Below are 94,444 nucleotides of genomic sequence, written 5' to 3' on the forward strand. Positions count from 1 at the left end.
GTGATCGTCGCCATCAACAAGGACGAAGAGGCCCCCATCTTCCAGGTCGCAGACTTCGGTCTCGTCGAAGACCTCTTCAAAGCCGTGCCTGAACTCATTGAAAAGATTCCATCATGAGCATCAGCCACTCCCGCCCCACCCTGACCTATGCCGCCGCCAGTCAAATGGTGGCCACAGCCATCGCGCACGCATCTGCAAATGGGTGGAGTATCTCGGTGGCGGTTCTGGACAACTCCGGGCAGGTACTCGCCTCTGGCCGTATGGACAATGTGCCTGCGCAAATTCTCGATTTTGCCAGCGACAAAGCCTACACGGCGATGCTCGGCAAAACCAGCCTCGCCTTTGGCGAACGCATGGCCGAGTTAAAGTCACTGGAAATGGGTGTGCCCAATCGCGCCCGCCTGATCACATGGGAAGGCGGCGTGCCGGTTATGGAAAATGACACCCAGATCGGTGCAATTGGTGTCTCGGGCGCCGCCGGTCACGAAGATGCAGCCTGTGCAAACGCGGCCATCGCTGCGATCGGGCTTTAACTATAGGCCCGTTCAGGCAGCTCAGCTTTTGGCAATGGATCAAGGCCGCGGATCATATCGGCGGCCTTTTCTGCGATCATAATAGTTGGTGCGTTGGTATTGGACGAATTAATTACGGGCATGATCGAGCTGTCACACACGCGCAGACCCTCAATCCCGCGCAACCGCAGCTCAGGATCAACTACGGCCATGTCATCCAACCCCATCTTGCAGGTGCCCACAGGATGGTGATCCGTCTTTGCCATCGTGCAGGCATAGTCAAACAACGCGTCTCGCGTCTTCACGTCCTTACCGGGTAATGCTTCGGCCTTGACGTATGGTTTCAACGCCGGCTGCGCCAAAATTTCCCGCGCTATCTCAAGCCCGCGCAACGACATCTCCAGATCATATGGATCAGCCCAATAATTCGGATCAATCAACGGAGCATCTTCTGGATTAGCCGACGCCAGCGTAACAGAACCGCGCGACCGGGGCCGCAAGAACGCTGAATTCAGCGTGATCCCGGCGTTCTCCAACGCCACGATACCGGATTCGATCCCTGATCCCTGCCCCAGATGAAATTGAATGTCCGGAGAGGACGCGTCTGCGTCGGCATAGGAAAATCCACCAGTTTCGAACAAAGACGACGACACTGGGCCTGTTTTGAACAACATGTATTGCAACCCAGCCAGCACTGTGCGGTCCAGCCGTTGTACCCCGTCATAGCTATGCGGCCCCGTACACTCGGCTAGCGCACAAATATCCACGTGATCCTGAAGGTTCTGCCCCACTCCGGGCAGATCATGCACAACATCGACACCCGCGTCGCTCAGATGCTGAGCTGGGCCAATCCCCGACAAAAGCAATAACCGTGCCGAACCAATGCCACCAGATGTCACGATTACCTCTCGCCGGGCCCGATACAGCATTCCGGCGCTACCTTCATGTAGTTCGACACCCACCGCACGCGCTTTCTCCACAACCACACGCCTTGTCCGGACTCCGGTTTTCAGCGTCAAGTTTGCGCGATCCATCGCTGGGCGCAAAAATGCGGTCGCGGTCGAAGATCGTCGGACATCCCGCTGTGTCAGCTGATAAAACCCCACGCCCTCTTGGGATGCGCCGTTAAAGTCAGGGTTGTACGGCAATCCATACTCCTGCCCTGCACGTATGAAGGCATCACACACCGGAAGCGCGCCGCGCGGCATCGACACGCCCAATGGGCCTTCTGTCCCATGATACGCATCACCTATCCGCTCGTTCCCCTCGGATCGCGAAAAATACGGCAGTACTTCGGAATAGCTCCAACCTTTGCACTGTTCCTGCCCGGCCCAGTTGTCATAATCCAGCGCATTGCCACGCGTGTAAATTTGCGCGTTTATAGACGAGCCTCCGCCAATAACTTTGGCCTGTGTAAACCACAGCGCCCGTCCCTTCATGTGTTTTTGCGGAACTGTTGACCAACCCCAACTGGCAATGCCCTTTGTCATTTTTGCAAAGCCCGCAGGCCAGTGAAACAATCGGTTTCGATCGCGACCACCCGCCTCCAGTATCAGCACGGTCACATCAGGATCTTCGGACAGCCGATTGGCTAGCACACATCCCGCAGACCCTGCCCCGACGATGATGTAGTCAAACTCTGTCTGCGCCATGCTTCGCCTCCCCGCTCAACACTACTTAGTGTAGTCTGACCAGTTAGGTCGCCCAATAATCCAACACTGTTACTGTCTCGACATATTGGCCCACCCAATCTGCAAACGCAGCGTGATCAGGGTGCGGCAGATACGCGTCGCGCGCAGCTTCAGTCGCGAAATCGAGCAAAAAGCAATGGCTCAAGCCGTTGTTCAACCCTTCCGGAGAGTTGTTCACACCCCATTCCAGCGCCTCAATTCCGGGAACCAAACCTTTCAACGCCACAAACCGCTCGACAATCTCTTGAACCACACCTTCGCTGACACCGTCTTTAAACCCCAACATAACCACGTGGCGCAAAACTGTCTTGGTCATCCCTCGTCCCCTCAATTTGGCGACGCACAGTCGCGCATTCATGCCAGAAAAGCCCACTGGAGCAACCCAACAAGTAACCAATTGGTTATTTGCTCATATTCCGTTTGTCAAGCATCAAGCCAATCCTCATGCATCATGGTTTTTCAAGTGTGGTTAAGCGAACCCTTCGACCATATAAAAAGCGCATCGGCCTGGACCAGATTGCCTTCACGCCTAGTTACACAACTTGGTGTTTGGGCATGAGGCGAACCCACCTAACCGTTGCTTTAGAAAACCGGCTTAAACCCGGTGACAGACTGTTCTTATGGCAGTTTTCATGACCACAGATATCGCGCCCGGCTTGATGCCCTTCAACGCTCACGCCTCATCGCTGTGACCGACCCCAAAAGACACAGTTACCGTTTGCAACGCTCTCTATGGTCATTTGGAACAATAACTATCAAAGGGCCATTTTCGACCAAATGCCCTACGCCCTACGCGTTTTCCCTATCTAATCATCAATTGAAGGCAAGGATAAAGGCGCGGCTCCTTGTCACCATGCGCGGTTACGGTGCGTCTTATTATGTGAGTATCAGACAGATACGCGTTCAGAACCGGCAAAATGCATCGCGAATTAAGGTGAATGGCGGTGCTGGGAGACCAATGCGAACCAGTCTCTACTAAAATGGCGGCACGCGAGAGCACCCGGCGAACTCCGGGCGATTTCCTAACTTTCTGAATTTTCTCGGTTTTGATCGAGTGAAGCGACTTCGAACTGAACGTCGCTCTACTCATGAGTGCCCCGCACCTGGTGCGAAACGCCGCCTACTCGTTTTCACCAACCCCTGCCTCGGAAGTTCCGAGAAGGCCGTCCAAGACCTGAAGCAACTGAAGAAGGGTCTGGCGGGTTTCGTGAAGTCCCGCCCCCATCCTCAACTCACCTCGCCCGGCCAGCGAGAGCACGGCTGCCAAAACCTCGTTCGAATTCCGCATGAGCTCGACCAGGTGTTCTCCAGCCGGACCGTGGGAGCCCGCAAGCCAGTTCTTGGCCGTTCGCTCCGAGACCCCCGTCCAGCGCATCACGATCTTGATCGCCCGATGAGATCCGCCCAGCTCCCCCTTCAACGCCGCCGCAATTGCCATTTGGTATTTTAATCGATCGACCTTCCATTCGTCGTCATCTGGAAAAGTCTTGCCCATCTTAGGAAACATTTTTCCGAACCTCCGCGTCTATGCTTCGGCCCTATGGAATCACAGGCATTCCTACCGATTTGGCAAAGGCGAAAAATGAAGGGCTCGGCACTTGAGCTGGAGGGACGGACATGACCAGAGCGCAATGGCTCCAAAGGGAGCGCCGCCTCGGCGCGCCGCTCAATACGTCCGCATGTCGACAGAGCACCAACGCTATTCGACCGAGAACCAGTCGGACGCGATCGCACATTACGCAGAACAACGCGGTATCGAGATCGTCCGTACCTATTCGGATGAAGGAAAGAGCGGTCTGAGGATCGAGGGTCGTGACGGGCTCAAGCAGCTCATCGACGATATTCAATCCGGTCGCGCAGACTACGAGGCCGTGCTGGTGTACGACATCAGCCGCTGGGGCCGGTTTCAGGATGCGGACGAGAGCGCCTATTACGAATACATCTGCAAACGCGCCGGTATCTCCGTCATCTACTGCGCCGAGCAGTTCGAAAACGACGGCAGCCCGGTCTCAACGATCGTCAAAGGCGTCAAACGCGCCATGGCTGGAGAGTACAGCCGCGAACTTTCGCAGAAAGTCTTCACGGGCCAATGCCGCCTGATCGAACTCGGCTATCGCCAAGGCGGTCCGCCCGGCTTCGGCCTGCGGCGCATGCTGATCGACGAGCATGGGGGCGCGAAAGGCATCCTGGAGCGTGGCGAGCACAAGAGCATTCAGACGGATCGCGTCACCCTTGTACCGGGACCCGCGGAAGAGATCGCTGTCGTCCAAGAGATCTTCCACACCTTCGTCAAAGATCGCAAATCCGAAACCGAAATTGCCGAGGCTCTGAATGCCCGCGGCATTCTAACGGACCTCGACCGCGCTTGGACACGCGGGACCGTGCATCAAATCCTGATCAACGAGAAATACATCGGCAACAATGTCTGGAACCGGAGTTCCTTCAAACTGAAGAAGCGGCGTGTCCAAAACGATCCCGAGATCTGGGTTCGAGCCGAGGGCGCTTTCGAGGGGATCGTCGATCCTGATCTCTTTGCCGCCGCAAACGCCATCATCAACGCGCGATCGAGCAAACTCACTGACGATGAAATGCTCGAGGGTCTGAAGGAGGTGTTCGAGGCCGAGGGTTTTCTGTCTGGTCTCGTTATCGATGAAGCCGAAGCGTTGCCATCGAGCAGCGCGTACCGATCACGGTTTGGCAGCCTGCTACGCGCCTACCAACTCGTCGGGTTTAAGCCAGATCGGGACTACAGATACATTAAGATCAATCGACGCTTGCGCGAGCTCCATCCGGATATTGTCGCTGAGACGATTGCCGGCATCGAAGCTTCAGGCGGCAAAGTAGAACGGCATCCCCGAACTGACCTGCTCACCATCAATGGTGAATTCACCGCGTCTCTCGTCATCGTCCGTTGTAACGAAACCAACGCCGGTTCTCTCCGGTGGAACATCCGCTTTGACATGAGTCTCAAACCCGACATCACGATTGCTGTTCGAATGGATCGGCCAAACCAACGGCCGCTTGACTACTACCTGCTCCCAAGCCTCGACATGACCCTCCCCCGCATCCGCCTGGCCGAGCACAACGGTTTGTCGCTCGATGCGTATCGCTTCGAGACGCTCGACCCCTTGTTCGACATGGCGGTCCATGTCCCAGTATCGGAGGTGGCCTGATGCCAGACCCGCAATCGCAAACCGCTGAATTGATCCCGATGGTTCGCATCACCGTGGTGAACCCGCGCGTGAGGAACCGAAAGGCATTTCGGGAGATCGTCGACAACATTTCTGAGCTCGGTCTGAAACGGCCAATCACCGTCGCAGCACGAAACGGCGAAGATGGTTTGCGTTATGATCTCGTTTGTGGACAGGGACGCCTCGAGGCCTTCGAGGAGCTCGGCCAAACGGAAATCCCTGCGATCGTCATCGACGCCAGCAGCGAAGATTGCCTGATGATGAGCCTCGTAGAAAACCTGGCACGCCGTCAGCATCGGGCTCTCGACCTTCTGCGCGATATCAAAGGGTTGAAGGAACGCGGCTACTCTGGCCCAGAAATCGCGCGCAAAACCCAGCTTTCTCTCAAGTATGTCCGCGGTGTCCTTCGGCTCCTCGAGAGCGGCGAGCACAGACTGCTCAGAGCCGTTGAAAGCGGAAAGCTTCCGGTCAGCGTTGCCGTCGATATCGCTGAAGCAAAAGATACCGAAGTGCAGGACGTTCTGCGGCAGGCTTATGAGAACAACCAACTGCGCGGCGGTCGACTGATGGCTGCAAAGCGCCTGGTCGAGGCACGTCAGCAATACGGTAAAGGACAACCAACCGCGGATCGGACGAAGAGACGTACGCTGTCCGTGGATAGCTTGATCCGGACCTACCAAAACGACGTCGAGAAGAAACAAGTTCTTCTGCGTAAGGCTACCGCGACCCGCAACGAGCTTATGTTCATCACAGAAGCCCTGCGCAAACTCCTGAATGACGAAAACTTTGTCACGCTTCTCAGGGCCGAAGGGTTGGCGACGATCCCCAAGCACCTCTCTGACCGCCTGGCCGCTCGACCGGGAGACCTCTGATGACGCGATCCGGACGCTCTAAACCGATCAACATGGCGTTTGAAAAAGAGCTCATTCAACTGCCGCTCGAAAAAATCTGCCCGATCTATGCGTTACGGAAAGAAACCAAGGATACGGTGAAATACCGCCAGGTCGTCGCCTCCATCAAAGAAGTCGGGCTTGTCGAGCCCCTGGTCGTCGTACGCGACCAATCCGATCCCGAGAAATACATGCTGCTCGATGGACACGTGCGCCTCGCAATACTGAGCGACCTCGGCGACAAGGACGCCCCTTGTCAGGTTTCGACTGACGACGAGGCCTTCACCTACAACAAACGCATCAGCCGCCTCGCCACCATTCAGGAACACAAGATGATCTTGAAGGCGCTCGAACGCGGCGTTCCCGAAGAACGGCTGGCGCGGGCGCTCAATGTGAACGTCAAATCTTTGCAGGACAAAAAGCGACTTCTGGATGGGATCTGCCCGGAGGCAGCTGAGCTTCTCAAGGACAAGCAGGTCGCGCTGACCGGATTCCAAATTCTCAAGAAAATGAAGCCGATGCGCCAGATCGAAGCCGCGGAGCTGATGGTGACGATGAACAAGTACACCGTTAACTACGCCCGCTCACTTTTTGCGGCGACTCCGGCGAGCCAACTAAAAGACCCCAAGAAGCCCAATGCGGTAAAGGGGATCTCACGTCAGCAGCTTGAAATGATGGAGCGCGAGTCCGCGAACCTGGAGCGAGAGTTACGCCTGGTCGAGGACACCTATGGCAGTGATCACCTTGATCTGGTTCTCGCGCGTGGCTACGTCTCCAAGCTCATCACTAATGCACGCGTCACACGGTATCTCGAAATGTACCATTCCGAGTTTCTGCCTGAGTTTGAAAAGATCACTGAGACGGAGGCCCTCGCCTCCTGATCGAGGCAGTTCGGTCAATTTCGGCTGAACTGCATAAGGGGACCCGGACCCATTGAAGCGCGGGGACCGCAGGAGACGCCGCACGGTGGGGCGGATCAAGTGCGGCGGTGGGGATGGCGGCGATCCCGCGCGGGGCCCACCAAGCCAAGATTATCCACTTGGTAACACATGCGAGAATTACTTCGCGCCTGAGCCGGAGCGATTAACCTAACGGAAAGACGCTTCGGCTCATCAGTCTTTGCGTTCTTATACGAATTGTTCCGAATTCAATGGGTTGGAGGAATCATTTGAACCGCTAAACTGCTCTTGAGGTGACCGGAATGGCGCGCGAGCGAGCAGACAGTTTCATATCAAGGTTCTTGTTTCGTGGTTCCAAGGAACGCGAGCAAGAGGCTGTGGGCGCCGATCTTGAGCCTGCGTCCGAAAGCGCCGCCGAGCATGAACTGGTCTGGGCGACGAACGGTGAGCAATCCGTCCAAAAGCTCGTTGAGCGCACTCTGAATGGATCGCACGCTCTCGTCGTGACCGGATACCAGGACTTTTTGTCCGCGATGTCCATCATTCTTCGCGTTCGGCCAAGCATTGTAACCGAGCCCCCTGAAACGATCAGGATCATATTTGGAACGAATACCGACAATCAAAGCCGCATGGACGGTGATGGGCGTGAGCTGTCGGTAGAGGCCCGTGACTATTTCCTCGAAACGCGCGGGTTTTCGCTACGCTCACTCGACGAGTTGCGGGCTGTCCTCGCTTACGATGCGATCGCATCCGGAGCTATCTCGCTTCGTATCTTTGATGGTGACTTAGCTCGAGAACGGTTCGGTCGCACCCACGCAATGCTTCACGCGAAGCTCTTCATCAGTGACACAGGCGCGCTCGCAGGCAGCGCCAACTTTTCGGTCGGCGGCCTTAGACGCAATCTTGAGTACATCGACGAACTTCAAGCGTTTCCTGACCTTGCCGCAACGCGACGACAGGCTGCTGAAGACTTTTGGACGTTAGGCACCGATTGGACCGCACAGGCTCTTGAGATCCTGCGTGCCCTTCTGCGACCTGTAAGCGCCGAAGAAGCACTCGCCCGAACAGTTCACGAAATGACTTCGTTTGCACCGTGGCGCGTCGGTGGTGACGGCGCCGCCGGGCGTCCGCCGCTGCCGTTCCAGACAGATCTCGTCTACGAGGCCGCAGGTACAGCCTACGAGCACGGGTTTGCATTTGTGGAAGCTCCGACAGGTGCAGGTAAGACAGACATCGGCAAGCACTTGGCGACAGTTTTGCCAACGATGCATTCCAGTGTTGTGCATCGACACGGTAACGAACGACCCGATCAAACGCGCAATGGTGCGCTCGGCATCATTCCGGCAAGCGTTCTCAGCAATTGGACCAAGATCAAGCCTTCCAATCTTGATCTCATTAAGCATAGCCAATTATCCCAAAAGAAAGGCGATCAAGCCGAAGAGCTGGCTGAGATCAATCGAGGCGCCCGGTCATCAGCGTCTATGATTGTGGACGAGAGCCATCGATTGAACTCCCGCTATCTCGCCCCGTCGAGACGTTCCCTCGTCTTCGAGCAAAGCCCTGCGATCTGGACGTCGTGCCTGTCAGCGACACTGATGGGAAACCAGGGCTTGGACGGATTGCTCGCCTTCCATGAACGACGTGCGTCGATATATGTACCCCCCGAAATCACCGCCAGGATCGACGACAACCTCAAACGGGGACGCGAGAGAGCACTAGAGTTGAACGCACTCCGCGCTCTCAAGCAGAACTTCGAGGATCGTCAGCGGTCTGGCATGGAAGACATGTTCCTGTCCGAAGCAGACCTCGCGCAACCAATTAAGGAAGCCGAAGAACGTCTTGCGGGCAAACAGCTCGATCCGCGCGAAATCCAGGCCGACATGGCAGACGCACTGGCGCCATATGTCATTAGACGTCAGCGCCACTGCGTCGGAGAATCTAAGAAACGTGGACCAGGTATCTATGCGTACCCTGAGATCGAAAGCATCAGGATCGACGCCGAACTCACGCCCAAGCAATCTGCCATCTTAGACGAAATCAGAAAACTGGCTGAGAGCATCTCGACGGGCACAACTCTTGTATCTGCCGACCCGAAACGAGCGGGCCACACAGAAGTCCGCTTCCATGACAAGGCGCGAATCCACATTCGGAATTTTCTGGCGATCTTGAGGTCGTCAATCACCTTCGCAAGGGAAGATTGGGAACGTAGGCGGGCCTTAGATACAGATGCGCGCGGCCGCACGTCGATTGGCGAGAGCCTTAGACGCTCAGAACGTGAAAGCCGTGGTGGGAAGACCGAAATAATCACTATCACACCGAAGAGCGGCGAGCTTCCTCTCGACAAACGAACGACGACGCCGATTTGTGACCGCATTGGTGAGTTGCTGCAAAGCCCGGAACTTGATGCAATCGATGAGCAGCGCGCCGAATATATGGCAGAGATGCTCGACCTGCATCGGCAAGTGATTTTCCTGTCTGAGCGAATTGGCGTTCTGGAGGTCTATGCACGCCTTCTGTCTTCCCGGAAGGGCCCAAAACCCGATGTGATCCTTGTGGCTGCCAATCATAAACTGGGACCTGGTACCGGCATTACCGTTGCTCGAAATGGTGCAGAAGCCCAAGAATACCTGGCTCTCGACGGCAAGAAGGCGTCCGACGACCACCGCCGAGCCATGTTCATGACCTTTCAAATGGCGGAAGGCATCAACCTCCAACGCGCACGTGCCCTAGGCATCGTCGGCGTGACCTCGGACATCAAGAGCATGCTTCAGGGACTGGGGAGGATCGACCGTATCGACAGCCCACATTCCAAGATCACCTACACCACCTTCGATCTTCCCGGGCTCGTCCTGTCGTCTGACAAAAAAGGCCGTGATCGTATCGAGTCTATCGCTCTGCTTTCGGGGGTCGGTGCGTCAGATCTTGCTGACGAGTATTTGGAATTCTCTGCCGGCGATCTGACAGACCTGATCCTGGAGCAGCACAAGAAACCGCGGCCGCTTCGCCGAAACAACCTCTATGATCTGGTTGAAGACATGCGGCGCAAGCTGCCAGACCATCTCCTCAATTCTATGGAGCGCATCAAGCCCCAAAGCCTTTGGGGCGCTGAGCTGTGTCTTCTCGCTGGCAAGTCACCGATGACCATCATTGCGCTTGGTGGGCGGGCACCATCGCTGGTCGAGGCATCCTATTTGCCTCCCCGGCTGTTGGGCGTCCGCGAGACAGGCGATCGACATGAAATCATCCGAGATCAGCCAGAAGTGACGCGGCTGCTGCGCGAGGCCTATGGCGAGACCGTTAAGGCCGGAAAACACCAGGACAGACCGACAGAAGCCGAGCTGAGTTCTGTGATCGAGGGCCTCCAGCCGACTTTGGAAGGTCTGGCACACTGGGATATTCGTCCCGAGCGCACGGTTTCACTCTTAGAGTCTTTGGATAGGTTTCTCGCGTCGGGCCCCTCCAAGAACCAAGGTTACAATCGGTTTGGGCATCTGACGCTCCCATCTTTGGAGAAACTGGCAGAGGCCTGGGCCCAAGAGCTCGATCCCCACTGGATTGAAGCCAAGAAGGACGTTAGCCAACGCAGCGAAAAAGAAAGAGAGATCCCGGATTATCTGGGGATCGATGCGATTTACGGTTTCTTTGAGCAGCAGCCATCAAAGACTCTCTCAGAAGTGCGTGCTCGAATGGAAGAGTTGTTCGGCGCGGCGGAACAAGCGTCAAGAAACGCAAACACGCAGATCTTGGATAGGGTCGCTGTGATATTTCAGACAAAATCAGCGTCTAAGTAACGAGAGCGATGATGTTGACAGGCATCATTGTCACGGGCTCATGGCAAATGTGCGTTTACTCATTTGTCTGCCGTCTTGCTCATTTTGATCTTCACGATCTTCCCAAGCCTAGTGCAAATGAAGTCTACCCGAAGGCCAGATCCAGTGCTCTTGTCCAAGTCGATCACGAAAGAGGGGGCATCAAAGAAATCATCTAACGAAGGCCGCCTCTCTTGAGCGTGGTGTTCTTGATGAATGCGGTTCTGCGCTTGTTGGTTTCGTGCCGCCTTAAGACAAATTTGAAGTGTGTGTCCGTTTCTTCAAAATCGTCGAGATCGTATAGCGCCAGCTGCGAACCGTCACGGGCACGGAATGCAAAAATATTTCCTCGAGGGATTTCCTTTTTCGGTCGGCCTACCTTGCCGCTGTTGTCTGTACATGGGTGTTTCGGCCAAGGCCAACCAAGGTCATCGAAGAATACACGACCACCGCTCGGGGATTGGTAGAAATACACGGTGTCGCCGCAAACTGGACAAGTCGCATTCGGAACGACGTAGGACTTAATCGATCGGAACGGTCCGCGTTCCGACGATTTGGTCTCCCGGTAGCCTCTACACCGCCCTCCATTAATGTGAATTGGGGTTGGGCGGCCGTCGACGCATCGAAATACGATTGGCTCGCCGCAAACATTACAGGATGGCAAAAGTGCTTCTCACTCCATTTGTCTAATTGGTTAATCACTTAGCAAAGCGAACAAGGTCAACCAACCTAACGTCAGGCTGCGGTACAAACTGAGTGGGAACCGGATGGCTAACTCTAATGATCGCCTCGGGGCCAACGGGCAACGTGACTGTGAAGGCGCTTCTAAAGATAGTACCGTGTCGCCCGGCCAATACCAGTTCATTTTTGTGATGTGCTTCAATCACTTCCGGGTCATGAATCGCAAGATTACACATGGCAATTCGGAAAGATTGGTCTTCCGTGGACCATGCCCGATCCGCGTACCGCTGCACTGCTTTCCCGAAACTGCGTTCAAGTACCGGGCGGGCACGCTCCGGATCGCCACCCTGGAACACTGAATACAGGAAATCCTTTCCATCAACAGCTGCGGCCGATTTATCAGCCTCGAACTCTATGAGTATTGGTGTGTTGTGGTCAGAGCTCCGGTTATGCCGACAAGCGTAGTAAATAGCGCCGGACTCATCTCCGCACCCGCAGACTGCGGCTACGGCTCCAGAACCGGAGCGGGTGTCTTCTATCGATAGATCGTGCTTATCAAAAAGATTGGCCAGGTCGCCAGGATGCTCATGTTCCATGTGCCACCATCCCTGTCCATTGGTTAAACCGTTCTGACAAATATTGGTAACCGTGTGTTCTGCCTTTTTGGCCGGAACCGCAATCCCGCGAAAGAAGCGCATCATGAGTCCTTTTTAATGCCAAGATTTCCAGCAAGTGACCTAAGCTCGCCGATCTATCTTTAAGTAAGGCCCGTGGAATGTTGGCCTGCTCCAACTAGGACCAATCGGAACCTGACTCCACTATTAAGGCATACGCCCTTGTTCCGCCGCCTTGATCCTTCTCTGAAAGACTCTCCGCGTTTCATCAATTTTTTTCATCTGTCGCTAAACCGTCTTCCGCCACCTTAAGCAGATCCCGCCGAACGTGTTCCGTGGTATTCCATCCGTTTCGCAGACGCTCAGATTTCCAACGCTCCGCAATCGCGCTTGCGGCTTTCTCCAAATACTCAGAGCGAAAGAAGTCTGGTGCCTGATTCAGCAGAATCTCTCACTACACAACACTTGCTGCACTCCTGAAAATTACAGTTCCATTTTGACCTTCTCGGATTGTCACATTTGCAGACAAATTCAACAGAGAGACAGCTTGCTCCGAAGGTCGGCCATCGAATCTGTGTCTTGGTTTGCCAACAACCTGCCAAGCGCCAAAGCCTTGGTCAAAATTGATGATTAGTTCTCGTTCGTCCTCAAGCGAAATCACCATTTGTCTTTCATGGGGCAGTTCTCTCTTTGGCTTCATTCTGACCGTCGCGCCCGGGAAAATCTCGGATATAACATCTGACCTAACAGCATCGTCAGGGAAAGCATCGAAGACAGAGTAGGCATTTCTGGCGCTTGGTCCCACGTGAGAAGACTCTATCGATACTTTGACGCTCTTTCCTCTTGCCCCGGGTATGGCACGAAAGACTTCCGCGAATAACCTCAAAGCGAGAGGCGTCAGCAAATAGCGATCTCGGTACGTAATGGATTTAACTCCCGAGCTTTGCATCTTCGCGAAAGTGAGAACATCACTTTGCCTCAAGAGCTGCCAAAAGCCCGATCCAAACTCGGCCACGGGGCCATCTAGCTTAGATTTGATCTCGACGACTTTAGCGTTGCCGCTCATTTGTTGAAGAAGCGATGAAGTGGAAAGGGATTGCGAGTCAGCAATTTGGGGCGCCGGGCCCTTCAAGCAGGGCGATGTCTCTCCCAATCCCCAATTCTCACCTGGGATCGACGCAAGACTATCCGTGGCGGCGATCGCGATCTCTTCATTCGAGCTTGAAATACAGGCTATGATCGGCGTGCCGCCAATCATTGGCAGGGTTTGCAAGTGCATGACGTCTGCGAAAGTCGAAAAGCGATGGAGGCAAAGCGCCTGGTTGAGATCGAAACCCCCGCCCAACAATGCTTTCGATTGCAGAACAATGCGCGGCCTAATCCCGTCTTGAGATACCCGGACGAGCACCTGTTGAAGGGGCCAAACATCCAGATCCCAGGCTTCGTTTTTGACATCACTGTGCAGGAATACCGTAAGATCGGAGAGTTTCCTCGACCGTCTTTGTCGTTCAATCCAGTCTGCAACTGGAAGTCCCACAACCGAAGTCTGAGGTCCGAATACCCGCAACTCATCGGGTAACCTGAATTTCTTCATAAGGCTCCGCATGACCTCGAGGCCGGCTCTCCTGTCGAGCTTGTCGCCGATGAAATTGATATCGGGCCGCAAGACACAGGCGGGACAGCCATTGTCGCAGTCTGCCGAGCAATCGAGAATTATTGCCGCCTGTAGAAGGACATCGGAAAGCCAGTCAGCCTCCGCTAGTCTCGACGAGAGACCAGCTCCACCGGCCGCGCGGTCGAATATGACCGCTGTTGCACGGGGATCATCTGACGGGCCGCGCGTGCGCGAACAGGCGACGCCGATCTCTCTAGATTCGGTGCCTAGTTTTCGGGCCAGCGCCTCTCGAAGTGCCGCGGCAACAGCGAGCGCCTCCCCCGACTTCGCACCTCGCGAAAGTTGCAGTTCAAACACGTCGGTCGCTGCATCATGAATAAACCTGACATTGCGCTGAACTCGCCCTGCCGCCGGATCGCCGCCCGGGCATCTTCCGCCCTGCAGGTCGGCATCCTGGACAGGCGCCAGAGGTTTGTGACCCTTCATTGCGGTCGGCCAGGGATTACCCTCTTCTTCACCGGTTTCAGATTCTGCGCGTCCGCATGCAAGGCAGACAGCGTATCCAAACCCGTCCAGCCCTGCTCCGAGGGTCAAAAGCCTGCCCGACGAATTGACGCGAATACGTCCGGCATCAGGATCTGGGAGCGAAACCCATGGTTCGCCCGAGGCCGAGACTTTCGGCATCTCAGACGGCACGAACCCGAGACCTTCGTAGCCAGTATGCGGGCGTTGACGGCCGATGAATCCCGATGGGCGAAGACTGCGAAACCAGTTCAGATTTGACGCTCCGCATTCCGGGCAGGCATCAGGAAAGCTGGTCTTGGACAAGCCGAATTCATTGCAGGTCGCACAGTGCCAATGAATGCCCAAATCTTCGATGCCCGACGCGTCGGTGGAGCTTTGCCAAGCCGGCAAGATGCCCTCTGACTTATGCACCAGACCATTGATGACAACTTCTGCGCCCGGGGCATATTCGCGGATCGCAATATCGAGCGTTCTACTTGCACTGTCAACGGCGGATTAAAAACCTGCCAGTGTGGCGGAGTAAAAGCCGGCCATTTGGCGTGACGATGGCTTAGGCGTTTTTCTGATGGATTGAGGGTTTTGTTTGGGAGCGCGCCTTGGAGCGTGCGGCTTTCATATGGCAAGCTCACAAGGGCAGTTCGGGACGAGCCCTCCACCAGGGATCCTGCGCTCAAGCCCGGCGGCCGACTGATCCGCGAATGGAATGGCGTGACCCATGTGGTCGAAGTCGTCGAGGGCGGGTTCCTCTGGAAGGGGCAGCGCTATGCCTCGCTGTCACCGATCGCCCGCGCCATCACCGGGGCCCGATGGTCCGGGCCACGGTTCTTTGGCCTGAAGAGATCGGCATGACGATGAGCAAATCACGGATACGCTGCGCGATTTACACGCGCAAATCTTCTGACGAAGGGCTCGATCAGGATTTTAACTCGCTTGACGCCCAGCACGAGGCCTGTGTTGCCTATATCGCCAGCCAGCGACATGAGGGATGGATTGCGGGCAAAGCTCGGTATGACGACGGTGGCATCTCCGGCGGCACGCTCGACCGGTCCGGCCTTCAGCGCCTGCTGGCCGACATCGACGCGGGCCGGGTTCAGATGGTGGTGGTCTACAAGATCGACCGCCTGACCCGTTCTCTCGCCGACTTCGCCAAGCTGGTGGAGCGCTTCGACGCTGCCGGCTGTTCTTTCGTCTCGGTCACCCAGGCCTTCAACACCGCCTCGTCAATGGGTCGGCTGACTCTCAATGTCCTTTTGTCCTTCGCCCAGTTTGAGCGGGAAGTCACAGCGGAACGCATCCGGGACAAGATTGCCGCTTCCAAGAAGAAGGGGCTATGGATGGGTGGAGTGCCGCCGTTGGGATACGATCCACATCCTGATCCGAAGACACGTGGGCTGTTAATCAACGCCGAGGAGGCGGAAACCGTGCGGGCAATCTACCAACTCTACGATGATCTTGGCTGCCTGAACGCGGTTATGCACTGTGCAAATGAGATGGGCCTGCAATCAAAGCTGCATCGCTTCAAATCCGGGCGGGTTCAGGGCGGCAATCCCTTCTCGCGTGGCCAGATCTATGCGCTACTGTGCAACCCGATCTACATCGGCAAGATCCGACACAAGGCATGGGTCTGGGACGGCCAGCATGACGCCATCATCGACAAAGAACTGTGGGATCAGATCCAGGACAAACTGAAATCTGCCAGCGCGCGGCCGAGATCGCGGAACGGGTTAGCGAACAGTCATACAAAAAACGGGACTGCACCGCTATCGGGCAAGCTTCGGGACGAAACCGGCGACCGGTTAACGCCCACGCATACAAAACGTCATGGTCGTCGGTTGCGGTACTACATCTCCAATCGGCTCATATCTGGTGGCACCGAACCGATTGGCTGGCGGCTTCCGGCAGCCCAATTGGAACAAGCCGTTGCCGACATCATCCTGCAGCACATTGGAAGACTTGCCCGTGGCCATCGGATCCTGACCAAGGCTGATCTTCAGGCTGGCGATGCAATACGCGACAAGGCATCGGGTTTGGCGGTGCGGCTGTCGCGAGGTGCGCCAAATCTGGTTGAAAGCCTCGTTTGTAAGGGAAGCGTCGGAAAAGGGTGCATCACCTTGGTGCTGCGCGCCACGGAACTTGCAAACGAACTGAGCCTGAGGCCGGATGAGATCGATCCGACGGCGCTCCGGATCGAATCCCCGTTTGCGCTGCGGCGGCGGGGCGTTGAGGGGAAGATAGTTGTTGGTGATCGCGAGCCCAAACCAGACCAAACCCTTCTGCGGGCCTTGGCCCGTGCGCATGCCTGGACAGCCGATCTGCGCAACGGCAAACCCTTGAGCAAAATCGCCGCCGGAACAAGCCATTCCGAATCCTACATCCGGACCCGGACCCGGACCCAGCTCGCCTTTCTTTCTCCCGCGATCCAGAAAGCGATCTTTGAGGGTCGCCAGCCAACAGACCTCACCCTCGAACGGATCGTCCGCAAACCTATTCCACTCGATTGGGATGGGCAGGCCAAATCGTACGGCTTTGACGTAAGTTTAGGTCTTCCCTGATCTTCCTCTGCACTTCCCTGTTTCTGCAGAAAAGTTCCCTGTTAATTGCGAAAAAGTTCCCTGTTAATTTGCGCAGGGAAATCGGCCGTAACATGTTGAAATACCGCCCAAAATTACGGAGTAGCTTGGCCAAATTGCTTAGATTCCAAGAAATTTCCCTGTTAATTCCCTGATAGCAGGGAATTTTCGCCCTAACCGAAGCGCCTGATGGTGCCTCCGGAGACAACCCTGGGAAATCGCCCTGAACAGCGACGCAACGGTCGTCTCTCTGGAAAGTGCCACTGTCCAAACCCCCGGAAAAACGGGAGAAAACAGGGAAAAAGGCAGATTGCTGACAGAGACTGGGGTGGGTGGCGGAGAGACAGGGATTCGAACCCTGGAGACGGTCTCCCGCCTACACACTTTCCAGGCGTGCGCCTTCGACCACTCGGCCACCTCTCCGTGCCGCGGTGTTTAGCGTCAAACATTGCCCTTCCGCAAGACCGAAAAACACCTTTCGCGCATTATCTGTGTCACCCGTCCAAATGCAGGTACACGCGACGGTTCTGGCGCCCCTTCTTCTCGATCTTGCCAATGCGGACCCGCCCGATTTCGGTGCTACGCGCCACATGTGTGCCACCACAGGGTTGCAGATCAACCTGCTCATCCTCGGTCCCGATCCGCACCAGCCGCACCTTGCCCGCACCCATTGGTGGCTTAACCGACATTGTCTTGACCAAGCCGGGGTTAGCTTCCAGCTCGGCGTCGCTGATCCAGCTTTCCGTGACACTCAGATCACGCAGGATCAGCCCATTCAGCGCCTCGTTCAGCGCGTCTTTGTCGCCGGGGGCCTCGGGCATGTCAAAATCCAACCGCCCCTTTTCGGTGCCAATGGACCCACCCGTGACTGGCAATGGAATAACCACCGATAACAAATGCAGCGCTGTGTGCACGCGCATATGGCGGTGGCGACGTTCCCAGTCCAGCACCTGCACGACCACCGTTCCAATTTCCGGCAAGGGCTCGCCCTCAACAGGCACCACCGCTATGTCGTCGCCATCGGCCTTGATTGTCGTTGCAACGCGCATCTCTTTGCCGTCCCAACGCAACGCGCCAGCGTCACCCGGCTGGCCACCCCCCGTGGCATAGAACAGGCACTCTTCCAGCACCACGCCCCCGTCTGCCGTATGCGCCGTTACACGTGTCTCAGCCTCGCGCAAATAGGCGTCCTTGCGAAACAACATCTCGCTCATCTGCTAGCTCCTTCGCCGCCATCACCGGAATCTTCACCCGGATCGAGGTCGGACATATCCGGTGAAATGACATCGCCACGCTTTTCTGTCGCGTCCTCGGGCGGTGCACTTCGCCCCGCCAATGTCTCTGGGTTGCGCAGCCATACATCGCGCTGTGCAAATGGAATTTCGATCTCTTCTTCCGTGAACCGGCGCGCGATTTCGTGGTTCATGTCCGACTTGACCGACAACGCCCAGTTCACATCGCGCAAAATGGCCCGGATCTCGAAATCCAGTGAATCCGCGCCAAACCCCTGAAATACCACAGACGGCGCTGGCTTGGCCAAAACCATCGGATGCGCATTGGCAATCTCGCCCAGAATACGCTCAATCCGGCGGGTATCGGTGCCATAGGCCACCCCCACAGGCACGATCACGCGACCAACGGTATTGCCGCGCGTATAATTGGTGACAGTCCCCGAAATCAGGTCCGAGTTCGGCACGATTACGTCGGTGCGGTCAAAGGTCTCGATCCGGGTTGAGCGCACCGAGATATCACGCACATAGCCCATCTGCCCGCCAACTTCGATCCAGTCGCCTTCCGACACAGGGCGTTCAATCAACAGGATGATGCCGCTGACAAAGTTCGACACGATTGTTTGCAGGCCAAAACCAATGCCCACCGACAACGCCCCGGCAAACAGCGCCACATTACCAAGGTCAATCCCGGCAGTATTAATTGCCACTAATGCGGCAATAAATATCCCGACATAGCCCAGCCCCGAGACAATCGCGTTTTGCCCACCCGGATCAATCTTGGTCTTGGGTAGAATCGAAACCCGCATCATGCCTTGCGCCAAGCGGGTCAACCCATAACCAATCAGGAAAATCAGGAAGAATATCGCCACGTCGCGGGGCGATATTGTTGTCCCGCCAAGCTGAATGCCGGCCGCAACCTTGGACCAGAACTCGGTCAGGTCCGACACCCGTGCGCCCCATGTCAGCGCCAAAATGGGCGTTGACGCGATAACCAACAACGTGCCCACCAGAACAGGTGCCAACAGGCTGTCTTCATCCGTTTCCAAATTGCCTGAAAGGGCCGCGAATATCTTTTTGATCAGCCGCTGTGCCACAAGCAAAAACGCAACCAGCAAAACCGTTTTTGTGGTCGCAAATACAACAAACGCCGCCATCCGCGTCATGCCGACCATGCCCAGCACCATGCCTGCCAGCGCTACGATTAGCATGAACCGCGAAATCAGATAGATCATCTGCCCAATCGGAGAGCGCCCCTCCTCGGGCCCGCCCTGCAATTCCTGTGAATGGCGCCCAATCAGCATAGCCACCCGGCTCAACGCCGCGGCTGCAACCAGCATCAAGACAAAGAACACCATCGTTTCGGATTCTGGGGCCCACTCGTCATATCGGGCGAGATAAGCAAAAAACGTGTTCCCAGCCAGCGCAAACCCAAGAACCACCCCCATTGAGCGACCAATGTTCTTTTCTCGGTTGCTCAGATGCACCTGCAACAGCGGCGTTTCGTGGCGCGAGAAAATCCGCTCGCCCAACCACTTGGCAATCAACAGCTCAAACGTCACCACCGGCAAAACCGACAGCATCACGTCGCCTCGGAACCCCGGCAAGTCGGTCGCATATACCGCCTTGGTCAGTGCCAAGACCCCCAGCATCGGCAAAACAACCTGCCCAAAAGACAGCAAAAAGGCCAGAATCCAGCGCCCAGCGGACATTTTGTCGTGCACAATCCGAGACAGGCCGCGTTGCGTCCACGGGCTGCCCCGCACGATCAAAACAATACCAATCGCCAGATAGAAAAGCATCACCGGCAATGATGATTGCAGCTCGTTGCGATGGCGTTCCTGCGCCCATCCGGTCACGAATTCCGACCAGATTAGCTTGAACGAACGATACACATCGCCGGGCGCCTTGCCCCATGTTGACGGGATCAGCGGGCTTGGCCCCTGTGTCATCAACACATCCAGCTGCCGATTGCGTAAAAGACTGTCAATCGCCCGGATCAGCTCTTCGGCTTCCGCCCTTGCCAGATCCGCCGTGCGCGCAGGTTTGCGGGCCGCCGCCAGCTCCGCTTCAATGTCCGCGCGCTGATCTGCCGCTTCGTCCGCCACGCCATCTGCCGGTTTCGGCCCCAAGGCGTCCAGCTGCGCCTGCAAAGTTTGCACAGACACCCGTTGGCGCGACGTTTCTTCGCTGAATACCTCGCGCCAGTCGGCAATCTCGTCGCGCAAGGACGCCATTGCCGGTTCCGACGCGCGATCGTTTTGAATGGCCTCCGAGGCGCGATCTGCAACCGCCTCCCACGCCCCGTAATCCGGCACCTCTTGCGCCAGAACCGACCCGCCTGTCATCACGACAAGCGTTGCGATCACTAGACAGAGGTGGCGCAACAGGCGCATGCAATGCCTCACGCGTCTTCGAAAACGCCCGGAATGCTGCTTGGGCCGGTATTGCCAAGCCATTCCGGCGTTGGCAGTCCTTTTTCCCGCAGGAATTCAGGGTTGAACAGCTTTGACTGATACCGCGTACCATAGTCGCACAGGATCGTCACAATCGTATGGCCGGGCCCCATTTCGCGCGCCATGCGCATCGCACCGGCCACGTTGATACCCGAAGAACCGCCCATGCACAGACCCTCTTCTTGCAACAGGTCAAATACAATCGGCAACGCTTCGGAATCGGGGATCTTGTAGCACATGTCGGGTTTGAACCCTTCGAGATTGGCGGTGATACGCCCCTGCCCAATACCTTCGGTGATCGAGTCACCGCCATGGTCTTCACCTGTATAAAGCTGGAACATGCCCGACCCGCCCGGATCTGCCAATGCCACCTTCACGCCCTTGGGCTGCAAAACCTCGCCAACACCTGCCAGCGTGCCACCTGATCCTACGGCACAGACAAACCCGTCTACCTTGCCATCGGTCTGTTCCCAAATCTCAGGGCCAGTGGTCTCCACATGCGACTGACGGTTAGCAACATTGTCAAACTGGTTGGCCCAGATGGCGCCATTTGGCTCAGACTTGGCCAACTCGGCCGCCAGACGCCCGGAATAGCGCACATAGTTGTTGGGGTTCTTGTATGGCGCGGCGGGCACCTGCACCAACTCCGCCCCGGCAAGGCGCAGCATGTCTTTCTTTTCTTGGCTCTGCGTTTCGGGGATCACGATCACCGTCTTAAAGCCCATCGAAGCACCCACCAGCGCAAGACCAATACCGGTATTTCCGGCTGTGCCTTCGACAATCGTACCGCCCGGTTTCAGATCACCACGCGCCAGCGCATCCTTGATGATGTATAGCGCCGCGCGGTCCTTGACCGACTGGCCCGGGTTCATAAATTCAGCCTTGCCCAGAATTTCGCAGCCCGTAGCCTCACTGGCCTTGTTCAACCGAATAAGAGGGGTATTGCCAATGGCTTCCGCCAGGTCGCGCGCGGTGTGCATTCCGACATCCTTTTCAAATCGTTCAAACCCTGTGTAGGGAACAGTTTGCGGGAACTCAAGACACCTCAGGTCGCCCCCCGCACCTGTTCTTGCAACCGGTTGCGATGCCGCGCCAGCCACAGCGCCGCCAATACCAGCGGCGCATTCACAATTTGTCCCCTATCCACCATGTCCATCAGGTCTTCGAAACGGAACAGGAAAGACCGGATATCTTCCGCCTCTTCCTCTAGCCCCGACACCCCGACAACACCGTCTGGCAAATCCGCGATGCCGACGTAAATGTTGTAGTATTCGGTGCTGCAACCGGGGCTGGCATAACAATGCGCCACATCCTCCAGCGCGCTCAGCTCTAGCCCGGCTTCCTCTCGGGCCTCTCGATGTGCCGTGATCAGCGCGCTCTCATTTCGGTCAATCCGCCCGGCAATTGGTTCTAGCTGCCAAGGCTTTTCATCCCCCCGTGCATACGGGCCAGGGCGGAACTGTTCGATCAACAGCACCCTGTCACGTACCGGATCATAGGGCAGAACAATAACCGCATCGGTCGCCACAAATACCGCGCGGCGCACCATTTCACTCTCGCGACCGTCATAACGACGAAACGTAAGGTCATATTCTTCCAGCGTAAAATAGTTTGCATACGGTCGTGTCATCGACACATCGGTCACATCTCGCGCATCCAGCCCGCCGGGACTATGCGCCAGATTGTTGACGCGCGCGTTCACCTTCGCAGTCGCCCGCGCCTCAATCATCGGCAGCATCGCATCCACGACTTCCCGGCTGCGCGACCCGAAATAGCTCATCTCTTCAATCGCGCCAAAAACCGACCAGTTGCCTTGCGCTTCGACCCATCCAGCCAACGACCACGTTCCGTCCCGCTCCCACAGCCCTGGCTCTGGGAAAAACACACGCGTATCGTGCGTTTTTCCATTGGCCTGCACTTGCACCGGCTCCAGGTCGTAATCAAACCCACCTTCGTAAAACCGCAGCCGCTCAACATCGAGGTCGCTCAAGCCGAAAACCAGAATGCCCTTGGCCCCATTGCCACCGGCCGCAATCATCGGGAACACTTCGTTTTTGACCGCAAACACCTCGTGATCAACCAGAACCGCATCAACAACATCCAACGCTTCAGCATCGCGACCCAACACAACAGAAAGCAAGGGCACGTGTCGAAGCGTGCCGTAAAAAAACAAAGAATTCATACAATTATCTCCAGCGGTGAAAGGCGTATTCTGCGGCCAGTCCCGACAAAATCGCCCCAACACCAAGCGCAATCAACACCGGCGGGTCAAGCAGATAAAAACTGTATTCCATCGCGATCTCAACAATCTGCTGAATTGCCACAATCGGGTCTTCGTAGCGTCGGTTCAACGCCCGGTCGAGCATTTCTTCAGCGCCAAAGAACAGCAACCCAACAGCGACAAAAGCCACCACACCCGTAATACCATTGTTCAGCGCCATGGCCGTTCCACGCCCGGCGCGCCGACCCAGCACGCGCCACCCGACAATCAGGCCCAGCCCTGCACTCAATATGGTGAAATTGCCCGCATCAAATCCTTCCGGAAAACTCGGTTTGATCAGTTCAGCAACCATCGCACCCAGAATAGCTAGGCTCAAGGCAGCGACCAGTTTGTTGGCTGTCAGCATCAGTTGGGTCTGGATATCGTTATTTGCGTTACGTCGCAGCTTCCACTGTGAAACGCCGCCGCGCAAGAGGTCAGGTAAAAATTCCACATCCGGCGAAACCGCTCGTCAAACCCTTGCGCCTGCACGTCGTCCCACCGGGCGTTGAAATCTTCGTACCAGCGGCGCAGGGTTTGGCTGTAGCTTTCGCCAAATTCTACCGACTTAACGAAACTCAATCCCGCTTTACTCACCTCTTCCTTAAGCGCGGTTGGGCTCGGCAACATGCCGCCGGGAAAGATGTATTTCTGAATAAAATCAACACCTTTTCGATAAGCCTCAAAGCGAGATTCTTCTATAGTAATAATCTGCAACGTCGCTTGTTTGCCCGGCTTCAAACGTTCGCGCACGGTCTCAAAATAGACGGGCCAGTATTTTTCGCCCACCGCTTCAAACATCTCAATGCTGGCAATTCCGTCATATTGCCCGGTTTCATCCCTGTAATCCTGCAACTTGAATTCAACCAAATCAGAAAGTCCAGCTTTTTCAATGCGTTCACGCGCGTACTTCAACTGTTCTTCCGAGATGGTCAGCCCTGTGACCTTCAAACCACGCTCCTTGGCGGCATATTCGGCAAACCCGCCCCAGCCACAACCAATTTCCAGCACATGGTCGCCCGGTTGCACGCCCATTTGATCCACCATCGACGCATACTTGGCGGTCTGTGCGGCCTCCATGCTCTCTTGTCCGGTCTCAAAAATAGCCGAGGAATAAGTCATCGTATCGTCCAGCCACAATGCGTAGAATTCATTCCCCAGATCATAGTGATAGGAAATGTTCTTCTTGGCCTGCGTTTTAGAGTTCGAATTCATCCAATGGCGCAGCCGCTCAAAGGCGCGCACGAAGAACATGCCGGGAAACCCGTCATATAGCGCATCATTGTCACAGCGCAGGAAATCGCAGAACGCCTGTAAATCCGGGCTCGACCACCACCCTTCAAGATAAGCATCACAAAACCCAAGTTCACCTTCGCGCATCAACCGCCCAAAGGTGTCGCCATTGTGTACATGCATCTCACAGACCGGACCGGGCCGTGGCCCCTCGGCACGGAACACCCGGCCGTCATCCATAACAAAATCGATCCTCCCGCAATTGATCTTTTTCGCGGTGTCAAACACCGCTGAAAAATAACGTGGCAGATCAGATTCCCCCTGCGTCGTCGTCAGATACATGCAATCCCTCCCCTTTGAGATTTTGAAATTCAGGCTAGGCGTTAAACAGGTCAATCGGCAAGAATTTATTGCGATTTCACGTCACCATAGGCCGCAAGCGCTGCGTCGCGCCCTTGCTTGAGGCCCACAATCGGCTTGAGAACGGGCTGTTGCATCGTTTCGTGCCAGGATTTCGGCGTCGCGGCATGGAACTGATCCGTATGATCATCCTGCGCACCATAACGGTCCGCCAACCACCGCCGCCGATAGATTTGGCGCGCATCAAACTGATCTGCCTGCCGATCCGGGTTGAAAATCCGAAAAAACGGCGCCGCGTCCGGCCCCGATCCGGCCACCCATTGCCACCCCATGGCATTGCTCGCCGCGTCCCAATCCACCAGACAATCCTGAAACCATTTCAGCCCCAACCGCCAATGACTCCGCAGATGTTTGGTCAGATAGCTTGCCGTAATCATCCGGGCCCGGTTGTGCATTTTGCCGGTTACATACAACTCTCGCATCGCCGCATCCACCAACGCGACACCTGTGCGCCCCTGGCACCAAGCCAAGTAATGCGGATGCGCCTCATCCTCGATCCACTCAAACCGATCCCAGCCTGCGCGCCAGTTTTCACGATCCAGGGTTGGAAAATGCCACATCAAATGCCACGCAAACTCACGCCACACCACTTCCTTCAGGAAATGCTCAGCGCCGCGTTTGCCCTCTTCCATCGCGCGCTGCCCGGCGGCCCAGCATTGCAGTGGGCTGATCTCCCCGACACTCAGCGCATCCGAAAGACCCGATGTCGCGTCGCGATCCATAAAATCCCGCGCATCCTTATAGGCGTCGATGCGCTCCACGACAAAATCATCCAACCGCGTTACTGACGCGGCCTCTCCCGCGGACACATGACGCGCCACCACCTCCGCCCCACGTTGCATATCTCGAGACAGGTGCCAATCGTCCAATGCATCACTGGCCGGCCACGCATCAGGCGCGATCAGTTTCGGTATTGGTAAAACGTTCGGCAACACCCTGCCACGCACTGCTTTCCAAAACGGCGAATACACGCGAAACGGCCCGCCCGCCCCGGTCTCAACCGTCCAAGGCTCAAACAACAATGTGCCGGCGTAACTGCGCGCCTCAACGCCAATTTCCGAAAGTCCAGCCTTCAATGCGGTGTCTGTGGCTACACCATCGGGATCATATCGACGGCTCCAATACACCGCATCCGCACCGGATTCGCGGATCAGCTCGTGAACAAGACTTGCCGCTTCACCTCGCCTCAGGATCACTCGCATCCCGCGCTTTTCCAGATCCGCGCTAAAACACGCCAAGGACAGGCCCAACCGCATTTTGGCCGCCCCACCCAAACTCGTCACCGCATCATCCAACAGAACCACCGGGATCACCGCGCCGCGATCCGCCGCAGCCGTCAGCGCAGGATGATCGCTCAGCCGCAGATCACGCCTGAACAATACGATTGTCTGTTTCATAATTGCGCTGTCCCTTTGTCTTTTTCAGAGCTTACGAAGGGCACAACAAACAGGATCACAAAACGGCTTCAAGCCCTTCCAAAAGTTGATCAATTTCCGCTTGCGACGTGTAATGCACAAAGCTCACGCGCAAAACACCTCGGGCCATATCCACCCCTTGCGCTTCCAGTGCGCGCACCACGTAGAAATCTCCACCGCCCGCCATAATCCCATGATCCGCCAATTTCGCCGCCAGCGCCTCACCCGGTGCGTTTGCAGCCATCGCCACGGTTGGCGCACGCAAATTGGCGTCGGCAGGCCCGATCAAGCGCACCGAGTTGCGCGAAGCCACAAAATCCAGCACCGGCTGCAACAGCTCTATCTCACGTGCGCGCATCAGGTCATGCACCGCCGCCGCCGTCGCCGCGGGCGTTTCGCCCAGAACGCCGTGATGCGCCGCCAACGCCTCTGCGTAATCCACCATGCCCGCACTGGCCGCGATCTGTGCATGATCCGGCCCTGCCGGAGTGAACCGTTTATACAACGTGTCACCGTTGAAATAATGCCCCTGATTGGGCAGCATCATTCCCAGGTTGCGCCGCATCACCATAACGCCCTGATGTGGACCGTAGGTTTTGTAAGCCGAAAACAGATAGATATCCGCCCCCAGCGCCCCAACATCGGGCAAGCCGTGGGGCGCATAGCTCACCCCGTCCACGCAAACAAACGCGCCCGCCGCATGTGCCAGCGACGAAATCCGCGCCACCGGATTAATTTCACCCACAACGTTCGAGCAATGCGGCAAACACACCAAGCGCACCCGGTCATCCAGCAAATTGGCAAGATCCTCCGGGTCCAAATGACCGGTCTCTGGATTGATACGCCATTCGCGCACCTCAATCCCGTCGTCAGCTAATCGGCGCCACGGGCCGGTATTGGCCTCGTGATCCTGATTGGTCACAATGATGACATCACCCGGATCCATCCAAGCGCGAAACGCCTGAGCAAGCACATAGGTGTTCTGCGTGCTCGACGGGCCAAAGCTCACTTCGTCCGTCTCAACCCCCAGCATCGCCGCCAACCGCGCGCGCGCCTCGTCCATCTCGGCCCCGGCCAGCTCAGACGCCTGATAGGGAGCATAAGGTTGCACCTTGCGCTGCGTGTAAAACCGTGTCAGCCGGTCGATGACCTGAGCACAGGTATAGCTGCCCCCGGCATTTTCAAAAAATGCCTGCCCGGCAAGCGATGGCTCATCAAAGGCCGGAAACTGGCTCCGGACAAAATCTACATCCAACATATAACTCTAATCCAAAGCCGCGCGAATTTTCTCTGCATGCGCCTTGAGCACATCAAAATCTGCCATCTTTCCGGGGGGGCGCAGGCTTACGCCTTCATGGCGCGGCAGCACATGATAATGCAGGTGGAACACTTCTTGCCCACCAGCCGCTTCGTTGAATTGCTGCACCGTGACGCCATCTGCATCAAACGCCTTCATCACCGCGTGCCCCATCTTCTGGACTGTGCTCAGACAGGTCGCCAACTGTTCAGGCTTCGCATCCAGCATGTTTCGACAGGGGGTTTTGGGAATGATAAGACAATGCCCATCCGCGCGCGGCATAATATCCATGAACACATAAGTATGTTCATCTTCAAAGAGCTTTTCGCTCGGAATTTCACCGCGCAGAATCTTCGCAAAAATATTGTCGTTGTCATATGCCATGGGCGGCCCCTGTGCCGGAATCGTAATCACTCGCTGCACACCCTGCCCTTGGCTTTGAACTTGCGCAACCCGTAGCCCTACTTGGCAACCGCATTCGCCCCGCGTGAACCTACCCCAGCCAGCGAATCCCACAATCCGCCAGTTGCCTTTGCACCCGACCGGGATAATCGGTGACAATCGCATCAACCTGCAAATCGATCATCCGGCCAATATCTGCTGGTTCATTCACGGTCCAAACTGCAATACCCAGATCCAGATGCTTGGCCCGTGCAACGGCTGCCTCGGTCACATCATAAACATAAGGGCACCAAAGCCGCCCACCCGCCGCATGAACCATATCCGGGATCTGCGCACTCTTACCCTGAAAGTTGGGGCTTATTGACTTGGCGGATTCTTCACCGACCTCGTCTTCGTTTTCCGGCAATTGGGTCAGAAAAGACGCAGCAATATCAGGCGCCTGCCGTTGGCATTCTGCCAATAAGTTCCAGTCAAAACTATGCAACAGCACTCGGTTTTCCAACCCACCTGCTCGCAGCATAGACACCACCGTGCTGACCATCTCAGACCGGTAGTCTGCGTCTTCCGCAAAATCGGGATCCGACTTCAGTTCCAGCATCAAATGCGCGTGGCTGAACGCGTCGCGCATAATACAATCCAGCAATTCCTGAAGGCGCGGAACGCGAATGCCATCCAGCTGCGCCTGATCCGGAAACCGCTTTCCGTAATCCGTCGCCCCGTCAATCCGGCCAATATCAAACGCTTGAACCTCAGCCCAAGTCAGAGATGCCACCTTTGGCTCCTCACCTTTGATAAACTGGCCGTCCGACCCCCTGAACGTGGGCGCATGCAAACTTGTATTATGGGTGATCACCGGAACACGATCCGCCGTCATAACGACGTCAAACTCAAGCAGCGCCGCGCCCGTATTCATGGCAAATTCGAAGCCGATCATGGAATTCTCAGGCAGAATACCGCGGGCTCCGCGATGCCCGACAACACGGATTAGGCCCTTACCTCCACGAAAGGCATCAACAGCGGGAAAATGCATTAAACACTCAGCCTTTGACCTGTCTTTGGATCAAACAAGTGGATATTCGCCGCATCCACTGAGAACCGGAGCGGTGCGGCCTTTTCGTTGACCGGATGCACACCGGGCAGGCTGATTGTGATCGGCACATCCCCCGCTGAGAGTTTGCCATGCAATAGCGTATTGGCGCCCAGCGGTTCGGCCATCTGAACAACAACCTCAAGTGGACCATCTGCATCCTGCACCATGTGTTCCGGGCGGATACCCAGCTTAACAGCGCCGTCCGCTCCAGTCGCCGGACCAATCACCGCATCACCCAGCTTGATCGCCCCACCAACAATCTGCGCTTCAAACACATTCATCGCCGGGCTGCCAATGAACTGCGCGGCAAACAGCGTCTTTGGCGTCTCATACACTTCAAGCGGTGTTCCGATCTGCTCGGCGACACCCGCATTCATGACAATCATGCGGTCCGCCATCGTCATCGCCTCGACCTGATCATGCGTCACATAAAGCGACGTAATACCCAGCTTGTCCTGCAATTCGCGGATCTCCAGCCGCATCTGAACCCGTAGTTTTGCATCCAGATTGGAAAGCGGCTCGTCGAACAGGAAAACGGCAGGCTCGCGCACAATCGCACGCCCCATTGCCACCCTCTGACGCTGACCACCCGAAAGCTGGCGCGGCTGGCGATCCAGCAGTGGCTCAAGCTGTAGAAGCTTGGCGGCTTCGTCGACTTTTGCGTTGATCTCGGCCTTAGCCAGGCCCGCAATCTTCAGGCTATAACCCATGTTCTGGCGCACGGTCATATGCGGATAAAGCGCATAATTCTGGAAAACCATCGCGATATCGCGGTCCATCGGTTCTTTTTCGTTGGCGCGTTCACCGCCAATGAAAACATCCCCCGAACTGACTGTCTCCAATCCTGCTACCATTCGCAACAGCGTGGATTTCCCGCACCCAGATGGCCCGACAATCACAATGAACTCGCCATCCTCAATGGCAACATCGATCCCGTGGATCACATCCGTATCGCCAAAGTTCTTTTTGACGTTTTCAAGTTTGACAGTTGCCATGGGTTATTTCTCGCTATCGACTAAGCCGCGGACAAAGAGTTTCTGCATAGACACCACAACAATCACAGGTGGGATCATTGCAAGGATCGACGTCGCCATAATCACCGGCCATTCAGCAACGTCATCACCGCTCGGGAACATCTGTTTGATGCCCATAACGATGGTATTCATTTCGGGGTCGGTGGTGATCAACAGCGGCCACAAATATTGGTTCCATCCATAGATAAACAGAATCACAAACAGGGCCGCAATATTGGTGCGGCTCATCGGCACGACGATGTCGATGAAAAACCGCATCGGCCGCGCCCCGTCCACACGCGCCGCCTCGGCCAGCTCGTCCGGAATGGTCAGGAAAAACTGGCGAAACAGGAACGTGGCCGTTGCCGAAGCAATCAGAGGAAAAATCAATCCAGAATAGCTGTTGAGCATCCCGAACCCGGCGACCACTTCGAATGTCGGTACGATCCGCACCTCAACCGGCAGCATCAGGGTCAAAAAGATCATCCAAAAGAATGTCGACCGCCCCGGAAACCGGAAATAGACAATCGCAAACGCGCTGAGCAGCGAAATAATGATTTTACCCACCGCGATACCAATGGCCATCACAAGGCTGTTGAACAGCATGGTCGCCACCGGGACATTGACCCCGGAAAACAGGGCCGCTTTGTAGTTCTCCCAAAAATGCCCACCCGGCAGCAACGGCATGGGCGGCGACACGATCTCTGGCTGCGACACCGTCGAGGCCACAAAGGCCAGCCAGATCGGAAAGAAAATGACGATAACGCCCAATATCATAAAGACATGTGTCATCCAGATACCGGCGCCACGCTTCTCAACCATGCCACTTTGCTGGGCCATCAGTAGTGCACCCTCTTCTCGACATATTTGAATTGAATGACCGTCAGCACACCAACCACGATCAACAAAATCACAGACTGCGCAGAAGACGATCCCAGATCCTGACCGACAAACCCGTCAGCGAACACCTTGTACACAAGGATTGTCGTCGACTGCTGCGGCCCACCCGAGGTGATGGTGTGGATCACACCAAAGGTTTCGAAAAAGGCATAAACAACGTTTACGACCAACAGGAAAAACGCCGTTGGCGACAACATCGGCAGCACAATCGTAAAAAACCGCCGCCAGAAATGCGCGCCATCAATGGCCGCTGCCTCGATCACAGAGCGCGGCACAGATTGCAGCGCGGCAAAGAAAAACAGAAAGTTATAACTGATCCGCCCCCAGGCCGATGCAACCACAACCAGCCCCATCGCCTCGCCACCGTTCAAAACGTGATTCCAGTCATATCCCAGCTGCCCCAGATACCACGACACAACGCCAACGCGCGTATTGAACATAAACAGCCACAAAACACCCGCCACTGCCGGGGCAACGGCGTATGGCCAGATCAGCATCGTGCGATATACCCCCGATCCCTTGATCAACCGGTCCGCAATGACCGCAAGGAACAGGGCCGGCACCATCGAGCACAACGTCACCAGAATTGAGAAAATCGCCGTCGTCAGAAAAGATGTTCGGTAGTACTTGTCGCCCAGCAGGTATTCAAAATTGCCAAAGCCAACAAACTGCGCCGAAAGCCCAAACGGGTCCGGAATAAACAGCGATTGCCAGATCGCCTGCCCTGCGGGGTAAAAAAAGAATACCGCCGAGATGATCACTTGTGGCGCAATCAACAGCAGCGGCAGCCACCACCCGCGAAACGTGACACGTTTTTCCATGAAACCCGCCTTGAAACAGAATGCGGGCTCCGAAGAGCCCGCATTAGAAGTTAAACCTTAACGGTTGGCTTGCTCAAAGCGGCGCAGCAAGGCATCGCCGCGTTCTTTGGCGCTGTCCATCGCTTCCTGAGCTGATTTGTCACCGGCCCAGATCGCTTCCAACTCTTCGTCGATGATGCCGCGAATCTGATCAAACGACCCCAGACGCAGACCCTTGGAATTGGCCGTCGGCTGATTTGCTGTCATTTGAATGACCGCAATGTCGGTGCCGGGGTTTTCGTCATAGAAACCCGCTGCACGTGTGGCTTCGCCCGCTTCGATTGTGATCGGCAGATAGCCGGTGTTCTGGTGCCATGCCGCCTGAACGTCCGAGGTCGACAAGAAGCTCATGAACTCGCCAACGCCTTTATATTCTTCGGCGTCATGACCAGACATGACCCACAATGATGCGCCACCAATGATCGTGTTCTGTGGCTCATCCGCGACGGCTTTCCAATATGGCAACGGACGCACTTCGAAATCGAACTTCGCCTCAGAGCTGATCCCGGCATATCCCGCCGAGCTTTCGGTGAACAATGCACATTCGCCCGCGCGGAAGTTCGCGCCACCTTCATTACGGCGACCGGTATAGATGAACTTGCCATCCTTGGCCCATTCACCCATCGCGGTCAGGTGCGCCACCTGCCCCGGACCATTCAGCATCAGTTCGGTATCCAGACCGGCAAAGCCGTTATCCTGTGATGCGAACGGCACATTGTGATAGGCCGAGAAGTTCTCCAGATGGATCCAGCTCTGCCAAGCTGTGACCAGCGGGCAATCTTCGCCACCAGCCTTCAACGCGTCCAGAACTTCGCCAACCTGTTCCCATGTCGACATGTCGGTGTCCGGGTCAACTCCAGCCGCCGACATCGCATCGCGGTTCACCCACAAAACAGGTGTCGACGAATTGAATGGCAGCGACAGCATGTCACCATCGGTGGTTGTGTAATAGCCTTTGACCGCACCGATATAGGCATCCGGATCAAAGCTCGCTCCGCTTTCACCCATCACTTCGTAAACAGGCCGGATCGCGCCGCCCGCGGCCATCATCGTGGCTGTGCCAACTTCGAAAACCATCAGAATATGGGGTTGTTCCTGCGCCCGGAACGCTGCAATGCCCGCGTTCAGGGTCTCGGAATAGTTACCCTTGTGGCTCTGCACCACAACGTAATCGCTCTGGCTGGCGTTGAACTCTTCAACCTGTGCCGCAACCAGCTCGCCCAAGCGACCGGTAAAAGCGTGCCAAAACTGTACTTCTGTCTGAGCCATCGCGGCAATTGGCGATAGCGCAGTGGTCGCGGCGATCGCGCCGAGTAGATACTTTTTCATATTTCCTCCCTTGCATCTTTGTGATGCGTCGACGGTTTGAAGCAGCCCAAGCTGCGGAATGTCGAATTTAATATCGGAGAGCTTACAGCCCTTAGATTATAATTCAACCTGACAAGAGTGGTATTTCTCATAACACAAAGTTATACCCTTAAGACAAACGAACGAGGTTTCCGATCCATGAGCCAATCCAAAACGCCCCGAATCCGGCAACTCGAAGCATTGATGGCGGTAACACGTAACGGTTCTGTGACTGCGGCAGCGGCGGATCTCGGAATTAGCCAACCAGCAACAAGCCGCCTATTGTCCGACCTTGGAAAAGAGTTTGGATTTCAACTGTTTGACAAACGCGACGGCCAGCTTGTTCCATCCCAGGAAGTCCGGTTGCTGCAACCTGATATCCAGCGGGTGCTAGAGCTCATGCGGCAGATTTCAGACGTCAGCAAAGACATCACCCAGCGCAAGGCTGGCCACATCCGGATCGCCTGTCTGCCGGGCTTTGCCACCAGCCACCTGCCCGGCGTTGTGGCACGGTTTCTCAAGGACAGACCCGGCGTCAGCATCACAATCGAACCCGACAGGCCCGAACGAATCCTCGAATGGATGATTGGCGAACAATATGATTTTGGCATCACGGACGGTTTTGCCGGTCACCCCGCCGTAGACCGACAGGACGTCAAAATTCGAACGGTCTGCATTTTTCCAACGGGTCACCGCCTTGAACTTCAGGATCAGATAACCCCCAAAGACCTCGCCCACGAACCTCTCATTCACACCCGCCGAGACAGCGATTTTTTCATGCAACTGTCTCGCCAGTTTCAGGCGGCGCATGTTGAAATCAACTCTCGCGTCGAAGTCCGGCAATTTACAGCCGCCTGTGAACTTGTCTGCGCAGGTACAGGTGTTTCAGTTGTCAGCGAACTGGATGCCGTTAAATACAAGGGCCAAGGACTCAACTACCGCCCATTTGCCCCGCAATTGCCCCACGCGGTCTCACTTGTTCGCCCCATATTAAAGACGCCGTCATTGATTACACTGGAGTTCAAAGAGCTGTTCCGAGATAGCCTTAGCCCCTTCCTCATCCCGTGACAGCACCGCCAGTCCCACAAAAGCCCAAAAAAACCGGAAAAAAAGACACTTCCCAAACATTGGAAATTGTTTACGCTATTGTTCATCAGACAGTTTGAACGGCGTCATACGCCGGGCGGGCGGCGCTTGTCAGAGGAAACAAGCCGATCTGATACGCCACAAGACATAGTCTGCCGGCTCATCTAGGGAGGAATATTATGAATAAATTACATACACTTGCGATTAGTTCAGTTGTTGCACTATCAGCTGGCGTCTCGGCGGCCCACGCCGACAAACTAACGTTTTACTGTTCGGCTCAGGAAGACTGGTGCCAGCTCATGGCCCGCAGCTTTGAAGATGCGACCGGCATTGACGTGAACATGACCCGCAAATCATCAGGAGAGACTTTCGCCCAGATCAAGGCGGAATCCGCAAACCCCAAAGGTGACGTTTGGTGGGGCGGTACAGGTGATCCACATTTGCAGGCTGCTGAGGAGAATCTGACAGCTGCCTACGTCTCCCCGATGCGTGACCAGCTGCACGACTGGGCAATCAGTCAGGCCACAAGCGCAGGTGACAAAACCATCGGCATCTATTCCGGCGCATTGGGTTATGGGTACAACACCGAATTGCTCGCCTCCAACAATCTGCCAGAGCCGGCCTGCTGGAAGGATCTGCTTAAACCAGAATATAAGGGTCACGTGCAGATGGCGAACCCCAATTCGTCCGGCACAGCCTACACAACCCTCGCATCCATGGTGCAGATCTTTGGCGAAGACGAAGGTTTTGAGTTCATGAAGGGCCTTCATGCAAACATCAACCAATACACCAAGTCAGGATCGGCCCCGATCAAGGCTGCCGGTCGCGGTGAAAACACAATCGGCATTGTTTTCATGCATGACGCCGTCAAACAGGCCGTTTCAGGGTTTCCTGTTAAGGTTGTCGCCCCATGCGAGGGGACCGGATACGAAATCGGGTCTATGTCCATTATCGATGGCGCGCGCAACATGGACGAAGCAAAACAGTTCTATGATTGGGCCCTGTCGACCGACGCACAAAATCTCGCCTTGCAAGTCAACGCGTTTCAAGTGCCTTCCAACAAAGGCGCAGATACGTCACCGTCCGCACCGGACATGTCGACAATCAAACTGATTGACTATGATTTCAAAACCTATGGCTCCTCCGCCGAGCGCAAACGTTTGCTTCAGAAATGGGACGAAGACGTCTCGGTTCTGCCTCAGTAAAACGTGAGAACAGATCATAGTAAAACAACCGCCTCCCCGGCGTTGATCTTCTGGATCATTGCCGGGTGGGTTGGGTACTTAATTCTCCCCTGGTATGGGGTGGAAGACGGTTTTTTTTCATTTGAATGGTTGATTGACGGATACCCGTTTGACGACGATTACGCACCCGCGGCTTTCCTGATTGGCCAAGGCGAAAAACTGTGGCTTGCTCCGCTTTTACTCCCGCTGCTGGCACCGCTTTTGGTGCTGCGTCTTAAGAAAAGCGATCCAAATTATGCGCGCATTCTTATTCTGGCTGGCGCAGCTGGATTTGCTTGGCTGATGGCTCAGGGATTTGGCATTGGCATTCGCGGCTTTACCGCCGACTGGCTGGTTGCCCTATTCGGAGAGCTGGACGATCGCCAATACGGTATGGGATATGGCGGCCTCTTGGTCGCGTCTGCATTTTTGTTTCTGTTCACCCAAGGGATCGCGGCGCGCGGTGCCATAAATGGCGACGTTTTTGTCGTCAGCGCAATTGGCGGCGTCATTGTCATCGTGACCACTTTTGTGTTTTTCCCAATCGCCAAAATGCTGTTCGCCGCATTTGTCACCGAAGATGGCAGCTATTCAGCCATGGTGTTTGCGTCCAAATTCTTTGATGATCGGCTCTGGGGCATTGGGTGTCTCTACGGCGCGCGCTGCGGTGCCGCATGGAATTCCCTGTTTCTCGCCATCACCGTGGGTGTGCTGACGACGGTTCTGGGTCTTGTCTTTGCACTTGTGGTAACCCGCTCAGGGTTCCGGCACAAACGCGCCTTGCGCGCGCTGACCGTGCTGCCAATTATCACACCCCCTTTTGTGATCGGGTTGGCGCTGATCCTTCTGTTTGGCCTGTCCGGAACGGTCACACAGTTCGTTTCAGATCTGTTCGGCCTTCAACCAACGCGATGGCTCTACGGTATGCCCGGCGTTTTGATTGCGCAAACACTCGCCTTCACTCCAATTGCGTTTCTGGTCCTGATCGGCGTCGTCGAGGGCGTGTCCCCCTCGATGGAGGAAGCAGCCCAGACCCTACGTGCCAATCGTTGGCAAACCTTCCGCACGGTGTCCCTTCCGCTTATGCGGCCCGGACTGGCAAATGCCTTCCTGCTCGGCTTTATCGAAAGCATGGCAGATTTTGGCAATCCTCTGGTGCTGGGCGGCAACTTCGATGTGCTTTCTACAGAAATCTTCTTTGCCATTGTCGGCGCGCAATATGACCAGGGACGCGCCGCCGTCTTGGCCATGGTTCTGTTGTTCTTTACCCTCTCTGCCTTTTATGCCCAACGTATGTGGCTCGGTAAAAAGAGCTATACGACCGTGTCGGGCAAGGGCGACGCAGGCGTGCATCCATTGATGCCAAAGGGTCTGGCGATACCAGTCTTTTTGGCGGCTGGCATCTGGGGTCTCTTCACCGTCGTCGTCTATGGCATGATCCTATATGGCAGCGTGGTCGAACTATGGGGCGTCAACAACACGCTGACATTCAAACACTACGTGACCGCGTTCTCAGTCCGGATCGAAGACAGCGGTATTCGCTGGTCCGGTGCCGCATGGGACAGTTTCTGGACCACCATCTATATCGCGGCCGCCGCCGCCCCGCTTACGGCCATTGTCGGACTGGTTACCGCCTACTTGCTGACACGCCAGACATTCGCGGGCAAAAACGCCTTTGAATTTGGCACGATGCTCAGCTTTGCCATTCCGGGCACCGTGATTGGCGTCAGCTATATTTTGGCCTTCAACGTCCCACCCATTGAAATCACCGGCACAGGGATAATCCTGATTGTCAGTTTCATCTTCAGAAACATGCCGGTTGGGGTGCGCGCCGGCATTGCCTCGATGAGCCAATTGGACAAATCCTTGGACGAATCTTCCCTGACGCTGGGTGCAAACTCTTGGCAGACATTCCGCAAGATCATTCTGCCACTGCTCAGACCTGCCATTCTGGCCGCTCTGGTTTACAGTTTTGTGCGCGCCATGACCGCCATTTCAGCGGTGATCTTCCTTGTCTCCGCGGAATACGACATGGCGACGAGCTATATTATCGGACGTGTGGAAAATAACGACTACGGGTTGGCGATCGCCTATTCGACCACTTTGATCTTTGTGATGCTGGGGGCGGTTGGCCTGCTCCAGCTCCTCGTTGGTCGCACCAAGATTGGACGCCGAACTCAATTCGGATCAGGAGAGAAACCATGAGCAATTCTCGCATCGTCGGCAAGGCGGCACCGGTTCGTTTTGAAAACGTTTCAAAAAGATTTGGGCGCGACGTTGTTGCGGTGGACAACATTAATCTCAACGTCGAAGCAGGCAAGCTGGTCACGCTTTTGGGGCCTTCGGGCTGCGGCAAAACAACAACGCTGCGCATGATTGCTGGGTTGGAAATGGCCTCAGACGGGCGCATCCTGATTGGGGATCGCGATGTCACCACCCTGCCCGCGACGGATCGCGACGTCTCTATGGTATTTCAATCATACGCGCTGTTCCCACACATGAGCGTGCTTGAAAATGTATCTTACGGGCTCACTTTTTCCGGCTTCTCCAAGTCCGAAACCCGCGACCGCGCGTTGGCTGGTCTCGATCTGGTCGGGCTAAAAGGGTTTGACTCACGCCTGCCCAGCGAATTGTCGGGCGGACAACAACAGCGCGTGGCAGTCGCGCGGGCCTTGGTACTGGAACCACAGGTGCTGTTGTTTGACGAACCCCTGTCCAATCTGGACGCCAAATTGCGCCGTCAGGTACGCGAAGATATCCGCGCAATCCAACAAGACCTTGGCCTGACCGTTGTTTACGTCACCCACGATCAGGAAGAAGCCTTGGCCGTTTCCGACGAAATTGTTGTCATGCGTAACGCATCCATCGCGCAAATCGGCTCGCCACGCGCGCTTTACGAGGCACCCGTAGATCAGTTTGTGGCGGATTTCATTGGCGAAGCAAATATCCTGCCCTGTGTCATCCAAAGTGTCGATGGCGACGTGGCAACGATCTCTATTGAGGAATATCACTATGAACTCCCCGCGCGCGGCCTTGGCATAGGTCCCGCAAAGCTGGCGGTCAGACCGTCCCGTTTGGTGATTGGCACAGCGCGGGGCTTCACGGCAACGGTGGCCAAGGCAACCTATGTTGGAGTCCGCATGGAATACACTCTCCAAGCCAGCTTCGGCTCAATGTTTGCTGTGCAAGACGACGTCGACAGCCCGTTGGACGTGGGAACCGAAGTCACAGTCGGGTTTCATGCCAAAAGCCCGGTGCTCTTGCCCGAAGCGTGATCACCTGGACCAAGGAAATATCCAATACGTGCCCTTGCCATTTGGCTCAGCTCACTGCTGGCAAATTTGGCGCGATCGAATAGGATTAAGTCATGACTGCCCTTGTTCCCTCGCCATTGTCTCGCCCCCTCGCATTGCCCTGCGGCGTCGTGCTCAAAAACCGCATTGCCAAGTCCGCAATGTCGGATTCGCTAGGCGATGGATGCGGGCACCCTACCGAGGCCCAAATTCGTCTCTATGAACGTTGGGCTGAAGGCGGGGCTGCGCTGTCGATCATCGGAGAAGTTCAGGGTACACCCAATTTCGCGGAAAAACCCGGCAACCTTGTATTGCATCCTGCTGCGCAGATGTCCGGTTTTGAAAAACTAGCAACCGCAGGCGCGTCCAATAACGCAAACCTCTGGCTGCAACTGGGGCACGCTGGTGCCATGGCAGATGCGCCCATCAGCACCCCAAAGGGGCCAAGCGCCCTTGATATCCCCGGTCTCGCATGCGCCGAATTGACAATGCCAGAAATCCAAAACCTTCCTGCCGAGTTTGCCCAGACCGCAGCGCTGGCGCAGGGGCTCGGGTTCGGCGGCGTTGAAATACACGCCGCTCATGGGTTCCTGCTCAACCAATTCCTGTCCCCGTTGTTCAACAAACGCAACGATGCTTACGGCGGGTCACTAACCAACAGGATGCGCGTTTTGATAGATGTCATCACAGCGGTGCGCGCGGCAGTTGGTCCAAGCTTTCCCATCGGGCTAAAGCTCAACGCCACGGACCAACTCGTCGGTGGGTTCGAACAAGACGAAGCTCTGCAAGTGATTACCGCACTCGATGGCATCGACCTGATCGATATCAGCGGCGGCACCTATTTTCCCGGCGCGCCGTCCTCCTCTGATCGTGTGGGCTCCGGGCCATATTTCCTTGATTTTGCAGCACGGGCACGGGGAAAAACCGACATTCCCTTAATGGTCACAGGCGGGTTCAAAACCTTTGACCAAGCCGCCCGCGCTGTTGATGACGGCGCGGCTGACATGATTGGCCTTGCCCGCGCCCTTGTGATTGATCCTGACGTGCCCAACAAATGGGTATCGGGCGATGAAACCAACCCCGACTTTCCCCGCTTCAGCGCGCCACCCGAAGGCGGTGTAACGGCGTGGTACACAATGCAAATCACACACATCGCCAACGGCGCACCGCCGCTGGTCGCCTCTGATCTTGAACACGCAATGTCCGACTATCAGGCACGGGATCACAAACGCTGCACCTTGTGGAACAACCACTTTGGGTTGAGCAAATAGCAGCAGGCACACCCTGCACAGCGCCACCAACCAGCGTTTCAAATCAAAAAAACGCCCTCGCAATCTCCTGCAAAGGCGTCCTTCTTCTTTGGTTAGAACGCGGCCTAACTCACCCGTTCACATCAACCACAACGCGGCCCTGAACCTGACCTTTCAGAATATCCGCACCCAATTGCGGCAGGTCTTCCAATGTCGCCGGTTTTTCCATCGCTTCCAGCTTATCCATCGGCAAATCCTTGGCGATCCGCTCCCACGCGCGCAGGCGGTTCTCATAAGGTTGCATAACGGAATCGATCCCCAAAAGGTTCACACCACGCAGCAGAAACGGAATGACCGTCGCTGGCAATCCAGCCCCACCGGCCAGCCCCACGGCAGAAACCGACGCGCCATATTGCATCTGCCCCAGAACACGCGCCAACATGTCGCCGCCCACGGCGTCCACACAGCCCGCCCAAGTTTCGCGCTCCAACGGGCGTTTCACGGTTTCGTTCAGCTCCTCGCGCGCCACAATCTGTGTCGCGCCAAGCTCCTTCAGATATTCACCGCTTTCGGGCCGCCCCGTCACACCGGCAACCTCATAGCCAAGGTTCGCCAGTATTGCGACCGCGACCGATCCAACACCGCCCGCGGCCCCCGTCACCAGAACCGGTCCCTTGCCCGGCACCAGCCCGTGATCCTCCAGCGCCATAACCGCCAGCATTGAGGTAAATCCGGCTGTGCCCACTGCCATCGCCTGCTGTGCACTTAAACCATCGGGCAGCGGCACCAGCCAATCGGCCTTGACCCGCGCTTTCTGACCGTAGCCGCCCCAATGCATCTCGCCCACACGCCAGCCGGTCAACACCACCTTGTCGCCCGGCTTGTAACGCGCGTCGTCCGACGCTTCGACCGTCCCGGCAAAATCAATGCCCGGCACATGCGGATAATTCCGCACCAATCCACCACCCTTGGCCGACAGACACAAACCGTCCTTGTAGTTCACGGTGGAATACTCCACCGCAACCGTCACGTCCCCCTCAGGCAATGCGCTCTCGTCGATCTCCTTGATCACCGCACTTGCCAATCCCTCGTCATTCTGTTCCATCACCAAGGCTTTAAACATCTCGTCATCCTCTCCGCTCAGGCCGTCTGGCCTTTCATTGTTCTAAATAATTCGAATCACGCCCAAAAGGCTTCGAACACCGTCGCCGGTCGCACGCCGTCGGGCGTGATCACATCCACCTCGGTGCCCACGGTCCAATGCGTCATGCGCACCATGCCAATCGCAACATTTGTGTTGAAATCGGGTGACCACGCCGCGCTGCTCACATTGCCGACATGCTGATCCCCATCCACAATCGGCCATAACTGATCGCAGGGCGGCACCTTGTCGCCGTGAATCTCAATGGGGCGGATCTGGCGCACCGGTCCTTCCTTGGCCACTCGCAACAACGCATCGCGCCCGACACAGCCAATCGCCGTATTGGTATTGCAAAACCGACCCAGCCCGCATTCATGCGGCGTGTTGTCATCGGTCATATCATTGCCATAACTCAATAATCCGCCCTCAATCCGCTCAATCAGGTTCGGACAACCCGCGCGCACCTCCAGATCGGCCCCCGCCTCAAACAGCGCATTCCACAGTGGCATTCCAAGGTCCGCCCCCTCTACATAAAGCTCAAAACCGCCCTGCTTCGAATAGCCCGACCGCGCAATCACCAGGTCGCGCCCCTGAAACTGAAACACCCCAAAACGAAAGAAGCGGATGTTGCGAATACCTTCACCAAACACCCGTGCCAACAGGTCTTCGGCCTTTGGGCCCTGCACCGCCAAAGGCGACACATCCGGTTCATCCACAAGCACATCCAGCCGATAGCCGTTGGCAATGCCCTTGACCCAAAACAGCAGATCGCTGTCGGCAATCGAAATCCAAAAACGATCCTCCGACAGCTTCACGGCCACGGGATCGTTCAGCATACCGCCCGTTTCATCGACAATCGGCACGTAATAACACTGTCCCGGCATCATCCCACGCAGATCGCGCGGGGTCAGCATCTGAATAAGTTTGCCCGCATCCGGCCCGCGAATTTCCACCTGCCGCTCGCAGGACACATCCCAAACCTGAACATGCTTCTTCAAATGACGATAATCCGCCTCAACGCTTTCAAAAACCGTGGGCAATAACATGCGGTTATAGACTGTATACGCCTTGACCCCCGCCGCTTCGACACCCTCAGAAAACGGCGTTCTGCGCAGACGCCGTGAAAGTGAAATCAATGCCATTTGTCCTCTCCCGAAAAGGTTTCCGGCATCAGCACCAGATCGGTATCCCCAATGGTCTGGCCCGCCGCCGTCAGCATCGCATGAATTTGACCCCGGTGATGGGTCTGATGATTAAACATATGCACCACGCAATGCGCGGTGGGCGCGGTCACATCGCGGTTCGCCGCACCGGAAAACCACGTCAACGTCCCCGAAAGCTCTGTGTCGGAAACCTTTTCCGCCCAAAGCGACATGCGTTGATCGGTGCGAAACCGCTCCACGCCCCACATGGCCAACGTCGGGCACAAGTCGACACTCTCTCCAATCCCGCCTTTGGGGGGTGAATTGCCGTCGAACCGGCTCATCCACATCATGTCGCCCCACAAAAGGTGGTTCAGCGTCTGCATGATCGAGCCAAAGAAGGCGCCCCGCTCGGCGCGCATCTCGGCTTCGGTCAATCTCTCGCACGCCGCCTTAAATTGTCCGTTCTGCCACGCATTGTAACGTGCCATCAGGCGGCAATATGCGGGCGTGACCGCCATCACTTGGGGCCTTTCCAGTCGATTGGGCAAATCTCGGCAGACTTGCCGCCAAAATCCCAAATGCGCCCATAGTCGCGCACCTTCGACTTGAGCCCGCGCGCCGCGATAATGTCCGGCCCCATCCAGTATTTCGAGTTGGTCACCATCACCGGATGATCCGGGTCAGCTCCATCAATCATCTCGATCTCGCCCTGGATCTTGCGCCCGATATACAAACCGCGCTTTTTGCCATCGCGCACGATCTCGACCTTTTCGCGCTCTGCACCCACGATGTCGCTCACCAGCATCGTGAACAGCCCGGTCGTGCCGCCCGCCTTGCCCGAAAAGATCTCCAGAATGCCGTTATACGCTTTGCCGCTGGCACGATCATCCACATAAGCAGCCACTTTCCAGCCGCCCTCGGCCATCTTGCCGGGGATTTCCACCATCAGGCCCACGTTCAAGCCCGAAAGATCTTCGCCCTCGTAATGCCCCTCGTCGATGGCAATCGCCATCCACGCATAACAATGGCCCTCGGTGGGTGGATGTGCGCCCAGCGACACAACGCAGGGGCAGAACACGGTGCACGAACAGTTCAGAAACAGCTCGCCCTTGATCGCCCATTCCGTGGGCGACATTTTGCGCCGCTTGGGGTTTGTCATCCGGTTATCGATGCGCTGCGACACAGGCAGTTTACCCGCATCAGGTTTGCGTTCCAAAGCCATGATTATCCTCCGTAAAACAGGTTTGGCATGGCGATGACAACGCCCCCGCCAATGATCAAAATAACGCCCATCGGTTTAGTCACCCGATGGCCGATCTGCGGCAGTTTCTCCAGCACCATGAACAGCGTTGCCAGCCCCATCCACAACAGGCTCATCACGCCGCCCACAAACCCCAGCGCCATAAATCCCCAACAACAACCGACGCAAAACACGCCGAGCCCAAGCCCCATGCGCAACCCGCCACCAAAGCCGGTTTTCCAATGGCCAAGGAAATAGGTCATAGGGCTGTGACAGACGCCGTGGCACACTTCCTTGGTGCGCGAAAACTGAAACGCGCCCACCACGATCAACAAAACGCCCGCCACCCAGGGGCTCTTGGCAATCCCAAGCATGTCCACCACACCGCCAAACAACAGCGCCAGCTGCACACCGGTGATCACCGCTGCAAATCCAACCCACACAATCGAATAGCCCAGTAAAACACCAGCCCACCCCGGCCAGCTTCCGTCGGCTGATACCATCAGGCGTTGATAATTGCTCAATGTCGGAATCATTGTCGGCAACATCATCGCCGCCATCATCACCGCCCACATCACGAATAGCGGTCCAAAATTGGCCATCGGCATGTACATGGGCATCCGCGGGTCCATCGCCGCCATGCGCGCGCCCATCTCGCCCGGACGCCCGATCAAGTCGACGTCCATGCGCACCGCCATGTCATACATGAACCACCACGCCACCAGAATGGCTGTGAAAAATCCCAGCCACGCAATGCTGCGCATGTTCAGAACACGATCCATGAGCCGTTTCTCCTCTTGCCGACTCGACCTTTGTGAAAATTAATGTCAGACAATTGAGAGCCACGCAAACGGAATTGTCTGACATATGAAGATTGACCCAACGTCAAAATCGGATCTCTCCGCCCAAATCGCCAAATCCATCCGGGATGCTATCATTTCCGGTGACATGATTGTTGACGAACGCCTGCCCTCGGAATCCGAGTTGGCCGACCAGTTTGACGTTTCTCGCCCCACCGTGCGCGAGGCCCTCAAACGATTGGCCGCGCAAAATCTGATCCGCACCCAGCGCGGTGCCACCGGTGGTGCGTTTGTGCGTCGGCTATCTTATGACGAAGCTCGCGCCCAACACGTCACCACCTCGACGCTGCTTCTGTCGATGAATGCGGTCGATTTCCAAACCGCCTGCGAGGCCCGCTATGCGCTCGAACGCGCTTGCGCTCCGCTCTCGGCCCAACGCCGCACGCCCGATCATCTTGCCACCATGCGTGCCGAAATCCACCGCCAATCCCAACCCGGCCTCTCGGACGAAGGCTTCTGCGATAGCGACGTTGCCTTTCACCGCGCGCTTGTGGACGGCGCCGGCAATCCGGTGCTGTCCTACCAACTCGGCGGCGCGGTCGAGGCGATGCAACCGCTGATGAACATGATCACCTTCACCCAGCGCAACCGCGACCGCATCGTCGAATTGCACACCGCCATCGCCAACGCGATTGAGGCCAACCGCCCCCACGACGCCGACGCCGCCCTGTCCGAACTCACTGCCTATACGCTCACCCTTGGTGAGCAGGTGATGGCGGCACGGGTTGCACGAAAAGGCTGACAAAGCTTAAGGTTTCGCAGTCGTTTCATCTGGGTCCAACCTCTTGGCCAGGGGCCTCAGGGCAACAAAACCGGTCACGGCAACGCAGACATTAAAAATCAGGTGAATCAAAGCAACGGCCATGTCCCCTTCACCAGCCATCGCAGACACCCAACTGGCCACAGGCGCCATAAAGGGAACAAAAACGATTACTCCCAGCGCGTTAAATGCCAAATTTGCCACCGCCGCAGCACGCGCAGTTGCGCCCAAGCTCATCGACGCAATAAGCGCTGTAGATGTGGTGCCAATATTTGAACCAACAACGATCGGCAGCACGTCATACATAGTGATCAATTCCTGTTGCACCGCAATGATCGCCAGCCCCACAACCACACTGCTTGATTGCAACAGCGCAGTGGCGATTGCCCCGGCAACAAACCCTGCCACAGGATTGGACAAGTACCCCATCCAAAGCGCAACATCCGGATCGTCCTTCAAAGGCGCGACGTATCCACTAATCAGGTTTAGCGCCAATAAGATCACACCAAGATACATAATCGAGCGCCCGTAAAGGGCGATCCGCCCCGGCAGGAGCGACGCCACAACGCTCGCAACAATCAATATTGGTGCCAATATTGTGGCATTGATCGTAACCAACCAGGCGGTCGATGTCGTGCCGACATTCGCCCCCAAAAACACCGGGAGCGTACCACGAAATGCAATTGTTCCGGCTTCCGCAAGCGCCACTGTGATCCCAGAAATCGCACTGGAAGACTGCACCAGTGCCGTCAAAACCGCACCAAGTGCAAAGCCACCAACCGGAGTTCGTGTCAAACGGGCTAATACCGACTTTAACGCCTCTCCGCCCGCCGTTTGAACATCTTCGCTGAACCCTTTGAGGGCGTACACAAATAGAACCACGGCCGCCGCGACTGACACGGCAATCTCCAACACTGATACTTCCTGCAATCCGCACATCCCTGTGGTACTTCTACTGTCTGCCACTCTGTCAACCGTCAGAGCTTTTCACAACACCGTGCGGGCCGGTTCCCCAAACCCATCCAACCGTGTACCCTGTCCGTATCAACCGGAAAGACCCAGTCAGCCAACACAGGGACACTCCCATGCACACACCATATCTCAACCGCCGCTTGTTCGTCACAGCCACCGCCGCAACTCTGGCTACCGGCCTCGTTTCGCCGCTTCACGCAGCGTCGCTCAGACCGACCAAAACCATGCGCGGGGGCTCGAACAATTATCGCCCCAATGCGCCCTTCGTCGACAAACTTGGGGACGGCTTTATCGTCTCGGGCCGGGTCGTGCGCGCCGGAGATGGCGCCCCGTTGCCCAAAACCCGCATCCAGATCTGGGCCGCCACCACCATCGGCGGCGAGCGTGAGCCGCGCAATCATGGCTCGGTCCTGACCCGTGCGGATGGCACATACCGGCTCGAAATGATGCAGATCGTGCCCAATTTCGGCCAGCCCCACGCCCATCTGGCCTATGACGATCCGGCGTTCAAAACCGTCTTCCTGCGCCCCGTCATGCCAAGCGCGCGCGACACGTCCCTCACTGTCGATTTTGTGCTCGCCCCGGCGTGACGCGCGGCCTGAGATCCCTGATCTGGCTTGCTGTGCTAGGCGCCGCAACGCTTCCAGTCGTAATCGCCGCCTTCAGCCCCTATCTCGCCTATCGCAACCCGGCCTATATCGTCGCGGGCTTTGCGGGAATCCTCAGCCTTTCGCTGTTCCTGTTGCAACCCCTGCTTGCTGCCGGTTACCTGCCCGGCCTACGCCTGCCGCTTGCCCGCAAACTGCACCGCATTATCGGCGCGGCACTTCTGGCTTGCCTTGCGCTCCATATAGGGGGCCTCTACCTCACCAGCCCGCCCGACACGCTTGACGCGCTGCTTCTGGTTTCACCAACGCCGTTCTCCGTCTACGGCGTGCTTGCTACGCTCGGCCTGATCGCCACTATTCTGCTCGTCGCTCTGCGCCGCCGGGTCCGCTATGGCCACTGGCGTCTCTTGCACAACGCGCTCGCGCTCTTTGTTGTCATCGCCACGCTGATCCACGCCCTCCAGATCGAGGGCACCATGGGCCCGGTCTCCAAATGGCTTCTCTGCGGCGCGGTCCTCATCGCCACTGCCACCACCCTGATCAACGAACGCCTACTCAAACCCCTGAGACGCAACTGAAACCTTGCGACTCAGACGCGGCACACCTATCTATAGAGTGTCTCTTCGGGGACTATGGACATAAACGCGCTCGTAATAAGCGGATCGGACCCGGGGGCGGTACCCGGCGTCTCCACCAAACACCCTTCATTTGGGGGTCATGGGGACGAAATAGGATCGACGAACGTCTAAAGGGGTTAGCTTTGTTTCGGCTGTCTGCCACCGTTATCGGCGAAACTTGTACAATTGCAAATGACAATCGTGCTCCGGCAATGGCAGTTGCAGCGTAAGCTGTAAATGTCGCCGAAATTAACTCCTTGGGTTTAGCGACCTAAGGCGGGGTTCGCAGGTACCTGGCAACAGAAACCTGCACTAAACTCCCCCCCAATTTGAATGACGAATCTTGCATTTAGCCTGTTTTTTAGGGTTCTGGATATCAGGCGTTAACCTGACGATCATCATTTGTTCCTAGTCTCGAAAACAACATCGAATGACATAGGTAAAGACTGATGGATAAACGCGAACTCTTACAACAATGGTATCAGCGCGTCTGGTTAGAGGTTGATCTTGACGCGATCGACGAACTTTTCACCCCGGATACCGAGGCCAAGGGCCTGCTGCCCGACTTTGCTGCCGGACCGGATGACTTTCGCGACCTTGTACCGATGTTCCTTGAGTTGATCGAAGAGCCGACCTTCAGCCTGGATAAAGTCATGGAGGAAGGCGACTGGGCCGCCGCCCTCTATTCGCTTAGCGCAACAAACCCTGCCAATGGCCAACAGGTGTTCGGCTCCGCGCAATTGTTTGCGCGTTTTGCAGGCGGGAAAATGGTCGAAACCTATAACAGCATCGATTTCATGAGCTTTTTTGAGCAGATGGGCCTTTTGCCCGAACAATCCATGTATCTTTGCCTGACAGGTCAGAAAATCAGAGGATAATCCGGAACACGACCCAGAAAAATGGCATTGACGCAGCGGGCCGGAACAGGCAGTTTTGCTTCATGGGGTAGCGCGACCACCCCGTGAGGCCCCGGCCCAAGGATCGCATCCACTGACCCTTTCAGAAAGGATGCTTTATGCCGTCTCTCAATGAAATCGCTCCAACACAGCTGATGCGCCAACTTGGCGGTCCAGATACTCTGACCTTACTTGATGTGCGCACCGACGAGGATTTTGCCGCCGCTCCGTTGCTGTTGCCCACATCGCGCCGCCTTCCCCATACCGACGTGGGCAATCATTTGGCGACGTTTTCAGACACCAAAGTCGTTGTGATCTGTCACAAAGGGAAAAAGCTCAGCCACGGGACCGCCGCCCTCCTGCGTGCGTCTGGTATCGCCGCAGAGGTGCTCGATGGTGGCTTTGTCGCGTGGCAAGCCGCCACGCTCCCTTTGATTCCAGCTCAGCAGATCCCACCGCCGGGCACCCTCTGGGTTACACGCCACCGCCCCCGTATCGACCGGATTGCCTGCCCATGGCTGATCCGTCGCTTTGTCGATCCAACTGCCCGGTTCCTGTTTGTGCCTCCATCAGAGGTGCTTGATGTTGCAGACCGGTTCAATGCCATCGCCTTTGACACCCCCGGTGCGCCTTGGACCCACAATGGTCCCAACTGCACCTTTGACGCCCTGATTGACGGTTTCTCGCTTGGGCACGACGCGCTCAACCGCCTTGCCAGCGTCGTGCGCGCGGCGGACACCGACACGCTAGATCAATCGCCACAGGCCGCTGGCCTTCTGGCGTTCTCCGTCGGCCTATCGCGCCTTTACAAAGAGGATCAGAACCAGCTCACCGCCGGGTTGCCCCTCTATGACGCGCTCTATCGCTGGGCGCGTGATGGTCATGGCGAGACCCATGACCACGCACGGGTCATCTAACATGGCCAAAACATCTTTTTCCCAGATGACCCGCGTCTTTGGCCGTATCGGGTTGATGTCCTTTGGCGGGCCCGCCGCTCAGATCAGCCTGATGCACCGCGAACTCGTCGACACGGCCAAATGGTTGACCGAAAAACAATTTCTCGGCGCGCTATCCTTTTGCATGCTCCTGCCCGGCCCCGAGGCGATGCAGCTCGCCACCTATTGCGGCTGGAAACTGCGCGGCACGCCCGGCGGCCTTTTGGCGGGTCTGCTGTTTGTGCTGCCCGGCGCCGCGATCATTTTCGCCCTCGCCGCGCTTTACATTGGCTTTGGTGACGTGCCGCTGGTGCAATCCGCGTTTCTCGGTATCAAGGCCGCAGTGGTTGCAATCATTTTTCAGGCCCTGCTGCGCCTTTCAGGTAAAGTGCTGACCGGGCGGCTGGAATGGATCATTGCCCTGCTCAGCTGCGCCAGCCTCTACTCTGGCCTTTTGCCCTTTCCAGCCGTAATCGCGCTTGCCGCGTTGGTTGGCCTGATGCGGCCCAATCGGTCGCCAGAGTCTCCACAGCCAACCACGCACACCCCCTTATCCGCAACGCTCAAAACGGTACTGATCTGGGGCACGCTCTGGGCTGCACCCGTTGCGCTGCTCTATGCGCTCGACGCGCAATTCCTGATCGACATCGCCGTCTTCTTTTCCAAACTCGCAGTGGTCACATTTGGCGGCGCCTACGCCGTGCTCGCCTACATGGTTCAGGCCGTGGTGCAGGATCACGGCTGGATCACAACCGGCGAAATGATGGACGCGCTGGGTTTGGCCGAAACCACCCCCGGCCCGCTGATATTGGTCACACAATTTGTCGCAACCCTCGCCGGGCATCATCAGGGCGGCATAACCCTTGCCATTGCGGCAGGTCTCACCGCGCTCTGGTGCACCTTTATCCCTTGTTTCTTATGGATTTTTGCCGGAGCACCACATGTCTCACGCATCCTAGGTCACCCACGTTTAACCGGCGCGCTACACGTGATTTCGGCCGCTGTCACCGGCGTGATTATCAATCTCAGCCTTTGGTTCACCTTATCGCTCATCTTTGGCCCATTGCTCACAAATCACGCCATTCCCCTACCCGATCTGACACAGTTTCAACCGCTCACTGCGGCGCTCGTCGCCTTGGCCAGTGCCTTGCTCTTGGGGCTGCGCCTGCCGTTGTTACTCGTGTTGGGCGTCTGCGCTCTGGCCGGCATGGTCGCTGCCACTTTGCTTTGATCAAATATTTGCCCCGCGCCGCCTTTCGTTTCCCAACGAATCTACTATTGTGGCCAAGACGACCAACTAAGAAGGCTGCCATGTCCCGCACGATCGACTACGGAAACCTGATGCACCGCGCCATGCGCAGCCTCATTCAGGAGGTGTTGCAGGATGTTGCAAAAGACGGCCTTCCCGGCGAACACCATTTCTTCATCACGTTTGACACCCGCCACGCGGATGTCCAGATCGCGGATTGGTTGGCAGATCGCTATCCCGGCGAAATGACCGTGGTCATGCAGCATTGGTACGACAATCTGGACGTAGGCGATGATGGCTTTGCCATCACGCTTAACTTTGGCGACTCACCCGAGCCGCTCTATATCCCTTACGACGCGATCAAAACCTTTGTGGACCCATCCGTCGAATTTGGCCTGCGCTTTGAAACACAGGACGAAGAAGACGAAGACGAGAACGAGCTGGAAACCCTGCTCGACGAGGTCGATCTCGAAGCCAAGGAAGAAGAAGAGGCGCCGCGCAAAGACGCCGACGTTGTCAGCCTCGACAGTTTCCGCAAGTAAATCCCGTCAAGGCGCTATTTTGTTTGGCCCCGGTCATACTCCATCCGCTTAATGCGGACATTATCCATCTGTTCATGTGACCAGAACACCAGCGGCTTTAGCATCTCCAACAGACTGCGCCCCAGCGGCGTCAGCTCATAGCTCACCGCCACCGGCGGTCCTGGCGAAACGGTGCGCGTCAAATACCCATCCCGCTGCAATCCACGCAGGTTTTCCGTCAAAACACTCTGCGTCACGTCCCCGATACATCGTTTCAGATCACCAAATCTCTTGGGTTCATCCTCCAACGCGAGAATGATGATCATGCGCCACTTGCCGGTCACGTTGGACAAAACCGACCGTATCGAACAGTTTGACGCCTCTGCCTTGCTGGCAACACCAATTGGTAACATCTCGCTCTTTCGGTATGAAATTGATACTTTATTGGCGTAGTTTTACTCGACACAAGAAACCGTTTCAATCCCTTGTTTATTAACAAGGTATCCTCAACCATACCAGGTCTCTTCAAGGTACGCAATTGATATGTAGTATGTATTTGATACCAAATATCGCAGGACTACGAATCAACAAAAGGACTGCATCATGACCCCCAAGGAACTCGTACTCGCCCTGTTTACCGCCGCGTTCGCGGATCACGATCACGAAGCCGCCCGCGCACTGGTCAGCGCCGACTACATCCAACATAACCCTGCCATACCGACTGGTGCGGACGGGCTGGTCAATGTTATCCCGCTTGTGGCGCAATCTGGTATGACTGCGACGACCCACCGCGTCATCACCGAAGGCAACATGGTGGTTCTGCACAACTCCTATGCCAATGCTGATGCCTTTGGCGCGTCTTCGCTTGCCGCTTTCGACATTTTCCGCGTTGAAGATGGCAAAGTTGTCGAACACTGGGACAATCTGCAACCCATCCCCGAAACCACCGTCTCAGGTCGAGGCATGCTGGATGGTGTGACCATGATCACTGATCTGGAAAAAACACAGGAAAACAAGGCGCTTGTGCTGGGCTTTGTCAACGACGTCCTCGCCGGCGCCGCGCCGGAAAACGTGACCACCTATATGGATCCGGAAATCTATATGCAGCACAACCCGATGATCGCGGATGGCCTCTCTGGCCTGATGGCTGCAGTCGAGAGTTTTGCCGCACAGGGTCAGGCCATCACCAAATTTGAACCTCAGTTTGCCGTGGCCGAGGGCAACTTTGTCTTCGTCGCCTCAGACGCGATCATGGGGGGCACGCCTTGGGCCTTCTTTGATCTCTGGCGGGTTGAGAACGGCAAAATTGTCGAACACTGGGACGTGGTCTCGCCCACCCCATCCGACATGGCGCATAACAACGGTAAATTCTAAGGCACCGCTAACGGGGCGCGACGCTTTGCCCGCGCCTCATTTGCGGTATCCCACGGTATACAGTATTGCACTTTACGCCCGGTCCGTTAGAACCGTCGTGACTTATTTTACCGGAGGTCACCATGACTGATACCCGCACCGAAACCGACAGCTTTGGCCCACTCGAAGTTCCCACCGACAAATACTGGGGCGCGCAAACGCAGCGTTCGATCATGAACTTTCCCATCGGCTGGGAAAAACAGCCGGTCGCGATCGTGCGCGCGCTTGGTGTGATCAAACAGGCTTGCGCCATGGCCAACATGGCCAGCGGAAAACTTGACGCAAAGCTTGGCGAAGCCGTCATTCAAGCCGCCTCCGAGGTGGTCGCAGGCAAGTTTGACGACAACTTCCCCCTCGTTGTCTGGCAAACCGGTTCTGGCACCCAGTCAAACATGAACTCGAACGAAGTGATCGCCAACCGCGCCATCGAAATCCTTGGCGGCGTCATCGGCTCCAAAGACCCGGTGCACCCAAACGATCACTGTAACATGGGACAGTCTTCCAACGACACGTTCCCAACCGCCATGCACATCGCCACCGCGATGTCCGTGCGTGACGTGCTGATGCCGGGCCTTACCAAACTTGCCGAGGGCCTTGAGGCCAAATCGGAAGAATTCAAAGACATCATCAAGATCGGCCGCACCCACACACAGGATGCGACCCCGCTCACCTTGGGTCAGGAATTCGGCGGCTATGCCCACCAGATCCGCAAAGGCATCTCCCGTGTCGAGGCCGCACTGCCCGATATCTATGAACTGGCCCAGGGCGGCACCGCTGTCGGCACCGGTCTCAACACACAGAAAGGCTGGGGTGAAGAGGTCGCTGCCAACATGGCCGAGATCACCGGCCTGCCCTTCGTCACCGCCCCCAACAAATTCGAAGCGCTCGCCGCCCATGACGCCATGGTCTTCATGTCCGGCGCATTGGCGACCGTCGCCGGCGCGATGTACAAAATCGCCAACGATATCCGCTTCCTCGGCTCCGGCCCCCGCTCGGGCCTGGGCGAACTGATCCTGCCCGAAAACGAACCCGGCTCCTCGATCATGCCCGGCAAGGTCAACCCGACCCAAGCCGAAGCCATGACCCAGGTCGCCGCCCACGTCATGGGCAACAACGCCGCGATGACCTTCGCCGGATCGCAGGGCCATTTTGAGCTCAACGTCTACAACCCGATGATGTCCTACAATCTGCTGCAATCGATCCAGCTTCTGGGCGATGTCGCAGACAGCTTCACAACCCGGATGCTGAACGGCATTCAGGCCAACGAGCCGCGCATCGACAAGCTGATGAAGGAATCTCTGATGCTGGTCACAGCACTGGCCCCCACCATCGGCTACGACAACGCCACCAAAGTCGCCAAAACTGCACACAAGAACGGCACCACCCTCAAGGAAGAGGCTATCGCCCTTGGCTTTGTCGACGCCGAAACCTTCGACGCCGTGGTGCGTCCAGAACAAATGATCGGCCCCAAAGACTGACACAAGAAAGGGGGGCGGAAACGCCCCTTTTTTTTGGCCACCTGCACTTTCCAGACGATGAAATTTAAATGTCCTCAACCCGGACAATGCCGCCTGATGCTGGCGCAGCGAAATTCACCTCGATTGCTCGACCATGTCACCGAATTGCTCGCGGCGGCGCAGAAGGATTTTGCCGAAAACAGACGTCCAAATCACGCAAATTGCCCGAAGTTCAACCGGGTCACTCGCCGCTCTCATTTGCTACGTTTCCGATGCCGGACAAAGGGTGAGTTCGCTACAGGGCGGTGTCTGTAGCAATAATACTTGCGTTAATCACCTTTTCCAAAACTTGGCCCGACACCATCCAACGCGCCATCCTGAAGCGTGAAGGTGTTTAGCCAAACCTGAGTATCTACTTTGACCTGACGAGGTGCGTCTTCGACTGGGAACCGCATTGGCTGACCCGGTAATTCGCCTGTTGGCTCATTGTCGCGTTTGGTAAACACGCCATTGACTATTACGTGAGGGATACCAATCGGAGGCGTGCCTTGCATTTTTGCCTTATAATCAGACCCCGGAGCGACGGTCTCAGGGTCAAAAATAACGATGTCGGCAGCCATGCCTTCCTGCATCCGGCCCCGTACATCAAGGAACTTAACACCCGTCCCGCCCATATGAAGTGCAGGCCAATAGCTAAGTTGTGACAAGGTAAACATCAGCTCAACATCATTGTCGCGAGCAAGCTTTAAAACAGTCGAATGAGAGCCTGACGTTCGCGGGTGACCGGCAAACTCCGTATGGTCACCGTCTGCGCCGAGGTCTTCGGAGTGCCACATGCTATCACTGGCGACCACCATGTGTGGCACCCGAAGCCATTGTGGCAACCATTCTTCTCGGGCTGGGTTAAAAACAATAACAGCCCGACCGGGATCATCGGCTGAGATGCTGGCATATTCTTCGTCTGTCAGGAACTTGTCCTCACTCGGATCATACATAATGTCCTTGTACTCAAGCCCCAGCGCCCCAATCGCCTCGGGTTTCAATTGATCCGATGCAATCGATGTGGATCCAGCCGTGTAGGGATAATACTCGGACCACATGTTCAATCCCTTAGCGCGGGCAAGCTGCAACTTTTCTTCGATCTCCCACCAGCCGTAGTCATTGTTGTGGCTATACAGCAGAGGCGCGTCGAGCAGGTACGCATTGGTAAATACCTCATCAAACCCAAGCGGAGCTTCAGGGTTTTGAGAGGACGTGTGAAACCGCCCATGAACACCTGTTGCCCGACCGTAGCGTGCAGCAGTTCTTTGCAACTCAAACTGTTCATATGTGCTTATACCAGTCCCGGCGTACCCAACCGTTGATCCGGCACACAGGGCACCTTCCTGAAGGCCCTTGTCAATGATCGCCATGATCTGGTTGAGCTGTTCGATGTTCGCCCGAGTAACAGACCAATCAGCCACACCATCTTCAGCACTGGCGAGCGCACGCAGATCAAAGACCTCAGTTGCATCTGAAGGTTGGTCGATGGTCAGCCCATCCAGAACCACCATTCGTGCCAATTCATGAGAAACGCAGGTGCCATAATTGATCGACCATTTGCCCTCTTCTCGCGCATACCAGTCCGCAATGTGAACGGCACCGACTTCGCCGTCGTATGCGCTTGTGACACCATCCATCATGCTCATGTTGAGAGCATATTTTTGGCTCGAGTGGGTATGACTATCGATAAACCCCGGCGCAACGACGTGATCGGTCGCGTCAATGACGTCCGTGCCTTCGATAGGGTCTGTTGTAATTTTTACGATCCATCCATCACTGATCCCGACGTTCGCGACTTGATCATAGCCGGTTTCAGGGTCCATTACCCGGCCGTTCATAATCGCAACATCGTATGTTTGAGCGAATAATGACGAACCTCCGCACAGGAAAACAACCATCGCGTACGATGCGCTACCAAGTGGTTTCAACTTGGGCATCTCACTTTCCTCTCAGAAGATTTTGGATTTGGCGTTGAGTTTTCTTGCTCACATACGTCTTAGCTATCTTTCGAAGCCCTTGCCCGTCACTTTCAGACCGGGCCTCAGTATTCGGTCAGGATTGGCAAATTCAACCAGTACAAGTTGTGTCCCTTTTTCGGTGTCAATTTCGTATCCGCCGGAGATCAATTTGCCTTCATGTTGATAATCAGTGCCACCGGGTAATGTGATAACAACGATTTGCGAGGCAGAGATTTCTGCTTCAGTTTCTCCAGAACTCATCCGGGCAAATACCCGGTCATATGGAACCTCGAATTGAACATGAATTGGGTCGAGTTGGACCAGCGTCGCAATTTCCGATCCCTCGTCGATGCTTACATTGGCATTTTCACGATACTTGGGTGCCGACATTTGGCCATCAAAGGGAGCATGTAGTTTCTGAACCGAAAGAATGGTTTCGGCCATTTCGAGGCGGATCACCGCCGCACGGTGGTCGGCTTGAGCGTTGTCAGCAGCTCGCTTGGCAGCGTCGTAGGACACCTCTGAGGCGGCAAAGCTCTGCTTCAGTTTCTGTTGCCTCTGGAACGCTTCATCGGCGCTGGCCATATTAATTTCTGCCTTGGCCAAGGCGGTTTTGGCGAGTTCGACGTCAAATCTTTTAAAGGCGGTATCAAACTCGACCAGCAAGTCTCCCTTTTGGACCAGTTGGCCTGTCGTGAAATGCAACCGGCTGATCTTGTTGCTAACCTCCGCAGAGATGTCCCAACTTCCGGCGGCAACCACAACGCCATTTGCTTCTCCGGTCAGAGTTCCCGGCTCTTGACCATATGCGATGCCGCTGCCGAGAAAAACGCAGGCAATCCAAACAAGGCACGGCAGGACACCTGAAACCTTCCTGAAGTTACCTTTTGACGAAATCAGTCCAGTTTTCTGCATTCAGTTGTCCCGCACTTTTGGAAAGTCGCTTGATCGAAAATCTGAGGCGCTATCAGCTTCATCGCCCAGTTGCTTTGCCTGATTCTTACATTGTTGCGGAAAGCGACATTGGTCCAGAATTCGGTTTCGGCAGTTTTGCCGCATACTGGAATATCCATAGGCGCGTGTCGCAAATTGAGTACGGTAGGTGTTCTCATTTGAGTTCATCCTTGAAGACAACTCCGTCCTTCATCACGAAATCAATATTGCCTGCATCTACAAGAATTGTGACGTCTTCCAATGGATTGCCGTCAACCAGCAAAATATCAGCATACGCGCCAGATCGAATGATGCCGATAGGCCCGTCAGCGTAAGGATTTAGCGGCCCCGTTAATTCAAGAAGCTGCCCGTTGATCGACGTCGCTTGTCGCAGCGTTTCAAGGTTTGAGAAATACCTGCTGCGATACTCGAACTCGTTGTTGATCTCTGAAAGCCGTGGCCCCCAAAGGTCTGTTCCAAAGGCAATGTTTATTTCATATTCCTTGGCGAAGTTGATCGACGTCTCAACGCCTTCCCGCACCAGATTGAATTTCTCCGCGACTGTTTCGCCGAAGACTGCAATTTGCTCCGGCGTTGGCGGTTCGCCCAGGAAAGCAATTTGGGTAGACAACCAGACATCATTGTCTGCGGCGAGTTGTGCGGTCGCGTCGGTCATGAGTTGCCCGTGTTCGATAACCTTCACGCCAGCTTGGATCGCGCGGCGAACAGACGCATCAGTGTAGGCGTGAACCATAACGTAGGTGCCCCAGTCCGCAGCCGCGTCAACAGCCGCTTTCATCTCGTCCGGTAGATACTGGTTCGTATGGATCGGGTCGTACTGCGACGAAATCCCTCCGCCAGCCATCAATTTGATGTGCACAGCACCCTTACGAAGTTCTTCTCGTGTTGCACGTAAGACTTCCGGAACGCCGTCGGAAATCGCAAAAACCTCTCGGTTGGCCCAAGGTTCAACAGAAAGGTCATTGGGATGCGGCGAAGCGTAACCCGCGCGGACATCTCCGTGACCGCTCGTCTGCGAGATGAGCCTTCCGGACGGATAAATGCGGGGCCCCGCAACAAGGCCTTCGTCAATCGCCTTTTTGATCCCAAAAACTGGGCCACCTACATCCCGTACGGTCGTCCAACCATTCATCAGATAAAATTCGGCGTTCACCGCCGCGCCGACACCCAAATATTGCCAGTCGACCTGTTCTGTGACTTGATCCAGCGGAACAGGAAGACCGATATGCCCATGTGCTTCTATGAACCCTGGCATCAACGTGCGTCCCCCACCGTCGACAATCTGAGCGTTTGCAATAAAGAGCGGTTCGCTCGACACCTCGGCAATCATGTTTCCCGTAACCAGTACGTTAGCGTCCTCAATAAGCTTCTCGCTGACCCCATCAAAAACATTCACGTTGGTGAAGAGCACCGGAAAGGCCTTTTCCTGTGCAGCGACGCTGGTCGCCCCAAAGGCTAGGATCAAGCAAAACTTGGAAATCCTTCTCATGACGTGCCCCCATAAGTTATAGAATGTCTGTGAGCTTCGCATGAGTGGCCAAACTATCAAGGAATAATGCTGTGCATAATGAGCCAATTTATTCTCAATTTGGATCGCGAAGCACAGTTTGTAGGCGCGTCTAGCATGTCAGAACAACCTGTTCCCTTGATGCTTAACACGCTTCTGAGGCCTTTTATCTCTGAACTTGATCGTCTCGGTATACCTTACGCACAACTGTTGGAACGGTGTGGGATGAAAAGCCAAAATTTCCTACTAAACGAGCACTACGTCACTGTGCGCTCAAGCTACAAGTTTGTGGAGGAATGTGCAGAGGCGACCAACGACAAGCACTTTGGCTTCAACTTGGGGAGCAAAGCCCCACTTCAATCACTGGCCAACTTTGAGTTGGTAGATTTGTCGCGCAGTTCTCTTGGCGATCTACTCTCAGCGCTCATTCTGGATGCCAGACGTGTCAACTCATCTGCTACATACACGATTACAAATGACGGTGAATGGGTGCAGGTAGTGGGAAAACGCGTTTTCCGGCCGGGAAAACCGCCTGCACAGGTGGACGCTTTTTTCGCAGCCTATATGAGGAACGCAATACGCATCTACGCGGGTCAACGGTGGTCACCTGAGCTCTTGACGATCTGGGTTTGCGATCCGTCTGTCTTACCCATCTCTCAGCTAAATAATACGGTTGTGATCAAAGGAGACCGGATGGGTGCGAGGTTTCGCTTTCCATCAACTTGGATGGTCCAGAAAGCCGAAGAAATCATCCAACGTTTGGACCGAACGCGCCGAGAAGAAAGAGAACAATTTATTGCGGATTTTCGGACGTTGTTGTCGGGGCAACTCGGTAACCAAAGCCTGACCATGAACACAGTTGCAAAGGACCTTTCGATCTCTCCGTCAACGCTTCGGCGGGAGTTGAAACGCAACGACACGTCTTACTCCTTAGTTTTGACGAATATGCGACTAGAGCGCGCAGAACATTTATTGAAAGAAAGTGGCATCTCTATCGCAGAGATTGGCAAGCTGGTCGGTTTCGAGAACCCGTCGAGTTTCGCCAGAGCATTCCGCAGCAAGTCAGGACAGACGCCCAAAGAGTTTCGGGCCTTAAATGCGTCGGAACGGTGAGGATTGGTTGCTCACGACAGCTACTATTTTGACCGCAATTCGGACACCGAAGTCCCAAAATTCGCTGCGCCGTAAATGAATGTCCGCTTTTCTGTCGGCGGTGCCTATGACTTCATTGGCGGAAATTGCGCTGCGTCCGCGAAATACACAACAACATCACTTCCGCTTCGGGCTCAATGCTGACACTCGCATATAAGCGTCGATAACGCCGCCCACCTCACCACTTGGCAACCCCGCCGCCTCCGCTTAACGTAGGTTTCCATGAGCACCGTCACAAACCTCAACCAATTCCGCAAATCCAAGGCGCGCGTGAACAAAAAAACCCGCGCCGATGAAAACGCCGTGAAATTCGGCCGTACCAAAGCGCAAAAATCCCTCGAAAAAGCCCGCGCAGAAAAAACCACCCGTGATCTGGATGGCAAAGAACGCGAATGAGCCGCCCTATAAAACGCTCTCTGACGCTCAAAGGGCACCGCACCTCTGTCTCACTCGAAGATGATTTCTGGAACGCCTTCCGCGACATCGCCGCTGAAAAATATACTCCAATCAATGCATTGGCTGCCGAAATTGATGCAACCAGAGATCTCGACGCGGGCCTCGCAACAGCGATCCGCCTCTACGTGCTAAACCACTACCGAACCAAGCCCTGACCCGACCTTGCTCTTTCAGAGTTCAAAAAACACTCGCGCCGCAGGCTCCGACCAGCGCGTCTTAACCGCCCGACGCGATCAACCGCACCCGCTCGATCATCGCGCGCAAGCCATTGGAACGCTGCGAGGACAAATGTTCATTCAACCCCAGCCGCTCCAGCTCACCACGTGCATCCACCGCAAGCACCTCGGCCAGCGACAACCCGTTATAAAGCTTGCGTAAAACGGCGATCAGCCCGTTCACGATCATAGCGTCACTTTCCCCGTCAAAGGTCAGCACACCACCCTCGATCGTCGCGTGCAACCACACCTGACTGGCACAGCCATCTACCTTGGTCGCGGGCACTTTCAACGCATCATCCAACGCGTCCATGTCCTTGCCCTGCTCGATCACATAACGATAGCGATCTTCCCAATCTTCCAGGAATTCGAAATCCTCAACAATCTCTTCAAAGGCTTCGGTGGCCATCTGGTGTTCTCCTTTGCTCCGCCAAAGACCTAAGCGGCGTTTCACAAAAGGTCCACCCCTCCCATTGACGCTTTTCAAGCAGGCCCTGATGCGCTAACCCATTGACGCAAAGACACGGAGGCCCGAGACCATGCGTATTGCCCTGACCGCCCTGCTGACCGCCACATTGGCCCTCTCCGCCTGCCAGTCCCGCCTGAACCCGGTGAACTGGTTTGGCAGCGACGAAGCCGCCGTACGCGAGGTTGCCGAAACGGGCGAAGTCAATCCGCTGATCCCGTCCGAGGAAACCGGGGGCTTGTTCGCCAAGGGGCCAGCGGCGCCCTATGGTGGCACGCCAATCTATAACGTCAAATCGATGGAAGTATTACGCGTTCCAGAGGGTGCGCTGATCACCGCGACCGGTGTTGCAACTGTACACGGCGTGTTTGACGTGCGCCTTTTGGCCCGCAATAATGGCCGCCCCGTTAGCGGTGTTCTCACCTATGACCTTCTTGGGTTGCACCCAAGCGGCGCGCCCGGTGGTGGCTCTGAACAATCCCGCGAAGTGACGGCGGCGGTTGTCGCGACCAACCAAGAGCTGGCAGGTGTACGCACCATTGTAGTTCAGTCGGCCACCAACGCCCGCCAATCGCGCCGTTAACCGGTTGATGGTGAAAATCCGCACCGACGCAATACCGATAAAATACCGACGTTATACCGACGTGGCTTTTGGCGTGATTATTGCAGCTTAACGATCCGCACGGACCCGCCTTTTGCCGCCAGCGCGACTTGCCCGTCACACAGTCGCAGCGCGTCTTCACCAAACACTTCACGCCGCCACCCGTTCAGCGCGGCAACATCGCGTTGACCTGATGCCAACGCGTCCAATTCCGACGCAGTCGCGATCAGTTTGGGCGCCACGCCCGAGCTTTCGGTTTTGGCCTTCAACAACACCCGCAACAGATCCGCCAAAGCCGGATTAACCTGTTGTTTATCATCGCGTTTATCGGGTTTTGGCATGTCTTCGGGTGCGCATTGCAGACCGTCCTGAACAGCCTTCATGATGCCTTCTGCAATCTCGCCCTTGCGCGCTTCACGCAGCAATAGGCGGGACCGCCCCAGTTCTTGCAGGTTACTTGGCTTGGTAGAGGCCAGCTCCACCAATGCATCATCCTTGAATACCCGATTGCGCGGTACGTTCCTGCTTTGAGCATATCCTTCACGAAAACGGGCCAACTCCCTGACAATGCTCAGGAATTTGGACGAGTTTGTCCGCGTCTTTACACGCTTCCAAGCGTCGGATGGCAGGATCGTATAGGTATCGGGATGCGTCAGAATCCGCAGCTCTTCCTCAACCCAATGGCTGCGCCCAGACTCAGACAGTTTACCCGCCAGAAACTCGTAGATCTGGCGCAGATGGGTCACGTCGCCAATCGCGTATTTCTTCTGCGCATCGGTCAGCGGTCGGCGTGACCAATCGGTAAATCTGCTAGATTTATCAAGCCCTTGCTTGGCAATCTTGCGCACCAATGTTTCATAACCCACCTGCTCGCCAAAGCCACAAACCATGGCCGCAACCTGTGTATCAAACAACGGATCAGGAAAGACGCCCGCCTCGACAAAAAAGATCTCCAGATCCTGCCGTGCAGCATGGAAAACCTTGACCACGCTGGTGTCCCGAAACAGCTCATAAAGCGGCTCAAGCGATAACCCGTCAACCAGTGGATCGACCAGTACCGCGTCCGTTTCTCCGTCGCCATCAAACGCCATCTGGATCAAGCAAAGCTTTGAATAATAAGTACGTTCTCTGAGAAATTCAGTGTCGATCGTGACGTAGGGCTTGGCACGTGCCATCTCGCAAAATTGGGCGAGCTCGTCCGTGGTTGTCAGGGTTTTCATATGTGGCGGATCTTCTTTTTCTGCGTTGGCCTGTGTTATCCACAAGCACTACGCACAAACCCACCAAATTGCAATTCCACCTTGGTCATAGTGCCAAAAAGTCACGATCACCGGCAGCAAACCGCCGCAAAACCGCAGGGTAAAGCCGATGTTCCTGGACCAGCACGCGCGCGGCCAATGTGTCTGGCGTATCCCCCGGCTCAATCGCCACCCGCGCCTGCCCAAGCAATGGTCCGTCATCCAGCGCAGCTGTCACTTCGTGCACGCTGCACCCATGCTCCGCGTCCCCAGCTTCCAGCGCGCGCGCATGGGTGTGCAGACCTTTGTATTTTGGCAAAAGCGAAGGGTGAATATTTAGCATCCGCCCTTCCCATGGCGCCACAAAACCTTCGGTCAAAACCCGCATGAAACCTGCAAGGCACAGGATATCTGGCTGATATGCTTGCAACTTTTCCTGCAACGCTGCCTCGAAAGCCACCCGGTCCCCTTTGAACGGGCGATGATCCACCACCTCCGTGGCGACTCCCATCGCGGCGGCCTTCTTCAGCCCACCGGCATCCGCATCATTGGCCAGCACAAGCACAGGCGCGGCGGGATGATCCCCACTTTGCATATCTTCGACCAGACGCACCATGTTAGACCCGCCGCCCGAAATAAATATGGCGACGCGCTTGGTCACAACAGGCTGCCCGAATAGCGCATACCCGCCCCGTTTGACACATGTCCAAGGCGATAGACGGTTTCGCCCGCCTCGCTCAGCAACGCTTCAATCGCATCTGCCCGGTCGGCCGAAACGCTTAGGATCATGCCAACACCACAGTTGAAGGTCTTAAGCAGTTCAGCCTCTTCCATGCCACCGGTCGCAGCTAACCATTTGAACACAGGTGGTAATTCCCACGCCGCAAGGTCCACATCCGCGCCCAACCCTTCGGGCAACACACGTGGAAGGTTCTCTGTCAAACCACCTCCGGTAATATGGGCCAAGGCATGAACGCCACCCGCGCGAACGGCCTCTAGTGCCTGTTTCACATAGAGCCGAGTCGGCGCCAGCAGCGCCGCGCCCAGCGACCCTTCGGCCCATGGGCACTCATCGTCCCATCCCAATCCAGATATCTCAACCAGTTTGCGCACCAGCGAATACCCGTTTGAGTGCACACCATTACTGGCCAATCCCAGCAATACATCACCCGCCACCACGCCATCCGGCAGGTCCGATCCGCGCTCCATCGCGCCCACGGCAAACCCGGCCAGATCAAAATCGCCAGCGTCATACATACCTGGCATCTCAGCGGTTTCGCCGCCGATCAATGCGCAACCCGATTGGAAACACCCTTCGGCAATCCCTTCGACAATACGCGCCGCTTGATCTGTTTCCAGTTTGCCCGTCGCAAAATAATCCAGGAAAAACAACGGCTCTGCGCCTTGACACACCAGATCGTTGACACACATCGCCACAAGGTCAATGCCCACACCATCGACGTTCCCGGTATCAATCGCGATGCGCAGCTTGGTGCCCACACCGTCGGTTGCCGCCACCAGAATCGGGTCAACATAGCCAGCCGCCTTGAGATCGAACAATGCGCCAAAGCCACCCAGCCCAGCCATCACGCCACTTCTGGCTGTGCGCTTTGCTGCGGGTTTAATGCGCTCTACCAACGCGTTGCCCGCGTCGATATCAACGCCCGCATCCGCATAGCTTATGCCATTCTTGCCATCGCTCATGGGTCACTCCGTGTGTTCTTTGGCAGAGGCCCTAGACCATCCTTACGTCAAGAGCAACGCTAAGAGCACAATCCCAAAAGAGTGAGCCGAATTTTGGCTCAATTTGCGTCAGTTTGGCAAAGCCAGTTCAAAGACATTGCCGCATTTGAAAATGACTCACGCTCTGGTCTTGACGCTCAGGCAGGTTCTGTTAGCAAAAGCAAACGGCGGGCCTGTAGCTCAACGGTTAGAGCAGAGCGCTCATAACGCTTTGGTTGGGGGTTCAAATCCCTCCGGGCCTACCACCCCCACCGCCACATATGCTTACCCCTGCGCGGATGCCTCCTCTTTGGCTTTCCCTTTGCCAAGGCCCTTGACCCATTCACGCGCGCTCTGAAGCAGGACATAGAGCACAGGCACAATGATCACACCCAGCACGGTCGCTGCCAACATGCCGCCAAACACCGCGATACCAATCGCCTTTTGCGAAGCGGCTCCCGCGCCACTGGCCGCCATCAACGGCACAACCCCCAAAAGGAACGACAGCGCCGTCATCATCACGGCGCGGAAACGCTGTTGCGCGGCCTCAACTGCGGCTTCCTTGATCGCCATGCCAGATGCCCGACGTTCCATGGCAAATTCTACGATCAGGATCGCGTTCTTTGACGCTAGACCAATCAGCATAATCATACCGATCTGGGTATAGAGATTTACGTCGCCCCCGGATATCGCAACCGCCGCCAGCGCCCCAAACAGGGCCACGGTGACTGACAACAGAATCCCCACAGGCATGGTCCAGCTTTCATACTGCGCCACCAGGAACAGATAGCCAAAAACCACCGCCATGATCAGAATCAACACCACCAGACCACCTGCTGCCTGCTGTTGTTGCGCCGTGCCGGTCCATTCAAACGAATAGCCGGGCGGCAGCGCCGTTGCTGCCTCTTCTTCAAGCACGCGAATGGCGTCACCGGTCGACAGACCGGCACTTGGGATCGCCGTGATGGTCGCTGCACGGAACATGTTGTAGCGATTAAGCGCCACCGGCCCCAACTCATTGCGCACGTTGATCATGGTACCCAACGGCACCATCTCGCCAGTCTGCGACCGCGCATACAGTGTATCAAGGTCTTCAACCCGATCCCGATATTCGCCATCGGCCTGAATCATCACCCGATAAACCCGGCCAAACAGATTGAAATCGTTCACGTAATACGACCCCATATAGGCCTGCAACGTCAGGAACACGTCTGAAACCGCAACGTTCAGCGTCTTGGCCTTTTCCCGATCCAGATCAACAAACACCTTGGGCACGTTCGCACGGAAGGTCGAATAGGCCTGCCCCAGTTCCGGGCGTTGATTGGCCGCATAAACAAGCGATCCAACGGCCGCCGACAGATCCTGCGCGGTGCCACCGCCGGTTTGTTGCACCTTCATCTCCACGCCCGCGCTCATGCCAAGGCCAGAGATGGGCGGCGGGTTAAAGGCGATAACGCTCGCCGCGACCTCTTGATTGGCAATGCCGAGGATGTTGTTCAACACCCCGTTTGCGCTCAATTCATCGGTCTCGCGCTCATCCCACGGGGTCAGCGTCGGAATAATCATCGCGCCATTTGACCCGGACCCGTTAAGCAGGCTGAACCCGTTCACAACCACGGTCGAGGCCACCCCCGGAACTTGCAGGATCTTTTCGTTTAGCCGGTCTGTCACACTCTCTGTGCGCTCCAGCGATGCCGCATCCGGCAGCTGTACGTCCACAAACAGATAGCCGTTATCCTCCAGCGGAATAAAGCCCGCCGGGAGCGATTTCATCAAGGTTCCACTACCAAGGAAAATACCACCAAGAATGGCAACCGCCAAAAGCGGTATGCGCACCATTCGCCGCACGATCCCGACATAACCGCCGCGCACCGTGCTAATACCTTTTTCGAACGTCGCCAAAACCCCTTTCGGAGGACCAGAACGCGCCTTAAGGATCAGCGAGCAAAGTGCCGGAGACAAGGTCAGCGCGTTGATCGACGAAATCACAACCGCGGTCGAGATCGTGACGGCAAACTGCGAATAAAGCCGCCCGGAAATGCCGGGCATAAAGGTGACAGGCACAAACACCGCCAACAGAACCAACGTGGTCGCAATGACCGGCCCGGTTATCTGGCCCATGGCCTTGCGCGTCGCATCCGCAGGCGACAGCCCTTCGTCCGCAATGATGCGTTCGACGTTTTCGACAACCACGATGGCATCATCCACAACGATCCCGATGGCCAACACCAGCGCAAACAGCGAAATGGTGTTCAGCGACATGCCAAACAATAGCAGGAACGCAAATGTCCCGATCAGTGACACCGGAATGGCGATGGCCGGAATGATCGTCGCGCGCCAACTGCCAAGAAAGATGAACACAACCGCAATCACCAGCGTAAAGGTCTGCGCCAGCGTCACAATCACGTCGTTCAGCGATTGTTCCACAAACAGCGTGGAATCAAACGGGATGTCATAAACCACGTCGTCCGGGAACGCCAAAGCAAGGCGGTCCAACTCGGCCTTGACCCCTTCGGCCACGGCCAGCGCGTTTGCACCGGGTGCCTGATAAATCGCCAGAACCGTCGCCGGATCACCGCTGAAACGGCCCGATGCGTTGTAGTTACTCGACCCCAGTTCGACCCGCGCCACATCGCGCATCCGCACGATACTGCCCGCGTCGCCCGTGCGCAGAACAATGTTCTCAAACTCAGCCACAGTGGTCATGCGGCCTTTGGATTTGATCGTGTATTGAAACTGCTGACCTGTGGGAATGGGCGGTGTCCCAATCTGGCCTGCTGACACTTCAAGGTTTTGCTCACGGATCGCCGCAATCAGATCCGCAGGCGTCAGCCCCAGTCCGGCCATGCGGTTGGGATCCATCCACATGCGCATCGAATACTCAAAGTTGGTCATGACATCGGCCTTGCCCACGCCCTGAACCCGCGCCAACGCATCTTTGAGGTTGATCGAGGCATAGTTGGACAGGAACACCTCGTCATAGGTGTTTTCGGGCGACGACAACGTCACGATCAACAACATGTTGGTTGATGATTTCTGCGTCACCACGCCCGAGCTGGTCACCTCGGTTGGCAAGGACGACATCGCCTGCGCCACGCGGTTCTGCACGTTGACCGATGCAATGTCGGGATCCGTTCCCACTTCGAAGGTCACAGACAGGTTGTATGATCCGGTATCGGTGCTGTCAGATGACATGTATATCATGTCATCGACGCCATTTACCTGCGCCTCGATCGGCGCGGCCACGGTGTTCTCCACCGTTTCCGAGTTCGCGCCGGTATAGCTGGCACTTACAGTAACCACAGGCGGCGTGATTTCCGGAAATTGTTCAACCGGAAGAACGGTATAGCCGATGAATCCCATAATCGAGAGCACCAGCGATATCACGAAGGACGTCTTGGGACGTGCAATGAAAATTGAGGAGAACACGCGCGCTTACTCCTCTGTCGCGGTGCCAGCCAGCACCGCGTCCACTGTTACACCCGGCCGGACCCGTTGAAGACCCTCAACAATCACCGCCTCACCTTCGCGCATCCCGTCTACCACTTCGATGGCGGTCTCAACCTGGCGCCCGGTGGTGATATAACGCTGCTCAACCGTGCCTTGTTGGCCAACAACCAACACAAACTCACCGCGTTGATCGCGCTGCACCGCCGCCTGCGGGATCATCAGAACCTCGCTAGGCTGCGTCGCCTCGATCCGCACGGTCAGGAACGACCCGTCGACAATCATTCCGCGTTCGTTTGGAAACTGCGCCCGGATCGTCAGTGTTCCCGTTGTCGGATCAATCCGGTTGTCGGCAAAGACGATCTTGCCAATCTCATCCAACTCGTCCCCATTAGGCAGGATCACATGCACCTCGGGCGCCTGTGGATTATGCGCCAGCTCTGAAACGCTTGCTTGGAATTCCTTCATCACGTTGATCAGTTGCCGTTCTGTAACCGAGAACTCGACATAGATCGGTGCGATCCGCACCAGATTAATCAGCGGTTGCGTGTTTGGTCCCACCAACTCGCCTACACTGACCGAAGAACGACCAACCCGGCCCTCAAATGGAGCGTGCACAGTGGTGTAATCCACATCCAGTTGCGCCAAATCTATTGCAGCCTTGGCGATTTTTACATTGGCAATGGCAACCTGATTATTCGCAAACGCCACATCGCGATCCGCCTCTGTGCCCACGTCGCGTTCAAACAGTTCAGTTTTACGTTCCAGTTCGACTTCGGTGAGGTTCAAACTTGCCTCCGCTTGCGCCAGATCCGCTTGTCGCGCGGCGAGGTTCGCCTCATAAGTATCTGGCTCAATTTGGAAAAGGACATCTCCCATTTTCACAACATCACCATCGTTAACGTGGATTTCTTCAAGGTACCCGCTGACCCGCGCCACGATATCAACCTTATCAATCGCCTCGCCGCGACCGATATAGGACACCTGATCAATCAACTCTTGAGTATAGGCCGCCGCAACCGACACTTTCGGCGCCGGTGCCTCTTCCTGCGCAAATGCCATCTGTTGGCTCAGCAGCAAAACCCCTACCGATTTCCATCCCAGCCGCAGCGTAAAATTCATGGCGAAATCCTCGTTCGTCTTGAAAGCAAAAACCTCGGTCCAGCCGAGGTATTCAATAATGTTGCAAACATAGAACCACGGCCATGCCATTCGCACAATGGTCGAAGACCCGACCGGCGCATGATTACCCAACGGAAACAAACATCTGTTAAGAAGCTCAAACGCCGAAACCCTAGCGCGCAAACACCATGTCGGCGCACAGCCCGCCCAAACGTTCGCTTTTGTCCAACCGCAGCACGCCACCGTGTACCCGCGCCACGTCCGCTGCAATCGACAGGCCCAGCCCCACGCCGGGCCCCTTGTTAAGATTGCGCGCCGAATCAAGACGGGCAAAGGGCTTCAATGCTTCGTCACGGTCTTCTGGTGCGATGCCGGGGCCATTGTCCTCAACGCGAATTCGCACAAACTTGTCCGTGATCCGCACTGAAACCTCTGCGCGCGTGCCATATCGAACCGCATTACCGATCAGATTGTCCACAGCCCGCTGTACCGCCATCACCCGCCATGACACATGGCCTTCGCCCTTGCTCTCATGCAAAACCACATCGTGGCCGCTACGTACATGTCCATCCACCAGCCGCATCACCATCTCAGCTGGGTCCACATCCTCTGGCACTTCTTCATAAGCTCCGCGCGCATAGCTCAGGAACGCATCTAACATGCGCTGCATGTCTTCCACATCTCGTTCCAGCGGTTCGCGGTCTTCATCCTCAAGTAGCGATAATCCCAGCTTCAATCGCGTCAGCGGCGTTCTGAGGTCATGACTCACCCCCGATAACATCAAGGTCCGCTGTTCGATCTGCCGCTCAATACGGTTGCGCATATCCACAAACGCCGCCCCGGCCGCGCGCACCTCGACCGCGCCGCCGGGCGAATACTGCACGTGACGCCCGCGCCCAAATGCCTCTGCCGCAGCCGCCAGTCGCGTAATTGGCTTGAGCTGGTTGCGCATATAGAGAAACGCAACCAGCGTCAAAAGCCCGCCAAAAAACACCATATTCACCAACAACTGGTGCGAGTTCGAGGCCGACACACGCCCCCGATCAAAGACCACCTGCACAACGCCGTCTCCGGATTCGATCCACAGGCGCACAATCTTGTCGTCGATCAACTGAACCGCTTGGACACCCTGTACCAGCTGCTTGAAATTGCGTGTGATGATAATGCCGGAAAAGTCGTACCAGAGCCGATTATCTTCGACTTCCGCGGTCTCTGGATAGCTGACGTCAATTTTTAGCGTTTCCAGCAGCAGCGCCAAAGCCTGAGGCGATGTATCACGCGCGTCAATCCCATCCAGAACCAGCTGCACCTCTCGCGAAGTCGCAAGGGTCATCTGTTCGGTCACACCTTCAAAATGCCGTTGGATAAGGCCAAAAGACACGACCAGCTGCAACAGTACAACCGGAAAGATCAGGATAAGAGCCGCGCGCCCATAAATCCCGCGGGGCACATAGCGTTTGAGCCAATTGAACATCATGGCTAAGTCTTGCAGTGTGACCGGCCAAAGAAAACCCCCAAAGGAGCCACTATGGACGCCGACCTTTCAGCCTTTGATCCCACACCGGGTGTACCTGTGGTTCTTGAACCGGGTGTGCGTCGCGTCCTTGCACCAAACCCCTCGCCGATGACCTATCGGGGTACCAACACCTATCTGATAGGCGAAACCGATATCGCCGTGATCGACCCCGGCCCAGATCTGCCCGAACACGGCAACGCGATTCTCAGCGCTCTGAAACCGGGTCAGCGCATCACCCATATCCTTGTGACTCACGCCCATCTCGATCATTCCCCGCTCGCCGCCTCGCTGTCTCAGCAAACCGGCGCAGCGATCTACGCCTTTGGCGGCCCTGATGCCGGGCGCAGCGCGGTAATGCAGTCCCTAGCTAACGCGGGGCTTGCCGGCGGTGGCGAAGGCGTTGATACGAATTTTAGACCAGATCAAACCATGCGCGAAGGCGACACGGTGCGCGGCCCCGACTGGAGCTTTGAGGCCATCCACACACCCGGCCATTTTGGCAACCACCTGTCCTTTGCAATGGACGACGTCTGTTTTGTAGGCGATCATGTCATGGGCTGGGCCAGTTCGCTGGTATCACCACCCGACGGCGATCTGACTGACTTTATGGCCTCTTGTGAAAAACTGCGCGCGCGCGACTGGCGCGTGTTTTACGCAGGCCACGGCGCGCCCATCGAAAACCCTCACGAACGTCTCAACTGGCTAATCGCACACCGCCGCGCTCGCGAAGCCGAGATCCTCTCTGCCCTGTCAAAGGCGCCCGCATCGGCACGCGCACTCGCAGAACAAATCTATACAGAAACACCTCCGGCTCTCCTCGGTGCTGCCACCCGCAACGTCTTCGCACACCTCGTTGATTTATCTGGAAAATCACAGACTCGCCCCTTGGGTCCGCTTCACTCAGACGCACAATTCGAACGCTGCTGAACTTTTTTTGGCAAATCGTCATTTTTCTGCAAGAACCCTCTGGACGTCCCGAAAAACCGGGGCTATATCGACCCCACATTCCGGCGTAGCTCAGCGGTAGAGCAGTTGACTGTTAATCAATTGGTCGTAGGTTCGATCCCTACCGCCGGAGCCATTTTCTCTCTTAGATAACAAGAGAGTAACAAGCCGCCCCTAGGGGCGGCTTTTGGTTTTCTGCAACATCTCTGCAACATGGCAATTTGCACGGGCCTCAGAACAGCAGGTTCATCAGTCTTCGTCACCGTCATCTGGTGGTCCATCCCAAACCTTTGCTGACTCAGAGTCAAAAAAACTGTAAGAAACGTCGTCGCCGCCAAGTTTCTTGTACTTTGCCAGTTCGGCATCAGCAGCACGCACTTTGTCATCGCTCGGTTGAAAAATGCCAAAATAGACGTGCTTCGCTTTGGACCCGAAAAGGGCATGGTAAATGTGGGCGTCGTTTGGATCTGCGCTGTGACCGAAGACGAAAACAGATGCAGTTGTGTTTTGCAGAGCATGAAAACAATGGCGGAGGTACTCGACGGAGTTGATCTTGCGCATCTTGGACTTTGAGGTCCCCTCCGCAACGTACAGTGGTAGACGTCCATTTTCCGCGATTTCATGTGTGATATTAGAGATGACACCGTCGCCGTAGTTCAATGCCTTGTAGACCTCGCCAATTTCATTTTGGAAAAGGTGTAGGCCGCCATGAAGATTGAAGATGTGGCAATAAGCATGTTCGAGAAACGGACCCTTGAATCGTCCATCATCAACGTCTTTCCCAAGGCCAAAACCGTCTTTCAGCAGCCGTTTCTCTAGATTTACCCAATAGAGCAGCAGGTCGTAGTTCAGAGTAAATACCTTGCCGAAGTGTTTCAGGAAAGCCGCTGCACTTTCGTACTGAAACACAAGATCCTCCCTATGAGCGGGATGTGTCGCGTTCACCGCATTGACCAAAGCTTCTCGAACCGTTTGTGCGTCCTTCTCAAGCTGGCTCGCATGTTCCTCGTTGCCGTAAGCCAGCTCAACAATGGTAGCGTTTTCCATGGCGCGGATCACTACTTCGAAATCTAGGGTGTCCAATCGATCAAAAAGTGCCCTGGTGGGGCTGCCTTCCTCGAGGTTGGCTTCTGCGAGGAGGTTTGAATAGGTGAAGTATTGGGCCGAGAAGCCATTTCCGATCAGAAGGGCTTTATCGTCGCCTTCCGTGGCTTTGATTGCTTCTTGGAAACTAATGACATCAGGCAACGGTTGCCCTCCAATTCTTGGTGCTCCGTGCCTTCGCCGTGGTCCTTACCATGACTTCCGTCTGCGAGCTGAAATTTAGGAGCCACTGTCCCGGAAAATATCGACCTTGGTCTCCAAGCACTTTCTGAGCGAGAAGTCATTTGCTCCAATCGTGAACCAGCCCTCTGGTTTCTGATAGAAATCAAGACCCCGGCCAATCTTAACTGTCCACCCATTGTCGATCTGAATTTCCCGATCATGCAGGACTTTACTGAGTTCCACCGTAAACACCACGTCGACCTCCAAAAGACTTTGCTTCAGCTCGTCCATCTTCTCGTTGAGAAGCGCCATATCGGTTTTGTCATCGTAGCTCGTTACAAGGTGGATCTTTCGAACCGTAGGGTACTTCACAACTGTTTCACAGAAGCGGACAAAGTTTACGATCTGGTGCTGCGCACGGATGTATGGGTCTTCGACTAAAACCTCTTTTGCGTTTTGAAGATATGGGCCGACTATGGAGTCATACGTATGGCCGGTGTCTCCGTAATTGATCGAGTAATGCACCTCTTTCAGATCGGCCGCAGGCTCTTTCGGCGCGACAGAAATAGTCGCCTCTTTTTGCACCAAAGTCTGACCATCCGATTGATTGACGTCTTCGTGGTTATCACCGTCGAAATTCTCAGAAAGTGTTCTGCGGTTAGGCTCCAGCGTTGCGGAGACCCCCTTGGTCTCGGGACAATGCACAACTATTTCATTTCCTTCGGGGTCGAAGTAAGAAAGATCGATGAGTGCGAACTCATCGTCAGGCTTGCGCTTATTCATTTGCTCCTTAACGCGCCTACGGCACTCGATGGCATATTCAACATACTCGAAGAACTCATCGTCATTCGGTGCTCCGTCCGGGTGAAGAATTTTAAGTATTGCGCATAGAGTTTTCTTAATGCCTTTTTCGTCACGCCCCTCAACTGCGCTGCCGAGTTTCAGACGACTGCTGACTTCCTCGTACCGATTATTGTGCTTTAATTGGTAGTGGAAGGCCTCTGCGAGATAATCCGTGATAAGACCAAAGCGGTTCGTCAGATAGGCACTGCTCGTCTTGGGCATCTCCCAGCCCGGGAGGTAACAAGCAAAGCGATCCATGACAGCTAGGTCAAATTGCGGAGGAAGAGGCAGGAAAAGATCATGTTTGGCTGATCGGACAATCTGTTCGATCGATTGGTCGATGTTGCCGACAAACGCCATACTCGCGTTCGCAATAATCTCGACCCCACGGGAGAAACGACCGTTTGCCATAAAGTCTTTCATGATCTGTATGGTATCCGGGTCCTTTATTTTGATCCCACCGACCTCATCAAACGCGACGGTGTCCCAGAACCCGACCAGCCCAATCTTCCCACGGGCATTGTTGTAAAACAGCGTGGCCTTCGTTGCCTGACCGCCGCTGATAAGGGTTGAGTAAGGTGAAAACTCGCTGAAGAAGTATGACTTGCCTGTGCCTCTTGGGCCGAGCTCCACAAAGTTGAAATTCGCCTCAACCAACGGAGCAAGACGCGCAATAAAGTGCAGCTTCAGGCGCGGCGATAGTTTTGAGGGCTCAAGTCCAACTGTGCGGAGAACACCATCGAGCCAATCATCTCGTGAGAGCTTTTCTCGTCCTTCACAATAAGCTTCAAAATTGAACCGGCTAAGCTGGATTGGGCGCAAGTCTTCTACATAAAAAGCATACTTATCCTCGTCGATATCATTGTGCGCAATCGTAACCTCAGCCCAAATTCCACCTTCGAGCAGGCGGTCGGTATCGCGATAGAACTTTTCAGCTATGGCAACTTTTTGAGAACCAAAGTTTTCGAGAGCCGCCCAGTGCCGTTTGTCCTTTTCGACGTAGCGCACGTGTACCTTATCAATAAATTTGTGCTTGCCCTTCGTAGCTACCCGCGATTGAGCGGCATTCGCTTCATCGGGACGGACGTAGTTTTCATCTAGAGTGGCAAGGACGGCTTCCATTCCTGCTTGAATTTCAGCTGGTTCATTGCTGGCGCAGTAACGCGCGAGCAGAAACTCCAGAACGAACGTCGGTACATTGGTGCCCTTCTTAATCCTGTGCAGTAGATCTTTACGGACAACTTTGCCATCGAATGTCTCGTTGAGCTTACTGTCTAAGTCGTCCATCTCCATTTCAAACTGCATAATCGGTCTCCAAAGTAATACTGGCGTAGGCCGTCATCGTGACTGGGTTGAATGCTTTGAGCGTGAACTTGCCTTCAAACTCCAAATCCATCCTGATGGTTACCTGTTGATGCTGCCCAGACCGAAGCGATAGCGTCCCCGTTGCTGGATCAACCGGATCGCCCTTACGTGCTTCACCTACGACATTTCCATTCCTATCGTGTGCTTCCAAAAGGATTTCAAAATCGGCCCCTTGCGCGAACATATCGGTGCTCTCGATTGCGAGATCGACGACGGGAAGCCGAGTCGTAATCCTCTTCGCGCCGTTCTTGTAAGAGAGCTGCACGCTCGCCATCGCTGGCTCTTGTTCATCTTGAACTCGGAGCGCGACAGTGATCGCTGGTACGACGGCCTCTTGTAGCGAAGGACCACCGTGAAAGAAGCGTAGTCCCCGTCTGTAAGGGGCCAGGCTGCGCGGCGCACCAAAGCACTCAATGTCGCCGCGGATTCCGGCTTTCTCAGCTGGTATCACGAAGTTATGCGGGTCTTCGCCGCCTGTTCCTAGTAGCGAACGGTCATGCACCGTGATCCAGTCACCAGCTAACGGTTTGGCGCAGATGTCACCGGCATCAGAATGACCGTTTAGGAAGAAACCGTGATCGGTGGCTATTACAACATCAGTAAAACCAGCCTGTCCTAAACGGTGGATCGCAACTCGTATACCTTTGAGCGTTTGGTGGACCAATCCAAGCGTTGTGTCTGGGTTGTTTTCCAGGTGACTGTCGATCTCAGTGCTTCGAACAACTAGTAGACTCACCGCATCAGAGACTTTCGCCTTCTTGCTGCTATTGAACTCGGACAAAGTCACTTGTGCAAAGCGGTCACCGTATAGTTGCTCAAGAAACCTCATCCTATGCGTGACTGAGGTAAGACGTTGCCCATCGATCTCGGCTACGACGTCCTTACCATCACGCTGTACCTTGAGTTTTTTACCTGCCCCAGGAAGGAGGCTGGCCATTCCAATTGGCGTAACGGTTGGAAGTTGAGCAATCGCAGGCTGAATTGTCGCCGCGCCCGTGTCAACAAGCTGACGCTGGAGCTCAAGGCCGAGTTCATAACGAAGGGCATCGACCACAAAGTATGCGACGCGCTTTTCTCTTTCCGCGAGCAGTGGCTCAACCAACTTATCGAACAAGTCAACATTGGCCAGCCTACCTTGGGGTGGCCAACCATCTCTTTCTAGGTGCTTGATGAAGATCGTCTGCACCTTTTCGGCAATGCGCGCGTACCGCTTGCGTGCATGCGCTGCAACGTCATCGACGATTGGCTCCATCGAGATGTACTCACCGAAGGCTTGCTCAAATTCACGCTGAAGCCTGTCTATCTCACGAAGGCTACTCGTATAGTGATCGATCAGCGCATCGAGGCTACCAGTATTCCCAGAAAGACCACGATCAGCGTCCTCACAAGCAGACACAAGTTGAAGAGCCGCACTCACTAGTCCCCACTGCGCCTGGCTCTCCCCTTGGCCTAGCCAGACAGAATGCTTGTGTCTATCGACAACAGTGCGCACCTCATCCAGACGATCATCCTTTAGTGCATCGACTGCAATCTGGAGGAAGGTCCGCTCTTCAAAGGGAAACGTATCGAGCATTCCAAGGTCTTTTATCTCAGCGCATGCGGCGGGGAGATCGAGCTCCCGCTCTATCTGCTCTGCCCGATCGATGTATGTCTGTCGTGCCCGGTTATCATTTCGTAGCGTTTCGCAGAGGTCAGCGACCAACGCATCCGCACCTGTATCCGCGTGCGGAACGTTTGCAAGAGATGCTGGCAACTCACCGGGAAGATCGAGAACGAACTCACTGAAAAGGACAAAACGCCAAAGCTCATCGGCAACGGCAGACCAGCTCTTGCCCTTGGTCACGAGCTTCAATCCCAGCGAAGATCGGAAAAGCGCCTTGGCTTCGCTTACCCAGGCTTCATTTCCTTTGAGACGGCTCTTCTGTTGCTCTGAAGGGGCTAAGAACGCGAGAAGAATGTTGCGGGCGGAGTCGACCCGAAGGAGTGTCCGAAGTGTGGGATAACCCACCCCGCCACCAATATTGTCGACGAGTTCGAATGATGGCTTTGGATCGTCCTGGAACAATCGCCGGATTTCGCTGGCATGATCGGGCTTCGCCTTCAGGCAGAGGCTTATGTATTCATCGCCATCACCGTCAGGAAACATTGCACCGCTTGCCGTGTAGATCGCATAAGGATCGATGACGCGGTCATGGTCGGTCTTCGGTGGATCGGTTGGTACATAGATCACAAGCTCTGTCGGCCCTTTACCGCCAGGATGTGCAAGAGAGACAAAGCTTTCAAGCGCCTGTTCGCGGCTTTCGATGCCACGTTCGCTGACGTCCACTACTGCGGTACGCTCGTCTGAAAGATCAGTTACAACGTCTTGGTAGAGCCGCGCCGGGTCATAGACGACAAGACAGCCTGCCTTCTTCAGGCGGGGGCGCAAAACGGTTTCCCGAATGAAGGCAGCCAAACTCACGAGGCACCTCCGGCCTCTGGCTCTTCGTACAGGGCTTCCAGATTATGAGCGATAGCCAATGACTTGTCGGTTTTGCACTTCTCGCGAACGCGGTCGGGCCAGTAGACCATGGCAAGATGTGCCCACTCGTAGTCACCGCTCTCGAGTTTTTCCCAGGTTGCCTTCAACGCATTTCGCCAGGCCGTATGACGGAAATGCCGCCAAAGTGGTGCAGATGTGATCTGAACACCGTCATCATGGTTGGGGTGATAGGATGGAGCGATTTCTAGTAGGGCCTCGCGCAATTCCCTCAGTTCGGCTTCGAGCGACAAGAACTTTTCGAAACTCCTTTCGTCAGCAGCGGAACGGGCGGTGCCCTTGTTGCGCAGTGCGGAAACGTCCTGGCCAACTTGTTCCAGCTTCGGCTCGATGAAATCGTTGATGGCAGTGAAGAGTGTCTGGTCGGTCAAACTGGGGTAATAGAGCCAGAGCGTGTAGCTGCCTGAGCTAGTCGAGATCGGCCAGTAGATTGGGGCTTTGCGAGGCCTCTTGCTGTACTGCCTAAGATGATATGAAAAAAAGTCGCGTTGGATCCAACGGCGCACATCTGTAGGCAACGATTCATCGATGCGGGCGAGAACTTCTTCAATCAAGCGGGCAAGGTCTTCTGAATGCCCCTGGTCGTCCACCAGGATGCCGGAATGTGGGTGAAACGGCACCGCATCATCAGGCAACATCCCAGGGCTTTTTGCTGGTAGCGGGTCAAACGGTTCCGGCTCGGATGGAGCTGTGCGTTCACCGGTGGCCAAACGCCAGTCGAAACGGCCGAAAGCGACGCCAGCAGCCCAACTGAGCAGACCTTCAGTCACGTCGACCGCCTCGGCACCATTGTCGTCTTTACTGACGTCAGCGCCCACGGCTTCGTCGTTGTCATTTTCGTCAGCCGTGCCAGATGAACTGAGCGCTGCCGCGCGATCCTCTTCGTTTAACCCGTAAAGCCCGAAAACAATCTCATCGATGTTGGTTTGGATTTTGGACAGCTCTACCTCGATGCCAGGCTGGTCGTAGTGGCCTAGACGAGGCTGCAAGGCTGCGGGCAATTGGAAAGCACTTGATGTCTCTTGGACATAGTCGAGAGATCGCTTGCAAGACCAAGCTCGCTTTGCCGCAACAACCAACTTTTGCTTCTCTAAATCGGAGCATTCCGGGACAGGTGTGTTTTGCACAACTCCTACTTCGAATGACTGCGCAAGTTCAGTCCGCGCAAGCTGTAACGAAACTAAGATCGCAAAGGCCTTGCTGTTCAATATCCCCATTAGAAACAGGAGGTCAGCTTGGTCGTCGTTTGTTGTCAGAACTGCCGGACCCTTGTCGCCGAAAATTGAACCTTTCGGCATTGCCCGGAAGCTAAGGCCGTTGGTCCTTCGCGGCCACGTAATACCTGGTCTAAAATAGTGGTTTGCGCTGTGAAGTTCCGCTGTCCAGTTTGGCGACCAACCTCGACTTTTTCTGTAGTCGACCAGATAAGCTTTGAGGCTGTCCCCATTGCGATGCCATGAAAGTCGAAGAAAAACATCAGCGTAATAGGGCGAAAAAATTCCTCCTTTTGCAAATGTCTTCCATGAAGTTTGGCAGGTGCTAGGAACTTCCCATGCAGCCCGAATAAACCTAAAATCGTCCAGTGTTTTTCCACCAGAGGCTGCTATGCGCCCGCCAGATTGAAATCGAGGAAAACGTGCGAACAACTCCCTCATGGTATCCGATACCCAATACGCAAATGGAGCTCCGGGTACTGAGCGAAAAGAGCTCGGTTCGACTTCGAAGATTTTCGGGTCCAAATTGCCCGTCCGCACAGCTATACAACATTCTCTGAGCGCAGTTTCTTTCTCGGTCTCGCCCATCAATCGTAGAAAGACAGTCACGCTTTTTTCTCCAAAACATATGCGGCAGCTTCAACCGCTGCGTCATCCATTACGCCATACCCTAGATCAGCCATTACCTGCGTTTCTGTCATGCCGAGTACTACGTGCTCGCGCCATTTCTGTAAGCTCTTTAAGAAAAAGCAGGTGCGGGAAGTAATTGCACCGATTCTGGAGCCAGCACGCATCAGTCCGATCCCACGTTCTACAAAGATCGCCATTAAGTCGCTCTTTCCTGTTGGGAAAGCCTTCGCCAATTGCGTTTTGGTCCCGTCCGCTAAACCTCCAAATGGTGGGTTCATCACCACGACATCAAAAACCTCGCGACAGTGGTCGATCATCCGCAGTCCCTGAAGCGCGTCTTCAGCGAAGAGCTGCCCCTGATAGGTTGAGCGTGCCGCACGCGCGAACTCAGACAGAGCTTCCTGCAATCGTGTTTCCGCCTTGTGCCACTTCGCCATATCCTCTTCGCGGAAGAGGTCGCCATGCTCGCCAAACACAGCGCGCACGAGGGCAGGCAATTCCTTCTCGACCTGCAGCAACACCCCAAGCTCCGGCAGGCCCTTGAGCAGGAACAAAGTCTTCTCGAAAAGCGCCGCATCCAGAGGGTCGAGCTCTTCCATGAACCGTTTGCGCAGGTCCACCTCGGCCGGGGGTGCCACAGCCGCCACCACATGCCCGCGCCCCACCTGCGGCCGGTCCTTGGCCTTTACGCTCGTCTCATGCCAGGCCCGCTGCGCCCGCAGCCACAGCGCCAGCGACGCGATCTGCGCCGCGCGCGGGTCGATATCGACACCGTAGATGTTGTGTTCGATGATCAGCCGCGGCATGTCGTGCAGGAAGGCCTCTTGGTCGACATAGGTCTGGCTGAGCGGTTTCAGATCGGCGCTGCCGCCGGTCTCAGAATCCAGGCAGCCGGGGCCATGGGTCTGCTCCCACGCCCAGGCCTCACGGTAGATCTCCAGAAACAGATCAAAGGCGTAGAGCCCGAAATGCATCGACCCACAGGCCGGATCGAGCAGCTTGATCGTGCGCGGGTCGCGCAGGCGTTTGGCGGGTTCGGGCTGCTCGTCCGGTTTCACCAGCAGGTATTGGCAGCGGTCGCGCAGGTCGGTCTGCCCGCCCGTCCAGTTGAACCAGAGCCGCCCCAGCGTGTTATCGACCAGAAACTCCACCACATAGCGCGGGGTGAAGAATTGATTGCGCACCGCCAGCTCGCGGCTGTTGCGCGGCGCCTGGGACGCATCGCGCATTGCTTTGCGCTCTTCCTTCGAGTTGAAGTATTGGTAGATCCAGCCGATTGTCTCGTCTTCAGTCCAGAGAGGTTCGATTTCGTCGCCGTTGATAAGCTCGAGTGCCTTCGTCAATGTCACTTCTCTTGGGAATAGGCGGCTTTGCGGACTGTAGCGATCAAACAACGACGGCAAGTCTACTGCGAAGAGATCGAACAGACTGTGCAAGAAGTGTTTGTAGGTTTCTCCGGTATCACCCAGCGAGCCATTCGCCACTTGTTGGTAGAGGCGGAAGGCCTGCGACTGCGTACCTTGCCCAATCGCTTCCAGCAAAATGCCCCGCGCTTCCATCATGCGCAGTGCTGCGAGGCGATTTAGAATTGTGAATGCCTGCTCGCGGGCAATGCGTTGGAGAACAGACACTCGCGTCTGCTTCTCGTCCTTGGCCTCCGATGCCATGTAGTGATCCATCACATCACGCAAAATTTGCGCTGTCTCCAGGCGCTCATCGTCGAGATGATTAAGACTTTCGATGGGTGCGACTCCGCCGCTGGCCGGGTCCATGCCGTAGGTCTGCTGAAGCTGCCGTGTGAAGTCCTCTGTCAGAAGCGCACGGATATCCGTGACAAATCGCTGAAGCTTTCCTCTTGTTTCGTTATCAAACGCCACAGATCATTCCTCGCCGATCTCTACGTCGAACTCGTAGTACGGCGCTTCGCTGCGGAGGTCCTGGAGACGCTGGATGAGTTGATCCAACTCTTCAGTCGTTGCGATCTTTGCGGGTACCTTCAGTGCACGGCGAGGACGCGGATCAGCCACCCCACCAGGGTTTGGGTCCGGTGGTGGCTTGCGGCGTTCGCGGCCTTCTTCAACTATGCTGCGTTTGAGCTCTTGGATGGTCGTGCTGATATCGAACTGTGAAGAGAGCAAAGACTTGAGCCCAGCGATGTCTTCACTGGCTTTGACAGAAAGTTCTTGCAGCTCCGCGAGAACCTGTTGCTGCTCTTCACTCGTGAATTCACTCCATTCGGGGATGCGAGAAAGATCCGTAGCGGCATCCGTTATTAGGCTTGTTTGAGAGCTTGCCATTGTTCTGACCGTTTCTGCAACGCAAGTCTCGATGTTCGAATATTTCGTCGAGATGTCAGCCGCATGGTCAAAAAAGCTCCGCTGCAGAAGCCTGTCATTGATGGCTTCCATGTCGTCTGCAACCGCTTTAACCAATTCTCCCGGCGCGCCTGTCTTGGGAAGGGAGTTCAGCTCATGTTGCAGGTCGCGAACGCGCTGAACGGTGCGGTCGAGCTTTTGGTCAAAAGCCAACCTAATGCTCTGCGCCCATTTCAGTTCGTCAAACAAAGTCGAGCTTTCCGCTCCAAATACTTGTGGCGCATCGGAGCAATCCGTGAGTAGCAAATCAGCAATTTGCCGGTTCAAGGATACCATTGTGTCAGACCCAGGCAGTTTTAAGGTTGCAAGCTTTTCACCCAGGGAGGCATATCGGTGCTGAAGGTCTGGCAGTAATTGCTGCGCTGCCTTGCTGATGTTTTCCTCGAGCGGAACGACAGCGTCACCTGATAGATTGGTCAAGCGCTCTGCTGCTTTTACAAGCACATCCATGGATGGGCGATCGTCTCTCAACGACACCCCTACCGACTTGAAGCTGTTGTTCGTCTTTAGCGCTTCTATCGCTTGCTGGCCATTGACCGTGACTTCGCGTCCACCAACTTTCAATTTGATCTCACCGCCAACGAGCAACGCGCCGATCAGGTATCTTGTTGTATCTTGCGACCATCCGAATGGCGCATCTGCGAATGTTTCGAGAAGTCGTTTCCCCTCTATGAGGCCACTGCGCTCAATTTGATCGCGAATGCTAACCAACGCCTTGTGATCCGACTGTATCGATGGTGTGCCACCTGAAAGTTGCACCAGTCCCATCGGGTCAATCTGTGACGTAATCGATTTGAGATTTGCATTTGCAGCGCGCAGGAACTTCTCGGGCAGCGCGGTCTCTACTCGTTCTGGGGCTTCTGTGTGACGATCGTAAACTCGCACGGCAACGTCACTGAGATATTTGCGACACGCGGAGGCAAGAGTTGGATCGATACTTTCAACCGCGCTCACTGCACCGCGGAAGACAAAGGAGCCGCGGGCGAGACTGCGGGCAATGAGTTGAGTGAGGTCGTTGGAAAGGCGAGCAGCGCGATCCGTTTGGCTTGCGCAGTATTCCTTGACCTCTTGATCGGGGTCGTTGCGATAGATTTCGACGATGCGGTTGCAGCGGTAGACTTCACCCGCCGTTTCCATCGCGTCTTGGGGAGAGCGACCTAACAGGAAGATTGTGTTCTCAGCGCTTCGCTGTCGCGATTCATCAAGAAGTTTCGTCCGTTCAGTATCGTATTCTGCTGCATCGGCAAGGACGATAGCAGTCTGTATCGTCTCGCGGTCACCGGCCAGCGAAACACTTCGTCCACCAGCGACGCTTTTGACACCAGAGGTCACTGCGCGGTTTCCGTGCAATCGTGTCGCGGGTGAAGGGGTCAACGTATCGCGGAGTGCATTGCTGAAGATACGCTGCACGTCAGAACTTCTCAGCGCAAGTTGCGCTCGCTCTAGCTCTACATCGTTGAGCTTTTCGCTGAAGAATCTGAGGCTTCCGTCTTTCTCACCAAGTGGCACAAAGGGGTTGCCAAGCATCTTCTCGAGGGACGACTTGACGTTATCTTTAATCGAAGCCGAAGAGACCGACGGGTGCATAAGAGCCGCGACGTTCTCTGCCGTAACAGGCATATTCGAGAGGATTTGAAGTACCGCGATTGTCTTCGCGACATTTTGCGTCAGAGTGTCATCCGGGAATTGGACAACGACTTTGTCGACTGCACCATGCAATGAGGGGAATGCGCGCCTGATATCTGTGCTCAAAGAATCGTAGAGTGTAACAGTCGTTGCGAGCCATCCGAGAGCCTGGTCGGCAACCGGAGGTTGGTCGCCAGCACCTTCTACCAGAATGTCTTGAAGCACTTTGATTGCAGAACGTAGTCCGACACCACCCGTCGACTTGGCTAGAGCACCGAGCAATCGAAGCAGAATCTCGAAATGTGCAGGCAGGAACGGATACAGGTTAGTAAAGCTCGTCTTATCAAATCCATCATCATAGTACTTTGCGCCGGTGAGCTTCGTGTTTGAACGCAACGCCTGGCCATTTTCCTCAAACAGCTTACCAAGTACAGTCTCGCCTTCGGCTGATTTGCCAAGGAGCCTACGGAAACAGATTTCCTTGATGTCACTGGATTCCAATTCGACAGAGATCGGAAAGCGGTCTTTCAACTTAAAAAGCTCTGGGGAATTAATCGCCGTGTGAGGATCGTCCTCGGTCAGTGTTTGTTGTGCTGTGCCGAGTATCCAAACCTTGCCCTGCCCAATGTTTTTGATGTTCTCGGCCAAGCCCTGAAGATCAAGAATTTTGGATTGTTGACTTCCAACGTATTGGCCAATTTCATCGATAACGAAAACGATGTTCTCTTTTCCGGTTTCGTCACGAACAACGTCAATCATCTCTCTGACACGATCGTCCATGAGATAAATCGTTTCGCTGTTTGCCGCCGAGAACGCCTGATCGTTTTTGAACAGGTTTGGATACATCTGGTGTGCAAGGTTGGGAAGCAGGCTATCGACCACCAACTCATCGTTTTGATAGTCTGTCCACGGCTCGCCGGTTTCGTCCTGGAAGAGCTTGGTGAACTCTTCGTAGCGCCCATCCTTCTTGAGTTTGCGCTCAAGCGCGGCAACTTTCATGTTTCTTGAGTAACCGAGTTGTTGCAGGACTTTGTAATACAGAACGGTCGAAACTTCAGCGAGAGTTGCACCTGCTATCTGCTGACTCGCCAGGTCGAGCATGATCACCGCCGCCGACAAGCGTTTATTCACAGCATCTAAGAGGGCTTTCGTCTGTGGGCGCCGCAGCCGGTCATTAAGATGCCGGACAAACGGCTTTCCATCCACTTTGACAGTATCATCTAGTGCAAGGCCAAGATACTTCGTGAAGGAGCTCTTACCTGAACCATAAAAACCAGAAACCCAAACGCCAACCTCGTGACCGCTACCGCTTTCCAGCGCAGCCTGGATATTGTCCAAGAGCTTTTCAAGCTGTTCATCGATACTATCCGTGACGATATATTCTGATATCTCCGACTTAAGTCGGTCCTCCTGAGATGCCTGGTATGAAATCACCTTTTCAATGGAGCGCTGAAGGCCCCTTTGCGGATCAAATAAAGTTCGTATCTGCGTCATCGTCGCCATTTCTTCCTGCTTTTGCAGCGTTCTCATCCACCCACGTGGACTGACCGGTAGTTGCCGTCCTCGGGGTAGAACCCAAGGAAACGCAAACGCGTCTTTCCTGTTCTAACACCGGGGTAGAAAAAGATTGTTGGTATATGAAATTTTCCCTGCAATTGCGCCTCTATCGCGCCGATGCGCAGGTAGGGGTGAAGCGCTTCGATATCAGTGACAAGAACAATTGCGTTCGGGTTGTCTTTTTGAGCAGAAATGACTTCTTCTAATCGGTTTTGAAGTTGGTCACGCCCGGTAAGAGCGTTTGCAAGGCTCTTATTCGTCTTCTCCCAGTCGAGTGGGGCCTTTGCGTCTGCCGCCAACCAAACCTTCCGCATGGGAGCAGACTGGAAGATGTCATTGATATGCTCCGCAACCGAGAATATCGTCACATCCCAACCTGCGTTCTTCAGGCGCGCTGTCCAAGCAGGTATTTGCCGCTTAACCTCAAGAATTTCACGTGGGTGAAACACGAGATAGTAAATCGGCTCGAAACTGGCATGCGAGAATTCACGACCAGACTGAACGCGCCGCACCAGTTCATCGAAGTCAGCTGTCAGTGACGGCATCGGCTAACTCCCCCATATTTTTGTGTTTCCAGGAAATCTGTACGAGCCCTGCGGCCGATTGAACGATAATCTCGCCACGCATTGCGATCTGTTTTAGTTCCGAGAGCACATCATCGGCGCCAAGCCCAAAGAGGCCCCAATCTTCGTGGTTGAGCACAGCACTGTCGCCCAAACCACGGAAATGAAGGTCATGGGCAAGAAAGGTTGTAACGAAAGTAGTCGGACCGAACGTCTCGATCTTGCGGCCTCCAGCCGCCATCGTACCCAGCAAACCAAAATCCGCACATGCGCCCAAGAGGTAACTTGAAACCCGGGTCCGCGTAGAATCCGACCAGCATGTTGTTGTTTTGCCCTCGGCAACAGCATCTTCTACAAAATTAAGAGCATCCGTCTTCGTGATCGATGTGCTGCCTGCTGCGTATTGAGGCCAGTAGACCTCACGTATGAAGTCGGCGAGAACCCGGTTGGCACGGCACGTAAAAAGAAGAAACAGCTGCTTTCTATCCTGACCTGACAACGCTCCATGCATCGACTTTAGTGCGGACGCTGGCCCGCCATCTTGGACGAGATACCTTGGTGCAAAACCCTCCGACACAATGTTCCTGAGACGGCGCGCTGTCATTGTTGGGAAATCACCAGAGCTGAGAGCGCGATCAAGTAAAGCAGGGCTATCCATGCCAGGCTCCCACAGATCGAATAGTTTCTCTGTCTCCGGGATTAGGCCAAGACCGGCCTGAAGCTTTGTTGTGTAAGCCTGCTCCGTCACGCGCTCACCGTGAAGTATGGGAAAGTCTGCTGTGAACTTCTAAAAGCTGAAAGATAGTGCCCAGCAAGGACTTTGATCCAAGAAGAAGTGTCTAGCTCCGCTGCACTGCCAACTCTAATTGGTCCAGCGCTCGCATCTACGGTTTCAGCGATTTCGGACAGCAATGCTTCTGCATCGCCCTTTTGTGGAATGCCTCCCGCTTTGCTCGTCGCATCATCGTTCACGACTACGTCGTGCAGACGCCGCTCTAATGTCTCGGGCAAACGAAATAAGTGAAAAGCTTGCCCGACGCCGATCCGACTGTCGTGTACAAGCCGCGCAGTCTCAACCAGCCCATGGTAACGTGCTGCATCCGTTCGCGTCTCGTAGACCGGCGTCAAGAACGCCACCGCATTGGATGTGAACCAGAGCGAAGGCCACCAATTGCCGTGGTCTTTCTCGCCAAGAAGCCCGACAGCCATTCTCAGCCTAATGATATCGTCGAGCTCGTCTCGGTCATCGTGGACCAATTGATCTGCTGCCCTCAATTTTCTATCTCTCATTTTCGCCCGGTTCGATGCCAGAGCTCTGCGTTTCAATCCAGTTCTCAATATCCCGCTGACGGAAACGCCACGATCCACCCACTTTGAATCCTGGGATTTTACCTTCCGCGGCAAGACGGTACGCCGTCTTCTCCTTTATCTTGAGATAGGCAGCCACCTCTCTCACGGTCAGAACATCTGAGTCCATTGCAGCCTCGAAAAATCTGCGGTTTTGAGAAAATGCGGGAAAATTACGGAAATGGCAAGAAGTAGCCAAATGTTGGTCACACGAGAAATCCGGAGCCCATGGACGTTCGTCAGGCCGAAGTCACAGGCATTGTTGCAGAAAGCGTTGCAAGACAGGCCAAAACTGAATTCAACACATTTAACTTCAAACAGTTACAGCGCCGCAAACAAATGATTGATTATCAATTAGCTTGTGCGAATTGCTCATTTGCAAGTCTGAATTACCGGCATCAGTTTGACCATCCGCGTCCTTCCGCTTTGAGAACAGCCGCCACAAACGCGAAGAGACGGTGGAACAAGTAATCGACGTGGCTGCTTTCGGAGACGGGCTCACGATCTGTCTCCGCGTGGCGGATTTGAAGCTTGTTGCCTAGTCGAGTCAGTTCGCGGGCCTCGTTTTCTAGCGCCTCCCGAAAAACCGGGGAGTTTGGTCCCGACACATTATTGAGCATGACCGGGAACTGCGTTTTCTTGTCGGGTCCGTTCAGGGTTTTCAGGCGTTCCCATGCGTCCCATAGGGCTTCAAGGGATTCCCGTCTTACTGAGATGTCTGGATCGAAAAAACGCTTGCGTGCTTTCTCCAGCATCGCGTCCAGCTCATTGTCCCCGGTGCGAAAAGTGGCAGCCGTCAACAACTCGCGAAGGACCGGCGGCGCAAGCCGTTCCATCTGCCCGTTCTGCAGCAGCTTATAGGTGAGGCCGTTGCGCCGAAGAATTCTGTTCACGGCCTCACGGAATTCGTCACGCCCAACATCTGTGTCGTGGCTAAGGTGATAGTGCTGGAAATAGCCGTGATAACTTCCCTTGATCGGTTGACCGACCGCGCGCCAGCAGAACTCTATCAAGTCCAGAATGTCGAGGGTTTCCGGTGGTTCCGATGCGTTATCGAACCATGGCGGATCAGCGAAGGCGGGTATTTCCGCGCGGACCGCCCTGGCAAGCAAATTGGCGTCGGTTCCGAAAGGCCCCGCACCATCTTGGCATGTTTCAGGGTAGGTCGCCCCGAACGAACCATCTTCTATCCGGCCAATTATCAAGGCTTGAATTCCGCCCCATGCTCCTTCGCCGATTATCTCGGATGAGCGGGGCCGTTCGCCGTGTTCGCGCTCGCTGAAATAGCTCATGCCTCGACATCCTTCAGCAGGCGCACAATGATGTCTGCCGCTTGGCGTTGTCTGAGCGCCCGTGCTTCCCTCATTTCTTCGCCATCGCCCAATTCAAACTTTGCGACGGCAACAGGTCCGTCCTTTTGATAACCCTCGATTTCCCCTTCGTCGGTGAAACGCTTTTTGAGAATCTGAAGAGCTGATCCCACGACCCCTGAGTGTTTGCCGTCCAACGCATCTCGAAATGCAACAGCGGCCTTTTCCAGTCCGTCATCAAAGTGTTCGAGGCAGTAGATTATGTCGTGCGCATCCTTTCTCTCGTACCTTTGGTCGAGAGCAAATGCCTTCAGGCAAACAAAGCTTACGATGTCAGCGTGCCGGATGGTTTCGGTCGCGTTGCCGCCCTCGCCAAGCAACTCAGCATTGATCTCTCGCACTTCGTGGTGGTCAAATACCATTGATGCGTGCGGAATGTTGAGAGCCGAGACATTGCCGTCGGTCGGGAGCGGTTGGACCTTTCCACCACCAAGTTCGGGGTCATCAGCTAGCAATTCCAGGATGATCGCCGCGCCACTTTCTGTTCGCGCCTGCCATCGCCATGAGACCTTTTCATGCTTGTGGTTCTCACCACGCTCAAAACCAAGGTTTTTGAAGTTCTCTTCGAGAGTGTGATAGGCCTCGGTATCGGTCAACATTTGCAACTCAACGACGATATCCACATCGCCTGTGCCTGCATGTTCCGGGACTTCCGGCGGTCTTGCCCTGATGAGGTAGCGTGGCGTCAATCCACCAACGAGATAAACTGAATCCTTCCACGGGCCGAGACCGCGTATCAGCGTAACGAGAACCCGTTCGCAGTTCTCAGTCACTTCGTTTTCATAGCCGCTCGCTTGATCGGGTTTGGTCACTAGAATCCGATCCTTTCTTGCCGAAGATGTTCCGCCATTTCCTTGCTGCGCCCGCCACTTCGCAGGAGGTCCAGATAAACCTGGACGGGGCTAGCAAGCCAAAGTTGATCAACACGTTCTCTAAATAGGAATTCGCCCTGCGATCGGGTCTCGATGACTTCGAGGTTTGCACCCTCAGTCACTGGCTGCGCTTCGAGCTCTTCGTAAACTGCGCTGGCGCGGCTACTATGGGCGAGCCGACAGGTTACTCGCGATATCGAGGAGAGGAACGGTGAATAGGCCTGCGCTGCACTTTGCTCGGTAAGCGCATACTTGAGACCGATTTCTTCACAGATATCCGCGAATTGGTGCGCAATGGCATTCGGGTCTTTCATTGAAATGTAGAAACGGCGACGCGCCTGTTTTCGCGTCGCAGCCAATGTCTGTTTCCTCCATTCGTCGAGTAGGGCACCTGGATCAGCGAGCCGCCGTTCTTTGGTCGGTCCCTGACCGCGCACCGTCAGCCATTCGAAGCGCTCAAGGGCGGTCAGCGTCTCCGACGCTGTTGAAGGGGCAACTTCCGCGATCCCAGCAAGTTCTTTCACGCCGAACCACTCATCCCGTTGGGTCAGCAGGGTGTGGAGCACTTGTGAGCGTTTACCATTGAAGAGCCCACGGATCGTCTTTTGCAGCGTCTTCGGAGGCGGCTTTTCGACAAAGACATACGCACCGCGCGCAGGGATGAAAAGGCTCCCGCCGCTGTCAAAGTATCCGCAGTTTTCATCCTTCAGAAGCTCCTTAGCGCCGGATGAAATGGACTCAGCAGCCAAGAGCGGCACAACTCGCCTTTTGCGGTCAGAGTTGATCGCGGTCTTATGCCGGTCGAGCTGCCACAGAGCCTGCTGCGCATCGCGCGGATAGATGGACTTCTTGACTTCAACGAGCAGGAGGTATCGACTGCCTGCTGCGTTGAATTCGATCTCGGCGTCGATCCCGCTATCGATGTTGATCCCTGGTTGCCGGTTATGTTCGTTCACTTCAATATCCGGCAACCCACGAAGCGCCTCACAGAGCCGTTCGACCAGTTCCTCTTCGAGCCTGTAACCTTCAAAAATCGACATTTTCGCCACGTTTGCTGCACAGTGAATATGCCGTAAATAGCGAATATTCGTGAAAATGTCAATATTCGCTGTTTTGCGAAAATAGAAAATATCGCGAAAATCGGACTTGTCAGAACGCTCTGAGTTCAGACTGCCGAAATCACTCCCCAAAAGCCCCGAGGCGTTCCGCGCCAAGGGGTGGGAAGTAAGAACACAAATTGGTGTGTCGGGCTTCAGGGTCGACCTCGGCGTCGTCAATCCAGATCGCGCTGGTGCTTACTTGGCTGGTATTGAATGCGACGGAGCAACGTATCACAGCTCCGCTACCGCGAGAGACCGGGACAAGGTACGACAAGCCGTGCTCGAGGGCCTCGGATGGGACATCTTGCGGATTTGGTCCACAGACTGGTTCCGAAACCCACGCGACGTAACTGAACGATTACACGAACGTTTAGAGCAATTGCTCGAAGCTGATCGCAACCTTCAGGCAGAAAAAGAGGCCGAGATTACGAAAAAAAATGAAGACGAGGTTTCTGTGACGCTGGAAGAAGCTGTTATCGCTCTCGATGAGCCTCCTTTGTCTGTGAATTTGGGCGAGCCGTATCGCAACGAGCCGGAGCCTCAGGTATTCGCCTCTGCTGGTACCGTCGTTGAGCGAACCAAGACGACACCTGCAATCGCGGAAGAAGGCCATCCAAAGTCGCCAATGGTTGTGCCAGCGGGAACTCCAGATCCTGACATGTTCTATGAGGTCTCTTACCTTCCCCAGCTAAGGGCAATTGTCGATGACATCGTGCATCGGAAAGGGCCTCTCCCACTGACGCGGCTTGGCCGAGAAGTGTCAAACGCCCATGGCTGGCAGAGGACTGGCCGTAGGATCATGTCGCAGCTTTTGAAGGCTTTGCAAGGAACTGAAGCGAAAAGGGAATTCAGCACTGACTTTATCTGGGTTCAGGGTGACGAAAGAGAGCGTATTCCATTCCGAGGGTTGGACGATCGACCCATTCTCGAGGTCTCTCGAACCGAGATCGCCAGTGTCTTGGATGAAATCGGTAATGATCTTCAATACTCCGAAGATCCGACTTTGGAGCTTGCGAGAAAACTCGGGATATCCCGACTTAGCGGCAGTGCGCGAGACTACTTGAATAAAATCATCCGATGGCATTCGGGAATGTTTGAGGACTAAGCGAGGAAAAACTAATGGGCGATTTGGAAATCGGCCGATGGGTAGTACACCCCGACTACTACGTTAAGGTTCTAGTTTGAAGGCATTGAAACGCCTCGAAGATCGTAAAGATCAATCAGAAAAGCGTCATTGTTGGCAACACATTTTGCATTTCCGGTTGACGCATAAACCACACTTCAGAGGCCAAGCGGGCGTCCGGAGACTAAATAGAGTTGTGAGTTGAAATTACTGACGAAGCTCAGGTGCGTTGTAAAAGAGGCGCTAGCAATCAGCCGTTTTGGATTGCATCAGCAATACGCAGAACGCGGAATTCTTGATTTTGCAGCCGGTGTTTCAAGATGACGATATCGGCCTCCTGAGTACCTGCGGCAGTCAAATGCATGACCCGCCGAGATGGCAGCAGCCCCAATGTCATTTCCGCCCTCATGGCACCTACCGACAAATCGGTCATAAGTGCGTTCTCCGTTCAATTTACAGGTAACAGTTTTGCCACGCAGGTATTCTACCATCCATCTCTTTGCCGCGTTTCCGGTACGTGTGCCGAGTTCGGGTCCGTCAACCCCATCGAGACGGACTGGAACCCCTGCAACAACAACAGTGTCCACGTCGCGAACGCGGGCGTGCCCCTCGATAGTCCTTGGAACCTCAGATGTCCCTTTGCCTTGGCTGTAACGGACGCCGTGGTCTTGCCAATCGAAGTCCAGAGTTGGTAGCCAAAAGAGACCCACAACCAGAACAAACATCCACGCTAGAAGCGTGACCTTAGGATCTTTTGGGCGTCGCCGCATGGGCACGTAGCGCGACATTCCGTATCCGCCATGTGCAACGGGCTTGCGAAAATGCACGACATTGTCTTTGCGCTGGGGTGGGCGACGTAATTGGTGCAAGACGGAACCAACCAGAGATCCAAGCAGGATCAAAGCAACGGCAATTGCCAAACCCTCGATTGGATCCTTAGGGATACTGAATTCTGGCATTCATAAACCTCCAAACCTTGAAGGATAAGGGATTAGAAAAAACCGATCTTTGGGGGCTTCGCCATTTTCTTGTGATTTTGTGACAAACCCTGGAATTGAGAGACCTTTTCGCAAAAGACTTACTATTGTGCCAAAATTGCCCATTTGCCTCTTGATCCAATGAACTGTGTCCCGAAAAAACAGGCTCTCTGCAGCAACTGGACGCACCATCAGTGCAATCTGGCGAATTTCGCAATCGATTTGGCACAAATTCAAAAGCCAATCCATGCATCCACGCATACCTCTCCGACCACATAGGAATGGAGATAGAACATGGCGACGGTCAACGGCAATCTAAGCTTTAAGATGTGGGGAATTAGTTCCCAGTATGGTCACGTCACTCAGGCAACTGGCAACTCCATTGTGGTCGTCTCGGGGTCTAGCCGTTCCGTTTACACGGGTCAGTTTTCTTATGATCTCTATGGAAACGTCTACGGCACGCTGACCGGCTATGTTGAGTATTTGGGAAACACTCCAGTTGTCACGATTACAAACTTCGCCGTCGATATGTCGATTGCTCAATCTTTGATAAACACTGGGAACGCTGATGCTCTTCTGGAATTTGTAGGGCAAGGCGATGACGTGGTTTGGGGTTCACATTACAACGATAGCATCGCAGGATTTGCGGGGGACGACAGTTTCTTCGGCAGGGGTGGTAATGACCTTATCTACGGAGATGCCGGAGACGACTATTTCGATGGTGGCAATGGCAATGACACGATGTTCGGCGGATTGGGCGATGACCTTTTCGGATCGGACGCGGGAGCTGACCATATCCACGGTGGCTCTGGCGAAGACTATGTCAGTTTTCTGCATGCGCCAACTGGAGTACGCGTAGACTTATTGAACCCTCAGGCAAACACTGGTCACGCGTTCGGTGACCGCTATACATCCATTGAAACATTTTCAGGTTCCGATCACGGAGACGAACTGCGCGGCGACAACTTAGACAACGATTTTTTCGGAAATCAGGGAAACGACACTTTAATCGGGCGCGGTGGCGCTGACCGGCTCTGGGGCGAAGAAGGAAATGATGTCCTACGGGGCGATGCAGGTAATGACCGTTTGCTTGGAGAAGAAGGCCATGATCGGGCCTTTGGCGGTACAGGAAACGATTACATAACTGGCGGTTTTGGCAATGACGAGTTGCGAGGCGATGCCGGAGACGACAGCCTCTATGGAAACTCTGGACAAGACTTCGTCGTTGGTGGCGCGGGTCACGACCTTGCTCTTGGCGGCGAGGGCAAAGACAAGATTTTTGCAGGTTCGGGCGATCTAGGTAACGACACATTCCACGGTGAAGCGGGCAATGATATCCTTGGCGGTGGAGCCGGAAATGACCGCCTTTACGGTGGAACTGGCTCTGACACGAACTTCGGCGGCTCAGGCAATGATCTGATCGACGAGAGAAATACTGATGCCTCATCGAACGTAGCATGGGCTGGCTCAGGGCAAGACACCGTATACGGCGGTGACGGCGATGATCTGCTGGGAGGGGGCAATGACGCTGACTTAATTGATGGTGGCGAAGGTAACGACGTAATTTATGCCGGTGCCGGATCAGATCAGGATACTCTGAACGGTGGGTCAGGCAATGACGTCATCTTCGCTGGCGGCGGCAACGACCTTGTCTCCGGTGACGCCGACAACGACCTGATTTTCAATGGCGGCGGGAATGATACCGTGGACGGCGGCTCCGGTAACGATTGGATCTGGGGCGGTGGCGGAGACGATCTGCTGTCAGGTGCCGCCGACGCCGACACATTCGCATTCTCGTTTGGCAATGGCTCCGACGCGATCACTGACTTTAGCTTCACAGAGATGGATAAGCTTCACCTCGCAGGTTTGGGGATCCAATCTGAGCAGGATGCGCTCAATGCGATGACGGACACAGAAGCGGGAGTATTGCTCAGCGCTGGCGACACCTCTGTGCTGATCGAAGGACAGACGATCTTGAGCTTCGCTACGAATTCCGGTTGGCTGGACGACACGTTGCTTTAGAACTGGCAGACTTATAGCGGGCGATCAATAGTTCAGTTGAGCCAATTGAGCACATGCCGCGCTTTGCTTGGCCCTCTGTTGCACTTCTTAACGCTAAGTAAATATCTAGACTTCCGGCACCTCAGCGAAGACCAAAACGTTTTCTTACACCGGTCGAACCAATTCTTGGTTAGGGAATGCAATTTTCACTAAGCCAGCCCGCCAAATTCCGTTCCGTTTGTTTGCCATCTCGGAAAGCTCAATCCAGGTCGAAATTGGCAGTAAATCACAAGTAAAGTTCGGGTCAAACTCTCATGTTATTGATGACGAAACAAACTTGCGACCCAAAAATTGGAGGCCCAAAATGAAAAAAGTTCTTGTACTCGCCATGGCTGGCACGACCGCGTTGACGGCAGCTTGTTCAACCAACCCGGATGGCTCAACCAGCATGGGCATGAAAGAAAGTCCGGCATGGCACGCGACAACTAGCACTCAGAATAAGGTCGCGCATTTCAAGTCAGAATGCCAAGCGTATGGTTATGAGCAGGGTTCGCCTCACTTGGCGCAATGTGTTCAAATGGCAATGGAAGGCTCTAAATCTCGCGCTACGACACAATTTGCGGCAGGCATGGCTAGCGCCGCTGCAGTTTCAGCTGCCAACACGACGCGTTCGGTACACCACTCCGGCACCATCAACGTACACCACTATTAATTTGAGCAAGCGGCCTAACGCCTGCCCCCCTGAGAGGG

General features: G+C 55.3%; 80 protein-coding genes, 3 tRNA genes, 1 other RNA gene and 1 pseudogene. 34 read left to right on the top strand and 51 right to left on the bottom strand.

What is annotated here, in order from left to right; all coding sequences use genetic code 11:
• Positions 1-117, top strand: a pseudogene (locus CLV88_RS19830) (electron transfer flavoprotein subunit alpha/FixB family protein); the annotation flags it as partial.
• The gene (locus tag CLV88_RS19835) at positions 114-533 is read left to right on the top strand and encodes a GlcG/HbpS family heme-binding protein (protein ID WP_106610151.1); all 420 of its coding nucleotides are present in this window, start codon (positions 114-116) and stop codon (positions 531-533) included. The pseudogene CLV88_RS19830 and the gene CLV88_RS19835, both read left to right, overlap by 4 nt.
• Here the strand turns inward: CLV88_RS19835 and CLV88_RS19840 are convergent.
• The 3 genes from CLV88_RS19840 to CLV88_RS23195 form a co-directional block, all read right to left on the bottom strand.
• On the bottom strand, positions 530-2,164 hold the full coding sequence (locus CLV88_RS19840) for a GMC family oxidoreductase (RefSeq protein ID WP_106610152.1): 1,635 nt from the start codon (positions 2,162-2,164) through the stop codon (positions 530-532). The genes CLV88_RS19835 and CLV88_RS19840 overlap by 4 nt on opposite strands.
• 43 nt (positions 2,165-2,207) lie before the next feature.
• Positions 2,208-2,519, bottom strand: coding sequence for a Dabb family protein (locus CLV88_RS19845; RefSeq protein WP_106610153.1), 312 nt, complete (start codon positions 2,517-2,519; stop codon positions 2,208-2,210).
• 804 nt (positions 2,520-3,323) lie between these two features.
• Entirely contained in the window at positions 3,324-3,710 is a 387-nt protein-coding gene (locus CLV88_RS23195; protein ID WP_243403743.1) for an XRE family transcriptional regulator, read from the bottom strand.
• Positions 3,711-3,834: 124 nt separating this feature from the next.
• Between CLV88_RS23195 and CLV88_RS19855 the strand changes: the two genes are divergently transcribed.
• The 4 genes from CLV88_RS19855 (at position 3,835) to CLV88_RS19870 (ending at position 10,974) form a co-directional block, all read left to right on the top strand.
• Complete coding sequence (locus tag CLV88_RS19855) at positions 3,835-5,376, top strand: recombinase family protein (protein WP_279338367.1); 1,542 nt, start codon at positions 3,835-3,837, stop codon at positions 5,374-5,376.
• Positions 5,376-6,266 carry a plasmid partitioning protein RepB C-terminal domain-containing protein gene (locus CLV88_RS19860; protein WP_106610155.1) on the top strand — a complete coding sequence of 297 codons (891 nt, stop codon included), beginning with the start codon at positions 5,376-5,378 and terminating at the stop codon, positions 6,264-6,266. Before CLV88_RS19855 ends, CLV88_RS19860 begins: the two co-directional genes overlap by 1 nt.
• Positions 6,266-7,165: a plasmid partitioning protein RepB C-terminal domain-containing protein gene (locus CLV88_RS19865; RefSeq protein ID WP_106610156.1), complete on the top strand. Its 900-nt coding sequence runs from the start codon at positions 6,266-6,268 to the stop codon at positions 7,163-7,165. The genes CLV88_RS19860 and CLV88_RS19865 overlap by 1 nt, the downstream gene beginning before the upstream one ends.
• A gap of 320 nt (positions 7,166-7,485) precedes the next feature.
• A complete protein-coding gene (locus CLV88_RS19870) occupies positions 7,486-10,974 on the top strand; it encodes a phospholipase D family protein (protein WP_106610157.1) in 3,489 nt (1,162 codons plus the stop codon).
• Between the two features lie 716 nt (positions 10,975-11,690).
• On the opposite strand, the gene CLV88_RS19885 is transcribed toward CLV88_RS19870, so the two are convergent.
• Together CLV88_RS19885 and CLV88_RS19890 are read right to left on the bottom strand one after the other, a co-directional pair.
• The gene (locus CLV88_RS19885) at positions 11,691-12,374 is read right to left on the bottom strand and encodes a hypothetical protein (protein WP_106610160.1); all 684 of its coding nucleotides are present in this window, start codon (positions 12,372-12,374) and stop codon (positions 11,691-11,693) included.
• A gap of 367 nt (positions 12,375-12,741) precedes the next feature.
• A complete protein-coding gene (locus CLV88_RS19890) occupies positions 12,742-14,817 on the bottom strand; it encodes a DUF1998 domain-containing protein (RefSeq protein WP_165798952.1) in 2,076 nt (691 codons plus the stop codon).
• A gap of 213 nt (positions 14,818-15,030) precedes the next feature.
• On the opposite strand from CLV88_RS19890, the gene CLV88_RS23470 reads away from it, so the two are divergent.
• Positions 15,031-15,276: a DUF2924 domain-containing protein gene (locus CLV88_RS23470; protein ID WP_423827748.1), complete on the top strand. Its 246-nt coding sequence runs from the start codon at positions 15,031-15,033 to the stop codon at positions 15,274-15,276.
• Positions 15,273-16,979: a recombinase family protein gene (locus tag CLV88_RS19900; RefSeq protein ID WP_243403744.1), complete on the top strand. Its 1,707-nt coding sequence runs from the start codon at positions 15,273-15,275 to the stop codon at positions 16,977-16,979. The genes CLV88_RS23470 and CLV88_RS19900 overlap by 4 nt, the downstream gene beginning before the upstream one ends.
• A gap of 351 nt (positions 16,980-17,330) precedes the next feature.
• Here CLV88_RS19900 and CLV88_RS19905 read toward each other — a convergent pair.
• The 15 genes from CLV88_RS19905 to ugpB form a co-directional block, all read right to left on the bottom strand.
• A tRNA-Ser gene (locus tag CLV88_RS19905) sits at positions 17,331-17,420 on the bottom strand.
• A 71-nt stretch (positions 17,421-17,491) separates the two neighbouring features.
• A complete protein-coding gene (locus tag CLV88_RS19910; protein ID WP_106610163.1) occupies positions 17,492-18,211 on the bottom strand; it encodes an alanyl-tRNA editing protein in 720 nt (239 codons plus the stop codon).
• Positions 18,208-20,622: a DUF3772 domain-containing protein gene (locus CLV88_RS19915; protein WP_165798953.1), complete on the bottom strand. Its 2,415-nt coding sequence runs from the start codon at positions 20,620-20,622 to the stop codon at positions 18,208-18,210. Before CLV88_RS19915 ends, CLV88_RS19910 begins: the two co-directional genes overlap by 4 nt.
• A gap of 8 nt (positions 20,623-20,630) precedes the next feature.
• The gene (locus CLV88_RS19920; RefSeq protein ID WP_106610165.1) at positions 20,631-21,662 is read right to left on the bottom strand and encodes a cysteine synthase A; all 1,032 of its coding nucleotides are present in this window, start codon (positions 21,660-21,662) and stop codon (positions 20,631-20,633) included.
• 65 nt (positions 21,663-21,727) lie between these two features.
• Positions 21,728-22,864: an NUDIX domain-containing protein gene (locus CLV88_RS19925; protein WP_106610166.1), complete on the bottom strand. Its 1,137-nt coding sequence runs from the start codon at positions 22,862-22,864 to the stop codon at positions 21,728-21,730.
• Between the two features lie 4 nt (positions 22,865-22,868).
• Entirely contained in the window at positions 22,869-23,309 is a 441-nt protein-coding gene (locus tag CLV88_RS19930; protein ID WP_106610167.1) for a TrgA family protein, read from the bottom strand.
• Positions 23,309-24,517: an SAM-dependent methyltransferase gene (locus CLV88_RS19935; RefSeq protein WP_106610168.1), complete on the bottom strand. Its 1,209-nt coding sequence runs from the start codon at positions 24,515-24,517 to the stop codon at positions 23,309-23,311. The genes CLV88_RS19930 and CLV88_RS19935 overlap by 1 nt, the downstream gene beginning before the upstream one ends.
• Positions 24,518-24,582: 65 nt before the next feature.
• Positions 24,583-25,992 (bottom strand): cryptochrome/photolyase family protein, encoded by a 1,410-nt coding sequence (locus CLV88_RS19940; protein ID WP_106610169.1) that lies wholly within the window; start codon positions 25,990-25,992, stop codon positions 24,583-24,585.
• Positions 25,993-26,047: 55 nt separating this feature from the next.
• A complete protein-coding gene (locus tag CLV88_RS19945; protein WP_106610170.1) occupies positions 26,048-27,268 on the bottom strand; it encodes an aminotransferase class V-fold PLP-dependent enzyme in 1,221 nt (406 codons plus the stop codon).
• Between the two features lie 6 nt (positions 27,269-27,274).
• On the bottom strand, positions 27,275-27,691 hold the full coding sequence (locus CLV88_RS19950) for an HIT family protein (RefSeq protein ID WP_106610171.1): 417 nt from the start codon (positions 27,689-27,691) through the stop codon (positions 27,275-27,277).
• A 109-nt stretch (positions 27,692-27,800) separates the two neighbouring features.
• Positions 27,801-28,739 (bottom strand): glycerophosphodiester phosphodiesterase family protein, encoded by a 939-nt coding sequence (locus CLV88_RS19955; RefSeq protein WP_106610172.1) that lies wholly within the window; start codon positions 28,737-28,739, stop codon positions 27,801-27,803.
• A complete protein-coding gene (gene ugpC / locus CLV88_RS19960; RefSeq protein WP_106610173.1) occupies positions 28,739-29,794 on the bottom strand; it encodes a sn-glycerol-3-phosphate ABC transporter ATP-binding protein UgpC in 1,056 nt (351 codons plus the stop codon). The genes CLV88_RS19955 and ugpC overlap by 1 nt, the downstream gene beginning before the upstream one ends.
• A gap of 3 nt (positions 29,795-29,797) precedes the next feature.
• Positions 29,798-30,634: a sn-glycerol-3-phosphate ABC transporter permease UgpE gene (gene ugpE / locus CLV88_RS19965; protein ID WP_106610225.1), complete on the bottom strand. Its 837-nt coding sequence runs from the start codon at positions 30,632-30,634 to the stop codon at positions 29,798-29,800.
• A gap of 17 nt (positions 30,635-30,651) precedes the next feature.
• Positions 30,652-31,533: a sn-glycerol-3-phosphate ABC transporter permease UgpA gene (ugpA, locus tag CLV88_RS19970; protein WP_106610174.1), complete on the bottom strand. Its 882-nt coding sequence runs from the start codon at positions 31,531-31,533 to the stop codon at positions 30,652-30,654.
• A 57-nt stretch (positions 31,534-31,590) separates the two neighbouring features.
• The gene (gene ugpB, locus CLV88_RS19975; RefSeq protein WP_106610175.1) at positions 31,591-32,901 is read right to left on the bottom strand and encodes a sn-glycerol-3-phosphate ABC transporter substrate-binding protein UgpB; all 1,311 of its coding nucleotides are present in this window, start codon (positions 32,899-32,901) and stop codon (positions 31,591-31,593) included.
• Positions 32,902-33,078: 177 nt separating this feature from the next.
• On the opposite strand from ugpB, the gene CLV88_RS19980 reads away from it, so the two are divergent.
• The 5 genes from CLV88_RS19980 to CLV88_RS20000 all read left to right on the top strand — a co-directional run bounded on the left by CLV88_RS19980 (position 33,079) and on the right by CLV88_RS20000 (position 39,792).
• A complete protein-coding gene (locus tag CLV88_RS19980) occupies positions 33,079-33,987 on the top strand; it encodes a LysR substrate-binding domain-containing protein (RefSeq protein ID WP_106610176.1) in 909 nt (302 codons plus the stop codon).
• A 197-nt stretch (positions 33,988-34,184) separates the two neighbouring features.
• Positions 34,185-35,210 carry an ABC transporter substrate-binding protein gene (locus tag CLV88_RS19985; RefSeq protein ID WP_106610177.1) on the top strand — a complete coding sequence of 342 codons (1,026 nt, stop codon included), beginning with the start codon at positions 34,185-34,187 and terminating at the stop codon, positions 35,208-35,210.
• Positions 35,211-35,213: 3 nt separating this feature from the next.
• A complete protein-coding gene (locus tag CLV88_RS19990; RefSeq protein ID WP_106610178.1) occupies positions 35,214-37,433 on the top strand; it encodes an ABC transporter permease subunit in 2,220 nt (739 codons plus the stop codon).
• The gene (locus CLV88_RS19995) at positions 37,430-38,503 is read left to right on the top strand and encodes an ABC transporter ATP-binding protein (protein ID WP_106610179.1); all 1,074 of its coding nucleotides are present in this window, start codon (positions 37,430-37,432) and stop codon (positions 38,501-38,503) included. Before CLV88_RS19990 ends, CLV88_RS19995 begins: the two co-directional genes overlap by 4 nt.
• Before the next feature lie 92 nt (positions 38,504-38,595).
• Positions 38,596-39,792 (top strand): NADH:flavin oxidoreductase/NADH oxidase family protein, encoded by a 1,197-nt coding sequence (locus CLV88_RS20000; RefSeq protein WP_106610180.1) that lies wholly within the window; start codon positions 38,596-38,598, stop codon positions 39,790-39,792.
• A 109-nt stretch (positions 39,793-39,901) separates the two neighbouring features.
• On the opposite strand, the gene acuI is transcribed toward CLV88_RS20000, so the two are convergent.
• The 5 genes from acuI to CLV88_RS20025 are packed head-to-tail and all read right to left on the bottom strand — an operon-like array spanning position 39,902 to position 44,079.
• A complete protein-coding gene (gene acuI / locus CLV88_RS20005; protein ID WP_106610181.1) occupies positions 39,902-40,894 on the bottom strand; it encodes an acryloyl-CoA reductase in 993 nt (330 codons plus the stop codon).
• A 56-nt stretch (positions 40,895-40,950) separates the two neighbouring features.
• The gene (locus CLV88_RS20010) at positions 40,951-42,054 is read right to left on the bottom strand and encodes a dimethylsulfoniopropionate demethylase (RefSeq protein WP_106610182.1); all 1,104 of its coding nucleotides are present in this window, start codon (positions 42,052-42,054) and stop codon (positions 40,951-40,953) included.
• On the bottom strand, positions 42,045-42,575 hold the full coding sequence (locus CLV88_RS20015) for a DinB family protein (protein WP_106610183.1): 531 nt from the start codon (positions 42,573-42,575) through the stop codon (positions 42,045-42,047). The genes CLV88_RS20010 and CLV88_RS20015 overlap by 10 nt, the downstream gene beginning before the upstream one ends.
• The gene (locus CLV88_RS20020; RefSeq protein WP_106610184.1) at positions 42,575-43,279 is read right to left on the bottom strand and encodes a DUF1326 domain-containing protein; all 705 of its coding nucleotides are present in this window, start codon (positions 43,277-43,279) and stop codon (positions 42,575-42,577) included. The genes CLV88_RS20015 and CLV88_RS20020 overlap by 1 nt, the downstream gene beginning before the upstream one ends.
• A 2-nt stretch (positions 43,280-43,281) precedes the next feature.
• On the bottom strand, positions 43,282-44,079 hold the full coding sequence (locus tag CLV88_RS20025) for a DUF2182 domain-containing protein (RefSeq protein ID WP_106610185.1): 798 nt from the start codon (positions 44,077-44,079) through the stop codon (positions 43,282-43,284).
• An 85-nt stretch (positions 44,080-44,164) separates the two neighbouring features.
• Between CLV88_RS20025 and CLV88_RS20030 the strand changes: the two genes are divergently transcribed.
• Positions 44,165-44,899: a FadR/GntR family transcriptional regulator gene (locus CLV88_RS20030; RefSeq protein WP_106610186.1), complete on the top strand. Its 735-nt coding sequence runs from the start codon at positions 44,165-44,167 to the stop codon at positions 44,897-44,899.
• A gap of 6 nt (positions 44,900-44,905) precedes the next feature.
• Here CLV88_RS20030 and CLV88_RS20035 read toward each other — a convergent pair whose 3' ends face one another.
• A complete protein-coding gene (locus CLV88_RS20035; protein ID WP_165798954.1) occupies positions 44,906-45,847 on the bottom strand; it encodes a Na/Pi cotransporter family protein in 942 nt (313 codons plus the stop codon).
• A gap of 155 nt (positions 45,848-46,002) precedes the next feature.
• Here CLV88_RS20035 and CLV88_RS20040 point away from each other — a divergent pair, with 155 nt between their 5' ends.
• From CLV88_RS20040 to CLV88_RS20070, 7 genes are all read left to right on the top strand, one after another.
• Positions 46,003-46,479, top strand: coding sequence for a peptidase associated/transthyretin-like domain-containing protein (locus tag CLV88_RS20040; protein ID WP_106610188.1), 477 nt, complete (start codon positions 46,003-46,005; stop codon positions 46,477-46,479).
• Positions 46,476-47,075 carry a ferric reductase-like transmembrane domain-containing protein gene (locus tag CLV88_RS20045; protein ID WP_106610189.1) on the top strand — a complete coding sequence of 200 codons (600 nt, stop codon included), beginning with the start codon at positions 46,476-46,478 and terminating at the stop codon, positions 47,073-47,075. The genes CLV88_RS20040 and CLV88_RS20045 overlap by 4 nt, the downstream gene beginning before the upstream one ends.
• Positions 47,076-47,428: a transfer-messenger RNA gene (gene ssrA / locus CLV88_RS20050) on the top strand. It abuts the gene before it with no gap.
• 135 nt (positions 47,429-47,563) lie between these two features.
• The gene (locus CLV88_RS20055; RefSeq protein ID WP_106610190.1) at positions 47,564-47,992 is read left to right on the top strand and encodes an ester cyclase; all 429 of its coding nucleotides are present in this window, start codon (positions 47,564-47,566) and stop codon (positions 47,990-47,992) included.
• A gap of 137 nt (positions 47,993-48,129) precedes the next feature.
• Complete coding sequence (locus CLV88_RS20060) at positions 48,130-48,927, top strand: chromate resistance protein ChrB domain-containing protein (protein WP_106610191.1); 798 nt, start codon at positions 48,130-48,132, stop codon at positions 48,925-48,927.
• A 1-nt stretch (position 48,928) separates the two neighbouring features.
• A complete protein-coding gene (chrA, locus tag CLV88_RS20065) occupies positions 48,929-50,176 on the top strand; it encodes a chromate efflux transporter (RefSeq protein WP_106610192.1) in 1,248 nt (415 codons plus the stop codon).
• Positions 50,177-50,256: 80 nt separating this feature from the next.
• The gene (locus CLV88_RS20070) at positions 50,257-50,736 is read left to right on the top strand and encodes an SspB family protein (RefSeq protein WP_106610193.1); all 480 of its coding nucleotides are present in this window, start codon (positions 50,257-50,259) and stop codon (positions 50,734-50,736) included.
• A gap of 14 nt (positions 50,737-50,750) precedes the next feature.
• Here the strand turns inward: CLV88_RS20070 and CLV88_RS20075 are convergent, their stop codons facing one another.
• Entirely contained in the window at positions 50,751-51,041 is a 291-nt protein-coding gene (locus tag CLV88_RS20075) for a winged helix-turn-helix transcriptional regulator (protein ID WP_243403745.1), read from the bottom strand.
• On the opposite strand from CLV88_RS20075, the gene CLV88_RS23635 reads away from it, so the two are divergent.
• The 3 genes from CLV88_RS23635 (at position 51,040) to fumC (ending at position 53,606) form a co-directional block, all read left to right on the top strand.
• Positions 51,040-51,168, top strand: a complete 129-nt coding sequence (locus CLV88_RS23635) for a hypothetical protein (protein ID WP_279338369.1) — start codon at positions 51,040-51,042, stop codon at positions 51,166-51,168. The two genes, CLV88_RS20075 and CLV88_RS23635, sit on opposite strands and share 2 nt — an antisense overlap.
• Positions 51,169-51,318: 150 nt before the next feature.
• Positions 51,319-52,089: a nuclear transport factor 2 family protein gene (locus CLV88_RS20080; protein WP_106610195.1), complete on the top strand. Its 771-nt coding sequence runs from the start codon at positions 51,319-51,321 to the stop codon at positions 52,087-52,089.
• 122 nt (positions 52,090-52,211) lie between these two features.
• The gene (gene fumC / locus CLV88_RS20085) at positions 52,212-53,606 is read left to right on the top strand and encodes a class II fumarate hydratase (protein WP_106610196.1); all 1,395 of its coding nucleotides are present in this window, start codon (positions 52,212-52,214) and stop codon (positions 53,604-53,606) included.
• A 308-nt stretch (positions 53,607-53,914) separates the two neighbouring features.
• Here the strand turns inward: fumC and CLV88_RS20090 are convergent, their stop codons facing one another.
• The 3 genes from CLV88_RS20090 to CLV88_RS20100 form a co-directional block, all read right to left on the bottom strand.
• Positions 53,915-55,564, bottom strand: coding sequence for an amidohydrolase family protein (locus CLV88_RS20090; protein WP_207797111.1), 1,650 nt, complete (start codon positions 55,562-55,564; stop codon positions 53,915-53,917).
• 63 nt (positions 55,565-55,627) lie between these two features.
• Entirely contained in the window at positions 55,628-56,500 is an 873-nt protein-coding gene (locus tag CLV88_RS20095; RefSeq protein WP_106610197.1) for an efflux RND transporter periplasmic adaptor subunit, read from the bottom strand.
• 193 nt (positions 56,501-56,693) lie between these two features.
• A complete protein-coding gene (locus CLV88_RS20100) occupies positions 56,694-58,028 on the bottom strand; it encodes a metal-dependent hydrolase family protein (RefSeq protein WP_165798955.1) in 1,335 nt (444 codons plus the stop codon).
• A 78-nt stretch (positions 58,029-58,106) separates the two neighbouring features.
• Here CLV88_RS20100 and CLV88_RS20105 point away from each other — a divergent pair, with 78 nt between their 5' ends.
• The 3 genes from CLV88_RS20105 (at position 58,107) to CLV88_RS20115 (ending at position 59,809) form a co-directional block, all read left to right on the top strand.
• On the top strand, positions 58,107-59,159 hold the full coding sequence (locus tag CLV88_RS20105) for an AraC family transcriptional regulator (RefSeq protein WP_165798956.1): 1,053 nt from the start codon (positions 58,107-58,109) through the stop codon (positions 59,157-59,159).
• A gap of 261 nt (positions 59,160-59,420) precedes the next feature.
• A complete protein-coding gene (locus CLV88_RS20110; protein WP_106610200.1) occupies positions 59,421-59,594 on the top strand; it encodes a DUF4169 family protein in 174 nt (57 codons plus the stop codon).
• On the top strand, positions 59,591-59,809 hold the full coding sequence (locus CLV88_RS20115) for a ribbon-helix-helix domain-containing protein (protein ID WP_106610201.1): 219 nt from the start codon (positions 59,591-59,593) through the stop codon (positions 59,807-59,809). The genes CLV88_RS20110 and CLV88_RS20115 overlap by 4 nt, the downstream gene beginning before the upstream one ends.
• Positions 59,810-59,870: 61 nt before the next feature.
• Here the strand turns inward: CLV88_RS20115 and CLV88_RS20120 are convergent, their stop codons facing one another.
• Positions 59,871-60,278: a SufE family protein gene (locus CLV88_RS20120; RefSeq protein WP_106610202.1), complete on the bottom strand. Its 408-nt coding sequence runs from the start codon at positions 60,276-60,278 to the stop codon at positions 59,871-59,873.
• 130 nt (positions 60,279-60,408) lie between these two features.
• On the opposite strand from CLV88_RS20120, the gene CLV88_RS20125 reads away from it, so the two are divergent.
• Complete coding sequence (locus CLV88_RS20125; protein ID WP_106610203.1) at positions 60,409-60,918, top strand: hypothetical protein; 510 nt, start codon at positions 60,409-60,411, stop codon at positions 60,916-60,918.
• Positions 60,919-60,995: 77 nt separating this feature from the next.
• Here CLV88_RS20125 and rnd read toward each other — a convergent pair whose 3' ends face one another.
• From rnd to purM, 3 genes are all read right to left on the bottom strand, one after another.
• Positions 60,996-62,156, bottom strand: a complete 1,161-nt coding sequence (gene rnd / locus CLV88_RS20130; protein WP_106610226.1) for a ribonuclease D — start codon at positions 62,154-62,156, stop codon at positions 60,996-60,998.
• Between the two features lie 85 nt (positions 62,157-62,241).
• A complete protein-coding gene (gene purN / locus CLV88_RS20135; protein WP_106610204.1) occupies positions 62,242-62,835 on the bottom strand; it encodes a phosphoribosylglycinamide formyltransferase in 594 nt (197 codons plus the stop codon).
• On the bottom strand, positions 62,832-63,878 hold the full coding sequence (purM, locus tag CLV88_RS20140; protein ID WP_106610205.1) for a phosphoribosylformylglycinamidine cyclo-ligase: 1,047 nt from the start codon (positions 63,876-63,878) through the stop codon (positions 62,832-62,834). The genes purN and purM overlap by 4 nt, the downstream gene beginning before the upstream one ends.
• Positions 63,879-64,086: 208 nt before the next feature.
• Between purM and CLV88_RS20145 the strand changes: the two genes are divergently transcribed.
• Positions 64,087-64,162 (top strand) — tRNA-Ile (locus tag CLV88_RS20145).
• Positions 64,163-64,181: 19 nt separating this feature from the next.
• Here the strand turns inward: CLV88_RS20145 and CLV88_RS20150 are convergent.
• From CLV88_RS20150 to CLV88_RS20160, 3 genes are all read right to left on the bottom strand, one after another.
• The gene (locus CLV88_RS20150) at positions 64,182-67,325 is read right to left on the bottom strand and encodes an efflux RND transporter permease subunit (protein WP_106610206.1); all 3,144 of its coding nucleotides are present in this window, start codon (positions 67,323-67,325) and stop codon (positions 64,182-64,184) included.
• 6 nt (positions 67,326-67,331) lie between these two features.
• Positions 67,332-68,465, bottom strand: a complete 1,134-nt coding sequence (locus tag CLV88_RS20155; protein WP_243403746.1) for an efflux RND transporter periplasmic adaptor subunit — start codon at positions 68,463-68,465, stop codon at positions 67,332-67,334.
• 172 nt (positions 68,466-68,637) lie between these two features.
• On the bottom strand, positions 68,638-69,942 hold the full coding sequence (locus CLV88_RS20160) for an ATP-binding protein (RefSeq protein ID WP_106610207.1): 1,305 nt from the start codon (positions 69,940-69,942) through the stop codon (positions 68,638-68,640).
• A 51-nt stretch (positions 69,943-69,993) separates the two neighbouring features.
• On the opposite strand from CLV88_RS20160, the gene CLV88_RS20165 reads away from it, so the two are divergent.
• Positions 69,994-70,908: an MBL fold metallo-hydrolase gene (locus CLV88_RS20165; protein WP_106610208.1), complete on the top strand. Its 915-nt coding sequence runs from the start codon at positions 69,994-69,996 to the stop codon at positions 70,906-70,908.
• Positions 70,909-70,987: 79 nt separating this feature from the next.
• Positions 70,988-71,062, top strand: a tRNA-Asn gene (locus CLV88_RS20170).
• A gap of 113 nt (positions 71,063-71,175) precedes the next feature.
• Here the strand turns inward: CLV88_RS20170 and CLV88_RS20175 are convergent.
• The 13 genes from CLV88_RS20175 to CLV88_RS20235 all read right to left on the bottom strand — a co-directional run bounded on the left by CLV88_RS20175 (position 71,176) and on the right by CLV88_RS20235 (position 89,533).
• Complete coding sequence (locus CLV88_RS20175; protein ID WP_165798957.1) at positions 71,176-72,174, bottom strand: DUF4917 family protein; 999 nt, start codon at positions 72,172-72,174, stop codon at positions 71,176-71,178.
• A gap of 75 nt (positions 72,175-72,249) precedes the next feature.
• Entirely contained in the window at positions 72,250-74,340 is a 2,091-nt protein-coding gene (gene brxL, locus CLV88_RS20180) for a BREX system Lon protease-like protein BrxL (protein WP_207797112.1), read from the bottom strand.
• Positions 74,330-76,861 carry a PglZ domain-containing protein gene (locus CLV88_RS20185; RefSeq protein ID WP_106610210.1) on the bottom strand — a complete coding sequence of 844 codons (2,532 nt, stop codon included), beginning with the start codon at positions 76,859-76,861 and terminating at the stop codon, positions 74,330-74,332. Before CLV88_RS20185 ends, brxL begins: the two co-directional genes overlap by 11 nt.
• Complete coding sequence (locus tag CLV88_RS20190) at positions 76,858-78,762, bottom strand: BREX-1 system adenine-specific DNA-methyltransferase PglX (protein WP_106610211.1); 1,905 nt, start codon at positions 78,760-78,762, stop codon at positions 76,858-76,860. Before CLV88_RS20190 ends, CLV88_RS20185 begins: the two co-directional genes overlap by 4 nt.
• Complete coding sequence (locus CLV88_RS20195) at positions 78,759-80,660, bottom strand: Eco57I restriction-modification methylase domain-containing protein (RefSeq protein ID WP_106610212.1); 1,902 nt, start codon at positions 80,658-80,660, stop codon at positions 78,759-78,761. The genes CLV88_RS20190 and CLV88_RS20195 overlap by 4 nt, the downstream gene beginning before the upstream one ends.
• Positions 80,661-80,663: 3 nt before the next feature.
• Positions 80,664-84,287, bottom strand: coding sequence for a BREX system P-loop protein BrxC (brxC, locus tag CLV88_RS20200; protein ID WP_207797113.1), 3,624 nt, complete (start codon positions 84,285-84,287; stop codon positions 80,664-80,666).
• A gap of 23 nt (positions 84,288-84,310) precedes the next feature.
• On the bottom strand, positions 84,311-84,886 hold the full coding sequence (locus tag CLV88_RS20205; protein WP_106610213.1) for a BREX protein BrxB domain-containing protein: 576 nt from the start codon (positions 84,884-84,886) through the stop codon (positions 84,311-84,313).
• Complete coding sequence (locus CLV88_RS20210; protein WP_106610214.1) at positions 84,867-85,652, bottom strand: BrxA family protein; 786 nt, start codon at positions 85,650-85,652, stop codon at positions 84,867-84,869. The genes CLV88_RS20205 and CLV88_RS20210 overlap by 20 nt, the downstream gene beginning before the upstream one ends.
• The gene (locus CLV88_RS20215; RefSeq protein WP_106610215.1) at positions 85,649-86,194 is read right to left on the bottom strand and encodes a BrxE family protein; all 546 of its coding nucleotides are present in this window, start codon (positions 86,192-86,194) and stop codon (positions 85,649-85,651) included. The genes CLV88_RS20210 and CLV88_RS20215 overlap by 4 nt, the downstream gene beginning before the upstream one ends.
• On the bottom strand, positions 86,184-86,381 hold the full coding sequence (locus CLV88_RS20220; protein ID WP_106610216.1) for a helix-turn-helix domain-containing protein: 198 nt from the start codon (positions 86,379-86,381) through the stop codon (positions 86,184-86,186). The genes CLV88_RS20215 and CLV88_RS20220 overlap by 11 nt, the downstream gene beginning before the upstream one ends.
• 268 nt (positions 86,382-86,649) lie before the next feature.
• Entirely contained in the window at positions 86,650-87,543 is an 894-nt protein-coding gene (locus CLV88_RS20225) for an AbiJ-NTD4 domain-containing protein (protein ID WP_106610217.1), read from the bottom strand.
• Positions 87,540-88,433 carry a hypothetical protein gene (locus CLV88_RS20230; protein ID WP_106610218.1) on the bottom strand — a complete coding sequence of 298 codons (894 nt, stop codon included), beginning with the start codon at positions 88,431-88,433 and terminating at the stop codon, positions 87,540-87,542. The genes CLV88_RS20225 and CLV88_RS20230 overlap by 4 nt, the downstream gene beginning before the upstream one ends.
• Entirely contained in the window at positions 88,433-89,533 is a 1,101-nt protein-coding gene (locus tag CLV88_RS20235) for a type IV toxin-antitoxin system AbiEi family antitoxin (RefSeq protein WP_106610230.1), read from the bottom strand. Before CLV88_RS20235 ends, CLV88_RS20230 begins: the two co-directional genes overlap by 1 nt.
• Positions 89,534-89,639: 106 nt before the next feature.
• On the opposite strand from CLV88_RS20235, the gene CLV88_RS23475 reads away from it, so the two are divergent.
• Entirely contained in the window at positions 89,640-90,698 is a 1,059-nt protein-coding gene (locus tag CLV88_RS23475; protein ID WP_106610219.1) for a DUF3320 domain-containing protein, read from the top strand.
• 268 nt (positions 90,699-90,966) lie between these two features.
• Here CLV88_RS23475 and CLV88_RS23095 read toward each other — a convergent pair whose 3' ends face one another.
• Positions 90,967-91,149: a hypothetical protein gene (locus CLV88_RS23095; protein WP_165798959.1), complete on the bottom strand. Its 183-nt coding sequence runs from the start codon at positions 91,147-91,149 to the stop codon at positions 90,967-90,969.
• 838 nt (positions 91,150-91,987) lie between these two features.
• Here CLV88_RS23095 and CLV88_RS20255 point away from each other — a divergent pair.
• Positions 91,988-93,715 (top strand): calcium-binding protein, encoded by a 1,728-nt coding sequence (locus tag CLV88_RS20255; RefSeq protein WP_106610221.1) that lies wholly within the window; start codon positions 91,988-91,990, stop codon positions 93,713-93,715.
• A 343-nt stretch (positions 93,716-94,058) separates the two neighbouring features.
• Complete coding sequence (locus CLV88_RS20260) at positions 94,059-94,406, top strand: hypothetical protein (RefSeq protein ID WP_106610222.1); 348 nt, start codon at positions 94,059-94,061, stop codon at positions 94,404-94,406.
• Positions 94,407-94,444: the final 38 nt, after the last annotated feature.

The organism is Shimia abyssi (assembly GCF_003014475.1).
In the GTDB taxonomy this organism is placed as follows: Bacteria; Pseudomonadota; Alphaproteobacteria; order Rhodobacterales; family Rhodobacteraceae; genus Shimia; species Shimia abyssi.

What these genes read in the sequence shown, in the direction of transcription:
- CLV88_RS19835 (WP_106610151.1), top strand. Translation starts at nt 114, where the DNA reads ATGAGCATCAGCCACTCCCGCCCCACCCTGACCTATGCCGCCGCCAGT.
- CLV88_RS19840 (WP_106610152.1), bottom strand. Translation starts at nt 2,164, where the DNA reads ATGGCGCAGACAGAGTTTGACTACATCATCGTCGGGGCAGGGTCTGCG.
- CLV88_RS19845 (WP_106610153.1), bottom strand. Translation starts at nt 2,519, where the DNA reads ATGACCAAGACAGTTTTGCGCCACGTGGTTATGTTGGGGTTTAAAGAC.
- CLV88_RS23195 (WP_243403743.1), bottom strand. Translation starts at nt 3,710, where the DNA reads ATGTTTCCTAAGATGGGCAAGACTTTTCCAGATGACGACGAATGGAAG.
- CLV88_RS19855 (WP_279338367.1), top strand. Translation starts at nt 3,835, where the DNA reads ATGGCTCCAAAGGGAGCGCCGCCTCGGCGCGCCGCTCAATACGTCCGC.
- CLV88_RS19860 (WP_106610155.1), top strand. Translation starts at nt 5,376, where the DNA reads ATGCCAGACCCGCAATCGCAAACCGCTGAATTGATCCCGATGGTTCGC.
- CLV88_RS19865 (WP_106610156.1), top strand. Translation starts at nt 6,266, where the DNA reads ATGACGCGATCCGGACGCTCTAAACCGATCAACATGGCGTTTGAAAAA.
- CLV88_RS19870 (WP_106610157.1), top strand. Translation starts at nt 7,486, where the DNA reads ATGGCGCGCGAGCGAGCAGACAGTTTCATATCAAGGTTCTTGTTTCGT.
- CLV88_RS19885 (WP_106610160.1), bottom strand. Translation starts at nt 12,374, where the DNA reads ATGATGCGCTTCTTTCGCGGGATTGCGGTTCCGGCCAAAAAGGCAGAA.
- CLV88_RS19900 (WP_243403744.1), top strand. Translation starts at nt 15,273, where the DNA reads ATGACGATGAGCAAATCACGGATACGCTGCGCGATTTACACGCGCAAA.
- CLV88_RS19910 (WP_106610163.1), bottom strand. Translation starts at nt 18,211, where the DNA reads ATGAGCGAGATGTTGTTTCGCAAGGACGCCTATTTGCGCGAGGCTGAG.
- CLV88_RS19915 (WP_165798953.1), bottom strand. Translation starts at nt 20,622, where the DNA reads ATGCGCCTGTTGCGCCACCTCTGTCTAGTGATCGCAACGCTTGTCGTG.
- CLV88_RS19920 (WP_106610165.1), bottom strand. Translation starts at nt 21,662, where the DNA reads ATGCACACCGCGCGCGACCTGGCGGAAGCCATTGGCAATACCCCTCTT.
- CLV88_RS19925 (WP_106610166.1), bottom strand. Translation starts at nt 22,864, where the DNA reads ATGAATTCTTTGTTTTTTTACGGCACGCTTCGACACGTGCCCTTGCTT.
- CLV88_RS19930 (WP_106610167.1), bottom strand. Translation starts at nt 23,309, where the DNA reads ATGCTGACAGCCAACAAACTGGTCGCTGCCTTGAGCCTAGCTATTCTG.
- CLV88_RS19935 (WP_106610168.1), bottom strand. Translation starts at nt 24,517, where the DNA reads ATGTATCTGACGACGACGCAGGGGGAATCTGATCTGCCACGTTATTTT.
- CLV88_RS19940 (WP_106610169.1), bottom strand. Translation starts at nt 25,992, where the DNA reads ATGAAACAGACAATCGTATTGTTCAGGCGTGATCTGCGGCTGAGCGAT.
- CLV88_RS19945 (WP_106610170.1), bottom strand. Translation starts at nt 27,268, where the DNA reads ATGTTGGATGTAGATTTTGTCCGGAGCCAGTTTCCGGCCTTTGATGAG.
- CLV88_RS19950 (WP_106610171.1), bottom strand. Translation starts at nt 27,691, where the DNA reads ATGGCATATGACAACGACAATATTTTTGCGAAGATTCTGCGCGGTGAA.
- CLV88_RS19955 (WP_106610172.1), bottom strand. Translation starts at nt 28,739, where the DNA reads ATGCATTTTCCCGCTGTTGATGCCTTTCGTGGAGGTAAGGGCCTAATC.
- ugpC (WP_106610173.1), bottom strand. Translation starts at nt 29,794, where the DNA reads ATGGCAACTGTCAAACTTGAAAACGTCAAAAAGAACTTTGGCGATACG.
- ugpE (WP_106610225.1), bottom strand. Translation starts at nt 30,634, where the DNA reads ATGGTTGAGAAGCGTGGCGCCGGTATCTGGATGACACATGTCTTTATG.
- ugpA (WP_106610174.1), bottom strand. Translation starts at nt 31,533, where the DNA reads ATGGAAAAACGTGTCACGTTTCGCGGGTGGTGGCTGCCGCTGCTGTTG.
- ugpB (WP_106610175.1), bottom strand. Translation starts at nt 32,901, where the DNA reads ATGAAAAAGTATCTACTCGGCGCGATCGCCGCGACCACTGCGCTATCG.
- CLV88_RS19980 (WP_106610176.1), top strand. Translation starts at nt 33,079, where the DNA reads ATGAGCCAATCCAAAACGCCCCGAATCCGGCAACTCGAAGCATTGATG.
- CLV88_RS19985 (WP_106610177.1), top strand. Translation starts at nt 34,185, where the DNA reads ATGAATAAATTACATACACTTGCGATTAGTTCAGTTGTTGCACTATCA.
- CLV88_RS19995 (WP_106610179.1), top strand. Translation starts at nt 37,430, where the DNA reads ATGAGCAATTCTCGCATCGTCGGCAAGGCGGCACCGGTTCGTTTTGAA.
- CLV88_RS20000 (WP_106610180.1), top strand. Translation starts at nt 38,596, where the DNA reads ATGACTGCCCTTGTTCCCTCGCCATTGTCTCGCCCCCTCGCATTGCCC.
- acuI (WP_106610181.1), bottom strand. Translation starts at nt 40,894, where the DNA reads ATGTTTAAAGCCTTGGTGATGGAACAGAATGACGAGGGATTGGCAAGT.
- CLV88_RS20010 (WP_106610182.1), bottom strand. Translation starts at nt 42,054, where the DNA reads ATGGCATTGATTTCACTTTCACGGCGTCTGCGCAGAACGCCGTTTTCT.
- CLV88_RS20015 (WP_106610183.1), bottom strand. Translation starts at nt 42,575, where the DNA reads ATGGCGGTCACGCCCGCATATTGCCGCCTGATGGCACGTTACAATGCG.
- CLV88_RS20020 (WP_106610184.1), bottom strand. Translation starts at nt 43,279, where the DNA reads ATGGCTTTGGAACGCAAACCTGATGCGGGTAAACTGCCTGTGTCGCAG.
- CLV88_RS20025 (WP_106610185.1), bottom strand. Translation starts at nt 44,079, where the DNA reads ATGGATCGTGTTCTGAACATGCGCAGCATTGCGTGGCTGGGATTTTTC.
- CLV88_RS20030 (WP_106610186.1), top strand. Translation starts at nt 44,165, where the DNA reads ATGAAGATTGACCCAACGTCAAAATCGGATCTCTCCGCCCAAATCGCC.
- CLV88_RS20040 (WP_106610188.1), top strand. Translation starts at nt 46,003, where the DNA reads ATGCACACACCATATCTCAACCGCCGCTTGTTCGTCACAGCCACCGCC.
- CLV88_RS20055 (WP_106610190.1), top strand. Translation starts at nt 47,564, where the DNA reads ATGGATAAACGCGAACTCTTACAACAATGGTATCAGCGCGTCTGGTTA.
- CLV88_RS20060 (WP_106610191.1), top strand. Translation starts at nt 48,130, where the DNA reads ATGCCGTCTCTCAATGAAATCGCTCCAACACAGCTGATGCGCCAACTT.
- chrA (WP_106610192.1), top strand. Translation starts at nt 48,929, where the DNA reads ATGGCCAAAACATCTTTTTCCCAGATGACCCGCGTCTTTGGCCGTATC.
- CLV88_RS20070 (WP_106610193.1), top strand. Translation starts at nt 50,257, where the DNA reads ATGTCCCGCACGATCGACTACGGAAACCTGATGCACCGCGCCATGCGC.
- CLV88_RS23635 (WP_279338369.1), top strand. Translation starts at nt 51,040, where the DNA reads ATGCGCCACTTGCCGGTCACGTTGGACAAAACCGACCGTATCGAACAG.
- CLV88_RS20075 (WP_243403745.1), bottom strand. Translation starts at nt 51,041, where the DNA reads ATGATCATCATTCTCGCGTTGGAGGATGAACCCAAGAGATTTGGTGAT.
- CLV88_RS20080 (WP_106610195.1), top strand. Translation starts at nt 51,319, where the DNA reads ATGACCCCCAAGGAACTCGTACTCGCCCTGTTTACCGCCGCGTTCGCG.
- fumC (WP_106610196.1), top strand. Translation starts at nt 52,212, where the DNA reads ATGACTGATACCCGCACCGAAACCGACAGCTTTGGCCCACTCGAAGTT.
- CLV88_RS20090 (WP_207797111.1), bottom strand. Translation starts at nt 55,564, where the DNA reads ATGCCCAAGTTGAAACCACTTGGTAGCGCATCGTACGCGATGGTTGTT.
- CLV88_RS20095 (WP_106610197.1), bottom strand. Translation starts at nt 56,500, where the DNA reads ATGCAGAAAACTGGACTGATTTCGTCAAAAGGTAACTTCAGGAAGGTT.
- CLV88_RS20100 (WP_165798955.1), bottom strand. Translation starts at nt 58,028, where the DNA reads ATGAGAAGGATTTCCAAGTTTTGCTTGATCCTAGCCTTTGGGGCGACC.
- CLV88_RS20105 (WP_165798956.1), top strand. Translation starts at nt 58,107, where the DNA reads ATGAGCCAATTTATTCTCAATTTGGATCGCGAAGCACAGTTTGTAGGC.
- CLV88_RS20110 (WP_106610200.1), top strand. Translation starts at nt 59,421, where the DNA reads ATGAGCACCGTCACAAACCTCAACCAATTCCGCAAATCCAAGGCGCGC.
- CLV88_RS20115 (WP_106610201.1), top strand. Translation starts at nt 59,591, where the DNA reads ATGAGCCGCCCTATAAAACGCTCTCTGACGCTCAAAGGGCACCGCACC.
- CLV88_RS20120 (WP_106610202.1), bottom strand. Translation starts at nt 60,278, where the DNA reads ATGGCCACCGAAGCCTTTGAAGAGATTGTTGAGGATTTCGAATTCCTG.
- CLV88_RS20125 (WP_106610203.1), top strand. Translation starts at nt 60,409, where the DNA reads ATGCGTATTGCCCTGACCGCCCTGCTGACCGCCACATTGGCCCTCTCC.
- rnd (WP_106610226.1), bottom strand. Translation starts at nt 62,156, where the DNA reads ATGAAAACCCTGACAACCACGGACGAGCTCGCCCAATTTTGCGAGATG.
- purM (WP_106610205.1), bottom strand. Translation starts at nt 63,878, where the DNA reads ATGAGCGATGGCAAGAATGGCATAAGCTATGCGGATGCGGGCGTTGAT.
- CLV88_RS20155 (WP_243403746.1), bottom strand. Translation starts at nt 68,465, where the DNA reads ATGAATTTTACGCTGCGGCTGGGATGGAAATCGGTAGGGGTTTTGCTG.
- CLV88_RS20160 (WP_106610207.1), bottom strand. Translation starts at nt 69,942, where the DNA reads ATGATGTTCAATTGGCTCAAACGCTATGTGCCCCGCGGGATTTATGGG.
- CLV88_RS20165 (WP_106610208.1), top strand. Translation starts at nt 69,994, where the DNA reads ATGGACGCCGACCTTTCAGCCTTTGATCCCACACCGGGTGTACCTGTG.
- brxL (WP_207797112.1), bottom strand. Translation starts at nt 74,340, where the DNA reads ATGCAGTTTGAAATGGAGATGGACGACTTAGACAGTAAGCTCAACGAG.
- brxC (WP_207797113.1), bottom strand. Translation starts at nt 84,287, where the DNA reads ATGGCGACGATGACGCAGATACGAACTTTATTTGATCCGCAAAGGGGC.
- CLV88_RS20205 (WP_106610213.1), bottom strand. Translation starts at nt 84,886, where the DNA reads ATGCCGTCACTGACAGCTGACTTCGATGAACTGGTGCGGCGCGTTCAG.
- CLV88_RS20215 (WP_106610215.1), bottom strand. Translation starts at nt 86,194, where the DNA reads ATGAGAGATAGAAAATTGAGGGCAGCAGATCAATTGGTCCACGATGAC.
- CLV88_RS20220 (WP_106610216.1), bottom strand. Translation starts at nt 86,381, where the DNA reads ATGGACTCAGATGTTCTGACCGTGAGAGAGGTGGCTGCCTATCTCAAG.
- CLV88_RS20225 (WP_106610217.1), bottom strand. Translation starts at nt 87,543, where the DNA reads ATGAGCTATTTCAGCGAGCGCGAACACGGCGAACGGCCCCGCTCATCC.
- CLV88_RS20235 (WP_106610230.1), bottom strand. Translation starts at nt 89,533, where the DNA reads ATGTCGATTTTTGAAGGTTACAGGCTCGAAGAGGAACTGGTCGAACGG.
- CLV88_RS23095 (WP_165798959.1), bottom strand. Translation starts at nt 91,149, where the DNA reads ATGACCGATTTGTCGGTAGGTGCCATGAGGGCGGAAATGACATTGGGG.
- CLV88_RS20255 (WP_106610221.1), top strand. Translation starts at nt 91,988, where the DNA reads ATGGCGACGGTCAACGGCAATCTAAGCTTTAAGATGTGGGGAATTAGT.
- CLV88_RS20260 (WP_106610222.1), top strand. Translation starts at nt 94,059, where the DNA reads ATGAAAAAAGTTCTTGTACTCGCCATGGCTGGCACGACCGCGTTGACG.